We start from the raw sequence: 115,343 nt of genomic DNA, 5'->3' as shown, positions 1-115,343 counted from the left end.
ATCTGAAGACCTTCGGACCGCCGCTGATCGCCATTTACATTCTCGCCGATTTTGGCTCGGTTTTCGGGGGCTGGGCGTCGTCAAAGCAAATCAAGGCCGGGCGCACCCCCAATGCGGCGCGTAAATCCACTATGCTGGCTTGTGCGCTTCTGGTGACGCCCATCTTCGCGGCACAGTTCGTCGATAGTCTCTGGGCCGCAGTCGCCATCATCGGGCTAGCCGCCGCCTCGCACCAGGCGTGGTCGGCCAACCTGATGACCCTGCCGTCGGACCTCTTCCCCAAACAGGCCGTGGCCTCAGTCATCGGTATCGGCGGCATGGCCGGCGCCATCGGCGGCATGCTGATGACCACTTTTAATGGGTATATCCTTGAGTTCTTCAAATCGTACCAGCCGATCTTCATCGTCGCGGGCTGTGCCTATCTGGTGGCCATTCTCGTCATCCACACCCTGACGCCCAAGCTCGAAAAGGTGTCGGAAGAGAAGATTTTGAAGGCGTAAAAAAACGGCCCGCTCTGTTGGGGAGCGGGCCTTCTTCTTATTGGTGCCGCAGGGCCTTGCCCGGCTCGGTCGAAGCGCTGCTGAGTGCCAGTCCCCCCACCGTCCCTAGCGCAATGGCCAGAGCCGCCGCTGTGGCGATAAGGAAGAAGAGCGGGCTGATGCCGATGGCGTCGTCGAACTGCGACAGCCACTGCCCCAGAGCCAACCACGCCAGAGGCCAGGCAATGACACTGGCGATCAGCACGGGGCGCAGGAATTGCAGCGTCAGGAGCCGCACCACCTGCCCGCGCGACGCCCCCAGCACCTTGCGTAGACCAATCTCGCGGGCCCGACGCGACGTATTGAACGCCGCCATACCATAGAGTCCGATACAGCCGATCAGAGCCGCCACCCCGGCCCCTACCCCGAACAAGTTGGAGCGGTCGCGTTCGGGCTTATAATACTTGTCGAGGTTCTCATAGGCGGAGGTGACTTCGAACGGCACGTCCGGCGCGATCTGACGCCACGCCTTGCGCAGGCGTTCGCGCATCACGCTTTCGCTGACGCCCGCATAGCGGACAAAGCCGACCGGATTGTAAGAGACATGGGCATCGAACATGTACAGCTTGGCCGGGATGGGCTCAGACGGATGATAGAAGCGGGCGTCTTCGACCACACCGACGATACGCACGGAATGATCGGCAAAGCGCGCCGTCTGACCCACAGCGGCCTGTGGCGACTTAAGGCCCAGCCGCTGCACGGTTAACCGGCTGACGATGACATTGGTGAGCCTTTTAGCGTCGGCCTCAGACTCGTTCTCTTCCCAGATCTGATCCTCGGCAAAGCGCGGATCAAAATAGCGCCCGGCCACCAGTTTGATACCGATCAGCTCGAAATAGCCCGGCCCGACCACGGACCAGTTGACCGTCGGCGATTCGGTCAGCTTGTCGCGCCGCCCCGGCAGGACGATATTGGAGTTGTTGACATTACTCTGATCGCCGGGAATGGCATTGGCAAGGGTGACCGCCGTGACATTGGGCAGGGCGCGCACCGCAGCCTGAAAGCCCTCGCGCTGTGCGGCATTGATATTGACGTCGCGGATCGAATTGACCAGCAGCAGGCCATCGCGTTTGAAACCGAGATCGGCCGACTGAATATGCTCGATCTGTTTGATGAAGCCGAGCATCAGGGTAAAGGCCATCACCACCGCCGCGAATTGCAGGATGACGAGGCCTTCACGCAGGCGCATCCCCAGACGCCCGCCCGCAGGCGTGCGGCTCGACGCCAGCACCTGCGCCGGTTTGAAGGCCGAAAGAGCAAAGGCCGGATAGAGCGCCGCAACCAGACCGGCCAGCAGCACCACGCCCAGAAGCCCGGCCAGCCACGCCCCGTCCTTCACGTAGTCGAGCGACAGCGACAGCCCCCCGGCGGCATTGATCAGCGGCAGAGTCAGTTCCACCAAAGACAGGCCCACAATGAAGGCCACCAGCAGGGTCAGCAGAGCCTCCCCCAGAAATTGCAGACGCAGAGCCGAAGGACGCGCCCCCAGAGTCTTGCGCACCGCCACTTCACGCGCCCGCAGGCCGGCCCGCGCCGTGGCCAGATTGACGTAGTTGATCAGGGCCAGCCCCAGCGCCACCACACCGACCAGACCCAGCGTGACGATGGCCGCCTTCTGCTTGGGGTCAATCAGGTGCATGTCGGCCAGCGGCACCAGCACCAGCTTCATAAGGCTGCTGCCCTTGGTGCCGGGCCCGAAGCTGTCGCCCACTTGACGGTCGGTAAAGGCGTCCATCTGGGCCTGTAAGGCGCGCGCCTCAGCCGGTTCCTTGAATTTGAGGAAGGCCATAAGTTGCACCGAGCCCCAGTGATGCCAGGTGCTGGTCTCCATCGCCGTGCGCTGCGGTGTGATGCGCCGCATCAGGCCCAGCTTCAGATCGGCATTTTTCGGCAGGTCGCGCATAACAGCGCTGACCACATAGGGTTTGCGCCCCTCGGCGTCGCTGAGCGTCAGGGTCTTGCCCACCGCGTCCGCCGTACCGAAATATTTGCGTGCCTTTTCCTCGCTGATGACCACGCTACCGGGATCATTCAGCGCGCTGGCCGCGTCGCCTTCGCGCATGGGAACGCCGAAAAAGCTCAGGAACTCCGGATCGACCAGCTCGATCTGCTCGGCATAGACCTCCGACCCCTTGTGCACCGTGACCGGGTTGGACCAGTCGCGCACCGTGACCAACTGCGGATAGCTGGCCTTTAGTTCTTCGGTCAGGCCGCCCATGGCCCCGATACGCACCTCATCGGTCATGCCGGGGAAAAAGTAGCGGGTGCCTACGGTATAGATTTTGGCGCGTTCGGGGCTCCAGCTCTCATAGCCGGTTTCAAAGCGCACCAGCAGGCTGAGCGCGATAAAGACGGCGATGCCGAGGCTGAGGCCCAGAAGGTTGAGGCCGCCATAGAGGGGATGCCGGGTGAAGGAGCGCCAGAAGGCGATTAGGACAGAGCGTAACATGGGAAACTCCCAAGCACTTTCCGAAAAGTGGGACGCACTTTTCGGACTAAAAGTGCGTTAAAACTTAAAGCATTTGAGCGACGGAGGCCACAAGTTGCCCGTCGAGAATATCGACGCGACGGCTGGCCTGATCGGCGTGGCTGGGCGAGTGGGTGACCATGATGATAGTCGCTCCGGAGGCATTCAGCCCCTTGAGGATATCCATGACCTGCGCCCCGTTTTCGGTATCGAGGTTCCCCGTCGGTTCGTCGGCCAGGATCAGGTCGGGATTGCCGACAATGGCGCGCGCAATGGCGGCGCGCTGCTGCTGACCGCCCGATAACTGATGCGGGAAGTGGCGGGCGCGATGGGCGATGCCGACGCGGTCCATGGCCGTTTCTATGGCCTGACGGCGCGAGCCCTTCTGCCCCTGACGATAGAGCAGGCCCAGCTCGATATTCTCATAGATGGTCAGGTCATCGACCAGATTGAAGCTCTGAAAAATGAAGCCGAGATGGCGGGCGCGGTGCTGCGCCAGCTTCGCTTCACTGAGTTTGGCCAGATCGACCCCATTGAACAGATAGGCACCGGAGGTCGGGCGGTCGATGGTGCCCAGCGTATTGAGCAGGGTCGATTTTCCGCAGCCCGACGGCCCCATAATGGCGACGAATTCGCCCTGACGGATGGTCAGGTTGATATTGTGCAGGGCCGTGGTTTCGATCTCATCGGACCGGTACAGGCGGGAGACGTTTTGAAGCTCAATCATGAATTCGAATCCGATTTGATGTGGAGATATTGCGCATTGCGCAGGTTGGAGACCCCGGCAGTAACGATGCGTTCGCCGGGTTTGAGGCCGCTGAGGATTTCGACCTGTTCGGGGTTGCGGCGGCCCACCGTGACGGCGCGGCGGCTGGCCTGATCGCCCTTCGCGTTGAGCACAAACACCCACGCCCCGCCGGATTCCGCCAGCCAGCTACCCGACGGAGCCAGAATGGCCGGCGTCGTCTGACCCAGCCTCAGGCGGATATCGACGGTTTCGCCGCGTTTGAGATCGGCGGGTGGCGGCGTGACAAACTGCAATTCGGCCACCACGCGGCCATTGGTCACCTGCGGGAAGACTTTCGAGACGGCGACGCTGACCGTCTGACCGTGCAGGCTGGCTTCGGCCTTCTGCCCTTCGGACAGGCGTTGCAGGTAGAATTCATCGACCTCGGCGCGCAGCTTATAGCTGCCTTCGGAATCGACCTGTGCCACCGCGTCGCCCTCCTTCACCGCCTGCCCCGGCTTGAGGCTGAAGGCGGTCAGGCGGCCCGCAGCGGGGGCAGCGATGGTCAGCGCGTCCAGGCCGCGACGCACCTCACCCAGATTGCGGCGCAGGTCCTGCGCGTTGTCCTGCACCTGACGGCGCTGACCGGCATAGAATTGCGCGTCGGGCGTCTGGGCGGTCTTCAATGCCGCCACGCGCTGACGCTGATAGGCGACCTCATCGGCATAGGGCTTAACCGCTGCCGCGTTGATAAACCCCTTGTCGAGCAGAGTCTGACGCTTCTGATATTCCTGCTCGGCACGGCTGAGGGCATAGGCGGCATCGGCCAGCGCCTGTTCGCGGTTTTCCTGCGCCGTTTTCAGCGCCATCAACTGATTGGCATTGTCGGCCAGCCGCGCCGAAATATCGGCCTCGCGCCCCGAAACATCCAGCGTCAGGGCCGGATTGACCAGATAGACCAGCGCCTGCCCCTTGCTCACGCGGTCGCCGTCGCTGACCGCCACGGCCTGCACGCGACCGGCGGTCGCCGCCGTGATATAGACCGTATCGAGCGGCACGGCTTCGGCGCGAAGCGGCACATAGTCCTGATAGGGGGCGCGCACCACCTGCCCCGTTTCGAGGGTACCCGCCTCAACCGTCACCGTGCCCGCCTGCGGCAGGGTCAGGTAAAAGGCTAGACCCGCCGTGGCAATGACGACGGTGGCGGCGGTGATCTGAAACGGACGGCGGCGATACCAGGGCTTGGCGCGCTTGCGGTCCATGGCGGTGGGGGAAGAAAGGACGTTATCGGGCATGTTAAAACGCTAACACAGAGTTTTCAATTCATATAAATAATTCATTTTTCTTGCTTTTTGTCGATTTTTGCCCTCAAATCAGGATTGAAATTGCCCCGCAGGTGTCCGAATCCGAACATGCCTTCCGAAGCCGAAACACCCCCTCTGACGCGCGCCGTCTTCCTTGATGACGACCCCGATATTCTGGCCGCGGCCGAACTGGTCCTGACGCGGCAGGGCTTCACCTTGCGCTCCGCCCAGTCGCCGGATGAAGCGCGCGCCCTGCTCGAAGCTGAGACCCCGGACGTGCTGCTGCTCGACCTCAACTATCGGCGCGGCGATACGTCGGGCGAGGCGGGGCTCGCCTTTTTACAGGAACAACTTGCGAAGACTCCGCACCTCCCGGTGGTGGTGGTCACCGGCCATTCGGGCATGAGCATCGCCATTCAGGCCATGCGGCTGGGGGCGCAGGATTTTGTGGTCAAGCCGTGGAACAATGACCGACTGGTGGCCGCCTTGCGCGCCGCGATTGATACGCCGCCGCGCTTGCCCGCCGACCTGCCGCCGCAGGATCTCAATCTGGAACGCTCGGAGCGTGAATTGATCAAGGCGGCGCTCAGCCGGCATCAGTTCAATATCTCGCACGCCGCCAGAGACCTCGGCCTGACGCGGGCGGCGCTGTACCGGCGCATGGAAAAGCACGGTCTGTGACGCATGGGATCTCATCGCATATGGCTCAGCATTATCGCGCAGGTCGGCGTCTTCGCCCTGGGAGTCGGGCTGTGGCTTGCCCTTAGTCAGGCCTATTACGCCACGGCGTTGGTCTGCGGGCTGGCCGCCGTCGGACTGGCCGTAGCGGGCGTCAACAGCCCGGCCTTCCATCTGGCGCGTGAACGCCTGCGCGCCCGTCTCAGCCCGGCGCCCATTTTCACGGCGGAGCTGGGGCGGCGGCGCCTTCAGATTCTGCTCGACCAGGCCCCCTCGCCGCTTTTGCTGCAAACCGATGACGGACAGATCATCGCCGTCAATCGCGCCGCACGGCAACTGTTCGGCGTCGCCTATGCCCTGCCTCTGGCGATGCGCCGCACGCTTGTCGGCGACGGCGGCGACCTATCCACACCGGGGCAGCAGATCGTCTGGGAAGGCCGCACCTTTGCGGTTCAGCACAACGAGCTGATCGAGGATGAGCGCACCTCGCAACTGGCCATCCTGACTGATATTTCCGCCGATGTGCGCGCCGCCGAAGCCACGGCGCTGCGCGATCTGCTGCGCGTTCTGAACCACGAACTGATGAACGCCCTGACGCCCGTCGCGTCGATGAGCAAGAGCGCGCTCGACTTGCTCGCTGATGACACGCCGCAATCGCGCGAACTGGCCATAAAGGCCCTTGAGCGGGTGGTGGCGCGCACCGAAGGCCTGCACGACTTCATCAATGCCTATCGCGCTCTGACCCGCCTGCCACCGCCCAGCCTGCAAGCGGTGCGCCTATCGGAGTGGCTGGATGTGCTGCACGAAAGCTTCACCGCCCAATGGAGCGACAAAGGGGTCAGCCTGTCATGGGAGGTGCCCGCCGAAGACGCCCTGATCCGCATGGACGAGGATCAGATGTGGCTGTGCGCCGGGAACCTGCTCAACAATGCGGCGCAGGCGGCACTGGAAAAGGGCGGCGACCCAAAAGTGCGCCTGCACGCCACCGCCGGGGACAGCAGCCTGACCGTTGTGATCGAGGATTCCGGTCCCGACATTCCGGCCGAACATGGCCGTCAGGTCTTCATGCCCTTCTTTACCACCAAGGCCACCGGCACCGGGGTGGGCCTCAGTCTGGCGCGACAGATCGTCCAGGGCCACGGCTCAGACCTCAGCCTGCTGCCGCTCAGTCCCGGCGATCCGGACGCCCTGAGGGGTGCGCGTTTCGCCTTTAGTCTATCTAAAATTTAGAACTTCTTCGACAGGGTGACGAAGGTGGAATCGCCGTATTTGGCCCCCAGATCGCCCTTGTCCGTCGTGGTATAGGTCAGGCTGACCAGAAACTTCGACGTCACCGCATAGCTCATCCCGGCCAGATAGCTGGTGTAGTCCACACTCTCGCGATTGTCGCGGAAGCCGTTGGCCGCCTGAAGCGTCAGTTTCGGCGTGACCTTGTAGTCCAGCCCCCATTCGGCGTAGCTCGCCTGCTTTGCCTTGCCATAGTTGTCCGGCGAATAGGCCAGATTGAGCTTGGCCGTCAGGCGGGCGTTCAGCTTGCGCGCAGCATTGATCTCATACTCCATAAACTCGTTATCAATGCCGATTTTGGTGCCGTTGTACTGCTTGAAGATGGCGCGGGACGTGACGTCATTCCCCAGCCACTTCGACTTGTACCCGATCAGAAGCTGGGTCTGGTTATCGACGCCGGTCGTACGGTCACGCATCGACTTGTACAGGAAGCCGCCAAACACCTTGCCATAGGCGGCCTGTCCGCCCACCGTGTATTGTGGGCGACCTTCGGTCTGGCTGACGCCGCGATAGATGCCGTCGCTGAGCGCTTTGATTTCCGCCGAGTATTTGACCGTTTCGGCCTGAGCGACCACCGGCGAGGCAAAAAGCAGGGTGGCGGGCAAAAGGAGGCTGTTCGCAGACATGAGGGTCTCCGTTGGCGAAACCGCGGCGCAGTCTCGCATTCATCTAAAAGAAGGGATTAAAAGAGACCCGTGCCGAAGGCTCGAACCGATACACCGGCACGGGTCAGTCAGGATGGAACCTTGAGGGGGGGGGACACGGCCGGGAGACGGCCGGAAGGTTCCATCCTTAGAGGATCAGTCCGCGCTCTTTTCGCCGAGCTGGACGCCGGCCGGGGCCCCGTGGATGGCCGTAACCGGTTCGGCCTCGATCACGGGCTTGCCACTGAGTGCGGCGCGGAAGGTGTCCATATCCACTGACTTTTCCCAACGGCTGACGACGACCGTGGCGACCGCATTGCCGATAAAGTTGGTGATCGAACGGCATTCCGACATGAAGCGGTCCACGCCCAGAATGATGGCCATACCGGCGATGGGCACGGTGGGCACCACTGACAAGGTGGCGGCCAGGGTGATGAAGCCCGCGCCCGTCACCCCGGCTGCGCCCTTGGACGACAGCATGGCGACCGACAGAAGCAGCAGTTGTTGCTCAAGCGACAGGTGGGTATTGGTGGCCTGAGCAATAAACAGGGCCGCCAGCGTCATGTAGATATTGGTGCCATCAAGGTTGAACGAATAGCCGGTCGGCACGACGAGGCCGACGACCGACCGCTTGCAGCCCGCGGCCTCCATCTTTTCCATAAGGCTCGGCAGGGCCGATTCCGAGGACGAGGTGCCGAGCACCAGAAGAAGCTCCGCCTTCAGATAGCCGATCAGCTTGAAGATCGAGAACCCGTTGGCGGCACAGACGGCGCCCAGAATGACGATCACGAACAGGGCCGAGGTGGCGTAGAAGGTACCTACCAACGCCGCCAGATTGACAATGGAGGCGATACCATACTTGCCGATGGTGAAGGCAAAGGCCCCGAAGGCCCCGATGGGCGCCGCCTTCATCAGGATCGACACCATCTTGAAAATGGCGTGGCTGACGGTTTCCAGCAGGGTGACCAGCGGCTTGGCGCGCTCTCCGACGAAGATCAGCGAAATGCCGAATAGGATGGCGATAAACAGCACCTGAAGGATGTTGCCTTCAACAAAGGCCGAGGTGAAGGTCGTCGGAATAATGTCCATCACGAAGCCGATCAGGCTCGTTTCGTGCGCCTTGGCGGCGTATTCGTCCACCTTGGCATTGTGCAGGGTGGCCGGGTCGATATTCATGCCGTGACCGGGCTGCACCACATTGGCGACGATCAGACCGACGATCAGGGCCAGGGTCGAAAAGGTCAGGAAGTAGGCAAAGGCCTTGCCCGTGACCGAGCCGACGCCTTTCAGCGAGCCCATACCGGCGATACCGGTGACGATAGTCAGGAAGATGACCGGCGAAATAATCATCTTGACCAGCTTGATAAAGCCGTCGCCCAGCGGTTTCAGCGCCTCGCCGGTCTGCGGGTAAAAGTGCCCGATGGCCGCGCCCAGTGCGATGGCGACCAGCACCTGAAAATAGAGATGGGTGTAGAAGGGACGCTTGCGCGGCGCGGCCGGGGTCAGCGTGTCCGTAGGGATATGCATCTGCATGGGTGTTCCTCGACCCTTTGGTGGTTTTTGTTAACTCACCATAATCCGGCACCACCCCTGTGCCCATAACTTCGCCAATTTTCATTAATTCATTGAACTGTAAAAAATTATAGCAAGGACCGGCCCTTATTTTGTGCGGAATTTCACACACGCAAACCAGACATTGTGCGAAATTTCGCAAAGGTTTATGATGGCCATATGTTCCTTGTATCGCGCAAGATTGGATTGCCTCTGCTGATCCTCGCTGGCCTTGCCTTTGTGGCGGGGCTGGCTCTGGCCCTGTGGGGCGTCTATAGCCTGAGCTATACCGGGGCCCTGCGCAGTGTCTCTGAGGACGTCGAAACGCGGGCGCGGCTGCGCGCCGCCGTCCTGCAAAGCGAGATGGAGCGACAGGCGACGGTGGCGCTTGTCCTCAGCGACGACAGCGACGTGACCGCCGCGCTGTTGGGCAACCGGCCCGCGCTTTACAACGGCGTTTCGAAAAAGCTGGATCGACTGCGCACCCAGACGCGCAGTTCGGTCATCTATATCATTCAGGCCTCCGGTCAGACGGTAGCGGCCAGCAACTGGGCCCTGCCTGTCTCCTTCGTCGGCAGCAATTACAGCTTCCGGCCCTATTTCCGCGAAGCCATGACCAATGGCACGGCGACGCAGTTCGCGCTGGGCACGGTCAGCCGCAAGCCCGGCCTGTTTTTCGCCCGCGCCGTCACCGATTCCGGGCGGCGGCTCGGCGTGGTGGTGGTGAAGATGGAGTTCGACCCCATCGAGGCCACCTGGAGCGGGCTGGACGAAGACACCTACGTTACGGGCCCCACGGGCGAGGTCTTTCTGACCGCGCTCCCTGAGCGGCGCTTCAAACCCCTCCCGGCCCTGACGGACCGCCAGATCGACACGGTGATCGACCTGCCCGGACTCGGCTGGAAGCTGCACATCATCAGCAGCGATCAGGCGGCGCGCGATAGCGCCATCGCTGCCACCCTGACCGCGGCTCTGGGCTTTGGCCTACTGTGGACGCTGAGCGCCTGGCAATGGCGCAGACTGCGGCAAAGGCGGCTGTCGGCGGCGCGCGAAGCCGAATACCGCGAGCGGCTGGAGCGCGACGTGGCCACCCGCACCGAGGCCCTGAGCGCCACCAATGACCGCCTATCGAAGGAGATCCGCGAACGCCGCAATGCCCAGCGTCGTCTCAGTCGCCTTCAGGCCGATCTGGTGCAGGCCAACAAGCTGGCCAGTCTTGGGCAGATCACGGCCGGTGTGGCCCACGAAATCAACCAGCCGGTCGCCACTATCCGCGTACTGGCCGAAACGGCCGCCAGCCAGGCCCCTTCAGCGCGCGGGGCGAAGGCTCTGATTGCCGAAAATCTCAGCGCCATTATCCGCATGTGCGACCGCCTCGGTCATATCACCGGCGAATTGCGCACCTTTTCGCGCAAGGCCTCCAGCGAGGTCGAGCCCGTGCCGCTGAAAGAGGCGGTGGACTCGTCTATCCTGCTCAACGAAAGCCGTCTACGCGACCACCGCGTCACCCTCCGTTGCGACCCCATCGACCCGCAATTGCGGGTCATGGCCAGCCGTGTGCGGCTGGAGCAGGTGCTGGTCAATCTGCTGCAAAACGCCTTCGAGGCGCTGGAAGGCTTGCCTGACGCGAAAGTGCGCCTCAGCCTCAGCGCTGACGGCAATCAGGTGCACTTGCGCGTTGCCGATAACGGACCCGGCCTGCCACCGCCGGTGCTGGCGCAGCTTTTCACCCCCTTCGTCACCACCAAGCCCAAAGGGCTGGGTCTCGGCCTCGTCATCGCCCACGACATTCTACGCGATTTCGGCGGGGCGCTCAGCGCCGAGAGCTCTGAGACCGGCGCCACCTTCACTCTGACCCTCTGTAAAGCCACATGACCCCTGTGACAGCGCCCCTTATCTTGATTGACGACGATGCCGACCTGCTGGCGGCGCAGAGTCAGGCCCTGCGCCTCGACGGTTTTACCGTGCAAGCCTTTGCCAGCGGGGCAGAGGCGCTGAAGGCTATTGATGCGACCTTCCCCGGCGTAGTGATCACCGATGTGCGGATGCCGGTCCTGGACGGTATTGAGGTCTTTGCCCGTATCCGCGCCCTCGACCCCGACCTACCGGTGATACTGATGACCGGGCATGGCGACGTTCCAATGGCCGTGCAGGCGCTGAAGGACGGGGCCTATGATTTCCTGTCGAAGCCGTTTGCGCAGGACGATCTGCGTCAGAGCGTGCGCCGCGCTTTACAGACGCGCGAACTGGTGCTGGAAAACCGCCGCCTGCGGCAGGCCCACGCGCAACTGGCCGATCAGGATTGCTGCCACCCCCTGCTGGGCGATTCCGCCGTCATGACCCATCTGAAAAGCGTGGTGGTGCGCGTCGCCGAGGCCGAGGTCGATACGCTGATCAGTGGCGATACGGGCGTAGGCAAGGACCGCGTGGCGCGCGCTCTGCACGCGCTCAGTGCCCGCAAGGGCCGGGCCTTTGTGCATATTGGGTGCGCGGCCCTGGACGAGGAGCGCTTTCAGAGCGAGCTGTTCGGCAGCGAACAGAGCTCGCGCCCCGGTGCGCCGCGCCGGATAGGGCGCATTGAAAAGGCGCATAAGGGGACGCTGTTACTCGATGAGGTCGAGGGGCTGACACTTAGCCAGCAGGCGAGGCTGTTGCGCGTGTTGGAAACGCGCGAGGTATGGCCGGAGGGGGCCGAAAGCCCACGGCTGGTCGATATCCGCGTCATCGCCGCCACGCGCATCGATCTGGTGCAGGCCGTGCGCGACGGGCGGTTCCGCGCCGACCTCTATTATCGGCTGAGCGGCGTGACCCTGCGCGTGCCGCCGCTCAGTGAACGGCGCGAAGACATTTCGCTACTCTTTCAACACTTCCTGTTGGCGGCGGCGGCGCGCCTCAAACGCCCGGCCCCGCGCCTCAGCCTTCAGGCCCAAAGCCACCTGCGTCAGCACGACTGGCCCGGAAATGTGCGCGAGTTGGAACAATATGCCGAACGTTATGCGCTGGGCATCGACGACAGCTTGCCGGGTAACGATGCCGACGCGCCCGGTTTGGCCGAACAGATGGCGCGCTACGAAGACGCCCTGCTGCGCGAAACTCTGGAGCGCCACGAAGGACAGGTGCGCAGTGTCATGGAGGCGCTGAAACTACCGCGCAAGACCTTCTACGACAAGGTCAACCGCTACGGGATCGACCTGAATGTCTACAGGGGGCGATAGGTTTGAAAACCTATCAAGAGACATAGAAAGGGAGAGGTTTCGGCCGCCCCTCTGCATGACTGAGCCTGAACGCTCACGCGCCCTTTTCAACCGGATGTGCCACTTGCCGTAGGAGAAATAGACGACCAGACAAATCGCCATCCAGATCAGGGTAAAGAGCTGGCTCTGGATTGGCAAGCTGCAGAAGATGAAGGCACAGCGCGCGATCGCCGCAAGACCGATCGGCAGATAGGCCGGCGTCTTGAAGGTGCGCGCCAGGGTCCGGGAAACGGCGAAAAAGGCGATCAGCGTCCCGGCGTTCGATAGGGCGGCGATTTCTTTCAGCGGCACAAAACCGGGTAAAATGGCCACGAAGATCAGGGTGATCAGCGTGGTGCTCTCGCGCGCATCGATCATCAAAAGACCCATCACTGCCAGCGATACCAGTACTGCCGGCAGGTTGACGTGGTCGCCCGCGTGCGACGCATTGAGCAGGAAGACCGGTGATTGCAGGCCCATCCCCTCATTCAGCCAGCCCACAAGGTGTGCCGACCAGCCGACCGCCACGCTGGAGCAGGCCAGAGAATATTCGACGTTCAGCGCCCAGCCGACGACCCAACCCGCCACCTCACCGATCGCCGAATAGGTGTAAGTGTAGGCGGAGCCCGCGGCGGTGATCAGTGTGGACTTTCGGTGTAGCACAAGGCCGCGCATGCGCAGACCAGACCGAACGGGGCAAAGGAGACGAGTACACCGGGCCCGGCCGGCTCAGCGTCTTAGCCAGCGCCTAGCCGTCTTCTTCCGCTCGATGCAGCGGCTTTAGCGGTCCAAAAAGTCCTATTAAAAGGCTCATAAACAAGAGGCCTAGGCGTTGGTCCACGTTTCATATGAGATGTGTGCCGGTTTTGTTGAGCTGTTAACCGACCCGTTAAGATTTGCATCAAACGAAGCTTTTTGATCCTGCGCAAGTGCGCGTAGCACCCCGGAGGCGACAACGCCGGCCCGGGGAAAGCCTGACCGGCGTTGCTTTAACTTGCAGAAGGATCGTCAGTTCCCAGTGAGTCTTTGTCCTCTAAGATCAAACGTCGCTTCGGGCAGCGTGACCTCGACCCTTGGCCCCAGAGCATCCGCCGCAGAGCCCACGGACACCGCATAAGTGCCAGCTTTCACCCTCCAGGTGCGGCTGGCGGAATCATAGGTGGCCAGCCCTCGGGGGTCGACCGCGATGGTTACTACGCGACTCTGGCCCGGTTTGAGCGATACCTTGTCCCAGCCGGCCAGACGCTTGGGCGCTTCCCAGCCCGCGGCCTGCGGGGCCGCGACATAGACTTGCGGCACATCAGCCGCCTCGCGCTTGCCCGTATTGCTCACGGTAAGGCGGACCGACAGGGTGTCCTCGTGGACATGAGCCTTCAGACCCTTATAGGCGAAGGTCGAATAGGTCAGGCCGTGGCCGAAGGCGAACAGGGGTTTGAGGTTCTGCCGGTCGAACCACTTATAGCCAACGGCAGCCCCTTCGATCTCGTAATTAATTTGAGTCACAGGCTTGTCTGGCTTGCCCAGCCCGTCGAGAACCGGGCGCGGCAACTGATCCAGCGACGCCGGGAAGGTGATGGGCAGGCGACCCGACGGCGACACCGCCCCGGTCAGCACGCGCGCGATCGCCGTACCACCCTGCGTCCCCGGATACCAGGCTTCTAGCACGGCCCGCGTCTTCGACAGCCACGGCATCAGCACCGGGCCCCCGGTTTGCAGCACGACTATGGTGTTGGGATTGGCAGAGGCTGCCGCCTCGATCAGGGCGTCACCGTTCTGATCCAGCGACAGCGCGGCATCCATCGCTTCGGCGGTCCACTGGGTCCCAAAGACAATGACGACATCGGCGCCGCGAGCCAATTCAGAAGCGGCTTTGATGTCTTTGCCGTCGTCATAGACCACCTCGGCCTTCGTCAGGCGCTTGAGCGCCGCCACCGGTGAGTCCGGATAATAGGTGACCGGACCAGGAAAGAATTTAGGCCCCAGATTGAGGTCGGCAACCGGATTGCCGCCTTTGGCATAGACTTGTGACGAACCGCCGCCCGACAGCACGCCGCGATCGGCGTAGCCACCCAGCACGACGACCTTCTTGGCATTGGCCGCCAGAGGCAAGACACCTTCGTTTTTCAGTAAGACCATGCCCGCTTCGGCATCCGCCTGAGACACTTTGCCGTGCGCCGCAAAGTCGATCTCACCCTCTTTCATCTCGACCGGCTTGTCGAAAGCACCCGTCGTAAACAGCGCCCACAGTACACGCCGCGCCATGTCATCAAGACGCGCCTCCGGCACCTGACCGCTGTTGACTGCATCGGCCAAAGCGCCCGCGAAATAGGGAGCCTTGTCAAACGGATAGCCCGACTGCTGATCAAGCCCAGCATTGGCGGCCGGAATGGTCGAATGGGTCGCGCCCCAATCCGACATGACAAAGCCGCTAAAACCCCAGTCTTTTTTCAGGACCGTATTGAGCAGATAATCGCTTTCGCAGGCGTAGACGCCATTAACGCGGTTATAGGCGCACATGACGGATGCAGGCTTGCCGACTTCCAGCGCATATTGAAACGCCAGCAGGTCAGACTCGCGCCCGGCCTTGTCCGAAATATTGGCAGATGCCGAGTTGCGGTGGGTTTCCTGATCGTTGAAGGCAAAGTGTTTGAGCGTCGAGATGATCTGGTTCGACTGGATACCGCGGATCTGCTCACCGACCATGACCCCGGCAAGCAGCGGGTCTTCGCCGCCATACTCGAAATTGCGGCCATTGCGCGGTTCGCGGGCCAGATTGACGCTGCCCGCCAGAAGAACGTTGAAGCCGGACAGGCGCGCTTCGCGGCCGATCATGACCCCGCCCGAAAAGGCCATCTGACGGTCCCAGGTCGCCGCCGTAGCCAGCCCCGAAGGCAGTGCGGTCCTCAGGCGCGGCGTCGGTCCGGCCTGAGAGGCGACACCGATACCGGCATCGGCCTGCCATTGATTAGGGATGCCCAGACGCGGCACACCGAAGACAAAGCCTGCAGATTGCGGGCGGGCTTCCGCCGGCATCTTCCAGCCCAGCCCCGGAATATCGCCGCGAAGGTTCATCCATTCGGCATTTGAACCGAAATGCCCCATCACCAGGGTCAGCTTTTCGGTCTGCGTCATCTCTTTCAGCAGGAGGTCGGCGCGCGTGTCGGCATCAAGGGCCGTGTTTTTCCAAGGTGTTTCCTTGGGAGGCGGCGGAGGTGGCGGCGGGCCGAACTGCGCCAGAGCGGGGGCAGCGGACATCAGTATGGCCCCAAGGGCGACCGTGGCAATGAGAGAGCGCTTCACGAACGTCATTCTGAATTCCCTGTAGATATGATTATGGAGATTGACGCGCCCCCTGCATTCGGGGGCGCGTCAAAACCTTTTTTTCAGGCCTTATTTTTTGGCCGGAAGGGTGGCCAGATCACCGTCGATTTTCGCCAGCAGATCATCCGTCAGGGTGGGAATATAGGCCTGTAAAGCGAGCAGGGTCAGGCCCCGCGCCATGCCAATCTGCGGGCTGTTGACCACGTCGGGGATGTACTTGCTCAGCACGCCCTTGGCAGCGGCATCGTCCAGCATGTCCCCCAGCGGCGACACCTTGCTGCCGTAATGGCCATCGGCGGTACGGGTCAACGGAGGGGGCGGGGGTGGCAGGGATGCCGCGGCCGCCGTGACCTCCATGCGTGCCTTCCACGGATCAAGCTTGCTGACTGGCACGCCATCGGCGGCAAACAGCATCAGTTCGTCCTTCGCCGCATTATAAGCGGGCCAGTGCGGCAGGCCCGGACCATTGGGATTGCCCGTCCTGGCGAAATTGGCCCAGTAGCTGTTGGTCTGATCGGCGATCTTCGCGTCAGTGGGTGTCAGCTTGTCGCCGTACTTGGCCTTGACCGTATTCATGACGTAGGGAATTTCGGTGGCGTGCGGCGCACCGGTCTTCCATTCGGCCTTCATCGACTCCGCCACATAGCCGAAGCGGAACTCATAGGCCGAAAGCCCTTGCGCGGAAAGCGTGGCCGCCACGAAGCGCGACGGCTCGATCATCGCCTTGTCCATGGCGATTTCGGTATTCACCTGCTGCAAGGACTTGCTGCCGTCGGGGTCATAGGCGGCGCGCGCCTTGTCCGCCAGCGGACCGAAGGCCGCAAACGCCGCATCCTTGCTGGGGGCGAAGCCAAAGCCGATATCGGCTGTAGTGGCCCCGATGATAAAGGGCACCTTAGCCTGACGCCCGGCTTCATAGACGGCTTGCGGCGTCTCAACCACGATCACGCCATCGACCATAGGTCCGCCATAGGTCTGAGCGGCCTGACTCATGGTCATCATGCCGAGGCCGTCATTGACCTCTTCCGCCGTCAGGCTGCGCAGCGCCGCCAGGGCCTCCGGCCCTGTGCCCTGTATCCCTTTACGTTGCGCGAAATTGACACCAAGCGTTTCCGCCGACGGCAGGCCGGGTTTGTCTTCCGACAGGGTGCGGTTGCCCATCAGATTGCCCCGTCCGCCGCCCGACTGCACAATCGCCTTGGCAAACAGGCCCTGCGACTGGCGCGAGGTCATCAGGGTGTGCACCGAGCCGCCGCCTGCGGACTCGCCGAATATGGTGACATTATCCGGATCACCGCCAAAGGCCGCAATATTGGCCTTAACCCACTTCAGCGCAGCAATCTGATCCATATAGCCGTAATTGCCGAGTAACCCGTTATCCTTGTTGTCTTTGGTCAGTTGTGGAAAACCGAAGAAGCCGAAGCGCCCCAGTCGGTAGTTTGCGCTGACCATGATGATGCCCTTGCGCGCAAAAGACGCACCGTCATAAACGGGGGGCGACGACCCACCATTGACGAAGCCGCCGCCATAGATCCAGAAGATGACCGGCAATCTGGCGGTCTTCGATACACCAGCGGGACGCCAGACGTTGACATAGAGACAGTCTTCACCCGGTTTGGCCCCCAGCGGCGCGGCATCCCCGCCAAATGGCGTCTGCATACAGTCATTGCCGAAGGTGTCGGCAAGCTTGACCCCCGACCATTTGGCTGCAGGCTGCGGCGCACGCCAACGCAGTTCACCGAGCGGCGGCGCGGCAAAGCGGATACCCTTGAACGATTCCACACCATCGACGGTGACACCTTTCACCGCACCCGATACCGTTTCGACCGGCACCTGTCCGGCCGCCTCAACCGGCGCCGCGGTCATTGCCACCGCGCTACCGGCAACCATCGCCAGAGCCAGCCGGCTGGCGGATAAGAGCGACACTATAGCCATGTTGTTTCCTCGCCTGACCCCTGAGGGGTCTTGTTTTTGTAAGGTCTCTACTGTGGACGCCGTGGTTAGTCTCCGCGTCGATCATCTCGCGCCTGACAGAGGTTTTTTCAGCCGACAGGCCTCCCCCTGTGGTCAAAGCCACCCCCGCTCAAACGTTTTCCACGTATACCCAGCCTGACGAATTAGGATAACGTTGTCAATACGGCAACACAGGGTCGAGCCCCTAAACGCAAGCGCGCTGAAATCATGACTGTTTTGCCAAAGCGCTGCCCGATACGCCTTGTGAGACATGAGGAGCTTTCGCAAGCGCAGCACACAGATACCTTCCGTAGAAAGGGTTTTAAAGACCTTTGACTCTACACAACTCTGCGACCCGAAGCCCGCAAGCCTCCCGCAGCCAGACCCTTTTACAGGCAGTCTTTACGGGCGGAACGGCGACACTTCCGCTCCCCTCCCGACCAGACACGGTCCCGTGACGGACGCAAAAGGCCTTGACGAACGACGAAATCCGGGAATATTTGAGACAACGTTGTCTCAAAATCCACCCCTATGGATGAAGTCCATCCGGCAACGTGTCTCACGTTCGATACCCCTACCCAGACTGTCCTTGGCCATCCCATCGGGCCGCTCACATAATGAAAAGCCCGGCGTGCGAACCCGTCGCCGAACGGACTTACGCAACAGGGAATGCACATGACCCAGACGACCGCTACATGCACCAGAACCCTGCGGGCCGTTTCGGCTACCGCCCTCCTCCTGGCCTTTTCCGTCTGCGCCGTGGAGGCCCAGACCACGCCCCAAAAGCCATGGCAGAACCGCACGCTCAGCCCGGATCAGCGCGCCAGCCTGCTGGAAAAGGAACTGACTCTGGATGAGCGTCTCAGCCTGCTGCACGGGCCCATGGCGATCCCCTTCTCTCCGGGTATGAAATTGCCCAAGGAGGCGATCGGGTCGGCGGGATATATCCCCGGCGTGCCGCGCCTGGGCATCCCGGCGCAGCAGGAAAGTGATGCGTCTCTGGGCGTTACCAATCCGGGCAATGTGCGCCCCGGCGACACGGCCACCGCCCTGCCCTCCAGCCTGCTACTGGCGGCCACCTTCAATACCGACCTCGCCTACAAGGGCGGCGTCGTGGTGGGACAGGAGGCCCGCTCACGCGGAATTAATGTGCAACTGGCCGGCGGAGTCAATCTGGCGCGCGATCCACGCGGCGGGCGCAATTTCGAATATGTCGGCGAAGACCCGCTGCTGGCCGGGCACATGGCCGGGGCAGCCATCAAGGGCATCCAGAGCCAGAACCTGATCGCCACCATGAAGCATTTTGCCGTCAATGATCAGGAGACGGGCCGCAACTTTGCCAACAGCGTCATTTCCGAAGCCGCTATGCGCGAATCCGACCTGCTGGCGTTTCAGATCGCCTATGAGGTGGGTCAGCCCGGCTCGGTCATGTGCGCCTACAATCTGGTCAACGGGGCCTATGCCTGCGGCAATGACTTCCTGCTCAACAAAGTGCTGAAAACCGACTGGGGCTTCAAAGGCTATGTCATGTCAGACTGGGGCGCGGTCAAAGCGACCGACTTCGCGCTGAAAGGCCTCGATCAGCAGTCGGGCGAACAACTCGACAAGCAGGTGTGGTTCGGCGACCCGCTGAAGGCCGCCGTGCAGACCGGCATTGTGCCCGCCAGCCGGGTCTCCGACATGAGCCGCCGGATCCTGCGTTCAATGTTCGCTGCCGGTCTGTTCGACGCGCCGGCCGCCGTTACCGTCGATCGTGCCGCCAATGGCGAGGTATCGCGTCAGACCGCAGCCGAAGGCATTGTCCTGCTCAAGAACGACGGTAACCTCCTGCCTCTGGCGGCCAGCGCGAAGACCATTCTGGTCGTCGGCGGCCACGCAGATGCGGGTGTTCTGTCAGGTGGCGGCTCATCTCAGGTCACCGCCGATGCAGCGCAGATCGCCCTGCCCGTTGGGGGCGAAGGCATGATGGCGGCCTTTAACCGCATGAACTTCCACCCCTCTTCACCGCTGCAAGCGCTGAAGGAACGCCTGCCGCACATGACTATCCGCTTTGACACGGGCCGCTATACCGCCGAAGCCGTGCGCAAGGCCAAAGAGGCCGATCTTGTGATCGTCTTTGGCAATCAGTGGATGGCCGAAGGCGAGGACGCCCCCGACCTCAGCCTGCCCAATGGACAGGACGCCCTGATCGCCGCTTTGGCCGAGGCCAATCCGAAGACGGTTGTGGTGCTGCAAACCGGCGGGGCCGTAGCCATGCCGTGGCTGAAAAAGACCCCGGCGGTCCTCGCCGCGTGGTATTCGGGCGACCGCGGTGGCGAAGCCATTGCCGATGTGCTGACCGGTAAGGTCAATCCGTCGGGCCACCTGCCCGTCACCTTCCCCACCTCCATCTCCCATTATCCGCGCGCCGACCTACCAGGTCTGGGTCTGCCGGACGGTCAGGTCTTCGATGTGGTCTATGACGAAGGAGCCGATGTCGGCTACCGCCGCTTCGCCGCTCTGGGTCAGAAGGCGCTGTTTCCCTTCGGTTATGGTCTGTCCTACACTCGGTTCGCCTATAGCGACGTCAAGGTGACAGGCGGCGACACCCTGAGCGTCAGCTTTAAGGTCACCAATACGGGCAGCGTACGTGGCAAGGACGCGCCGCAGGTCTATCTCAACCACATGCCGGATGGCCCGGCCAAGCGTCTGATCGCCTTCTCCAAGGTTGATCTGGCCCCCGGTCAGAGCACCACCGTCACCCTCTCCGCCGATATGCGCCTGCTTTCGCGCTTTGATGCAAAGGCGCAAAAGTGGATGCAGCCCGCCGGTCGCTACGATATCTCTGTGGCTCAGGACGCCGAAGATACCGGCCTGACGGCCAGCGCGCAGATGAAGGCCGCCACCCGCAAACCTTAAAAAAAAGAAACCGGAACGGATGTCGGGCCACGGCCTGACATCCGCCGCGGTCATGAAAAGCGTTTACTTCGTCTGAGAACAGAGGAAAAAAACATCTTCCCTCCACTCTGCGCGGCCTTATGAGAAAACTGACCATCATAGATATTGCGCGTGAGGCGCAGGTTTCGATCAAGACGGTCTCGCGCGTGCTCAATCATGAAACCGGCGTCGGGGCAGCCACACGCGCCCGCGTGCAGGCCATCGTCGATGCGCACAATTTCAAGCCCAATGCGGCGGCGCGGTCGCTACCCGGCTCGCGCAGCTATCTGGTCGGGCTGCTCGTTTTCAGTGACGAAATCCATTACTATTACAGTGCGTTGCAGACCGGCGTGATGCGCGCCGCGCGCCATCATGGCTATCATATGATCATGGAATCGTGCCGGGACATGGAGAGGGAGGACCGGCAAAGCGTGCTGCGTCGGTTGGGCTCGTCGCGCTTCGATGCCCTGGTCGTGCCGCCCCCCATGTGTGACAACCCTTTCATTCTCGATATCATCGAGGAGCTAGGGATTCCCTATGTGCGCATTGCCCCGCGCGTCGAACTGGAACGCGCCTCCTTCATCTACATGAACGACACAGCCGCCGCCGAACAGGTCATGGCGCACCTTTGGGACCTGGGGCACCGTCAGATCATGTATGTCGGCTTTCAGGAAACGGGGGCGAGTATCGACCGTTATGACGGCTATACACGCTTCTTTCGCGAAAAGGGCTGTGTGCCGCCCTATCCCCTAATCACGGTCAGTAATGCTACTGCCAAAGGCGCCATCCAAACCGGCGAAGCCCTTCTCAGACAGGCCGACCGCCCAACAGCCATCTTTGCGGGTAGCGATCTGGTCGCCTTTGGTTTGATGACCGCAGCCTCGAAATTCGGCCTGTCTATCCCGTTAGACCTATCGATAGTGGGCTTCGATGACAGCCCCGGTGCTGAAAGCGTCTGGCCGCCCCTGACCACCATCCGTCAGCCTATAATCGATATGGGCGAACGGGCTGTCGACATTCTGGTTAAGGGGCTGGGGGGTGACCTGGCTGTGCGAACCAAAGAAGCGCACCGGCTCGAGTTCAGCTTGATCGTGCGCGGCACCACTTCCGCGCCCCCCGCCTATTGACCCAGCGGGCTGAGCGTAAAGCCATAGCTCAGCGGCGCATTGGGGATGCGGTATTTGACGTGCGGACGCCCAACCGTATTCCACCCTGTATCGCCGCCCACCCCCGTCTGAAGCAAATCAATCATCAGCGTGCCGTCGCCGCGCGGCGTAATATCCGACGAATGGCGCTGCCCCACCGGCTGCTGATAAAGGTCCTCGACCGGGAAGGCCAGGGCATTGGCCGAGAGGGGCTGATGACCGGTGACGCGCACCCCCTGCCCCGTCGCCGTGGTCAGGGTCATCCAGCGCACATCGGTCTTGTTGCCCGACTCCTGCGGCCGGACGTAATTGTGGTACTGATCCGCCACCTTGCCCTGATAGAGGCCGATGGCCGCCCCGGTCTTACGGTCAGCATAGGATTCCTGCGGCCCGCGGCCGTACCACTGAAGATCCGTCAGGGCAGGGCTGGTTGCAAACCTTAGGCCGACGCGCAGCGGATCAGGCAGGTCATCGCGTAGCGGCACATAGTCGGCCTTCACATTCAGTGTACCGTCGCCGTACAGGTGCCAGGTGGTCGTAAAGCGCACCGAACCCGCCCCGACGCGCCAGCCGACCTTGACCTCTCCGGCGTCAGACACATCCAGCGTTTCCAGCGTGCGCTTCTCGCTGAGGGTTTTCCAGATGGCGTGGCTGGTGACGACACCCGTGCCGATGTCATTATCGGTCGGCCCGCGCCAGAAATAGGGCATACCGCCGCTCAGAAGCAGCTGCCCGTTGACGACATAGGCGCTCAGCAGGCCGGTCTTCGCATCAAGCGTCAGTCGCGACCGCCCGGCGCTCAATTCGACGGCTGACGCCGTGCGGGTGACTTTCACCGGCCCGCTGGCGGTCAGGGCCGCCGGGCGCGGCGTCTGAAGGACAAACTGCGTCCAGCCCATAGATGCGCCTTTGGGCAGGCCCGGCATACGGTCATCGGCAGCCACGGCCGAGACGGTCAGCACATATTCCGCCGCCGGGTCATAGCTGACAGCACCAAGATCGAGCGGCACCGCCGCGCGGCCTGCCGCCGGGGCATTGACGCCCATCAAAGTGCCGGTCTTTACCGTCAACCCGTCCTTTTCAAGTTTCCAACCGAAGGCATAGCCCGACAGGTCGATTATGTCGTTGCGGTTGACGACCGTCAGCGTCCCCGCTTTGGGATCGCCTTCAAACACAACCGGCGAATAGACCTTCTGAAGCTCGTAATATTCCGGGTCCGGCGTGCGGTCGGCCTGCACCACGCCGTCACCAATGGTCGAATCCTCCTGCCACTCACCGGTGGGGAAGTCGAAGCCCTGCGCCCAGTAATCCCGGCCTTTTGCGTCCTTGCGGATCACCGCCTGATCGACCCAGTCCCAGATAAAGCCGCCTTGCAGCTTCTTATAGGCGCGGATCGTCTCCCAATAGTCCTCCAGATTGCCCAGACTGTTACCCATAGCATGGGCGTATTCGCACTGGATCATCGGCTGGTTGTAGCGGCTGTCCTTTGCATAGTCGGCCATCTTGACCGGGCTGTCGTACATGGGGGCGTAGATATCGACATAGGCGTTGGGGCGGTGCTCCTCGCCGATCGTGCCGTGACCCAGAAAGTTGAGCAGGCGCGTCTTGTCGTGGTCGCGCACCCACTTTGCCGCGCGCTCAAAGGCCGGACCGATGCCGGCCTCGTTACCCAGTGACCAGAAGACGACCGAGGTGACGTTCTTGTCGCGTTCGACCATGCGCGACACGCGGTCGAGGTGCGCTGCGTACCAGTGCGGCTTATAGCCCAGTTGGGCCTTGTAGCGCTGATTGATGTCACGGATCATGGCCATATAGGTATGGCTCTCAATATTGGCCTCATCCATCACATAGAGGCCGTATTCATCGGCGAGATCATAGACGTGCGGATCGTTGGGATAGTGCGACATCCGCAGCGCATTGACATGCGCCTGCTTCATCAGTTCCATGTCCCTGCGCGTCGTTTCCGGCGACACCACGCGGAAGGTATGGGGGTCGTGCTCGTGGCGGTTGACACCCTTGATCATAACGCGCTTGCCATTGACCTGCACTTCGCCATTGCGGATTTCGATGGTGCGGAAGCCGATCTTTTTCGCGGTGGCCGAGACCAGCGCACCCTTGATATCACGGTATTCGATGACCATGCGATAGAGGTTCGGCGTCTCCGCCGACCATTGCCTGACGTTTTTGATCGTGCCCGAAAGCCGGGCCGGCTTATCCGAGGTGGCCCGTCCCCTGGCCGCCAGCACGACCGTTTCGCCGTCGTACAGGGTGGCGGTGATGGTCCCCTCCCCCTTGACCCCTTTTAGCTCGGCCTCCAACGCAAAAACACCGTCCGAATAGGCCTTATCGAGGAGGGCCGTGACCGTATAGTCGCCCAGCCGCGTTTTCGGTTCGGCATAGAGATAGACCGAGCGCTCGATGCCTGACAAACGCCAGAAGTCCTGATCCTCAAGGTAGGAGCCGTCGGCATAGCGATAAAGCTCGATACTGATGGTGTTCTCGCCCGTGCGGACATAGGGCGTCAGGTCGAACTCTGACGGCAGTTTGGAATCTTCTGAATAGCCGACCTTCTGCCCGTTGACCCAGATGTAATAGGCTGCGCCCGCCGCACCGATATGCAGGAAGACATCCTTGCCGCTCCAGTTGGGCAACTCAAAATCGCGGCGATAGGAACCGATCTCATTCACCTCGTGGCGGACATAGGGCTCATTGGCCCCGAACGGATAGCCGGCTCCGCTGAACAGCGGCACGCCATAACCCTGCGCCTGAAGGATGCCAGGCACCTGCACCGTGCCCCAGTCGGAGACATCGAAATCGGGCTTGTAGAAGTCCACCGGGCGGGTTTCCGGCGTTTTGGACAGGGCGAATTTCCACGTGCCATCCAGCGACAGATAGTTGGCCGAAGCCGCTATCTGACCCGCCACGGCCTTTTCCACGCTCTCATAGTTGAAGAAGGTCGCCTTCATGGGCAGACGGTTGACCGCCAGCACTTCGGGCTGTTCCCATTCGGCGCGACCGCTGACATCGGGCGGCGGGGCATCGGCTATGGCCTTCAGCTCCGTCGCCGTCTGCGCCTGCCCGCCGCTTGCGGCCAGCAGCGCCAGACACGAAACCGATACCGCACACAGGACGCGGCGCGCCCCCACCTTGCTGACCATGATCTGCCCTTATCTGTAGATTCAGACCAATTTATTATACGGTATACACTATGGCAATCATCTGTTTGGATTTACTCGCTCACAACCGGTCGATGGCCGCTTGGGGTTCCGTAAACCATTTCGCCCCGTCCTCCGTGACGTACATATGGTCTTCCAGACGAATACCGAAGCGTTCCGGCACCACGATCATAGGCTCATTCGAAAAGCACATGCCCGGCATCAGCGGCGTCTTTTCACCGCGCACCAGATAGGCCGGTTCGTGGATGCTCAGGCCGATGCCGTGACCTGTGCGATGCGGCGTGCCTGGTAACTGATAGTCGGGCCCAAGCCCGTGCTTTTCCAGAATGGCGCGGGCCGCGTAATCGACGCTCTCGCACGGCTTGCCCACCTCGACAGCGGCAAAGGCGGCGGCCTGCGCCTCTTTTTCAATGTTCCAGATGCGCTGCTGCTCCGCCGTCGCCTGCCCATAGACATAGGTGCGGGTGATGTCGGACGTATAGCCCTGCACGTGACAGCCCGTGTCGATCAGGACGAGATCATTTTCCTTGAGCGTCTGCACCCCCGGCAGGCCGTGCGGATAGGCGGTGGCCTGGGCGAATTGCACGATGACGAAGCTGTTGCCCGCCGCCCCCATCCGGCGGTGCGCTGCCTCGATAAAGTTGATCACCTCGGTCGTGGCGATGCCCTCTGTTAGAATGCGCGCCGTGGCCCGGTGCACGGTTTCGGTCATCGACTTGGCCTGCTGCATCAGGGCCAGTTCGGCCTCAGACTTATACATGCGGCAGCCATTGATCACCGCCGAGGCCTCGCGCACCTCAAGGCCGGTCTCGCGCATCAGGCGGCTGACCATCTCGAAGCTGATGGCCGGATCGACGGCCAGCACGCCGCCGCCCAGGTCCTGCATGGCCGCGTGGATCAGGGCGTGCGGGCTCTCGTCCTCCTGCCACAGGCGCAGCTCCGCCGGGATCTTCAGATCGGCCTCCAGCGACCCGCGCTCGAAATAGGGGCAGATGATTAACGGCTCACCCTCGACCGGCAGCAGCATGGCCACTAGCCGTTCCGACGCGCCCCACGGTACCCCGGCGAAATAGCGCAAAGACGCCCCGGCCCCAACCAGCAGCGCCTTCGCCCCCAGATCACGCGTCAGCCGCCGCGCCTTGTCCAGACGCGCCTGATATTCATAATCGCCGATGGCTGGCACGGCCTGCGGCGGGCTCAGCTTCGCCAGTTCGGCCTCGATCGTGGAACCGCCAATGCTCATAGACATACCTCTTATCCGAAACGCTTGATATCAAAGGCCTGAGGGCCTACGCCCGTCTCGACCATGTCGGCGACGATCTCGCCGGTGACAGGCCCCAGTGTCAGGCCCAGATGCTGATGCCCGAAGGCATAGTAGAGATTCTGCGCCTTGTCGCTGCGCCCGATGGCCGGCAGATAGTCCGGCAGCGTTGGGCGTATGCCCATCCATTGCGCCACCTCGCCACCCATCGGCAGACCTAGTTCGCTGACATGCTGCCGCAACCTCTGCCATTTGCGCGCGTCCGCAGGCGCATCGGGCTGGTTCAGTTCGACAAAGCTGGCGGCGCGCAAGCCGCCCTCAAAGCCCGTCACGATCATCGAGCGGTCTTCAAACACCACCGGCGGCAGGCCTGCGGACCAGCCGTGCTGCGCGCTCTGGATATGGTAGCCGCGCTCGGCGATCAGCGGCACGGCGTGGCCGATCCCCTGCATCAGCGGTTTGGAACGTGCCCCGGCGCAGACGATAACGGCCTCTGCCGCGCGCATCAGCCCGTCATCGCTTTCGACCTGCGCATGGCCGTCGCGCACGCTCAGCCCCGCCGCACTTTGCCGCACAGCCTGCCCGCCCGCCGCGAGATAGCATGCTTCCATCTGCGCCAGCAGGCGCACATTGTCGGCGACCTGCCCCGTGTTCTCAAAGCGGATACCGCCATGCAATGGCCGCGGCGTCAGGGCCGACACCGCCGCCCGCTCATCCGGCGTCAGGACGTGAAAACGCGCGGTTCCGGTATCCGTATCGGACCACGCCTCCAGACCGGCCTTTGCCGAGCCCTCGCTCTCCCAAACGACATAGTGGCCGTCTTCGCGGATCAGGTCGGGCGCCCCCAGCGATTGCACCAGCCGTCGCCAGGCGGGCATGGCCTCGCCCATAAGCCCGGATAGGGCCACCTTGCCGTGCGCAAAGCGCGTCGGTTCGGCTGCGGCCATCAGTTGAAAACCGAAGGGCAGCCACGCGGAAATCCCTGACGGCGGAAAGGACAAGGCCCCGCCGCGCGCGAACCAGCGCCGCCACGCGCTGCGAATCAAGCTCCATGAGGCCAGCGGCTCCACCTGTTCGATAGCAATATGGCCCGCATTGCCGTATGATGCGCCCTTCCGGGGGGAGTCCGGGTCCAGCAAAATCACATCGCCGCGACGTTTCTGGAGTTCCAGGGCGATGGACAGACCGACGATTCCGCCCCCGACAACGATAACCTTAGACAAATGAACGTTCCTTCTTGCGCCGCATCATTGCATATTGTATACGGTATATATTCTTACGCAAGCAGTTGGAGTAAACAATGAAAGTCGATTGGCGCGGCGTATTCCCAGCGGTCACCACACAATTCAAAGAAGACCTATCCATTGACGTGGCCGAAAGCCAGCGCGTAATCGATGATCTGATCAAGGACGGCGTGACCGGTATCATCGCGCTCGGCACCTGCGGCGAGAACAATTCGCTGGAGCCGGATGAAAAGCGCACGCTGCTCTCCGCTATCGTCGAAGTCGTCAACGGCCGCGTGCCCGTCGTCGTCGGCACCTCCGAACTCACCACGCCGCGCGCCGTCGCCTTTGCCCGTGACGCCGAAAAAATCGGCGCCAACGGCCTGATGCTGCTGCCGGCAATGGTCTATGTGCCGAAGACGAATGAGCTGGTTGAGCACTTCACGCAAGTGGCCAATGCCACCGGCTTGCCGATCATGCTCTACAACAACCCAACCGCCTACCGCGTCAATATCGGCAATGATGCGCTCGAAGCCCTGCGTCCGGTGAAAAACATCGTGGCGATCAAGGAATCCGCCGCCGATACACGCCGCTTCACCGACGTCTTTAACGCCTTCGGCAGCCGATATTCCATCTTCGCCGGCCTCGACGATGTGGCCTATGAAGGCCTGCTGCTGGGCGCTCAGGGCTGGGTGTCAGGCCTGACCTCGGCCTTCCCGCATGAATCCGTCATGCTGGTCAAGGCGCTCGAAGCCGGTGACACCAAGACAGCGCTGGAAATCTACCGCTGGTTCCTGCCGCTGCTGCACCTCGATGCCGAACACGACCTGGTTCAGTCGATCAAACTCGCCGAACAGATCATGGGCCGCGGCTCCGAGCGCGTGCGGATGCCGCGTATGCCGCTGATCGGGGAGCGTCGCGCACAGATCATCAAAATGGTCGAAGAGGCCGCCGCATCCCGCCCATCGCTGAGCATCAACAAGGCGGCGTAATTCAGGGGGTACAGAGTTCCGTCCATTTACCCCTTCCAAATGTCAGAAAATCCTACAGGCTAAGGCGACCCGTTAACGGTTGCGCTCTTTCTCCTCCCCACTCGGTAGGGAGGAGAAAAGCAGCTTTGCCGCAAAACTTTGTCCGTGAGTTGCCCCATGCGTCATACCTTCTTCTGCGTTGATGGTCACACCGCCGGAAATCCGGTGCGTCTGGTGGCGGGCGGTGCGCCGCTGCTCAGCGGGTCGAATATGTCCGAGCGGCGGCAGGATTTCTTGGCGCGCTTCGACTGGATTCGAACCGGCCTGTGCTATGAGCCGCGCGGTCACGACATGATGTCGGGCGGTTTCCTCTATCCGCCGACGCTCGAGGACACCGACGCCGGTATCCTGTTTATCGAAACCTCCGGCTGCCTGCCCATGTGCGGGCACGGCACCATCGGCATGGTGACCTTCGCGCTGGAAAATGGCCTGATTACGCCGCGCACGCCGGGCAAGCTGAAGCTCGAAGTGCCTGCCGGGATTATCGACATCGACTACAAGATCAATGGCCCCAAGGTGACGGCGGTCAAGATCACCAATGTCCCGGCCTATCTGGCCAAAACCGGCGTTGAGATAGACGTGCCAGACTTCGGGCCGATTACGCTGGATGTGTCCTATGGCGGCAACTACTACGCCATTATCGAGCCCACCAAAGACGGCCCGTATACCGGCCTCGACGCTCTGGGGGCCGCGCGGCTCATCGAGTTGAGCCGCACCATCCGCACCCTGGTTCGTGAGGTCTACGAGCCTGTGCATCCGCTGGACCCCACCATTCGCGGCGTCAGCCACGTCCTGTGGGCGGACGCGCCCAAAAACGCCGAAGGCGAAGTCAATCCTGCACACGGCCGCAACGCCGTCTTTTACGGCGAACGCGCCATCGACCGCTCACCCTGCGGCACCGGCACCTCAGCGCGGCTGGCACACCTGCACGCCACAGGCCGCCTGAGGGTAGGTGAGCCCTTTATCCACCAGAGCTATATCTGTAGCCGCTTTACCGGCGTGGTGACGAAAGAGGTCGATCTAAACGGCCAGCGGGCCATCATCCCGTCCATCGAAGGCTCGGCGATCTCGACCGGTTTCAACACCATCTGGATTGACCGCGAAGATCAGTTCTGGGACGGTTTTCAGGTCCTATAACGCGGTCTCGTTCTCAAAAGAAACGCAACGAGCAACGCATAGCCGTTGCCCGCTACGGGCGTTTGTGACAAGGGGTTTGTGATTTAACGGCCAAATACGTCAGCCTCTTAGGCCGTTGTATCAGATGTCTGCAGAATCAGGTTACACATGTTGACTTGTTAGCGTTAGCAGCACAGTGTTACAAAAAGCGTATAACATATAAACCCAAACAAGAGTTTCGCATGGCGCTGGTCGTCCAAACCCTCTCTGAACAGATCTTTACCCTCGTCCGGGATCGGATCATTTCCGGCTCCCTGCCTGTCGAGGTCGCCATCCGTCAGGATGCCCTGGCAGCGGAGCTGGGGGTTAGCAAGATCCCATTACGTGAGGCGCTGGTGCGGCTGGAGCAGGAGGGCCTCCTCACCTCTCAGGCCAATCGCGGCTTCTTTGTCCGCCCGATGACCGCCTCTGAGGCCGAAGAGGTCTATGCCCTGCGACTGAAGATCGAACCGGAAGCCGTGGCGCGTGCCGCCGCCCTGGCCACGCCGGCCGACCACAAGGCCGCGCGCGACGCGCTGGACGCGCTGGACCGCGCCGCCGCCGAGGATAACAAGAGCGAGGTGGGTAAGCTTAACCGTGCCTTCCACCTGTCGCTGGTGCGACCGCTGGGCCGGCAGGTCACCCTGCAGATTATCGAGCGGTTGAACATCATCGCGGAACGCTACGTCTCAAAGCATCTTGAGCCCGCCGGGCGAGACGATCGCGCGCATCAGGAGCATTCGACGCTTCTGGACCTGTGGATGCGCGGGAAGGGCGAAGAGGCGTCCGAACTGATGTATGCGCACATCGCCGAAACGCTTTACGACCTGCGCAAGGAATTCGAGAACGACAAACGCGCCTGAAACCCAGCGCAGCAAAACTGTCACACTCGACCGGTAAGAAGCTCCCGTTTCCGGGAGCTTTTTTCATGCGCTTTTCCTGTCTTGCCTTCACTGCACTGGTGGCTCTCACCGGCCACGCCCACGCCGAGGAGGCACGAACCTGGCTTTCCGGGGATCACCATGTCCACAGTCGCTTTTCGGGCAAGCGCGCCGAAGACGGCACCTATGTGCTGGGCAAGGACGGCATCTACACCCTGCCCGAAAACGCCCGCCGCGCCCAACAGTACGGCCTGAACTGGGTCGTGCTGATCGACCACGGCGGCGAAGGCCTGTCGAAACTGCGCTACGAGCAGGCCTATCCAGAGGTTTTGCAGGCGCGTCAGGCGGTGCCCGACCTGATCCAGTTTTTTGGCCTGGAACTCAATACACCGGGCGGCGACCATTCCAGCCTGATCATGGCCATCGACCCGCACGAGGCCGAGACCCTGCGTCATCTGGAGCGCAGCTATGACGCCCATGAAATCCGCGACCCGGCCCGTGACGACCCGGCGCGCATGATCGCCGCGCTGGCTGAGATGCAGGGGCTGAACCCCCAACCGCTGGTCATCGCCAACCACCCGTCGCGCGGCGCGAAATCGCCCGACGGTTATGGCCGCCATACGCCGCAATCCCTGCGCCGCTGGATGGACACCGCCCCCGACGTCGCCATCGGCATGGAAGGCGCGCCGGGCCATCAGGGCGCCAGTCTCAAGAGCGGGGCGACGCCCGACACCCTGCGCAAGCGCGGCTATTACGAGCAGTCACCGACCTATGGCGGGTTTGATGCCATGACGGCGCGCCTCGGCGGCGTGTGGGACGCGCTGCTGGGCGAAGGCCGCCACTTCGTCGTCACCGCCACCTCGGATTCGCATCGCAATGTCGCCGACGGCGGCGAAGACTTCTGGCCCGGTCAGTACGCCAAAACCTGGGTCAAGGCGCGCAAGGACCCGGCGGATATTCTGGATGGCCTGCGCAAGGGCCGCGTCTTTGTGGCCACCGGCGATCTGGTCAGCGAACTGGATATGGACGTCGCGGGCGCCAATCTGGGCGACACGGCCACGGTCCAAAAAGGCGAGACGGTGCAGGTGTCGGTGCGCCTGCGCGACCCCGCCGGGCCGAACGCCCACGGCGACCACCCGGAACTGAGGCGCGTGGACCTGATCATGGGTGAGGTGACCGGACAGGTGGCTGAGCGCAATGCGACGACGCAGGTGGTGAAGACCTTCACCCCCGCCGACTGGACGCGCAACGGCGAGACTATCACCCTCAGCTGGTCTTTTACCGCCAGCAGCGACGCCTATCTGCGTCTGCGCGGCACGGCGACCGATGAGGCCGAGCCCCTGTCCGACCCGCTGGGGGAAAACCCGTGGCCGGACCTGTGGGTCTATGCCAGCCCGGTCTATATCAAGGTGCGATAGAGTGGTCACCAGACCCGTCTAAACAGCGGTTTCGTGCGTAAAAGGCGCATGACCCAGACGCCCGATAAATCCGAAACACCCGACCCTGAAATCGCCGACTGCGGCACGGTCTGCCGCGAGGGCCTGACCGTCTATTTCGACGGGTCCTGCGCCCTTTGTTCCACCGAAATCCGCTACTATTCGGCGCGCGCGGGCGAGGCCCTGCGCTTCGTTGATGTGGCCGACAGCGCGGTAGGACCAGAACCCGATCTGCCGCGTGCGGCGGCGCTGAAACGCCTGCACGTGCGTCAGCCCGATGGCACTCTGGTATCAGGGGCCCAGGCGTTTATCGCCATCTGGTCGCAGGTGCCCGGCTGGCGCTGGCTGGCGCGTCTGGCCCGCCTGCCCGGCGTGGCTTGGTGGCTTGAGCGCGCCTACCGCGCCTTCCTGCCCGTGCGTCCCGCCCTGTCGCGCCTCGCCCGCGCTTTGGGGGCCAGACCCATGCGTAAGCCGTAGCGCCGTCTAATCTAAACGCCGCGACCCGCCGTATAGATATCCAGAAGCGCTTCTGATTTCGAGTTTATCGCCACGTTCGGCGTCCCCCAACAGACGGAGACTAAACCCATGATTAAGCGCAATCTATTGCATAAGCTGACCATCGCTGTGCTCGCCACCAGCCTGACCCTGCCGGCCGCCGCTCTGGCCCACGATCACGGGGCCAAGCCCACCACCACCATCGTTGAAACTGCCGCTGGCAACCCGAACTTCAGCACGCTGGTCGCTGCGGTTAAGGCCGCCGACCTCGTGGGTACACTGTCCGGTCCCGGCCCCTTCACGGTGTTTGCCCCGACCAACGCCGGCTTCGATGCCCTGCCGCAGGGCACGGTGCCGACGCTGCTGAAGCCGGAAAACAAGGCCAAGCTGACCAAGGTTCTGACCTATCACGTCGTCGCCGGTAAGGTGAAGGCTGCCGACCTGATCGCTGCCATCAATGCCCACAATGGCAAATACACGATCACCACCGTCAGCGGCGATACGCTGGTCGCCTCGCTGTCGGGCGGCAAGGTTGTGCTGACCGATGAATCGGGCGGTGTGGCCACCGTCACCACCACCGACCTTTATCAAAAGAATGGCGTCATCCACGTCATCGACAAGGTCGTTCTGCCGAAATAATCTGTACCGCTTAAAGAGGCCCGGTCCCCCTTCCGGGCCTCTTTTACCGTCCGCCCGGAAAGATCACGCTATGGATATCATCGTCAATATTGCTATCGGCCTGTCGTTGCTGGTCGTGCTAGCGACCTTTATCATGGGCATGTTCGCCTTTGCGCAAAACGGCAAGGAAGCGGGCGCAAAGCTCAACAAGGCGATGGAATGGCGCGTGCGGACCCAGATCATCGCCATCGGCATTCTGATCCTCAGCATGGCGATCAAGGCCGGGTCGTAGGTTTTCACGACAGGGGCAGGGTAATCTTCTCGGTTCGTTAACATGACAATGTTATCAATGGGCTAAGTTCCCTGCGATCCGATTGCTCATGCCGACCCTGTTTCATCCTGTTTCGTATCACCCGCACCTGCTGCGTCAGGCCTATCGCACCCTTGGGCCGATGTTGCTGGTCAATCTGGCCTGCGTAGTCGGGGCCAGCTTCCTGCTCGACATAGCGAACCACCCCCTGTTGTCCGGGTGGGTGCTGGTGCATGTGACCGTCATTCTGATCCGCGGCGGCTCATGGGCGCGCTTTCATCAGGACAAGCGCAACTGGCGGCGTAAGAGCGATTATCAGTTCTGGAAGGCCAGCTATGCGGCGGGCCTGCTAGTCTCCGGCAGCCTGTGGTCGGCTCTCGCCGTCTATCTGTTTGCCAAACACCCTGAAACCGCGTCTGTCGAAGCGCAGTATGCCATCCTGATCATCCTGTCGGCACTGGCGGGCGGGGCCACGGGCGTGACCTCCAGCTTTGCGCGTGCCGGCAGCGTCTATATCGGCCTGCTGCTGCTGCCCGCCTCCCTGACCCTCCTGACCCACGACGATACGCATCGCACCCTGGGCTGTCTGGGCCTGATCTTCTGCGGCGTGATGCTGGTGACGCTGCGTGGCAATCATCGTCTTCTGGTGCGCAATCTCACCCTCGAAGACCGCAATCTCAGCCTGATCAAACAGCTCAGCGAGGTCAATCAGGTGCTGGAGGCCAAGGTCAGCGAACGCACCGAGCGGCTGGCGCGGCTGGCCCACACGGATAAGCTGACCGGCCTGTTCAACCGCTACGGTCTGTTCGACTGGCATCAGAAGCGGATCGAGGCCGAGCCTAAGACCCGCACCGTCGTCTTTTTCCTCGACCTCGACCGTTTCAAGCAGGTCAATGACGCCCTGAGCCACGAGGCCGGCGATAAGGTGCTGACCGCCATCGCCCAGCAGATCGAGTCCGTGGCCCCGCCGCAGGCCCGTCTGGCCCGATGGGGTGGCGATGAGTTTGTTCTGGCCTGCCCGGTCACCGGCGATGTCCATGCGCTGGTCGATGAGGTGTCGGAGGCCGTATCGCGCGCGGTCGATATCCCGCTGAACATCGAAGGCACCGATCTCAAGCTGGGCGTCAGTATCGGCTGGGCCTGCCATCCCGACCACGACAAGACCTTTTCGGACATCGTCCACGCCGCCGATCTGGCCACTACCGAGGTCAAGCGCAGCGGGCGCGGGCGGACGCTCGCCTTTGACGAAACCTTTGCCGAAAGCCTGCGCCGCCGCTTCAACCTCAGCCGCGCCCTCAGCGAAGCCATCGGCAGCGACGCCCTTTACGTTGCTTATCAGCCGATCGTCTGTGCCCGCACCGGCGCGCTTCTCTCCTATGAGGCCCTGTGCCGCTGGGACCATCCGGAGCTGGGCACCATCCGCCCGGACGAGTTCATCCGTCTGGCCGAAGATACCGACCGCATCGTAGCACTCGGCAACTGGGTGCTGGAACGCGCCTGCACCGACGCCGTCCAGTGGCGGCGTCAGGGGGTGAGCGCCAAGGTGGCCGTCAACGTCTCGGTCAAGCAACTGACGCTCGATACCTTCGCCCTGCATCTGGTGTCGATCCTGTCGCGTACCGGCCTCTCGCCTACGTGTCTGGAAGTCGAAGTGACCGAAAGCGTCTTCGATGACGGTCATATCGAGCAGGTCACCCAAACCATCAAACACCTCAAAGCGCTGGGCGTAAACATCCATATCGACGATTTCGGCACGGGTTACTCGTCTCTATCGCGCCTGCGGCACCTCAATGTTAGCGGCATAAAGATCGACCAGTCTTTCGTCGCCGACCTGAGCGGTCAAAGCCGTGTGATCATCGAAAGCACCATACTGATCGCCCGCGCCTTCGGCCTGACCATCGTCGCCGAAGGGGTGGAAACCGACGACCAGCGCGAGACCCTGCGCACGCTGGGGGTTGATCAGCTTCAGGGCTATCTGCTGGGCCGTCCGCAGCGCCTGAGCGACATTCTGGGCGCGGATACGCTGAGCGAAACGGCGGCTTGAAAAAGGCACAAAAAAACCCCGGAGCCTTCGCTCCGGGGTTTTCCATTCAGACACAAAAGTCGGATCAGAACTGCCAGTTCAGGCCGACGAACACCGTGCGGCCCGACGTCGTGGTGTTCCACAGACGCTTGGCCCCGCGTGCGGAATTACCGCCCGGCCAGAAGCTGTTGTACTGGATTTCCTTCTCGTCGGTCAGGTTGATACCGTCCAGCGTCAGGCGCAGGCTGGGCGTCACCTGCCAGAAGGCGGCCGCGTCTACATAGGTGGTCGAGGCAAAGCCACCGCCGTCGATCGGATAGTCAGAGCGGAAGTTTTCAGAGACACGCGCGCCCCACTTGGCGGTTTCATAGTAGATCGTCAGGTTGTGGTTGACGTCCGACACGCCCCACAGCGGCCCCTTCACATCGACGCCCTGCACCGAATTGATCGTGGTGGTGTCGATAAAGGTGACGTTGGCGACCATGCCCAGATTGTTGAACGGCGCGGGCAGGAAGACGAAGTCCGTCTGACCGCTCAGCTCAAAGCCCGTCAGCTTGACGTTATTGAGGTTGATCGGACGCGTATATTCGTTGACCGTGCTGTTGGCCGTCACCCCGGTGCTCAGACCTTCCGGCAGGCCGGTCGCGGCGTAGGAGACATTCGTCACCTTCTTCGACACGACCAGATTGTCGATGTCCTTATGGAAGACACCGCCGGTGACCATGCCAACGCGGCCGAAATACCATTCGACGCCCAGATCGTATTCGTCGGACGTATAGGGTTCGAGATTGGGGTTGCCGGTCGAGACGGTGATGGTGTTGGTGGTGGTGTCATTGCTGACCGTGCCGTTCATGGCATAGGCCGTCAGCGACGGACGATTGAGGTTCTGCGATGCCGCCAGACGCACCTGCACATTGTCGGACGCTTCAACCACCAGATTGAACGCCGGCAGCGTGCCTGAATAGGTCTTCGACGTCGTGACCGGCTTCGAGGTGCCGTTGACGCTCATAAAGCCTTCGGAGGTCAGTTCCGTCTCATATCCGCGCAGACCGACATTGCCGCGTACCGGACGGCCCCCCAGCATGCCCTTGAAATCGACCTGAGCATAGGCGGCACTGGTGTCTTCGGTGACACTGTAATCGGCGTTGCGCACCCAGTTCACGGTGCGCGTCACGCCGTAATAGGTGAGCGCCTTGTCAAAGTCGGCGATGACCCACGACTGGTCCTTGTGACCGGTGAACAGCTTGTAATAGCTGTTAACCTTGTCGTCCGGACGCGTGCCCCAGGTGCCGTTTTCCCACTCGGCCTTCAGCAGGTCGTCATTGGTGTACTGACGGCCCGAATTGCCGAAGCTGCGATAGGACAGACCGGCCTTGAAGGTTAGGTTATCGCCGTAGGCATAGGCGGCGTTGAGTTCGGCATTTTCCAGCTCGGTCGTCTGATAGCTGCTGAAAAAGTCGATTTCGTGGGCGCGGTAGTTGTTCGGGTCGGTCGTGTCCCACTTGTAGGTATTACGGCCGTAATACGGGTCCTGCGTGTAGTCGGTGATCAGGCCGCCAAAGGCTTCCATATAGAACTTGTCAGAATAGGGCAGGTCGTAGGTGGACTTTTCCTTACCGATATGACCGTTGATATTCAGCGTGTCTGACACCTGCCAGTCGGCGGTCAGGACCACCTGATCGAAGGTGTTTTCGGCCTTCTGACGGCGGGTTTCTGTGGCGAAGACCGTATTATCGACGTCGGCATAGAGGACGCTGTAGTACTCGTCATATTGGATCGAATTCAGGCTGGGGGCCTTCTGCGCTGAAGCCGGGATGCCCGAATGGGTCATGGCCGTGCCGAGGACGGTCGAACCGACGCTGGCGCGGGTGGCCAGATGCAGTTCGTCACGCTTGTTGGTGAATTCGCCATGCAGCGCATCGAGCGTTAGGGTCAGGTTTTCCACCGGACGCCATTGCAGAGCCGTTGTGATGCCAAGGCGCGTCTGGTTCGAACCCCACACCGACAGGCGGTTACCGCGCTGGAAGACCAGCAGGCCGGCGGTGGCCAGCGCCTGATCAGAGGCGCTCAGCTTACTGACATTGGCGGCAAGGGCCTTCTGATTACCCGCACCGTAGGTGTTGTAGCCCTGTTCCTGCGTCTGGCGCTCACCGTAGGCGACCGAGAGCAGCGCGCCGAACTTGCCGTCGTGATTGTACGACAGCATGGCCGCGCCGCGTTTCTGGAAGTCTTCGGTGTTGGAATTGGTGCCGCCTTGCAGAGAAAACGCACCCTTTAGGCCCGGCTTGTAGTCGAACGGCTTAGCCGTATAAAGGCCGACCGTCCCGGCCATGCCGCCTTCGTCCTGCTCGGCGGAGAAGGATTTCTTCACATCGACCTTGTTGAACAGATCAGACGCGAACAGGTTGAAGTCGAAGGCCCGATCGCGTGAGGTCTGACCGCGCGAATCCATCGGCGAGTCGACATTGCCCAGCACTTCCATGCCGTTGAGCTGCACGCGGGTGAAGTCGGGGCCCAGTCCGCGCAGTGAGACGCGACGGCCTTCGCCGCCTTCGCGGTTGATAGCGACGCCCGGCAGGCGTTGCAGCGATTCCGCCAGGTTCAGATCAGGGAATTTGGCCATATCCTCGGCGACGATGACGTCGGAGACGATATCCGAATTGCGCTTCAGGGCGCGAGCCTGACCCAGCGACTTGCGGAAGCCGCGCACGACGACCTCTTCTGTGTCAGCGGCGGGCGAAGCCTTGGCAGCACCTTCGGTTTGTGCCAGGGCCGGGGTTTGCGCCAAGGCCGGCGCGGCGTAGATAAGCGACAGGCTGAGAACGCCGCAGGCGACCCCCGCCAGCAGCGTCTTTTGCGAAACAGACATCAAATAGCTCCCATAGCCACCGCAAAGGGGGAGGACGCGGCGGATTGAGGCGCAGGTATGTTTTATTTGTGAAACCGTCTTGTCACTAAAAATACGGTTTTATGACACCTCCCATCTAACGCCGTTCGCTTGCGTTTTCTCGTCATTTTGTCATGCGGGCGTGGTACGGGCGCTACAGAGGCTTTTGAGAACTGAGAAGATGAACCTATGACCCGTCGCCCGAACCTGTGGCCCGTTGTCGCGCTTGTCGCGGCTGTGACCGCCCTGCCCGTCCTCGCGGCAGAGCCGTCGCTGGAACCGTCCGCACCCGTCGGGTTGCACATGAACGACCTTCAGGCGGTGGGTACGCACAACAGCTACAAGATCGCTATTCCGCCGAAAGAACTGGCCCTGATTGCCGTCCGCAATGCGCAGGGGGCGAAGGCGCTCGACTATGGTCATCTGCCTTTGATGACGCAACTTGATCTGGGGATGCGTCAGCTTGAGATCGACGTCCTCTACGACCCGGACGGCGGGCGCTACGCCCACCCGCGCCTGCCGCAGATCAGCGGCGAGACCTATGACGCCACGGATATGGATAGGCCCGGCTTCAAGGTGCTGCACATGCCCGATGCCGATGTGCGCAGCCACTGCCACACCTTCGTACAATGCCTGAGGCAAATCCGCGACTGGTCCGACGGCCACCCGGACCACGTCCCCCTGCTGATCATGATGAATGCTAAGGATGGCGCCCCCAGCCTCGACGGCGGCGTGAAACCACTCGCTTACGACGCTAAGGCCTTCGACGCGCTGGACGCAGAAATTCGCTCGGTCTTCGGGCCGGAGCGGCTCATTACGCCGGATCAGGTGCGTGGCGCGCACAAAACGCTACGTGAGGGGGCGATGGCTGGCGGCTGGCCGACGCTGGAGGCGGCACGCGGCATGGTCTTCTTCACGCTGGACGAAGGTACGGCAAAGATCACTGTCTATATGCGCGGTCACGCCTCGCTGGAGGGCTTGCCGGTCTTCGTCAATTCCGTCTCAGAAGACGCCGACCACGCCGCCTACTTCACCCTTAACGACCCGGTGAAACAGTTCGAGCGCATTCAGGCGGCGGTGAAAGCGGGCTTTGTGGTGCGCACCCGCGCCGATGACTCGACAATTGAGGCGCGCACTAACGATCTCAGCCGCTTCACAAAGGCGCTGGCCTCGGGCGCGCAGTATATTTCCACCGACTACCCCACCCCGCGCCCTGAATGGAGCCCCTATCAGGTCCGCCTGCCCGACGGCGTCGCGGCCCGTGCCAATCCGCTGCGGGGACCGGGGTCGCGCCCCTGAGGTCCGCCCCTTCCGTTAAGTCAAGCTCACTCCGGCCACACGCAAGGATAGACACTGCTGTCCAGTAATGTCCGTTGCTCTATACTATTGTGGACACAATTATCCGGGGTTTCACGCACTGGAAACTTCGCCATATCGGCATTTATTTCAATTTTTTATGTCAGCTCAGTTGACTTCGCGGGCAAACTGCTGTTTTGGGGAAGGAAAGGTAAAAAGGATTCTTGGTTATGGAAGAACAAAACAAGCTGACCGATCTGGTTGTCGATATTGTCACCGCCTATGTCGGTAATAATTCGGTGCCCGCATCTGAATTGCCCGCTCTGATTCACTCGGTGCACAAGGCACTGGGCGGTCTGACCGGTGAACCGGAAGCAAAGGTCGAAGAAGCCAAGACCCCTGCTGTGTCGATCAAAAAGTCGATCTCGGACGACTACATCATTTGTCTGGAAGACGGCCGCAAGTTCAAGTCGCTGAAGCGTCACCTGCGCACCAAGTACAATATGAGCCCCGAAGAATACCGCGCCAAGTGGAACCTACCTAAGGATTATCCGATGGTCGCCCCCAACTATGCCGCGGCGCGCTCCAACCTCGCCAAGCAGATGGGCCTCGGCACCGGTGGTCGCCAGGCCGCCCGCAAGCCGCGCAAGGCGTAAGGCGTAAGGCGTCTCTCTAAGGCAAAAAAAAACGGCAGGCTTGCGGGCTTGCCGTTTTTTTATGGCTATTCACGAATATAGCCGCGCACAGCCTGCTCTACACTGGCGACCAGCGCGCGACGCTCCGCCTCGGTCATCTGCCGTGCGTCAGGGGGCAAGTGCTCAAAATGTGCCGGGAGCGGGTCGGCAATGTGGAGCCGGAACATTTCGCGCCAGTAGGCCCGATCGGCCTCGCTCAGCCCGGCCATAATGCCCAGCGCCTGATTGAACACCACTGCCGGGTCTTCCAGCGGATTCGCATATCCGCCCCACCAAAAGTTGGCCAGCACGCCCACCGGTCCCTCTGCCGTGACCTGATGCCACCAGTAGCGCGGGATAAACAGAACATCCCCCGGCTCCAGCGTCACCGCCTGCGCATGTTCAAAGGCCTCACGCAGGCGTGGGAATGTCTCGAAGTCTGGGGTATCGAGGTCGGCGATGCTGATTGGTCGTCCGGATGGCGTGTAACCAAGAGGGCCTATATACAGATTACGCACCTGTTCCGGCGGGAAGAGCAGGAAATGCCGCCTCCCGGCCACCAGACAAGCCAGGTTGAGGTCGTGATCATTATGCAACGCCGCCCGCGTCGCATTGCCGACCCACAGACGCGGCCCGATCCCTGGCGGCAGCAAGTGCATCGGGTTTTGCACAGCGAACTCAGGCGCATGGTCGCGAGCCGGCGCCGATTGCAGATAGAGGCCCGGCGGCATCGGATGGCCGCTCAGACGCACCAGCGTCGCCATGACTTCGGAGAGGGTTTGCTGCGCGTGACTGAAGTTCAGAGCTTCAAGATCGGGTGTGTAGCCGAACCGGCCTTTCAGATGCGCACTGGCCGTCAGCACCCCGGCAGGGCGACCGTTGTCGAGGCCCTGCAGATAAGCCGCCAGCGAAGCCGCCCCCTCCCGCGCCCTCTGAACCGCCGGCCATTGCGCCACCAGACCACGCACCACAAACGGCGCGGTCGCTCGGCGGATACGCGTACGTATCTCAGCCTCATCCGCGGCTTTCAGTGCCTCCACTTCGCGGCTCATCCAGCCTCCTGAATACCCATGTAAGGGTCGAGAGATTCCACCGCCCTCCCCCCGCAAGTCAAGCCTGAGTGGCTTTAATTTCGCTCAAAATGTGGTCATTCAGGCATAACTGAAAAAAATGAATGCGACACAAAAAGCACACTCGCGTCACCCCCGTTACGAAACATATCAACGCTATTGCAACGCAAGCAAATGTATTTAGTAGTTTTTTTGCCTAACGGTCGCTATGGGCCGGAACGCCATGACAACGCTGGTCAATAATTTTGAAATCAAATTGGTTTAATGCGTTTTCAAAATCGCAGAGTTGATATAATTCTGTAATTGTCAGCGCTGTCAGGCATAGGCTTGAGGTGTAATCCCGTCTGGTCGTGTGACTGACGGGCAATAAAAAAGTGGATGCAGGTTTCGGGAAGCTCACCAGAGTAGGTGCACAAGGCGCAATGACGCCTTCGTGCTGTTTGCCTCCCCGAAATCTTTTTTTGAGATGAAGAGCGGTCAGGGAGGACTTGAACACATGACAGTTAAGTTGAAGCACGGCGTTTCGGCTATGGCGCTTCTGATTTCCGCCGGCGTGGCTATGGCCGGCGCGGCACAGGCGCAGACCGCGCCCAAGGAAGGCGAGCCGCAGGAAGTTGTCGTCGTCGGCGCGCGCAAAGCCTTGCAGAGCGCCCAGCAAATCAAGAAGAACGCCGACACGGTCGTCGATTCGATCACGGCCAATGACATCGGGGCCTTCCCAGACAAGTCGGTCGCCGAAGCGCTTCAGCGCGTTGCCGGCATCACGGTCAACCGCTTCGCCGCCACCGGCGACACCGCGCACTTCTCGGCTGAGCCGTCGGGCGTCGTCGTCCGCGGTCTGCAACAGGTGCGTTCGGAATTCAACGGCCGAGACATTTTCACCGCCGACTCCAACCGTGGTCTGTCGTGGTCGGACGTGTCGCCGGAACTGATGGGTGGCGTGGACGTCTATAAGAACCAGACGGCTGAGCTGATCGAAGGCGGTATCGCCGGTACGGTCAATCTGCGTACCCGCCTGCCGTTCGACCAAAAGGGTCGTCTGATGGCTGTAACCGGTGAGTACACTTACGGCGATTTGGCCAAGAAGGGCGCCGCAACCTTCTCCGGCATCTATTCCAACCGTTTTGACACCGAATTCGGCGAATTTGGCGTTATGATCAACGCCGCCCACTCCGAAGTTAACACCAACTCGGAAGGCATCCAACTGGGCCGTATGGCCGTGGTGCAAGCCCCCTCAATCTGGGGCACTTCTGCAAAGCGGTACATCCCTACGAGCATCGCCCTTCGGGACAACGTTTATAACCGCGTCCGCGACGGTATCGCCGCCGCCGCACAATGGAAAAGCAACGACGGTAACATCACCGCGACATTGCAATACAACCAGTCCAAAAAGCGTGAGCAATGGGAAGAATACGTTTCCAGCTCAAACGTACCTGTCGATGTTTGGGCCAGAGACATCGAGTACGTAAACACCGCTACGAGCAATACGGCCGCTTGTAAGACAGGTACGACCTGTTCGTTCGACTCGAACGGTTTCCTGCAAAAAGGAACCCTGCTCAGCACGCCGGACACCTGGTTTGGTCGTGCCGGTCGCGCGCCGACGGCCTCAACGGACAGCGACTTTTTCGCCTGCTATAACTGGCAGTCCTGCTACACAGGTCAATACGGCACGACCTTTGGTACTGGCAGCCGCTACAGCGACAGCGTAAACGACACCCGCGACACCTCCTTCAATCTGAAGTGGCGCATTAGCGACAAACTGAGTGCCAGTTTCGACGTTCAGCACGTTGAGGCGATCCAGACCAATTACGACATTACTGTCGATATGAACACGCAGGCTGATACAGCGTGGGACCTGACTGGAGATTTGCCGCAGATCAAGGTTTCAAATGGTTCCAGCTTCAACATGGCACCAGGCGGTATCGCCAACCCGCAAAACTATCGCATTCACGACATCATGGATCACGTGACGGACTCGGATGGTACCGAAGACGCCTTCCGTGCTGACGTGCAATACAGCTTCGACTCGCCATGGCTTAACATGTTGAAGTTCGGCGTTCGTTATGCTGATCGTCAGCAGACGGTGCGCTGGAGCACCTATAACTGGGCGAACGTCACCAACACCTGGAGTGACAACAACAGCTACGATAATTACTTCATCACCGGTGCGAACTTCCCGAACAAGAATGCCTATGGCGTTCGCACACTGGACGCTGACTTCTTCGGTGGTGACCGCACCAATGCCAGCTCTGCGGTGTTTTTTGCCATGGACCTGCTGAAGGACCAGCAAAAGCTGGCGAATACCTTCAACAGCACGGCTTACACGGCAGGCGGCACCAACGCCTGGGTGCCTGTTTGCAAGCGTACGAATCTCGTGGATGGTTGTTTCCGTCCGGCTGAAATCGCTGATGTATCCGAAGTCACCAAGGCTGCTTACCTGCAACTGAAGTTTGGTGGTGATGATGCCTTGCTGTTCGGTAAATTCCCGGTAACGGGTAATATCGGTGTGCGATATGTCAAGACTGACAACGAGAGCATCGGCGGCATAAACTTTGGTGCCGGCTCTATCGTCTACGCGACAACTCCGACCAGTGACGTCACATCGACGGTAAACGGCGTTACGACGACTCGGACGGTGCTGAACCCGACCTATTTCATTTCCCAAGCCGATCGCAACTTCGTGGCAGTCAACACGAATCGTGCTTCGAACATAGCCACGCATGAACATTGGCTGCCGAGCTTCAACGCCCGTATCGGGATCGCAGATGAATGGTACATGCGGATTGCCGCCTCGCGGGCAATGTCGCGCCCGGATATCGGGAACCTGAAGGCCTACACATCGGTTGGTTCGACCATCCCGTCTCAATCGGAACTGGTTTGTGGCGTAACGGTTGTGTGTGCCAACAACGCCTTGCCGGTGACCCCTGCCAACGCCAGCAATATCCAAAGCCTTATCCTGACGTACACGTCGGATACCAACAACCCGTACCTGAAGCCGGTAACGGCGGATCAGTTCGACCTGTCGTTCGAAAACTACTTCTCTTCGACCGGTTCGTTCACCTTCTCGCTGTTCTATAAGCAGTTCCACGACTACATTACGCAAGGCGTGTACTTCCGTAACGTCACCAACAATGGTGTGACGCGTAATGTTCGCACACGCGGTCCGATCAACGCGGACGGCGGCGCGATCAAGGGTTGGGAACTGTCCTATAAGCGCTTCTTCGACAACCTGCCCTCCCCGTGGAACGGCCTCGGTATCGACTTCAACTACACCATGCTCAACAACACGGGCATCAAGTCGTCGAACGTCGTTGTCAATTCCGGTGACGGCACGGCGGGTCAATCGGGTGGCGGTACGTCAATCGCGGCCAACTCGTTTACCGACCTGCCGCTGGAAGGCCTGTCTGACAAGACCTTCAACCTGGTCGGTATGTACGAAAAGGGTGCCTGGTCGGCGCGTCTGGCCTACAACTGGCGCTCGGAATATCTGGTGACCTCGCAGGATTGCTGTATCGCACTGCCGATCTGGCAGGAATCGGCGGGCTATCTCGACGCTCGTCTGGCCTACCGCTTCAACGACCATGTTGAAGTCTCGATCGAAGGCACGAACCTGCTCAACACCGTGACCGTGCTGAAGCAACAAGTCGATGGGGCGACTCAGAATAGCCCGAACGATACGCGCCTGTTGCTGCCGAACGCCTGGTTCCAGAACGATCGCCGCCTGCAGGCTCAGGTTCGCCTGAAGTTCTGATAGGTGCACCGGTCCAAACGGTAGGATGAGGTCGTCCGGGAAGCGTTCTTTTCCCGGACGACCGGTCTCCCGCGCAACGGTTACAACGCTTGCGCGCCTCTCCTTCCGTCATTTGCGGAAACCCTTGCGGGACGCATCACACGTGGTGCGTCCTGTTTTTATCTGGCCAGTTCTTTTCTGGGCCAGTTCTTCTGGGCCAATTCTTCTGGGGATGAGACAGAGTGACGCGCTTTTTTATCCAAAAAGGGCCTCACAGTTTTCAAAATGCGGTCTAAGATTGCCGTTCTGAAAAAAGACCCCACCCATCAGAAGCCAAAAGGGGAAGCAGGGATGACCCCCATTCGCAACATCACCATACTGGGCGGCGGCACATCCGGTTGGATGGCGGCGGCGGTGCTGAGCCGCGCCTTCGCGCCCGAGGCCTGTACCATCCGCCTGATCGAGTCCGAAGAGATCGGCATTGTCGGCGTGGGCGAAGCCACCTTGCCGCAGGTGCGCGATTTTAACACCTACCTCGGCATTGATGAGGCCGAGTTCATGCGCGCGACCAATGCCACCTTCAAGCTGGGGATTGAATTCTGCGGCTGGGGCACGTCGGGCAGCTACCACCACCCCTTTGGTGTCCACGGTCAGTCGGCCGGCGGCATCCCATTTCATCAGCTATGGCTGAAGGCGCGAAGCTTCATGGACCCCGGTTCCATCGAGGACTATGCCTTCCCCATCCGATTAGCCCGCGAAAACCGCTTCGACTTTCCGGTCGCGGATTCCAAATCTATCCGCTCGACCTACGCCTATGCCTACCATTTCGATGCGGTCCTCTATGCCCGCTATCTGCGCCAGTGGTGCGAGGCGCGCGGCGTGCAGCGCATCGAAGGGCAGGTCACCGGCGTCAACCAAAACGCTGAGACCGGATTTGTTGAAACCCTAACGCTGGCCAGTGGTGAGACGGTTGGCGGTGACCTGTTCATAGATTGCTCCGGCTTTCGCGCCGTCATCGTCGGTCAGGCCCTGAATCTGGGCTGGGAAGACTGGACGTCGTGGCTGCCGTGCGACCGGGCGCTGGCCGTGCCGTGCGAACGCACGGATGACCTAACGCCCTATACACGCGCTACCGCCCGGGAGGCCGGCTGGACGTGGCGCATCCCGCTTCAGCATCGCACCGGCAACGGCTATGTTTTCTCCAGCCGCTTTTCGACGGAAGACCGCGCGCGTGAGGTGCTGCTGGGCGCGCTGGATGCTCCCGCGCAGGCCGAGCCTCGCCTGCTGCGCTTTCAGGCCGGTCGTCGCACGGCGTCGTGGAGCAAAAACGTCATCGCGCTCGGTCTGGCCTCCGGCTTTCTGGAGCCGCTGGAATCGACCAGCATCTACCTGTCGCAGATCGCCCTGACCTTCCTGATGCGTCTGATGCCGGACATGCGCTTTGACCCGACGCTGGCGCGCGAGTTCAACCGACTGATCGACATCGAATATGAACGGGTGCGCGACTTCCTGATCCTGCACTATCATGCCAATTCGGCGAGCGAAGGCCCCCTGTGGGACTATGTGCGCACCATGCCCGTGCCGGACAGCCTGAAAGAAAAGATGGCGCTGTTCCGCCACCGCGGCCACGTTCAGCAGTACAAGGATGGCCTGTTTTCCCCGGCCAGCTGGATCGCCGTCTTCATGGGGCAGGACATCATGCCGCAAGCCTACGACCGGCAGGCCGACAGCATGGGCGAAGAGGTCCTGACGGACTATCTGAAACGCCTCAAACGCAAGATCGACAGCAATCTGGCCGTTCTGCCCTCACACGCCGAGTTTGTGGCCGCCCATTGCTACGATCCGAACAGCGGGATTTAACATGACTGATACCCCCGTCAGACCGGTGCGCAAGGTCGTCATCGTCGGCCGCGACGAGGCCCTTTGGCTGACCGCTGCGGTTTTGCAACGCACCTTTGCGCGCAGCGATCTGAGCTTTACCGCCGTCGAACTGCCGTCTCTGCTGCGCCCCGGTGAAGTGCTGCCGACGCTGGGCAGTCAGGCCGGCTTCCACGCCCGTCTGGGGCTGGACGAAGCGGTGCTGATGCGGGCGCTGGGCGCGACCTTCACGCTGGGTCAGCAATATGTGGGCTGGGCCAAGACCGCGCCGCCGGTCTTTGTAGGCTATTCCAGTACGGGCGTAGCGCTGCAAAACGTGCCCTTCCATCATCTGTGGCTGCGCGCCCGCGCCTCAGGCATGAACGTGGCGTTTGAGGACTTCGCCATCAATGCCGCCTGTGCCAAGCAGGGGCGTCTGCTGACCCCCGATGCCGACCTCAGCGGTTTTGCCGAGGCCAATAGCGGCTTTCACCTGCCCGCCGCCCCCTATGCCGAAATGCTGCGGCAGGTGGCGCTGAAGCGAGGGGTGCGACACCTGCCCACCGCGCACATTTCACCGGTCGTGAAGGGCTCTCAGATGACCGCCGTGGTCCTGTCCGACGGGCAAACGGTCGAGGGCGATCTGTTTATCGACACCACCGGCAGCGACGCGCGCCTGCTCAGCCAGATGCCGGACTCAGGCTTTACCTCATGGCGGCACTGGCTACCCTTTGACCGCCTGCTGACCACCTATGCGGCCCCCGCAACGCCACTTCCGGCTTTTGCACAGATCACCGCCTTCCGGTCAGGCTGGGCTGGACTCTTCCCGCTGCGCGACTATACCGCCGTGCAACAGGTCTACACCCGCGACGATCTGTCTGACGAAGAGGCCTTTGAAAACGCGGCCATGGTGGTGAAGATGAGCCTGCATCCGGAGGCGACGGTGACGCCTTTTGAAGCGGGCCGCCGCCCGGCCTGGTCGGGCAATGTCATCGGGCTGGGCGAAGCCGCTGCCGTGCTTGATCCTTTGGGCAGCGCGCGGATGCCTGCCCTGCTGCTTGGCCTGTCGCACCTGACGGCCCTGTTCCCGCTCGATACGTCCGGGCTGGAAAGCGCTGTGTACAACCGCACCGTGGGTCAGGCCTATGAGCGTCTGCGCGATGCACAGATCTGGCTCTACAGCCTCAATAAACGCCGCGATCAGCCGGTCTGGGACCATCTGCGCAGCGTCAGCCTGCCGCCGGAACTGGCCTATAAGCGCGAAGTGTTTGCCGCCTGTGGTCACCTGCCGGTGTATGATGACGAAACCTTCGATGAGGCGTGGTGGACGGCCGCGGGCCTTGGCCACGGGCTGTTGCCTGCGGCCCATGATGTGCGCGCCGATCAGCTTGCGGAACCGGAGCTGATCCGCCACTTTCAGACGGTCCTTGGCTATGTGCGCAAGCAGGTCGAGGCCATGCCCACCCCAGACAGCGTGTTGAGAGCAAGAACGGCATAAAGATGCAACAGCCTATCAGGAAGATTGTGATTGTTGGCGGCGGCAGTGCCGGATGGATGGCTGCCGCGGCCCTGGCCAAGACGCTGGGCGACACTCTGGAGATTGATCTGATTGAATCAGAGGAGATCGGGATTGTCGGCGTCGGCGAAGCCACCATTCCGCCCATTCTCAAATACAACGACTTTCTGGGCATCGACGAAGCCACCTTCGTGCGCGAAACCAACGCCACCTACAAGCTGGGCATTGAGTTCGTCGATTGGCGCGCCAAAGGGCACAGCTATTTCCATCCCTTTGGCCACAGCGGGCGGGATATCGAAAGCTTCCCCTTTCATCACTACTGGCTGGCCGACTGGCGCCGCCGGGGCGGTGACTATGACTATACGCAGTTCAATCTGGAAACCGTCGCCGCCTATAAGGGGCGTTTCGGGCATCTGTCGGCCGAAGGCGACAGGCCCGGTCTGAACTACGCGTTTCAGTTCGACGCCGTCCTCTATGCCAAATTCTTGCGCAACTACAGCGCCGAGCGTGGCGTCATCCGCCACGAAGGTCGCATTGTCAGCGTCGAACAGCACCCGGAAAGTGGCTTTGTGAAGGCGGTCGTCACCGCCGATGGCCGTCGCCTTGAGGGCGACCTGTTTATCGACTGCTCCGGCTTCCGCGGCCTGCTGATCGAGGGGACGCTGAACTGCGGTTACGAAGACTGGTCGCGCTGGCTGCCGATGAACAGCGCCGTGGCCGTGCCCTGCGAACGCGTCGCGGACATTACCCCCTATACCCGCGCCACAGCGCGCGAAGCCGGCTGGACATGGCGTATTCCCCTGCAACACCGCACCGGTAACGGCTATGTCTTCTCCGATCAGTTCCTCAGCGTCGAAGACGCCAAAACGCGACTGCTCGGTTGCCTTGACGACGCGCCCCTGGCCGATCCGCGTCTGCTGAAATTTGTCACCGGTCACCGCAAGCGCGTGTGGGACAAGAACGTAGTGGCGCTGGGTCTGGCCTCCGGCTTCCTTGAGCCGCTGGAATCGACAGCCATCCATCTGGTGCAATCAGGCATTACCCGCCTTTTGGCCCTCTTCCCCCGAACGGGGATCGTGCCTTCGGTCGTGACGCAATATAATCGTGATGTCCTGTTCGATTACAACAATATCAAAGACTTCCTGATTGCTCACTATAAGATCAGTGAACGCGACGACACGCCCTTCTGGCGCTGGGTGCAGGCTATGGAGATGCCGGACAGCCTGAAAGAGCGGCTGGAGATGTTCCGTGAAACCGCGCTTCTAGTCACGCGCGAACCGGAACTGTTCCGGGAGACGAGCTGGCTGGCGGTCATGATGGGGCAAGGACTGCTGCCCAAGACCAGTCATCCGATTGTTGAGACGATCGAGGCCGCCGACCTGCGCCTGCACATGAGCCGCTGGCGCAAGATGCTGGAAAGCCGTGCCGACAGCCTGCCCGCCCACGAAGACTATGTGCGCCGCTTCGCGCCTTCCGCTGACCTGAAGATGCGTATGGCCAGCGCCGGATGACACCCGTCCGCACGATAGAGGCCGTGACGGCGGAGGCCTTTACGGCCGTGCAAGCGGCGGCGCAACCGGTGGTCCTGAAGCAACTGGTGGCGGACTGGCCCATCGTGGCCGCCGCCCGGCAGTCGGATCAGGCCGTCACGGCGCTGCTGGCCGATCTCGATGCCGGGCTGAAAGTGCCGCTGTCCATCCTGCCCCCCGAAGCGAACGGACTTTGTCATTACGATGCCAGCCTGACCGGCGTGAATTTTCGCACCACGTCGCAATGGCTCGAAGACATCTGGCCAAGGCTGCTGTCCCCGCCTGCCGACGGCAGCGGCTATTACGTGCAATCCCTGCCCACCGAAATCTACCTGCCGCGTTTTGCCGAGGCGCATGTCATGCCCTTGCTGCCGCCGCAGGTCCAGCCGCGTCTGTGGCTCGGCACCGATGTGGCCACCCAGACCCATTACGACCTGATGCGCAATATCGCCTGCGTCGTGGCCGGACGCCGCCGCTTTACCCTGTTTCCGCCGGATCAGCAGGCCAATCTCTACCCCGGCCCGGATGATTTTACCCCCGGCGGCGCGCCGTTGAGCCTGCCCGACATCCGCACCCCGGATTTCGCGCGCTGGCCCCGTTTGCGGGCGGCGCTGGACAGTGCGCAGGTGGCCGAACTGGAACCCGGTGACGCCCTCTACATCCCCTATGGCTGGTGGCATCAGGTGCAGTCGCTGGCCCCCTTCAATGCCCTCATCAATTACTGGTGGAATGACGCGGACTCCGCCCGTCCCCTACCCCGCCTGGCCTTCAAGGCGGCGCTGGTGGCGCTACGGGACCTGCCGGACGAACAAAAGGCCGTCTGGCGTCACATGTTCGATCTGTTTGTCTTTGGCGACAGCGAGGCGGCTAGGGCGCACCTGCCGCCTCAGGTGCGCGGGGCCTATGGCGAACTGACCCCCGAACGGCTGAAAGCGCTGAAGGCCGAAATCGCAGCGGCCTTTAAATAAACCGGTAGCTATCGGATACCAAAGAACAGGTTGGCCGTCAGGCGACGCGGGCTGCTGGCCTGCACCTGACCGTAGTGGATTTGTCCCGCCCGGTAAAAGATCAGCCGGTTGAAGCGCGGTTCAATGGCGGCAATGGGCTCAAAAAACTGCGACCGTGCCGCCTCACCGCTGCCCTCAAAACCATCCAGCTCCAGCCGTTTGGCGCGCTCAAAGCTATAGCTGCGGCTGGGGGTGATCAGTTCGTGCCCGCTGGCCCGGTGACGGAAGAAGGCCGTGCCGCCCAAATCCCCTTCAAACAGATAATGCACACTGGCAAAGCTGTTGAGGCTGAAGGCATCGATATGCGGCGCGGCCTGCCGCACGTCCATGGCGTCGGGGGCCTGCGTGGCCACGCCGAAAAAGCCGAACAGTGGCAAGGGCTGCGGCGTCACACCAAAATGCGGCAACAGACGGGGAAGAAGCTCCGTTGCAACCAGCGTCTTATAGGCCTGTGGCAAGGGGGCATTGAGGCCGGGATAGCGCGATCCGGGCGCAGGCGTGCGAAAGGCTGCCTCACCGGCTTCGGCAATCAGGGCCTGCGGATCGCTCAGCACCTCATCGACAATGATCAGGTGCTGCGCCTCATGGCCCAGAGACTGAACCGTCAGGGTAAGATAGGGATTGAGAGAGATCATACAAAAAACCGCCTGAGAGAATGATAATCCGGTTCCCTCAGGGGGTCAAAGTGCAAAGCGTCGCAACAAATCTATTGCAGACCGCCGCCCGTGGCCGCGTAGAGCCGCGTCAGATTCAGCGCCCGCGTCAGGCGCGTGGTGATCAGGCCCTGCTGCGCGCCGTAGAGGGTGCGCTGGGCATCGGTCAGGGTCAGGCGCGAATCTACGCCGCGATCAAAGCGGGCGCGCGACAGAGCTTCCGTTTCGCTGGCGGCCTGGACCACGCGGGTCTGAGCCGTCAGGCGCGTGTCGATCGTCGAGCGCACAGCCAACGCATCGGCCACGTCGCGGAACGCCGTCTGGATCGACTTTTCGTAGGTGGCCAGCGCAATATCCCGCGCCTTTTTCGAGCTTTCCAGCCCAGCGATATTGGCCCCGCCGGCGAAGATCGGCACCGAGATCGACGGCGCAAAGCTCCAGGTGTCGGCCCCGTCAAACAGGTTGTTGAGATCGGTAGAGGCCTTGCCCACGGCACCCGTCAGCGAGATGCGCGGGAAGAAGGCGGCGCGCGCCGCCCCGATATTGGCATTGGCGGCCTTCAGGTCGAACTCCGCAGCCACCACGTCCGGACGCTTCAGCAGCACCTCCGACGGCAGGCCAACCGGCAGGTCGCTCAGCACGGCGTTTTCCGGCAGCGCGTTCGGCAGGTTGGCCGCTTCGACCTCAACGCCCACCAACAGGCGCAGGGCGTTCTTGTCCTGCTGCACCAGCGCTTCCAGTTGCGCCACATCGGCGCGCGCCTGTTCGGTCAGGGTCTGCTCCTGACGCAGGCCCAGCGCATCGGTGGCCCCAAGGTCAAAGCGCTTTTGCGTCAGGGACAGGCTCTCTTCGCGCAGACGCAGGGTCTCACGCGACAGGCGCAACTGCTCCTGATCGGCCCCCAGAGTCAGCCACGCCGTCGCCACGGACGAGATCAGCGACAGCTTGGCCGCCTTCTGGTTTTCCGCCGAGGCGAAATAGGTGTTGAGCGCGGCATTGCTTAGGGAGCGCACCCGCCCGAACAGGTCCAGCTCCCACGAGGCCCCGATGTCGGCGCTATAGGACTCGGTGTCCGTACCGGTGCCGGTATCCCCGCGGCGGCCGCTGACCGTGCCATTGACGCTAGGGAACAGGCTGGCGCGCTGCACGCTGTACTGGGCGCGCACGCGCTCGGCATTCAGCGTGGCGATGCGCAGGTCGCGGTTATTGACCAGCGCCTCATAGATGACGCTTTGCAGACGCGGGTCGAGGAAGACCTTCTGCCACGGCAGGGTTTCGGCCGACTCTCCCTGCGCCGTGGCGGGGGTCGGGAACTGATCGGCCACCGGCAGGGTGCCGCGCTCATATTTCGGAGCCAGCGTACAGGCGCTGAGGACCAGAGCCGTGGCCGGAAGCATCAGACCGAGTTTAAACGAGCTTTTCATAAGAGCACTTTCCGAAAAGTGTGACGCACTTTTCGGATTAAAAGTGCGTCAAATCAAAAATACAGAGCGCCGATCTGATGAGATCAGATCGGCAAGGCTCTAGTGGTCCTCACGGTTGCGACGCGACTGTTCCAGCGCCGCCAGAGCTTCGCGCTCCGCCGCCAGAGTCTTAAGGTGCTTTTCGTCCGCCTTGAACATCTTTTCAATGATGACAAAGAAAAGCGGGATAAAGAACACCGCCAGGAAGGTCGCCGACAGAATGCCGCCGACCAGACCCGTACCGATGGCATTCTGGCTGCCCGACCCCGCGCCATTGGCGAAGAACAGCGGCAGGATGCCGAAGGTAAAGGCCATCGAGGTCATGATGATCGGGCGCAGGCGGACGCGGGCAGCCTGAAGCGTGGCGTCAATAAGACCCATGCCGTTTTCGTGGTTGTGCTTGGCAAACTCGACGATCAGGATGGCGTTCTTGGCCGACAGACCGATGATGGTCAGCAGCGCCACCTGAAGATAGATGTCGTTCGAAAGACCGCGCAGCAGGGTGGCAATCAGCGCGCCCAGTACGCCCAGCGGGATAACCATGACGATGGCCACCGGGATCGACCAGCTTTCATATAGCGCGGCCAGCAGAATGAAGACGACGAAGATCGACAGGGCGTAGAGCATCGGCGCTTCGGCCCCTGACGCCTTCTCCTGAAGCGACAGGCCGGTCCATTCATAGCTGATGCCGGGAGGCAGTTGCGCGATGATCTTCTCCATCTCGGCCATGGCCTGACCCGATGACTTGCCCGGCGCAGCCATACCCTGAATATTCATCGATGGCGCGCCGTTATAGCGTTCCAGTCGCGGCGAGCCATAGGCCCAGTGTGCGGTCGTGAAGGCCGACAATGGCACCATCTGACCCTGAGTATTACGCACATACCACTGGTTCAGATCTTCCGGCTTCATGCGGAAGGGCGCATCGGCCTGCACATAGACCTTCTTGACGCGGTTGCGGTCGATAAAGTCGTTGACATAGGCCCCGCCCATGGCGGTCGAAAGCGTGGCATTGACATCGCTGAGGCTGACGCCCATCGACCCGGCGGCGACCTGATCGATGTCGAGCTTCAGTTCCGGCGTGTCTTCCATGCCGTTAGGACGCACGGCCATCAGCGACGGGTTCTGCGCCGCCATACCCAGCACCTGATTACGGGCATTGAGTAGGGCTTCGTGGCCCAGCCCCCCGACGTCCTTCAGCTGAAGGTCGAAACCTGACGAGTTGCCGAGTTCGGACACTGCGGGCGGCACGATGGCAAAGGCCATGGCGTCACGGAACTGGCTGAAGGCACCCATGGCGCGCCCGGCGACAGCGGGGGCTTTCAGGTCCGGCGATTTGCGCTCCTCAAAGGGTTTGAGGCGGACGAAGGCCATACCGGCATTTTGCCCCACACCGGCGAAGGAGAAGCCGCTGACCGTAAAGTTCGATTCCACGGCCGGGTCCTTGGCGAAGTGCGCGGCGACCTGATCCATGACCTGACCGGTACGCTCATCCGTGGCCCCCGGCGGCAATTGCACCAGCGAGAACATGATGCCCTGATCCTCTTCCGGCAGGAAGGAGGTCGGGATACGGGTGAACAGGAAGGCCATCAGGCCGACGATCACCGCGAAGACGATCATGTAGCGACCGCCCTGCCCCAGAATCTTGCCCACCGTGTTGCGGTAGCCATTGGCCATGCGGTCAAAGTTGCGGTTGAACCAGCCGAAAAAGCCCTTCTTGTCCTGATGTTCGGCATCAGAGGCTTTCAGAAGCGTGGCACACAGGGCCGGCGTCAGGATCAGGGCCACCACCACCGACAGGACCATGGCCGAAACGATGGTGATAGAGAACTGACGATAGATGACGCCCTGCGACCCGCCGAAGAAGGCCATGGGGATGAACACCGCCGACAGGACCAGCGCAATGCCGATCAGCGCCCCGGTGATTTCTTCCATCGACTTGATGGTCGCGGCCATGGGCGGCAGCTTTTCCTCGTGCATGACGCGCTCGACGTTTTCGACCACGACGATGGCGTCATCGACCAGCAGACCGATAGCCAGCACTAGCCCGAACAGGGTCAGGGTATTGATCGAATAACCAAAGGCCGCCAGCACCCCAAAAGTCCCCAGCAACACCACCGGCACCGCGATGGTCGGGATAATGGTGGCGCGCCAGTTTTGCAGGAAGAGGAACATGACGACGAAGACGAGTACCACGGCTTCGATCAGGGTCTTCACGACCTCATGGATCGACAGCTCGATAAACGGCGTCGTGTCGAACGGCACCACATAGCGGTAGCCCTTGGGGAAGTTCTTTTCCAGCTCAGCCATCTTGGCCTTCACCGCATTGGCGGTGTTGAGCGCATTGGCCCCGGTGGCGAGGCTGATGGCGACACCGGTCGCTTCACGGCCATTGAACTTCACCGTCCCGGTATATTGCTGAGCCCCCAGCTCAATGCGCGCCACGTCCTCCAGCTTCACCACGGCACCGCCGGAGGTGTTTTTGAGGATGATGTTGCGGAACTGCTCGATGCGGGTGAGGCGCGACTGCGCGGTGATGGTGGCGTTGAGCACCGTGCCCTTGACGGCCGGCAGACCGCCCAGTTGCCCGGCAGAGACCTGCGTGTTCTGGGCGCGAATAGCATTCATAACATCAGTCGGCGTAAGGCTGTAGCTATTCAGCTTGGCCGGATCGAGCCAGATACGCATGGCGTACTGGGCCCCGAAGTTCTGGATGGTGCCGACGCCATCGACGCGGCTGAGCTGATCGACCAGAGTCGAGGACATGTAGTCGCCAAGGTCATGGCCGGAAACGCTGGGGTCTTCTGCATACAGACCGACCACCATCAGGAAGCTGGAGGTCGCCTTGGCCACCGTCAGGCCCTGTTGCTGCACCTCCTGCGGCAGGAGCGGCGTGGCTGATTGCAGCTTGTTCTGCACCTGAACCTGCGCGATGTCCGGATCGGTCCCGGCCTTAAAGGTCAGGGTGATCGAGGCGGCCCCGCTCGAATCCGAGGTCGAGTTCATGTACAAAAGGCCATCAATGCCCTTCATCTGCTGCTCGACGATCTGGGTGACCGAGTCTTCGACGGTCTTGGCCGAAGCGCCCGGATAGAAGGCACTGACCGACACCTGCGGCAGGGCGATCTGCGGATACTGGGCGACGGGCAGGTTGGCGATGGACAGAAGGCCCGCCATCATGATGACGATGGCCACCACCCAGGCAAAGATCGGTCTGTGGATAAAGAAACGCGAGATCATGACGGTGCCTTTGCAGGAACGGATGCAGTCAGATAGAGGTCTGGCAGATAGAGGTCTGGGGCTGGCGACGGACACACTTCGGGCGTCGCGTCGTCAGCCATGAATTAAAACGCTTGATTTACTTCGCTTTTTGTGCAGCCGCCGCCGGAGCTTCCTTGGCGGCGCCGACGCTAACGGGCTTAACCGGCGCTTCGGGGCGAATTTTCTGAAGACCTTCGACGATGACCTTCTCACCGGCTTGCAGACCCTCGGTCACCAGCCACTTGTCACCGACCGTCTGCGCCACCTTGATCGGGCGCATCTCAGCCTTGCTGTCCTTCGACACCACCATGACCGTGGCATTGCCCTTCGGATCGCGCGTCACCGCCGGCTGCGGCACCAGAATGCCGTTGCCGACCACGCCCGACACGATTCGCGCCTTGGCATACATGCCCGGCAGCAGGACGCCGTTGGGGTTGGGGAACAGGGCGCGCAGCGTCACCGTGCCGGTCGATTCATCGACACTGACGTCCGAAAATTGCAACTTGCCCTTGATCGGATAGACCGTACCGTCTTCAAGGACCAGCTCGACATCGGCGGTTGCGGCCTCACCGATCTGACCCGCCGCCGCGGCGCGTTTCAGCGCCATCAGCTCGGTCACCGACTGATTAATGTCGAGATAGATATTGTCGATGTTCTGAATGCGCGCTAGCTCTGTAGCCTGCGCAGCAGTGACCAGAGCGCCCGGCGTGACGTTCGACTTACCGATACGGCCCGAAATCGGCGCCATGACCTTGGTGTAGCCAACATTGATACCCGCGGTTTGTAGCGCGGCCTGACCGGCGGCGACGGTCGCCTTGGCCTGAGCGTACTGCGCCTGCGCGTCGTCATTGTCCTGCTTGGACACGGCATTGATCTTAACCAGCTCGGCATAGCGTTCGGCCTTGAGCCGTGCTGCCGTCAGATTGGCTTCGGCCTGCGCCACGGTAGCCTGTGCCTGAGCGTAGGACGCCTGAAACGGCGCGGCGTCGATCTGATAGAGGGGCTGACCTGCCTTGACGTAGCCGCCTTCGGTGAACAGGCGCGCCTTGACGATGCCGCTCACCTGCGGGCGCACTTCCGACAATAGGAAGGCCGAGGTGCGGCCCGACAGTTCCGTGGTCAGATTGACCGGTTCAGATGCCACGACGACGATGCCCACTTCGGTCGGCCCGCCCATACCCATGCCGCCCGCCCCGGGGCCGCCTTCCTTCTTGCCGCAGGCCGTCAGGGTGAGGCCAAGGGCCAGCACCACCGCTGCGGATTTCATAAAGGGAAATTGCGATCTCATGCGGGTTCTCTCCGGAACGAAATGTCAGTCACTTGTAAATGCCGCCTTATACGTCGGCGCAGATCAAAGTGTGCAACGCAAAACACGCCCTACACCTGTCGCACGGATGTGCAAGAAAGTGTCAGCACGAAATGAGAGTGAACGATCATTCTCATTTTTTCTGGCCTTACGCGGCTTTTTGGTGTATGTCAAGCGCAGAGATAATATTAAAAAATGTTAACCCCTTATCCACGAAGGGTTTGCCACCGCGGATGACCAGTACAGCTTTGAAGTCCCCTCTTAACACTACCCCTCCCCTGCCCCGTGCGCGTCAAAGCCGCGAGGAGCGACGCCAGCAGATTCTGGACGCCACTTTGCGCTGCGTCAGACGCTCCGGATTTCATGGCGCCTCCATGGCCGACATCGCCGCCGAAGCGAAGATGAGTGTCGGCGTTATCTATCGCTATTTTGCGAATAAAGAAGCCATTATTGAAGCTATTGTGGCCAGCGATCTAGCCGAAATGCGCGCCAAGTTCGCCGAATGGGACGAGACCCCTGACGATCAGCTGCTGGATACTCTTCTCAACACGATCGACTTCGCGCTGGACCACAAATACGGCCCGGACAAGAGCGCGCTAGCTCTCGAAGTGCTGGCCGAAGCCGCGCGCAACCCGCGCGTAGCCGCTATAGTGCAGGCCGCCGATGTCCAGGAGCGCGAGCTGGGCCGCAGCCTCTGTGACCGCCTCAATCCAGGGTGCGACCGGCGACGTCTGGACGCGCGCGGTGAAATCATCAGCATGCTGTTTGACGGCATGATGATCCGCGCCATTACCCATCCGGACATCGACCGTGAGGCGCTGGCCAACGATTTGCGCGAGGTGATGCAGGTGCTGTTCATCATCAAATAGGGCGGCTGAAGGCACGGCAAGATAGCACCATAAACAGCTTTTATCTGCCGTCGCCTCCATGGTTAACTCTCCATTAAAAAACGAAGCGTTACTGGACGTCCAGTTCAGAAAACGAGTCGGCTCAGACACGTGCCGGCAAGAGGTGGGGCGACTATGCTAGAGCGTTTGGGCATCCGGTTAAGCGTGGGCTGGCGCGACGGGCTAATCTCCGGAGGCGTCCTGTTTGCCGCGGCCGCCGTCACCGGTCTGGCGGTCTATCTCACCGCTTCGTCAGCGCTGAAAAACGAGGTGCGTACCAATCTGATGCGTGTTGCCGTCAGCGCGGCGCAATTGACCGACACCACCACCCACGCCCGCATCACCCGCCCGGAGGATCAGGGTAATGCCGATTATGAGCACGTACGCGCCCCCTATTTTGCCCTGTTGCGCGGCAATCCCGATCTCGCCTACATCTACACCATGGTCCGGGTGGACGGTAAGACCCATTTTATCATGGACGCCTCCATCCCCAAGCCGGGCGAAACCGTAGTGCCGACCGGCGTGATGGAAACCTACGAGAACAGCACCCCAGCGCTCGAACAGGCCTTCGCCACCCAGACCCCTCAGGTCGAGGCCGACACCTATACGGACAAATGGGGCACCTTCCTGTCAGGCTATGCGCCGCTGATGGACAAGGGCCGCTTTGTTGGTCTGGTCGGCGTCGATATCCGCGTGGACGCCTATCTGAAACGGCTGGAGGGCATTCGCAATGCCTTTCTGACCGGTCTGGGCGTCGCGGCATTGGCAGCCATTGCGGCCGGGCTGATCGTCGGGCGTCACCGCAACGCCGCTGTGCGTGTGCGTCAGGAAAACGCGGCCCGCTCACAGCAATTGCAGGCCATGGAGCATGACCGGCTGCGCGCCGAACATGAGGCACTTCAGGCCGAAGCCAGCCGCCGCGCCGCCATGTCTGACGCTGCCGCGGCCTTTGAACAAACTGCCTGCCGCATTCTCGACCGGGTGAAGCAGTCGGTCAGCGGTCTGCACGAACGCGCCGCCGATGTTTCGGAAATTGCCATCCGTACCCGCGAAGGCGTCGAAACCGCCGCTACCGCGACGCGCAACACGCAAGAACGCGCCCGGCACGTCTCCGAAGCCGCACAGGCCCTCAGCCTCGCCATCAGCGATATCGCCGAACGCAGTGCCCGCTCCAACGCCATAGCCCACGAAGCGGCGCACCGGTCCGTTGACGCAGCAGCCAAGCTGGACTCGCTGTCGGCCCGGTCGGCGCAGATCACCGATATTATCGGCCTGATTGACGACGTAGCGTCCCAGATCAATCTGCTGGCGCTCAACGCCACCATTGAGTCGGCGCGCGCCGGAGACGCCGGCAAGGGCTTTGCGGTGGTCGCCTCAGAGGTCAAGACCCTCTCCGGCCGCGTCGCCGAGGCCACCCGCCGCATCACCACCCAGGTTCAGGACATTCAGTCCGCCACGAGCGAGACCGTGGCCAGCGTTGGGGCTATCCGCAGCATCATCGAAGACATGGGCCGCACAGCTCAGGACGTCGCGCAGGCCGTCGAGGCGCAGACGGGCCTCACCGCCCGCATAGGCGAAACTATCGAACAGGCCGCCGAGGACGCGCAGGCGGTGGGATGCACCCTGCAACGCGTGCACCGTTCAGCCGACGAGACCGATCAGACCGCCGCCTGCGTCAGCGTGGAATCGGCACATCTGGCCGAAGAAACCGCACGCTTGAGTAGCGCTGTGGAAACCTTCTTGCTCGCGGTAAGAGCCGCCTGATCCGGAACCGGCCCCGACCTTCACACAACTGTCACAAAACTGTTGTAAACGCCGGCCAACGCCCCGGCGGTTTGAGGTTTCGTGCAAACACCCAGGGCACACACACCGGTCGGTTAAGCCCCCGGTTTCTGGAGACATCCCATGTTCAAACCCTTTGCCGCGGCTGTCGGCGCGCTGTTTCTCCTGGCTGCCTGCTCAAGTGGCGACGCCCCCAAGTCTGAGGCCCCGGCCACAGGCGGTCTGACCGGTGCCGGTTCGACCTTCTTCGCGCCGCTGGCTTCGAAGTGGGCAGAAACCTACAAGACCTCAGCCTCGATCAGCGTCAACTATCAGTCGATCGGCTCCGGCGGCGGCATCAAGCAGATCAAGGCTAAAACGGTTGATTTCGGCGCGACGGACAAGCCTTTGTCAGTCGAAGACCTGAACGCCGCCGGTCTTTATCAGTTTCCGGTCGTCATGGGCGGTGTTGTGCCGGTCGTCAACGTGCCAGGCATCGAAGCGGGCAAGCTCAACCTCAATGGTCAGCTTCTGGCCGACATCTTCATGGGCAAGATCAAGCGCTGGGATGACCCTGCGCTGAAGGCCGCCAATCCGGGCCTGACCCTGCCGGCCCTGCCGGTTACGGTGGTTCATCGCGCTGACGGGTCGGGCACCACCTACCTGTTCACTAACTATCTGGCCGCCGTATCGCCTGAATGGAAGAGCAAGGTCGGGGCGTCTGACGCGCTGGAATGGCCGACCGGCCTCGGCGGTAAGGGCAATGAAGGCGTGTCAGCCTTTGTGTCGCAAACCACCGGCTCGATCGGTTATGTCGAATTCGCGTATGCCATCAAGACGGGCGCTGCTTATGCCAACCTGACCAATCATGACGGCCAGACGGTCGCGCCTTCGGCCGAATCGTTCGCCGCTGCGGCAGCGGGTGCCGACTGGAAGAACGCGCCGGGCAACCAGCTTCTGCTGCTGAACCAGCCGGGTGCCAAGTCGTGGCCGATCACTGGTGCCGTCTTCATTCTGGTCTACAAGGATCAGGCCGATGCAGCCAAGGCGAAGTCCGTCCTGAACTTCTTTGACTGGGCCTATACCAACGGCGATGCAGCCTCAGGCGAACTGCACTACGTGCCGCTGCCGGCCGATGTGAAAGCCCTGATGCGCGCACAGTGGGCCTCGCAGATCACCTCCGGCGGTAAGCCTGTCTTCACCGCCGAAGGCGCAAAGTAGTTGCAAAAACGCGCTTACCAAGACAAATAGACCTCAAATGGAGCGGGCTCCCCTCAGGGGAGCCCCTCTTTGGTCTGGTGCGGGCAAAATCCGGGGTGGCGTCTTAAAACCTTCACCGTGACCGTTTAAGCCCTGAGAGCAGAAGCAAATTCGATGGATCTGAAAATCATGGCCCTGAAAGTCATGGCAGTGACCGCCGCGCAGGCCGCCAAACCGCCTGCCTCAGCTGCACGCCCGCAAAAAGATATGGCCGACCCGATCTTTCGGGCGGTAGCTTTTTCGGCGGCGACTCTGCTTCTGGTGACGCTGGGGGGGCTTCTGATCTCGCTGGTTATCGGCGGCTGGCCGGCGCTTTCAACTTTTGGTCTTGGCTTCTTCACCTCAACGACCTGGAATCCGGCAACCGAAGTGTTCGGAGCCGCCGGTCCCATCGTCGGCACACTGATCACGGCCGTCCTATCTCTGGCGCTGGCTCTGCCTGTGGCGGTATTTGTCGCCGTCTTCCTGACCCAGTTCTGCCCAAAGGTTATCGCCCAGCCGATTTCCACCGCCATTGAGCTTCTGGCCGGCATTCCCTCTATCGTTTACGGCATGTGGGGCCTGTTTGTCTTTGCGCCTTGGTTCGCCAAGACCGTGCAGTTGCCGCTGCTTCTGTCGGTCAATCCTGACAGTATCTGGGGTAAGCTGCTTGCGGGTGTGCCCAATGGCGCGAACATCCTAACGGCCTCGATGATTCTGGCCATCATGATCCTGCCCTATATGTCCGCCGTCTTCCGCGAACTGTTCCGCTCGGTGCCGCCTCAAGTCCGCGAAGCGGCGTTCGGCCTCGGGTGTACCCCGTTTGAAGTGGTCACCTCGGTGCTCATCCCCTACGTCAAGAAGGGCATGATCGGCGTCATCATGCTCGGTTTCGGGCGCGCTCTGGGTGAGACCATGGCCGTGACCTTCATCATTGGCAATGCCCACGGCTTTCCGGAATCGCTGTTTGCTTCCGGGTCTACGCTGGCTTCGACCATTGCCAACGAATTTACCGAAGCCACAGGTGATCTGCACACCTCCGCGCTGATTGCGCTGGGTCTGGTGCTGTTCATGATCACCTTCGGGGTTCTAGCCATGGCCCGCGCCCTCCTTTCTTCGCAGCGTTACTGATAAGGAGCGCCCGATGGACCAAATATTCCCCCGCGCCGCCCGTCGCAAACTGGCCTCCCAGATCTTCGTCACTGTCTGTATCGGTGCCGCGGGCCTGGCCCTGCTGGCGCTCTCGCTGATTATGTTTTCCCTGTTCACCAAGGGCTTTGGCGGGCTGGACCTGATAGTCTTCACGGCCGACACCCCCGGTCCGGACAGCGCCGGTGGCCTGCGCAACGCCATTATCGGCTCGATCATCATGTGTTCGCTGGCCATGATGCTGGCGGTTGTGGTGGGTATTCTGGCAGGCACTTGGTTGGCAGAAATCGGCGGTAACAGCCCCTATGGTCATGTGGTGCGCTTCCTCAACGATGTGCTGCTGTCAGCGCCGTCAATCCTGATCGGCCTCTTTATCTATGAGCTTCTGGTTCGTCCGATGCAGGGCTTTTCGGCTTGGGCCGGGGCCGTAGCGCTCGGCATCATCGCCACGCCCATCGTGACGCGCACCACCGAAGACATCCTGAACCTTCAGCCCAATGCCTTGCGCGAGGCCGGTATGGCGCTGGGAGCCTCACAGTGGGTAACGGTACGCAAGATCATCTGGAAAGCCGCCGGGGCGGGCCTTCTGACCGGCGGGCTTCTCGGCTTTGCCCGCATATCTGGGGAAACCGCCCCCCTTCTGTTCACCGCACTGAATAACCAGTTCTTCAATCTTGATATGAGCAAGCCCATGGCCTCGCTACCGGGGGTCATCTTCCAGTTTGCCATGTCACCCTTTGAAAGCTGGCAGTCACTGGCCTGGGCCGGTGCCCTGCTGATCACGGTGACTGTGCTGGCCATCAACATCATGGGGCGATGGATCGCCCGCGAAAAAGATCACAAGTAAGGCCCTGTCATGTCCGACACCGATTTCCAAAGCGTCATCACCCCGCCCCCGGCCGATCAGCTTGTGCTGGAAACGCGGAACCTTAACTTCTACTACGGCACGCATCAGTCACTGTTCGGCGTCTCCATGCCGGTCAAGCGCAACGGCATCACCGCCCTGATCGGTCCGTCGGGCTGCGGCAAATCCACCCTGCTGCGCACCATGAACCGCATCTATGACCTCTATCCGGGTCAGCGCGCCGAAGGCGAAATTCTGGTCGATGGCGAGAATATTCTGGGCCCGAAGGTCGATGTGACGGCCCTGCGCGCCCGCGTCGGCATGGTGTTCCAGAAGCCGACCCCCTTCCCCATGTCAATCTATGATAATGTGGCCTTCGGCGTAAAGCTGTACCACAAAAAGTCAAAGGCTGAGATGGACGAGGTAGTCGAAAAGGCCCTGCGCCGCGCCGCGCTGTGGGACGAGGTGAAGGACAAACTGACCAAGTCCGGCCTGTCGCTTTCGGGCGGTCAGCAGCAACGTCTGTGCGTTGCCCGCGGCATCGCGGTTGAGCCGGAAATCCTGCTGCTTGACGAACCGGCTTCGGCGCTCGACCCTATCTCGACGGCCAAGCTGGAAGACACGCTCGAAGAACTGAAGCGCGACCTGACTATCATCATCGTGACCCACAACCTCCAGCAGGCGGCACGCCTGTCGGACTATACGGGCTTTATGTATCTGGGCAAGATGGTCGAATACGGCCCGACCGAAGAGCTGTTCGTCAAGCCGAAAGTCGAGCGCACCTCAGACTATATCGGCGGCCGCTTCGGTTAAGCCACACGCCTTTACGCGTACAGTGAACCCCTTCCCTAATCTCAGTGAGGGAATTTTGCTTTACGCCCCCTGCACCAGACACTGCGGGCCGATTTCACGGATCGACTTGACGCCGGTGAGCGCCATGGCGACGCGCATTTCCTTCTCAAACAGGGTGAGCAGGTTTGACACACCCGCCTCCCCTCCAGCGGCCAGCGCGTAGATAAAGGCCCGCCCCAGCAGCACTCCGTCGGCCCCCAGCGCGATCATACGCACCACATCGAGGCCGGTGCGGATACCGGAGTCGGCCAGTATGGTCAGATCGCCCTTCACGGCCTCTGCAATGGCAGGCAAAGCCCGCGCCGACGACAGGACACCATCGAGCTGCCGCCCGCCGTGGTTGGACACCACAATGCCATCAGCGCCGAAGCTGACCGCGTCCTTGGCGTCTTCCGGGTCGAGAATGCCCTTAATGACCATCGGCCCCTTCCAGAAGTCTCGGATCCATTCCAGATCCTTCCACGAGATCGACGGGTCGAAATTGGCCCCCAGCCAGCCAATGTAGTCGGCCAGACCCGTCGCCTTACCGAGATATTTCGACACATTGCCGAGGTCGTGCGGCGTCCCCATCAGGCCAACATCGAAGGCCCAGTGCGGGTGCGTCACCGCCTGCCACAGGCGGCGCATTTCGGCGTTTGGCCCGCTCATGCCGGAATGGGCGTCACGGTAGCGCGCCCCCGGCACCGGCATATCAACGGTAAAGACCAGGGTGCGGATACCAGCCGCCCAGGCGCGTTCCAGCGCGTTCTTCATGAAGCCGCGATCTTTCAGCACATAGAGCTGAAACCAGATCGGCTTGTCGCACTTGCCCTGAACCTCCTCGATGGGGCAGACGCTGACGGTCGAAAGCGTCAGGTTGATCCCGGCCTTTTGCGCCGCGCGCGCCGCCTGCACTTCGCCGCGACGGGCATACATGCCGGTCAGGCCGACGGGAGCCAGAGCAATGGGCATGGACAGCTTTTCGCCAAGCAGTTCCGTCTCCAGACTGAGCGAGGACACGTCTTTCAAAACGCGCTGACGCAGCGCCACGTCGCCCAGGTCCGACATATTGCGCGCCAGCGTGCGTTCGGCATAGGCACCGCCGTCGATATAGTGAAACAGAAAAGGCGGCAGACGACGCCGGGCGGCTTCGCGGTAATCGGTCGAGGCGGAGATGATCATGGCAACCCAGCGATTCAGGGAATTGGAAAAGGAATGTCGATGCTCTAGCATGACGCCAAGCCGAATGACAATGCGCGGGCAATCCCGTTCAATCATCATGGATCAAAATTAATCACGCTCCGTTTTATTCAGGAAACGCCATGTCCGCTACCTCGATGTTCGACCTTTCCGGAAAAACCGTGCTGATTACAGGGGCCAATCGTGGACTGGGTCAGGGCATGGCGCTGGCGCTCGCCGAAGCCGGGGCTGATATCTGTGCCGTCGGCTCGTCGCGGGCGGACACCACCGCCGAAAAGGTAGCGGCCCTGGGTCGCCGGTTTCACTTCATCCGCGCCGATCTTACATCCATTTCGCCGGTGGAGAATATTGTCGCAGAAACTCTGAGCGTCATGGGCGGACTGGACATCCTCGTCAACAATGCCGGGTCGATCCGCCGTGGTGACGTCACCGAATTCACCGAAGAAGACTGGGACGCAGTGATGAACCTCAACCTCAAGACCCTGTTCTTCATGTGTCAGGCCGCTGGCCGCCACATGATCGCGCAGGGCCATGGCAAGATCATCAACACGGCTTCGCTCCTATCGTTCCAGGGCGGCATCCGCGTCCCCTCCTATACGGCATCAAAGTCGGGCGTGGCGGGGATTACGCGGCTTCTGGCCAACGAATGGGCAGCAAAGGGCGTCAACGTCAACGCGATCGCGCCGGGCTATATGGCCACGGAATTGACCGAAGGGCTGCAAAGCGACCCCGAACGCGCGAAGGCAATTCTGGACCGGATTCCGGCCGCACGCTGGGGCACGCCAGAAGATTTGGGCGGCGCGACGGTTTTTTTGGCCTCCCGCGTGTCAAATTACGTAAACGGAGTTATTATCCCCGTCGATGGGGGCTGGCTGGCGCGCTAATGCGTCTGATCCGGCTCCATCCGAACCCCTTGAGGAGACAATGACCACAGAGACCCTTTCGACCACCGCGCCGCTCAAGATGGCCGATATCGCCCGAATGGCCGGCGTTTCGGTGTCCACCGTTTCGCGGGCCCTGGCCGGAAGCCCCCTGATCCCCAAGCCGCTGCGTGACAAGATCGCCGCGATTGCCGAGGAACATGGCTACGTCGTCAATCAGGCCGCCCGTAACCTCCGACTGAAGCGCACCCGCACCATCGGCCTCGTCCTGCCCGACGATGGCGACCGCAAGCTGCGCGACCCGCACCTGCTCAGCATGATGGGCGCCCTCACCCAGGCCGTTTTCAAGCGCGGTTATGAGCTGCTCGTGCTCAAGACCCCGGCCAAGCGTCAGGGCGCGCTCAAGGATCTCGTGCGCTCGCAGCGCTTCGACGGTATGCTCGTCCTGCCCGACACCACCGCAAAGGATCAGCACGAAGCGCTGAGCGACCTCGCCCGCTACTACGCGCCGCTGGTCGTCTGGGGCCGCCTGCCCGACCAGAGCTATTGCGGCGTGGAAGCCTCGACCGCTACAGACGAGAACGCTGAGGAGATGGTGGATCTGCTATTCCAGCGCCTTGATCGTGAAAAGATCCAACCGACACCAGTTGAGCAGGTCGACTAACCGGTTGTGCCATCCGATAGCTGGGGGCCGTTGTCTTGGTTGAGGCAGCGGCCCTTAGCGTATCTGGCAAGCCCAACCCGCAACGCCTGATCCAGCATTTTCCCTTAATACCGCCTGTGCCACAGCCCGTTACCGAGGAAGAGGGAGGTTATACAATGCGTGCATTGTGGATTGCGATCTTTATGTCACTTGCAGTGTCCAAGGCCACAGCAAAGACTGAACATACCAGCAACATTGCTTAGATTTACGACCAGTATTCAACTCTGCTGCACAAATTTAACGAGTAATAGGGAGGCAAAACCGCTATCAAAATTGTAAAGTTCATTCTAATCGTAATAAAAAACCAACGCAATCACATTCATGTTTGACCTTGGCGTTTCGAGCACCGATGTCATTCACTTTAAAAACGAAGTTTTTTAAACCGGACCAGGCAGACTGCGAACTTAGATCAATGGGTCGGTGCTTCTGTAATGCTGCCATTTGCCAAACTGGCCAAAAATATTGCCAAAGTGGCAGAATAAATGCGGGTCGGAGCACCCTTATAGACCGGCAACACGATGTTTGAACTAACGCCCAAGCCTTTGAACGAAAAGTTTGGTGCTTAGGTCCAGCACTAGTGGTCGATGAAATCAAAGATCCCCCAATAGCCTCGGGGGTTCAGTGACCAGGATCAAACAGAGAGGCCTTATAGTCCGTAAATGGGCTGGCCTGCGAACTGGGCGGACCTGATGTTTAGAATTTCCGCTGTAAGGCCAGTACGAACCGATCACCGTGAACCTTGGAGTATTCGTGACGGTTGGTGTTGTAATAGCGCAGATCAAGCGTCGTCCGCGCATTCAAATTGACGCTCGCACCAGCATTCCAAGCGGTGTAGTTGCGCTTCGGGTCCACCCGACGTTCACCCGCGCCGGCCGACAGGGTGAGGGCTTCAGAGACTTTACGCGACAGGCCCACCTCGTAATAGAGCGCTTCCTTTGTGGCGCCCGATGAGTCCGGCGTCCAGATGGTCAACGCCTTAAAGGTGTTGCGGCCAAAGGGACGAGTCAGTTCGGTTTGCCATTCGACAAAATGGTTATCAACGCCAGCGCGGGCACCCATGTTAACCTTATGGATGAGTTGGCTGTTCAGGGTCGCCTTACCCAGCACCCACTTGCCGCCTACGGCCAGTCCGCTCTGATAATCGCTGCCGTCGCTTCCTTTATAGTTTTTGTAGCGGGCAGAGACATAGAACCAGTTGCGGGTGGCTGTAAGTGCCACAGCCACCTGACCATTGCCCTGGGTTTCGGAAATACCCTTGCTGGTCGAATCGGTGGCTGCTGTCAGTTGACCGCTCATCTTCCAGCCCGAAATTGCTGCGTTCCAGTCATCGCTCCAATCGGCGATGAGACCATTTGTGGGGGCAGCCATCGCACCTGGGGCCTGCAACGACAAGAGCGCAATGACGGATAAGGTGGCAGACAAACGCACGGGTATAGAACTCCTGTTCCGTCGCCGCCTGTCATCGAAGTGATGTCAAACTGTCACAAAACGGCGTTGCCCGAGCCTTTATTGCAGTTTGATGACACTATTATGACGGCCTGGAGCTCCAGCTCCCGACAACTGTGCCTGCGCAAGGAAAACATAGGCTCTTAAATCGGTCGTAGCTCTATAAAATCATGATTGGAGCACCTCCCCCGAATTGGCTTAGCCAAACTTCGCTTTAGGGCGGTGAATACTGGAGCGAAACGACAGAAGACGGCTGGGAAAATACCGCTGCCTTAGCCGCACCTGGCACTCCGACACTGGCCGCCGGGCTCGCTTGGAGTCAGGCAGGCACTAAAGCGATGTGTTGATTCCGCTAAAAATCTCGCTTTAGGCTGGAATGACGCTTTCACAAAAGTCTTTTCGCCGTAACAGAAAAGGCCGCCCGGTGGACCGGACGGCCTAATCTTTTAGAACTGTGTCGAGAGGCTGACCGAGACGGAGGTGCCCGGATCGTAGCGATCGACATAGACGCGCTTGTCGTTGATGGTCTGATATTCCTTGTACTCGGTGCCTGTCAGGTTACGGGCCTCAAGCTGGAAATTCAGGCCCCGACCAAAAGCGTCGAAGCCCTTGCGCCACACGAAATCGATCTGCGTGCCCGGCTCCTGCATGATGTCGGGGTCACCGACAATACCCGAACCGCGAACCGAAATACGCTCGCTCACATAGGTGAGCAGCAGGGTGCCCTGCGACTTCGCTTCCGCGTCTTCCCAGCCGAACTGCACGTTAGCGAGGTGGTCGGACTGACCTTGCAGCTTGGACCCGTCCTTGATGTACAGGCTGGCTTCAACCGGCTGGAAGGTGGTGCGGCTGAAGGCGATCTTGTCGCCAGTCTTCACCTTCACGCTGGAGTCGGTAAAGGTGTAGTTGGCCTGCACCAGCCACTGCTTGCTCTCAAAGAAGGCACCCTTGATCGGACTCTCGAACAGGCCCTTATAGTCGACTTCAAAGCCCTGAATATTGGCTTGCGGGGCGTTGACGAAGGTCTGCTGGAGCTGAGTGCCAGTCGAAATGGTTTCGACGGGCTTGTCCAGTGTCTTGTGGAATAGGCCGGCGGTCAGGTATTCGCCCGCGCCGTAGTACCACTCATAACGGGCATCGAGGTTGGTGATCTCGGTGTCCTTCAGCAGCGGATTTCCCGTATAGGAACGGTCGCTGTCGGCTTCACGGAAGGTCGGCTCGGCCAGTTCTCGGAACTGCGGACGGCCGATGGTCTTGGACGCGCCAAAACGGAGTTGCATGTCGTCCTTGAAGTTCCAGGTCACCGTGCCCGACGGCAGGAGGTAGGTCTCCTTGATCTGCGTTGAGGCGCGCTCCGGCTTGGTGTTCGTCTGATAGAGGTAACGCAGGTCGTTCCGCTCCTTGCCGATTTCGTAGCGCAGACCGGCGGCGACGCGAACCAGCGGAATGACTTCCAGATCGGTCTTCACGTAGTAAGACGACACGAACAGGCCGCCCTTATAGGCTTGCGGCGAATCCGAACCGGTTTCCCACAATTGCAGGAAGTCCGGGCGAATATTGTAGTCGGAGAACAGGTAATCTACGCGGGTATACTTGGCCAGTGAGTCGTTGACCGACTTAAATTCAAAGGCGCGGCGTTGATAGTCGCGCTGGTTGTCGAGCACCGAAACGCCCGCCATCAGCTTGCCATCTCGCCCTTCACCGAGGCTGTAATCCCAGGTCAGGTTGGCACCCAGATACTTGGCCACGTCCTTTAGGTTCGAGAAGGCCGTTTCGTTACCGCCGCCGTTACGCAGGTCGGTGAAGTAGAGCCCCTTGGTCGCCGCATTCGATTCATCAAGCTGATAGTTGATGAACTTGTCATACGGCGTATCGCGCACCGTCACGGCGTAGGAGGCCGTCCAGTCGAGCACCAGCTTCGGCGTCAGGGCGTGCGTGCCGGTCAGTTGGCTGAGACCCAGCTCGCGCTGATACCAGCCGGTGCGGTCCTTGCGGTAGAAGAAGCCATTGGAGTTGAAGCCGTCACGCGTCGAAGCGAACTTCGTCGTCTTGCGGATATACATGCCCGTCCACTTCAGGGTGTGGGCACCGCGGGTATAGCCGAGCGATAGCAGGCTGTTTAACGAGACATTGTTGGCCGAGTTCGTATAGTCATCCTCATAGTGGATGCCGTTCTTGACGGACCAGCTGTTGGAGAAGTCGGCGACGGCGACAACGCCGAACTTGCCACCTAGAACGTCATAGGTCTGACCGGCGCTGCCATTCAGGCTGAAGTTCGGGGTCGGACGACCGATTTGTAGCAGGTTGAGGTCGGCATTGGTGAAAGAATGACCGATCTTTTGCAACTCGTTGGTCGCGCCCGTGCCCGTCGCCGGGTAGGTGTTCGGGTTGACCAGTTTGCCCTTTGCCAGCGCATCACGCAGCGGATCAGGCAGGCTGCGGGCACCGTCGTCGTAGCCCAGCCAGTCGGTGGCCGAACCGAAATAGGTGACGGTCTTCTTGCCGGTCGTTTCGCTGTTATAACCCGTCCCGATGCCAAGGCTCAGGAAGTTGTCGCGCGGCAAGGCCACGGTCTGAAGATCGACGACACCGCCGCCAAATTCACCCGGGTATTCCGCCGAATAGGTTTTTTGCACCGAGACGCGGCCCAAAAGCGACGCCGGGAACAGGTCGAGCGGCACAACGCGTTGCAGCGGCTCCGGCGACGGCAGGGGCGCGCCGTTCAGAAGGGCCGACGAGTAACGTTCACCCAGGCCGCGTACATAAATGAATTTACCTTCGACCAGCGACAGGCCCGCGACGCGCGTCAGGGCCGCGGCGGCGTTATCGTCGCCGGTGCGCTTAAGGTCTTCGGTGGTCAGGATCGAAGTGACTTCGGCCGTGCGACGCATGGTCTTGGGCAGGTTCTTGCCGCGCACGACGACTTCGGTGACTTCGTTGGACGGGCTGGCGTTGGAATCGCCGGGGGCGGCTTCCGCTGGCTGGTCGGCAGCCGTCTGAGTCTGATCTTGCGCCACGGCGGCGTTTACCGCTGCCAGCGACGTCGTAGCCATCAGCAAGGCGCCGAGGGAAAGAGTTTGCAGTTTCATGGGATCAACCTTTGCTGAAGGACTTGGAGAGCACAGCGCGTTGCGGCGGGGTTTCCCCCGCCGCGCTGGCGCTTGCTACTGGCAGGACTTCTCGCCAGTGCCCATGCCGCAGGTCCAGCCCTTGTACCAGGTGTCGTTGGCGTCTTTCACAGCACCGATATAGGTCGGGGTGGTGAAGAAGCCGAGGTTGTTGTTGGCCGCGTCATTGAGGATAGTCGGGTTGGTTACTGCAACGGCGTTTTCAGTCGCACCATTGACGATATCGTTGGTCAGGGTCGTCGAGGTGCCGATCGAGTTGTTGGTTACGGTCGGCAGCAGGGCCGAGGTGACCGAGGACACGCGGGTGATGTTACCTGTGTTCCAGAGGGCTTCGGCCTGAGTGACGGTCGGCAGGGTCTGACCGGTGTTCGACGAACCGGACTGGACGCCCACCGAAGCGATGCCACCGCAGATGCCCATGACCGAGCGGAAGGCGACCTGAGCGATGACCGTATTGTCATCCTGCACCAGCAGGCAGTTCGACGACGGGCTGGTCGTGCGGATGATCGAGTTCATCAGCAGCAGGCCGGTGCCGGTATCGAGCTTCAGCGCCTGGGTATTGGCGGTGTTCTTCATGACGATGGTGGCGTTCGACACCTTCGGATAGGAGAAGGGACGCAGGGTGCCGGTGTTGACCGCTGCCGAAGTCGGGCACATCGAGCGGATGCCACCGTTGCCACCCTTGTTACAGGACATTTCGAAGCCGAAAGACCCCGAGGTGGAGCGGGCGGCCTGCAGGGCGATCATCCACTGCACCGAACCCGACCAGGTGTTGTCGGTATCGAATTGCTCATCGTCGTTGCCGACCAGTACGAGGTGCTTGGCGTTGACTGCGCCACCGAAGAATTCGACGCCGTCATCCGACGAGTTATAGACCTGCACGTAATCGACCGTGGTGCCAGCGCCGACGCCGGCGAAAGTGATGCCGTTCAGCTCCTTACCCACATCGACCTGATAGCCGGTGTAGCGGACCTGCACATACTTCAGCGTACCGGAGTTGTCGGCGAGGCTGTTACCGCCGAAGTTCAGACCGGCCACGGCTTCGAAGGACGCGCCGCAGGTGTTGAAGCCGTCAAGGTTGGACGGGACCGCGTCGGTGGCACACGAATTTGACGGCGCACGACCGAGGATCACCAGACCGCCCCATTCGCCAATCGAGTTCGAGGTCGAAGCGCCGGTGACGTTGTTCTTGGAGGTGAAAATGATCGGGTTGGCCGCCGTACCTTCGGCGAAGATTTGCGAACCGCGCTGAACGGCGATGTAGTCGAGACCCGCCGAACCGAAGATGGTTACGCCCGGCTCGATAGTCAGAACGCCCTTGCGCGCACCGGAGATGGGGGAATTGACGTTCGGCCCCATGTCCTCACCGATGTTTACGCGTCCCGACACCGAGTAGATGACACCGTCGAGCTTAGCCAAAGTCAGGCTACCGGTGATGGTGTTCGGCAGCTGGCAGTTGCGGGCTTGAGCGCCCCCGGCGAGCGTGATGACGCCGATATTGTCGGTGCCGGTCGGGCACGAAGCGGCCGCGACGCCCGAGGTGGAAGAAGATGACGAAGACGAGGACGAGGTGCCGCCACCGATCAGGACGCCTTCACCCGGCGAAGCAACGTTGTCAGCCCCAAAGCAGCCCGCCAGTGCCACGGCAGCGGTGAAGCCCAGCAGACCCAGGCGGAATTTCGTGGAAGTGTTCATTTCATCTCTCCAGACCAGCGCAGCGGCGCGTCGGGAGACCCCGTTCTGAACGCACCCATGCCATCAAACGGCCTTATAGGGAGGCTGTGTGACAGAACGCCCAAGCTTGTGTGACGGAATTGTGTAACCCGAGAAACAGCACCTGACCGGTGGGAGAAACGCCTCTGTAACGCGCGTTATGTGTCTTTGTGGTCACGTTTTCGCCTGTCAGGGTATTGGCCCCGCGAGGGGCACTTCGTCAAAAACACAAAAAAAGAGTGGCCGCCACAGGGGCAGACCACTCCAGTAGGACCGGGGGGAAATGAGGGAAAACCCGGTTACGAATAAGAACGTGGCATAGAACAAGCCCAATGGCAATATTGGTTATATCCTTTTAAAGCACCCCGAACGCGATTTTCCGCAAAAAGCCTCTGCGAATTTCAGGAAAAAGGCGGCATTGCGATTGCCCTTGCCTAAAACGTGTATTGGTAGTAATACCAATGCTGAATATTGGTATCAAAAGTGCACCTACTTCGTCACAAAGGAACCGCCTGCATGTCCCTCGCCTCTGTCGCCACGCCGCTGGACGAAACCACGACGCTGATGTTCCGGGAGGCGGCCGAAGGCGGCGACGCCGTTGAGCGCTTCCTGACGCGCAATGCCGAGACCCTGAGCCGTATCGCCGCGCGCCTGAAGGCCCAGCCGCCCAAAGCCGTCGTCACCTGCGCCCGCGGCTCGTCCGACCACGCCTGCACATACGGCAAGTACGTCATTGAGATCCTGACCGGCGTGCCGGTTGGCTCTGCCGCCCTGTCAGTCGCCTCGGTTTATGCCGCACATGTCGTGGCCGCCGAGACCCTGTGCATCGCCGTGTCGCAGTCGGGCCGCTCGCCTGACCTTTTGACCGCCGTCGAAGCCTATAAGGCCGCAGGCGCCTTTGTTGTGGCGCTGGTCAATGACGAAACCGCGCCGCTGGCCGCGCTCGCCGACGAGGTCCTGCCGCTGTGCGCCGGGCCAGAGCTGTCTGTTGCCGCCACCAAATCATGTCTGGCGGCACTGGCCGGTTTTGCCGCCCTGACCGCCGAATGGGCCGACGACGGGACGCTGAAAGCCGCCGTGGCCGCCCTCCCCGCTCAGATGCGTCAGGCCTTTGATCTCGACTGGTCCCCCGCCCTCCCCGCCCTGACTGCCGCCACCAACCTCTTCGTCATTGGCCGCGGCTATGGCTTCGGCGTGGCGCAGGAAGCCGCGCTCAAGCTCAAGGAGACCTGCGCCCTGCATGCCGAGGCCTTCTCCGCCGCCGAAGTCCGTCACGGCCCTATGGCTATCGTCAATCAGGGCTTCCCCGTTCTGGCCTTCGCGACCTCCGACACAGCCGGCGACGGTGTGCGCGACGTGGCCGCGGAATTTGCCGGGCGCGGGGCCGCCATGTGGCTGGCCGACACCACACCGGGGGCTTACACGCTGCCCGCCCTGGCCGCTGAGCCTATCCTTGAGCCTATTTTGCGCCTACAAAGTTTCTACCGCCTCGCCAACCGCCTGTCACTGGCGCGCGGGCTCAATCCGGACAGTCCGCCCCACCTCAACAAGGTGACGAAAACGGTTTAAGCCCTCACCCCGGCTGGACATTTTCCAAAGGGCGGTCATAGCATTGTTTATGACCGCCCTTTCCTTTGTCCGCACTCTGCGTACCCGCCCATGGTTGAGCCGCGCCATCGCTCTGGCCTTTGGTCTGGGCACGCTTTTGGGCACCCTCACCGACCTGCGCCTGTCGCAAAGCGTGCTGATCGCGTGGAACAGCGCCGCCGTCTTCTACCTCATCGCCCTTGCCCGGCTGATGATGACCGCCAACACCGCCGACATGCGCCGCCGCGCCGAAACGCAGGACGTCGGTAAATGGACCATATTGGGCCTGACCGGGGCCGCCATCGGTGTCTGCGTCGTCGCCATCGCCAGCGAACTGATCTCCGCCCACGACGAAACCGGCTTCAGCAAAGGCCTCGACCTCGCGTTGGTCGGCGCCACCATCGTCACCACCTGGGTCTTCGTGCACACCACCTTCGCCCTACACTACGCCCACGCCTACTACATCGCCATCCGCCGCGCCGAGCCCCCGCCCCTCAAATTCCCGGATACAGACTGCGAACCGGACTATCTCGACTTTGGCTATTTCGCATTCATCATCGGCACCGCAGCCCAGACCGCCGACGTCTCCGTCGCCTCCAAAGCCATGCGGCGCCTCAATCTCGGCCACGCCGTCTTCGCCTTCTTCTACAACACCACCATCCTCGCCCTTTGCATCAATATCGCCGCTAGCCTGCTGGGGTGAGTTGGGATGGGTTTGAGGCAAGGATAAGGTTTAGGAGGCGGTTGACCCGCGATGCGGGTTGAGGGGCTGTGCCCATGCCCACCGGAGGCATTTAAGCAACCGTCCATCGGAAGCTATCAGATATCTGACGGCTATCTGCATTGATATTTCAGAATATTTTCAACAGACCACAATAGCGAACGAGACATGTAGTCGAGAAATCGGCAGGCCTGATTGAACGCTCTCCCCGTCCGTAAAACACTTCCATAGGAAAACCAACGTTTCGGCCATTGGGCGTCACTGCCTCGACTCCGCTTGCACAGGTGTTAAACGCACGACGAAAAGTCATGATACAGGCGCTCTTCCTGAGCTTACAGCCGGTCGATGTGGCAGGGTCTGCCCCTTATCAACCCATAACTACAAAAGGTCACCACCAAGGTTTGCGCTTTCGTTCACTGAAGCGAAGAGCCTCTCGTCACGCCCGCTTCCTTGCATTGGAGTGACATCCTCATCAGCCACGGCCAGACATTCGCACGTGAGGGGCGGGCGTAGGTGAGCCTCAAGCTGTTCGTGCATGTCTTCGACTTGATTATGGGAGGTATAGTTCATTTCCAACAGCCTGAAATGAAGCTCTGGCCCCAAAGCTGGGTTTAACGCGGCTTCAATAGGCCCACGCTTCAAAAGTCGAGTCGGGTGTGTCGCGGCGGACAAAGTGCCACAGAAGGCTATTAATCTCTTCGTCCAAACTCCCTTCGCTGTTCAGCGCGCAGCGGCTGCGCCTCTGCCCGTTGGCGGCTAGCAATCAGATACTCAAACGGTAGCTACAGTCTATCTCATTCTATTCAATAACTTATTTCTCGAATTCTTCGCAGAGCTTCTCAAGTAGTCCCTTGATACGAATAGTGGATAGCTACCCGCTATCTCTGATATATCCGATAGACATACGAAAGCTATGCACTGGCTATCGGATGGATTTCAGTTAGCTGTTAACTTCCCGTTAGCTATTGGGCGGCTAGGCTATGGCTAACCGAAAGCTAACGGGAGGCAATCAGACGTCTAGCTGGCGGCTTTCGGTGAGGTAGCCGGCCTCTATCGGACGACTTTCGCACAGCTTTCGGTAAGCTGCCTGGCGGCTTCCGTCTGGACCCTGCGTCAGAATCGGCGCACCAACAGAATTAACATTTCATTAACCTTTGCGCAAAAGGTGACCGCTAGCCGGTGGCTATCCGATAGCTCGCCATTCGCGCCTAAGCCAGCACGAGGACCCTGACATGCCGGTCATCTCCTTCATTTCGCCTAAGGGAGGCGTGGGCAAGACCACAGCGGCGACGCTGATGGCCACACAACTGGCGCGCAAGACACAGGTCATTATTATAGACGCAGACCCCAACCGGCCGATCCTCGCCTGGTCACAGTTAAGTGGTTGCCCGGCTAATATCCGCATCGTGTCTGACGCCAATCAGGAAAACATTCTCGACAAGATCGAGGAGGCCGCCGCCGAAGCGCCGTTTGTGGTGGTGGATTGCGAAGGCACCGCGTCGCTGACAGTCGCCTATGCTATCGGGGCGTCTGATCTGGTGGTCGTGCCGACCCAGGGATCGCAGCTTGATGCCAAGCAGGCTGCCAAGGCGCTCAGCCTAATCAAGAATACGGAGCGTCAGTCGCGCCGCCCCATCCCGCATGCCGTACTGCTGACACGCACCAATCCGATCATCAAGCCGCGCACCCTTTCGGCCATCCACGAACAGTTGCGCGCCCACGGCATCCGCTTGTTCGACACGCAATTGCACGAGCGCGAAGCCTTCAAGGCCATGTTCTCGTTCGGCGGCGCGCTGGAAACGCTGGACCCGTCACAGGTCGCCAATATCGACAAGGCCGTGGCCAATGCCCGCGCGTTTGTCGCTGAAGCTATTGAATTGCTGAAAAATCCGGACGCGGTTCCGGCTCAGGAGGTCGCTTAATCCATGTCCGAACGTGCTTCGATCTTTGACGACGATCTTGACCTGTCGGCGTTTGACGCCCGGCCAAAACCCAAGCCGGACAAGGAGTCACTGCGCGCCGTGGCCGAGGCGAGGGGCTTCCCCAGCCGTGAAGCCGTAGCCGTGCCAGCGGCGCCTGAACCCGTTCTGCAGCGCCGCTACCGCACCGGACGTAACCGTCAACTCAATCTGAAGGTTACGGACGAGGCGTTGCGCCGCTTCTATGCCGTCGCCGACGCGCAGGGTCTGGTGCTGGGGCAGGTTTTCGAACAGGCCGTAGAGGCGCTGGAAGAAAAACTGAAAGCCGAGGGCAGGATCTGATCATGGCCCGCCGCGCCGCCGAATCGCAGTTCGATCTGTTCATTCCGCTCGTCAGCGACATGTCGCTGAAGGACCAGCGTGAGCTGATGGAACGGCCGTTTTTCAGCCTCGCCAAGCGAAAGCGGCTGAAACCGATAGAATATACCAGTCCCGACGGCGACACCTGGGTGAAGGTCTCTGGAAACGCCGAATTTGGCATCGCCACGATCTGGGACGCCGATATAATGATCTGGGCGGCCTCGGTGCTTAATCGTCTGAAAGAGCAAGGAGTCAATGACTTGCCCCGGACTCTTAAGACAACGTCTTATGATCTGCTGCGCGCCATCAAACGCGATACGGGCGGTAAATCTTATCAGGAACTGAATGCGGCGCTGCAGAGGCTGGAATCGACGACCATCCAGACCTCGCTGCGCGCGCCTAAACGTAAAGACAAGGCGCAATTCGGCTGGATCGACGCCTTTCAATTAGAGGTGGACCCGGAAACCGAGGCGCCGCGCGGCATCTCGATCACCTTATCGGATTGGGTTTATCAGGGGATCGTCACCGAACGCTCGCTCCTGACCATGCATCAGGACTATTTCCTGCTCACTGGCGGCATGGAACGCGCCCTTTACCGCGTAGCGCGCAAGCACGCCGGCGATCAGGAGGGCGGCTGGACGTGCCGCATCGCGATTTTGCATGAGAAAACGGGCTCAGACAGCCCGCTGAAGCAATTTACCTACCTATTAAAGCGTATCGTGGTCAAGAACGCCCTACCGGAATACGAGATGACACTGACCAAGACCAATGACGGTTCGCCGGCGGTGCATTTCATCAAGCGCGACATGGAAGAACGGGTGAGGGTGCGCGACGCGCTGAAAACCCTGGAACGCCAAACCGCCGAAGACCAGCGAGCGTTGGAAATCGACAGCCTTATGCACAAACGGTTCTAGAAAACACTGTCGGGGGATCAGTGACTTTTTGTGTCCGATTCGTCGGGGGAACAGTGACCGCGCTATCGGGGGATGGGTGACCGAATTGACGGGGGATGAGTGACCGATTCGCTCAAGGTGAGTCGGGGGAACAGTGACCGGCGGGCGTTTTTCCGCGGTTTTGCCCTCAAAAGCCGGTTTTCGGGGGAATGGTGACCGGATTTCCCGCTGAAACAGGGTTAAAAAGCCTTGGGCAAGCTGTGGAAAATATTCTGTTTTTCCGAAGTCACTTATCGGGGGAAGAGTGACCGCCTACTCGGGGGAACGAAGACCCGTCGCGCGGGGTATCAGTGACAAAGTGACGGGGTATCAAAGATTAACAAAAGGTACCCTTGTTGATTTTAAAGGGGAATTTCGGCTGTTTTTTCCCTTAACCTATTTAACTAGATTCACTAACAGACTCTCTTAACAGCGAGAGAAGAGCGGTATTGCAGTCCGTGCACTGTCCGCCTTGTGCGACCTTTGAAGGGTCGCTCAGGCGGACCTCTACTGAGAAAGACAGTTAAGACCCTACCGACAGAGTCACTTAACAGACCAGTCACTGGGATACACGCATCAGCGCGTCCTGTTCTTTGACCTCAGCGCGTGGGTTTTGCAGTGACCGCCTTCAATCCCATCGAAATATACCCGCCAGACTCTCATTTCAGCCGTAAAGCCACGGTTCTGATGCTGAAAAGGGTCCCCAAAAGACACGGAGTCGCTTGGAGTCCAAGGGATTGCGACGAAAAGAGGCCGTCACTGATCCCCCGATAGCCCACACCGCCTGAAAGGACGGTCCCCGAAATGACGTGACGGCCTCCGATTCGGTCGCTATGGAAACGGTTAGTACATTCAACCCCTTGCGGAGACGCGACATGGCCGTCAGCATCCATTCCGATTTCGATGGCGGCAATATCGAGATGGTGCAGGCGCATGGTGGCGGACGTTTCGATCTGCTCATCCGTCCGGATCATCAGTCGCACTATTACCAGTGGTTCTATTTCCGGGTGGACGGGGCTTCAGGCGTCGATCTCGAACTGCGCCTTACCAATGCCGGGGGATCGGCTTATACGGGCGGCTGGGAGGGCTACAAAGCCCGTATCAGCAGTGATGGAGTCCACTGGACACAGGCCGACACCACCTATGCCGACGGCGTGCTGAGCATCCGTCACCGGGCGGCCTCTGAAACCCTGTGGGTGGCTTATTTTGCGCCCTATGACAGTGACCGTCACCGGGTGCTGGTAGAGCGGGTGAAAGCCTTGCCGGCCATGAGTCACCGGGTTTTGGGCCAAACGCTCGACGGTCGCGATCTCGACTTGTTCCGCGTAGGGGAGGGGCCGCGCATCGTGTGGCTCTATGCCCGTCAGCATCCGGGCGAGACCATGGCCGAATGGTGGATGGAGGGGGCCATTCCCTGGCTGTGCAGCGACGCGCCTGAGGCCGCGGCCTTGCGGGCAGCGGCGACCTTTTACATCGTACTTAACTGTAACCCGGACGGCAGCGCGCGCGGGCACCTGCGCACCAATGCCGCCGGCACCGATCTGAACCGTCAGTGGGCCGCGCCCTCGGTCGAAAAGAGCCCGGAAGTACTGACTATCCGCAACGCCATGGACGACACCGGCGTTGATTTTGCCATTGACGTGCACGGCGACGAAGCCATCCCGCACGTCTTCATGGCCGGATTTGAGGGCATTCCGTCGTGGACACCAGAGCGTGACGCTCTCTATCGCCGCTATCTGAGCGCCCTGTCGGCGCGCACGACCGATTTTCAGACTACCTACGGCTATGCAGTCGATGCGCCGGGGCAGGCCAATCTGGCCGTTTCGACCAATGCCGTTGCCGAACGCTTCGGGGCCATCGCCATGACGCTGGAAATGCCGTTTAAGGACCATGACGACGCGCCGGACGCCGTTGAGGGCTGGTCACCGGCCCGCTCTCAGGCGCTGGGGGTGGCGTGCCTGAAGGCGCTGTATGACGTAATCACGGAGATTCCGCTGCGTGCCCGCGGCTGAAAACATCTGCGTGAGGCAAAGGTTTGCGCAATCATCGGGGGATCGGTGACCGCATCTCCTGACTCGACTCCGCCCGATTCGCCGCGCAAGGTAGAATGAGAACACACACGGAGCGGATCATGTTGAACGATATTCTTGGCGCCCTGGGCAGCAAGCTCGATCTGGGCAATCTGGACCTCGCCGGACTGGCACAGCAACTGGGTGGGCAGGGCCTGATCGGCGATGTCCTGGGTCAATTGCAGCAGGGCGGTCTGGCTGAGGTGGTGCAGTCGTGGGTGTCGAATGGCGCCAACCTGCCGGTATCTCTGGAGCAGTTACAGTCGGCGCTAGGGCCGGACATGGTCAATCAACTGGCCGGGTCACTGGGCATTGATCCAGCGCAACTGGGCGACGTCCTGCCAGGTGTGGTCGATCAGTTGTCGCAGGGTGGGCAATTGACGCAGGCCATAGCCGAGGCCGCCCCGAACCTCTTGGGACAAGAGGGCATCGGCAAGCTGCTGGGCGGTCTGTTCCGCTAATATTATGCATAGGGCGCATGCACCTGTGATGCGCGCCTTAAGGCCTACTCCATACCCTTAAGGGCGCGGGCCGAGCGCAGACCGTTGCGGCGCAACGCCTGCAAGGCGTGCCGCAGATCGGCCAGAGCCTGCGCTCGCGTGCTGCCGGACGCTTCATAGGCGGCGACCGTTTCAGCGATCAGTTCGGCTTCGGCAGGCCAGTTGTCGTTGGCAGCGATCAGTGCAGGGGTCATGGCGGGTATATTACGGCAGGGGAAGGGACTGTCTGTAGCGGAAGGGGGTTAAAAATTACCCCGGCAGCAGGCCATTTTCGCGCGCGGTTTGAAAGTCTAGTATCATCTGAATGGCTGGACGCCCCAAAAACCGGTCAACAGCGTGCCCATCCTCACGATAAAGACCGTCCGCCACGCGAAATATGCCATTAAGACACTCAATGGCTGGCTGCGCCACCGCCTGACCGGTCACCAGCACCCACGCTCCGTCATACAGTCGGCTCATCGCCACCTCCACGAGTTCTTTTTTTGTTCTCATGTCTGGGTGCGAAAGTCAAGTCGATAAGTGGATGCCTGCAAACGCTATCCGCTAGCTATCCATTATATTGGTTATGACCAATGTCGCTCCACTCTATAACTTTTGGACTTGATTTCGCGGAAAATCCGCCGTCACATAGGTGTCAAACAGGGAGCCCCGCATGACCTTAGCCCATTCTGTCAGCCTGAGCACACTGGCCCTTGTCCTGTCCCTGACCGCCGGTTGCGCCGCCCTGCCGCAAACGCCGGTATCAGCGCCCGCTGCGCCAAGTGTCGCCCCGCCCCTGCCATCGCTGGATCAGGCCACACTGGACCGTCTGGGCGATCACCTCGGCTATCGCTGGGAGATCGTCGATAACCGTCAGACCTGTGACAAGGCGGCTTGTTTCCTGTCGGCCCTGACCCTCACCCTTCCCGAAGGGGGCGAGCTGCCCGGCGGCTGGACCCTCTATTTCTCCTATGTCGGCGCGTTTGTGCGCTCTGAAAGCGACGCCTTCGACCTGAAACAGGTCAATGGCGACCTCTACGCCCTGACACCCAAGGGCGGCGTCGCGCTGAAAGGTGGCGCTTCTCATACGGTTCGAGTCTGGGGGCAGGGGCACTTCTATGCGCGCGGTTTCATGATGCCCAACGCCTATGTGGCCGCGCCTGCACTCACCCCCCGCACCATTAGGGCCTCGAAGGTGGCAATCGACCGCGAAAGCGGTCTGGAGACCCTGCCGTTTGTCGCACCGATGACCGATGAGGCGAAGCTGGGCAGCCAGACCCCAGGCGACAAGACGCAATGGCTGACGCCGCAACGCGCCTATGAACGCAATGCGTCACACAATGTGGCCCTGACCCGTCCGGCCGTGGTGATCCTGCCAACCCCGGCCAAGGTGACCCTGCAAAAGGGCGCGCCGCTCGATCTCAGCAAGGGGTTTGACCTGCGCCTGAAGGGCCTGGGCCGCGATGCCATTACCGCCGCCGTAAAGGCCCTTAAACAGGCTGGGGCCGGTGAGGGGCGGGGGCCTGTGCTCAGCGTCACTATCGACCCGAAACTGAGCCCCGAAGCCTACCGCCTGGCGGTGGGCAAAAGCGTCACCATCCGCGCGGGATCAACGACCGGTGCCAACCACGCCCTGCGCTCTCTGGCCCAGCAAACGGCCTTTGATGGCGCTCAGGTGCGGCGTATGACCATCGAAGACGCGCCACGCCTGCCCTTCCGCGGCCTGCATATCGACGTGGCGCGCAACTTCCATTCCAAAGTCTTTGTGCTCGAGACGCTGGAGCAGATGGCGGCCTATAAGCTCAACCGCCTGCACCTGCATCTGGGCGACGACGAAGGCTGGCGGCTGGAAATCGAAGGCCTGCCGGAACTGACGCAGGTGGGGGCCTATCGCTGCCACGACCTGGCCGAAGAGACCTGCCTTCTGCCGCAGCTGGGTGCCGGACCGGAGCGCGACACGCCGGTCAATGGCTATTTCACGAAGGCTGACTATATCGACATCCTCAGGGCGGCGCAGGCGCGTGGCATAGAGGTCATCCCCTCCTTCGACATGCCGGGCCACAGCCGCGCGGCGATCAAATCCATGGAGGTCCGCTATCGCCGTCTGATGGCCGCCGGTGATGCGGCGGGGGCGGCGCAATATCGGCTGGTCGAACCGGGAGACACCACGGCCTACCGCTCGATCCAGCATTACAACGACAACACACTCAATGTCTGCCTGCCCGCCACCTATGCCTTCATCGACAAGGTCATCGACGAGACGATGAAGCTGCATCAGGCCGCCGGTGTGCCGCTGAAACGCTACCATATCGGGGCGGACGAGACGGCCGGGGCGTGGACGCAATCGCCCGCCTGTCAGGCCTTTATGGCGCAGAACGGCCTGAAAGCGCCGCAACTCACCCCCTATTTCATCGAGCGCGTCTCGGCCTATCTGGCCGAAAAAGGCATCGAGACGGCGGGCTGGAGCGACGGCATGGGTCATACGGACGCTGCGCGGATGCCAAAGGTCGTACAGTCGAACATCTGGAGCGCCACGCTTGGGGCCGCAGCCACCGAAGCGCACGATCAGGCCAATCGCGGCTGGGAAGTCGTGCTGTCCGTGCCCGATGTCACCTATTTTGACATGCCGCCCGCCCCGGACCCGGACGAGACGGCCTATGACTGGGCGTCGCGCGATACGGACAGCTACAAGATTTTCAGCTTCCAGCCGGAAAACCTGCCGGCCAATGCCTCGCTGCTGACGGATATACGCGGGCAGGGGGCGACGGTGGCCGACAAGACGCCCTATGCGCCGGGGCGCGGCCTGACCGGGATACAGGGGCAGTTGTGGTCAGAGGTGGTGCGCACCGACGACGAGGCCGAATACCGCCTCTTCCCGCGCCTTCTGCCGCTGGCCGAACGCGCCTGGCACCGGGCGGGCTGGGAAGCGCCGTATAAGGCGGGTGAGAGCTACACCTATGGCGACGGCAAGGTCGACCCCAAAGCCGTGCTGGGCGACTGGCAGGGCTTCCGCGACCGGCTGGGGGTGCATCTGCGGCTTCTCGATCAGGCGGGCATTGCCTATCGTCTGGCACCGCCGGGGGCGAAGATCGAAGGCGGGCAGTTGTTCGCCAATGCCGAAATCGCTGCCACCCCCATCGAATACCGTCTCACGGGGGACGAATGGACGCCCTATACGGGGCCGGTGGCGGTGAGCGGGCCGGTCGAACTGCGCGTCACCTCGCCCGATGGCCGCCGCAAGAGCCGCATAGTGACGGTGAAGTAGGGAGGCTGTTCTGAGTCATCATTGGGGTGTATAAACGCACCAATAGTATGACTCTTATGAGGGCCGCCATGGGGATGGTACGCAAGACGATCACTCTGACCCAGCGTAAACAGGCGCTCATGGTCGATATTGAGGCGGTGCGTGCGGCCCTTATCGAGGCTGAAGACAGCGGAGAGCCGAAGCCTTTCGACTCAGAGGCCTTCAAGCAGAGGATGCGTTGGGGCTGAATACCGTGATCGCATAGACGCCACGAAGCATATCTAAAAGCCATATAAAAACAGAGGAAACCTCATGCTGAAATCCCTGATCCTGTCGGCGGTTGCGCTGACGGCCCTGTCGGTGGCCACTGAAACGCGCGCGGCGGATGGGACCTCACCAGTTCCAGCGGGCTATGCGCTCGACTGGGCCGAGGAGTTCAACACGCCCGGCCTGCCCGATGCGAAGACCTGGGTTTATGACACGCAGGCCAACCGCACCGGCTGGTACAATAACGAGAAACAGTATTACGCCGCCGGGCGGCTGGAAAATTCCGAGGTGAAGGACGGCACGCTGCGCATCACCGCGCGCAAGGAACGCCTGAGCGACCGTGCCGATTATGGCGGGCAGGACTACAGCTCGGCGCGCCTGATCACGCGCGGTAAGGTCAGCTTCCTGTATGGCTTCTACGAAATCCGCGCCAAAATGCCGTGCGGGCAGGGCTCATGGCCGGCCATCTGGATGCTGGGCACCGATGCGGGGTGGCCGGATGGCGGCGAAATCGACATTATGGAGCACGTGGGCAAGACTCCCGGCATGACCTATGGCACGGTGCATAACCGCCATACGATCGACACGCGCGGGGGCCCCGGCGACGGGGCGGGTATTGCCGTGCCGGATGCCTGCACCGCCTTTCATAAGTACCAGCTTCTGTGGACGCCGCAAAAGCTCGACTTCTTCGTCGATGGTCAGCACTTCCATACCTACGCCAAAACTGACCAGCCGGGGGCGTGGCCCTTCGACAAGCCGCAGTTTTTGCTACTCAATCTGGCCATCGGCGGCAATATGGCCGGTGAGGTGGACGACGGCATCTTCCCGCGCACCTTTGAGGTCGATTACGTAAGGGTGTGGAAGAAGCGCTAAACCCGCCGCTTGCGGTGGCTGGGCCTGTCCCCTATAAATAGCCTATGCGCTCTGGTCTCCTCAAAGTGATGGTGATTGTGGCGGGACTGCTGGCCATGCTGTCGGGCCTGCACGCGCCCGAAGCCGCCGGTCCGTGGGCGCATCACGAAGACACCCATGTGCACCTGCACGTCCGGTCGTCGGATGCGCCCTGCTGCGCCGACAAAGGGGCCTCGTCGCTGAAGGTCTGCGGTCAGCACTGCGCCGCCATAGCCACTGCCAGCTTCCTGTTCATGCACTTACCGAGCGTCAAGGCGCTGGATTTCCAGCCGCGTCATCGCCACGGCATGGGCCTGAGCTATCGCCCGTTGGCCCCGCCGCCGCGCTGAGACCCTGAAAAATGAACCGACCGCGGAGCGACTTGACGCGCCGCGCTTTTGCTTGCTCATTTTACGGGTTTTCCCATGTTCTACCAATACGGGGCCTTGTCCCCTCTGGCGGCCTCCGCCGCCGCGACCCTGCTTGTCTGCGTGACCGCGGCACAGGCACAAACCCTCCCCCCGCAGCCGGAAGACGCAATCGAAGAGGTGGTGGTTCAGGCCACTCGCGCCGGCCGCCGGCTTCAGGACGAGCCGATCCGCGTTGACGTCATCGGCCGCGAAGAGATCGACGAAAAGAGCCTGATGACCCCCGGCAATATCTCGACCCTCGTCAATGAGACGCCGGGCATCCGCGTGCAGGTGACCGCGCCGTCGCTGGGGGCGGCCAATATCCGCATTCAGGGCATGGCTGGGCGCTACACTCTGCTGCTCACCGATGGCTTGCCGCTCTATGGCGGGCAGTCGCTCGGTCTGTTGCAGATTCCGCCGACCGATCTGGGGCAGGTGGAAGTGATAAAGGGCTCGGTCTCAGCACTCTATGGCGCGTCGGCGCTGGGCGGGGTGATTAATCTCGTCTCTCGCCGCCCCACCCCTGAGCCGGAAAGCGAGGTCCTGCTCAACCTTACCCACCGCGGCGGGCAGGACGTCACGGCCTATAGCTCCGCCCCGGCGACGCAGAGCCTCAGCTATTCGCTCACCGGCGGCTATCATCGTCAGACCCGCAAAGATCTCGATGGCGATGGCTGGATCGACATGGCGGGTTTTGAGCGCTGGACGCTGCGCCCGCGCCTGTTCTGGTATGGCGACAACGGTGCCAAGGCGCTGCTGACGCTGGGGGCGATGCGCGAACAGCGCGAGGGAGGCACGCTCAGCGGGCGGACGGTCCCGGATGGCACGGCCTTTCCAGAAACGCAGGTCTCCCGCCGCAACGATGCCGGGGTAACGGCGCAGTTTCCGCTTCAGGGGCTGGGTACGCTTAGCCTGCGCGCCTCGTCCATGACCCAGCGCCACGAACACCGCTTCGGCGAGGTCATTGACCGCGACTCACACCTGACCGGCTTTGCTGAGGCGGCGCTGAAGAGTGAGACGGGACCGACCGCCTGGGTGGGCGGGGTGGCCTTTCAGTCCGATCACTATCATTCCAAAGGGTTCAGTGACTTCAACTATCACTTCAGCGTCCCCGGCCTGTTTGGGCAGGTCGAGCAGACTATGGGTGAGCGTCTGACACTGGCGCTCAGTGCGCGCGTGGATGACCACAGCCGTTATGGCACGCAGTACAGTCCGCGCCTGTCGCTGCTCTATCGTCCGGGCCACCTTACGGTGCGGGCGTCTGTGGGGCGCGGATTTCATGCCCCGACGCCCTTTGTAGAGGCTATCGAGGCCACAGGGTTTGGCCGGCTGGAACCGCTGGGTGACCTCCGGCCGGAAGTGGCGCGCACGGCCTCGATAGACCTGACCTATGCCAGAGGGCCGATGGAAGCCAATATGACCCTGTTTGGCGCGGATATAGATGATGCGGTGCAGTTACGCCAAACCGGCCCGGCGTCGGTCAGGCTGCTCAATGCGGCGGGCGTGACGCGCACGCGCGGTTCGGAATGGCGTCTGCGTTACCGACATGAGGCGCTGACCCTTACTGGTTCCTACGTCTTTGTTGATGCCACCGAGCCCGATCCGTCGGGGATCGGCCGCCGCGCTCAGCCGACGACGCCGAAACACACTGGCGGCTTCGTCGCCATGTGGGAAGAACACGACATCGGGCGGATCGGCTTTGAGGCCTATTATACGGGGCGTCAGACGCTGGACGACAATCCGTATCGGAGGGAAAGCAAACCCTATTGGGAACTAGGCCTGTTGGGTGAGCGCGTGGTGGGGAAGGTGCGCCTGTTCCTCAATGCCGAAAATCTGCTCAATGTGCGCCAGACACGCCACAACCCGCTGGTGCGGCGGCAACAGGCCGCTGACGGACGCTGGACGGTTGAGGCCTGGGCCCCAATCGACGGGTTTGTGCTTAATGGCGGGGTGCGGATGCGCTTCTGATCCGGTTACCGGCCTTGGTTAGCTTACCTGACCGAGGCCGGTCGCCGTCCAGTAGATACCCCCCAAAAGGTGCGTCAGATAGGTCGGGTCGCGGTACATTTCGACCGTATGACCCAGCGTGGTTACGAAGACGCGGCCCTTGTGCGGGCGGTGGTACCAGGCGATCGGATGATCCTTGCCCATGGGCTCCGAGACCTGACCGGGCCAGATCTTGCGCGGGTCATAGCTCGACTCATCGACGTTCAGTACAGGATGGATCGGCACCTGAAACGGGTTGGTCGTGGTGTAGAATTCGTCGCTCCAGATCCAGCGCTCCGGCAGGCCGAAGGTGGCGGGAAACCCCTTGTCCACGACCGTCACCACGCCGGTTTGCAGCATGGGGTGCACGCCGACCGTGCGCCCGACCAGCTTTTCGTACCATGGCCAGCTTTCCACGGGCAGGGCGATGGCGGCGCGGTGCACGATCATAGCATTGCCACCGCCGGTCATATAGGCCTCAAAGCCTGCACGCTGGGCGGGGTTGAGGTCTTCGACCGGCGTATTTAGCAGCACAACGGCGGCGTAAGCGCTGAGGTCTTGTTCCAGACTCGACGCCGCGTGCGTCCAGTTGAGCTCAAAGGCATAGAGCTTCGACAGGCGTTCAAAGCTGTCGCGCGCCACGGGAATATATTCGTAATGGTACTTGCTGGGCATGGCCAGAACCAGCAACCGGTACTGACTGTCGGCCCGACTGAGGGCAGGCGTCAGCAGAGAAGCCCCGGTGGTGAGCAGAAAGGTCCGGCGTTGCATAAGGCCTCCCGTGGCGACACCGTTGTCGGGTTACGCTAGGCCGCACCGGACCCTTTCGTCAATAGAAGGGTCAGTCGGAATAGTTGGTGGTCTTAGTGCAGACGCGACGCGACGGACGATAGCCGCCCCAGATGGGATCGCCCATTGCGCTGTCGTAACGGGCCCCTTCATAACGCACGCTATCGCAGTTTTCGTCGCGATCGCGGTCCCTGGTGCGGTCGCTGAAGTCGAGCGAGATCGAAAGCGATTTCGACGTGCCACCGCGCGCATAGCCATAGCCCCGACCATAGCCGTATCCGTACGGGTCGTAAGCCGACGCTCCATAGCGACCATAGCCCGGGCCGTAGCCGTAAGGGTCGCCGTAGATATAGCCGTTCTTGCCGTGATCAGTCTGGCTGTAGGCAATGCCCAACGTGCCGGTTTCACCCACCGGGATCAGGGCTGACACGTAGGCGCTCTTATAGCCACCTGTGCCGATGGAGGCACCGACCTCACCGTGGATCTGACGCGTTTGCGGGCCGGTAGCTTCGTCATCGCGGCCCCAGGAGGTCGGCTGACGACGGTCGGGGGTACGCGTGCTGTCCAGCGTCGAAAGCACCTGCGCCTGCGTGGCCTTCGCCGTATCTTCGGCGGTCACCGGGGCGACGCTCGCCGAAGGCGTGGCCGCATCAAGGGCCACCTTAGGTCGGTGCGTTGCGACGATCTCTTCGTCTGCGGCGCACACCGACAGGGGCGTGACGACCAGCGTAGCGAGGACCAGACCGGAAAGGGCGAGGGGTTTCAGGGACATGACGGGGACTGTGAAACGGCTATGCAGCCAAATTAAGGCCGGTGTGTAACGCGGTGGTATTTACCCGTCACGCGGGGCGGCGGCGGACCCGCGACGGACGATGAAATAGTCGAGTTGTTGCGCCGCCGGGACGTCACGCCCGTTGATGCGCTCCAGAAGCAGGCGCGTGGCCTCCTCGGCCAGCCCCTTCATCGGCTGATGCACGGTCGAAAGCGGCGGCCACACGCTGCTGGTGCCTGGTGCATCGTCGAAGCCAACGATGGAGACGTCTTGCGGCACCGACAGTTTCAGCTTGGAGGCCGCCGCCATGGCCCCGAAGGCGATGTAGTCGGCGGCGGCGAAGATCGCTGTCGGGCGGTCGGTCTGAGACAACAGGGCTTCGGCCTCATCGAAGCCGTTATTGACGCGGACATCGCCGCGCACCACCCAGTCGGGCCGCGCGGCCAGCCCGGCCTCCGACAGGGCACGCAGATAGCCGGCCTTGCGGTTGTCGTTCGAGCCGCGCCCTCGCAGGTTTTCGATAAAGGCGATGCGTGTATGGCCCATTTCGATCAGCCAGCGCGTCAACTCATAGCCCGCAGCCAAATCGTCCATAAACACAAAGGGGCTGCGCTCGAAATGCTGGACCGGGGAGATGCGCACCACGGGCACGCCTAACTCGTCGAACATGTCGATCATGGCCGCATCATCGCACACCGGCGGGGCCAGCAGCACGCCATCAAAGCGCGAGGTGGCCAGTTGTGCCTTCATCTGCGCGCGCGGTAGGTGGCGCAGTTCCGCGACCCCTTCGATAATCAGATGATAGCCGGCCTGATGGCAGGCATCGAGGGCGCCAATCTGAAGCTCATGCTGGTAATAGTGGGTGACAGGGCGCTCAAAAATCAGCCCGATCATATAGCTGCGCGACCCCGACAGGGCGCGGGCGGCGGGATTGGGCTTGAACCCCGTCTCGGCGATGAGCGCCTCGATTTCGGCGCGCTTTTCCGGCCGCACGCCCGGCTGCTTGTTCAGCACCCGCGATACGGTTTTGATGGAAACGCCCGACAGACGGGCCAGATCGACGATGGTAATACGGGTCACGGGCAATCGGATAAAAATAAGATAAAAAGAGGCTTAGCGGTGATGGGTGTCCCTGTCTATAGGTGCCACTATGTGACTTTTATGTCGCGCCATATGACAACGTTGACGTGTCGGAGCTTGCGCAGGGAGGAACACTATCCTACAGATAGTCCAGACCGCGAAAATGCGGCACCACAGGGGAACGAAATGGCCGCAACTGACCGTCTATCCTTGCGCGAAAAGATCGCTTATGGCGCAGGCGACCTGGGCTTTAACTTCTACTGGACGACCATTTCGGCCTTCGGGCTGATCTTCTTCACCGACGTCTTCGGCCTCGACCCGCTGGCCGCAGGGACCATGTTGCTGATCAGCCGCGTGCTCGATGCCTTTGCAGACCCCATCATGGGGGCCGTGGCCGACCGTACGCGCAGCCGCTGGGGTCGCTTTCGTCCGTGGATTTTCGGGGCAGCCGCGCCGATGGCCATGCTGGGGGTTCTATGCTTTTTCACCCCGCCCTTTGATCATGACGGTAAGCTGGTCTATGCCTACCTGACCTATAATCTGCTGATGATCGTCTATTCGATCGCCAACATCCCCTATAGCGCTCTGTCCGGTGTGATGAGCGCCGACGGGCAGGACCGCACCACGCTCAATTCGTTCCGCTTTGTCGGCGGCTTTCTGGGCGGTACCATTGTCACCTATGCCACGCCGCTGTTGGTCAAAAGCTTTGGCGGGGCCAATCCGGCGCAGGGCTGGCCTATCGTTATGGCCATCTATGGCATCGCGGTCGTTGCCATCATGGCGCTTGTCGTACTCAATACGCGAGAACGCATCAACCCGCCGCCACAGCAGGCCTCCAGTCCCTGGCGCGATATTCGCGACCTGTTCGGTAACAAGCCATGGCTGGTGCTGTTTGGGCTGGCTCTGGTCATCATGGTGACCATCACCCTGCGTATGGCGACCTCGGCCTATTACATGCGCTATGTGGTGGGGCGTGAGGACCTGATCGGGCCGTTCCTGACCTCTTACGGCGTGGCGCTGGCGGCGGGCGCGCTCCTGACGCCCATGATGACAAAATGGATCGATAAGCCGCGCCTGATGATGATCCTGATGGGCGCCGTTGCTATCCTGTCGGCCAGCTTCTTCGTCATCCCGCCGGACCAGATCGGCCTAATGTTTGTGGTGCAGGTCCTGATCGGCCTGTGTCTGGGGCCGAAGTCGCCGCTGGCCTACGCCATGTATGCCGACGCAGCCGACTATACTGAATACCGCTTTGGACGACGCGCCACGGCCATGACCTATGCGGCGGCAACCTTTTCGCAAAAGCTAGGCGGAGCCTTGGCTTCCTACCTGATCGGGGCGGGTCTGAAGGCCGTCGATTACGTCGCCAATGGCCCGCAGACCGTCGAAACCAAGGGCATTATCACCGTCTTGATGTCGTTGGCCCCGGCGGCGGCGGCCCTGATCTCGGTCGCTGTGTTGCTGCTTTATAAGCTCGACAAGGCCAGCATGAGCGCCGTCTCGGCGGAACTGGCGCGCCGTCGGGCAGCCTTGGAAGAATAGTTAGCGAATCTGGTGGCGCAGGTCGTGTACGCCGCGCCGCGCGGCCAGCATGGCCCCCATCAAGTCGAGGCTAATGTCAGAAAGATCGGGCTGAAAGCCGTCAATATCGGACAGTCTGGCGGCGACAAAGTCTACCACCTGCCTCAGGTCGCTGGCGCGCGCTAGCTCCTCGACCGGATCAAAGATCAGGTTGATGACCTGACGCCGCAACTCCGGGCGGAAGTCCGTCGAGCCCGCATACAGGCGGACCATGTAGTCGATAATACGGCTCAGGCCCGCCATCTCATTCAGCAATGGCGGACTGAACAGAAAGCGCCTGAACTCCACCGGCTCCGAGCGCGCCAGCGCGCCCGCCACGACGAAGAGCGCGGCCATCCAGACGCGATCGCGGCTGCGGCGTAGCAGGGGCATGTGGCCGTTCATCAGGCGGTCAAAGGCGGGCGTGTCGAATTTCGATAGCGTCATTCCGTTCAGGACCAAGGGCGCCAGTTGTGCCCAGGCTTCGCAACGGCGACCGGTCGCCTTTTGCGGCTCCCACGGCTCCACAAGCAGCGCATCAACCAGATCGGCGATGTCAGACAGGGCGTCGGAGGGGGTGTCGGTTGCAGCAGAATAGGTCATTAGGGGCTTTCGAAAAACCGTTTCAGACAACAGGTTCAGTCATTGGCGGCGATCAGTCGCCATTGCGCCGACTTGCCCGCCGCAAAGAGACGCTGCATGGCCTGACGAACGCCACGAATAGCTTCACTACGCTCGCTGTGATGGGCCACGGGCTCACAGTCCTTGAGCACCTGCCAGAGCTGACCATCAAAGTGCACTTCAAAACGGGCGGGCACATGGGCGTTGACCAGCCCGGCCTCACCCACGGTCGGCCACAGGGAATCCCAGGTGTCGGCGGGGGAACGGAAAGGGGTCATGCGCAAGCTCCTTAGATCAAATAAAAAAGCCCGGCTGGGTCGCCGGGCTTCGTACATTCAGGCGGCCTGAAGATTGACCGCTGCCGCCTTGCCGCGGTCGCTCTGGACCTCGTAGGCGATCTTCTGGCCTTCGACCAGCATCCGCCAGCCGGCGCGTTCGATAGCCGAAATGTGCACAAACACATCATTGCCGCCGTCATCCGGCTGAATAAAACCAAAACCCTTGTTCGGGTTGAACCACTTTACAATACCGACAGCCATGTTGGCCTCCGTTCGCATATAGACGTGCGCCGTCTGCCCCGAAAACCGGGGCGTTCGAAAAAAGAAATGCTTGGAAGAGGCCAATAGAGGCAATCAGACAAGGCGGTCTGTGTTTCGAGATTTTACTATAGCACAGATTGAAATACTTTTCGCCCTAAAAGCGACAGCCATCCGTTTTATTTTATTGTGTTGATCTTCAGTCGATCATTTCAGCGACAAGGCGGCGCAATTCTTCCGGCGAAAATAGGGGTTGGGCAGGGATGCGGCGCGCAAAAGGGCGGTGAAGGGGGGCCGCAACGCGACCGTGACGGCCGTTCGGGGCCATTGGGGTATGAGACGTGTTCATGATATTCCTATCCGCAAACGGGCGGACTTAAAAAGGGTGGGAGCGCACTCGGCGTGGAAGCGGGCGCAGCCAGAACGAGAAGGGGAGATTAGGGTCAGGGACGGCGCCTCGCCAGTCCGGACATGAAGACACCCTAAGCGCTAATTGCGGCTTTTCGGTGTCTTTGGTATTCAGGTAGCTGCATAGACCGTCGCCGCCACGTCTCTCAGACATTCGCGGAACCAGATTAGGGCAGGATCGCGGCCGCGCAGGCGGTCCCACACCAGCACCAGCCGGATCGGGTCAGGGGCCACGGGCGAAGGGCGGCAGACAAGACCAAACGTTTCAGCTAATCGCTGAGCCAACGCCTCGGAGACGGTGGTGAGAAGGTTGCTATGGCTGATGGCCGCCAGCGCTGCCGTGAAATACGGGGTGTTGAGGGCAATGTGCCGAGACAGACCACGCGCCGCAAGTGCCGCATCCAGCTCGGACTGTCCGTCGCCGAAAATGCGGATGGCGGCGTGCGGGAAGCGCTCATAGTCTTCGGGCGTGACGGGCCGGTCGGCCAGCGGATGCCCCTGCCGCATCACCAGCGCCAGACGGTCGTAACCCAGCGGGAGGGTCTCGGTGCCGACGGGTAGGGGTGTCGTCTCCAGAGCAAATGCGAGATCGAGCCGCCCTTGCTGCATTAAGGTGATTGTTTCCGGGCCATAGGCCGACACCTGCACGTCTATGCCGGGGGCTTCGCGCGCCAGCCGCGCCGTCAGGGCAGGCAGCAGCAGCAAGGTGTGCACATCCGAGGCTACCAGCCGCACCGTGCGCTTTTCCTGCGCCGGGTCGAAGCGAACTTCGCGGAACAGGCCGCGCACCCCCTCAAGGGCCTCCGCCACCTGCGGGGCCAGCCGCTCGGCCTTCGGCGTCAGGGTCAGGCCGCCGCCAGAGCGGATCAGCAACGGATCGTCGAACAGGTCGCGTAACCGCCCCAGAGCGCGGCTGACGGCGGGTTGGCTGAGGCCCACCTCCTGCGCGGCGTGGGTAACATTGCGTCGCCTCAGCAGGGCCTCAAGCACCGGCAGCAGGTCGAGATCGACGGCGGCTAAATTCTTATTTTGCATAATGCTTATATAAATAATGCATTTTTGATATAGTTCAACCGGCGTTATCTTCGTGCTGACCAACAGGAGTGTGTCATGTCCGAGAAGATCGTCATCTTCGGTTACGGCCCCGGTGGCCGCAGCCTCACCGAGCGTCTGGTGGCCGAAGGCCGTCGTCCCCTGATCACCCAGCGTTCGCGCCCCAAAGACTTGCCGCCGGGCGTCGATTTTATGGCGTCGGATGTGCTGGATGCCGCCGCGGTGCTGGCCGTGACGCGCGGTGCGACGCACATCGCCATTACCATCGGCTTTGAGTATTCAACGCCCGTGTGGCGAAAAAGCTGGCCCGTGGCCATGACCAACCTGCTGAATGCGGCGCGCGAGACAGGCGCGAAAACGCTCTTTTTCGATAATCTCTACATGTACGGACCGCAAGACGAGCCGATTTCGGAAACGACCCCCTATTCAAGCTGGGGCGGTAAACCGGCTGTGCGCCGCGCCATCTCCGACCAGTGGCAGGCGGCTGTGGCGAAGGGCGAAGTTGTGATGAGCGCCCTACGCGTGCCGGATTTCTACGGCCCCGGCGTCAGTAACAGCCATCTGGGGGATCTGGTCTTCGGGCGGCTGGCGCAGGGCAAGCCGGGGCAGCTCGTCGCTTCACCGGACACCCTGCATGATTTCGCCTACATACCGGATGTGGCACGCGCCATGGCCTTCCTGCTCGACCTGCCAGCGGCCGAATATGGTCAGGTTTGGCATATGCCCAGCGCGCCGACGCGCACGCTGCGCCAACTGATCGCGCTGGGTGCCGAGGCGCTGGGTCAGCCCGCGCGGATTCAGGCCATACCGCAGAGCCTCCTACCGGTGTTGGGGTTCGTCACGCCCTTAATGCGCGAACTGCACGATATGCGCTTCCAATTCGACCGCCCTTACCACATCGACGGCCGCAAGCTGACGCGGCGCTTTGGCTTTGAGGTGACGCCGTTTGAGGTGGGTATTCCACAAACGGCGCTCAGCTATGGCCGGGCGGTCACGCCTATTCCTTCTTGACGAACTCGGCCAGTCGGCTGTTCAACTCCTGCGCCGTGGCCCGCACGGTGTCGGAGATGCCAGCGACCTTTTCAGCGGATTTGCCGGTATTTTCGGCATATTCCGCCACGCGTCCCATGGTTTCCGATACCGACTGTGCCACGGCCCGCTGTTCCTGCGTGGCCGAGGCTACTGAATTGACCAGCTGGGTGATCTGACCGATACCGTTGATGACGCCGGACACCGTATCTACCGTCTTGCGCGTTTCGGCCTGAATTGCTTCGATTCGCTTGCCGATTTCTGACGTCGCCTTGGCCGTCTGTTCAGAAAGGGCCTTGACCTCGGACGCCACGACCGCAAAGCCTGCACCGGCGGCCCCGGCGCGCGCTGCCTCAATCGTCGCATTAAGTGCCAGAAGTTTGGTCTGTTCGGCGATGGAGGAGACGGTGGACACCACGTCCGAAATGCTGCCCACCGCACCCGTCAGGCCTTCGAGCTGATGCTTGGTGCCGATACTGGCGGTTTCAACCGCTTCAGCCTCTCGGGCCACGTCGGTGGTGCGCATGGCGACTTCGTGGATGGCGGTGGCCTGTTCCGAAACCGCATTGGCGACGGTTCCGGTCAGGTTCATTGTTTCGCGGACATAGCCCGACAACTCACCGGCCTGCGAGGTGACGGCATCACCGACGCGCGTCATTTCGGCAACCGTATCTTCCATGCCCTTGGCCATAGCCACGCGGTGGGTCACCACGTACCAGACAAGGAGCGGGCGACCGGCAATGCGGTTGATTTTCAGCTCGAGATATTCCGGCCCAACCTTGATTGTCGTCTGATGGCCGTCGCTGCCCATAGCGTTCAGCATGCGGTGCTGATGCTCAGGCACCTTGTGGAAGACGTCGATCTTGGACCCGATGATCTCATCAGCTTTAACGTTGATATATTGCTGGATCTTGCCCAGCATGCGGATCGAGGCTTCATTGGCGTAGTCGATGACGAAGGTGTCCGGATCACAGGTCATGATCGGCACGGGCAGCTTATCCAGCGTCTCCAGCAGGCGGTTAATGCGAGCCTGCTGCGCCTTGCGGCTTTCGACGACCGTGGCGATCTTGATGACGCCTGTGACGCGGCCGTGCGTCTCTATGGGCGAATAGGTGGCCTGAAGCGTCACGATCTTGCCGCCCTTGCCCAGCCTCTCGAATTCATCCGAGCGGAAGCGCCCGGCCTTCAAATCGGCCCAGAAGGCGCGATAGGCGTCGCTGGCCGCATAGGCTTGATCGACGAACAGACTATGGTGCCGTCCGATGATTTCGCTGCGACTATAGCCCATGGCTTCGCAAAAGCGGTCATTGGCGTCTTCGATAGTGCCGTCGGGGGTGAAGCAGATGATGGCCTGAGTCCGCGACAGGGCCTCATAGCGGGGGCGGTGGTCGGTCTTCGATTTAACGAGCATGGCGAAACCTTACGCAACTTCTGACGTAGCATTGTTACGCCGTTGGTAAAGCGCGCGTTAAAATCGGTTCGTGATTTTATAAAAAACGTATAAAGTTCAGATGTTTGATTCTGGTTTAACTGGATTATACGTCCTTGGACGAGGCATGGATCACAACCTCCTTCGATTTTTTTTAATGGTGCCCCGGCGCATAGGGGAAGGTCAGGGATTTATAATAGTCGAGTGACTTTTCCGGCGCCGCCACCCCGGCGGGCAGGGGCCGACCCGACTTCGACTGGAAATAGGCGATAGAGGCGTCGCGCCACCATTTGGCTTCGCGCGCCTGTATGCGCAGCGTGCTTGCGATGGCCTTGAAGCGCTCAGCATCGACATAGGGTTTCATCTCCGCCCACGTCTGCTGCATGGCGGCTGCCTCCTTCGCGCCTTTGTCATAGGTAAGGACCAGTTCATCCCAGAGCGGCCGGCCAGAGCGTGTTTTGTAGTCCCACGAAAGGTGGTGGAACCACAGGAGATAGCGCTCATCCATCGATTTCGGATCAGCCCAGAACTTCTGTGCCTGTAGGTCGTACTGGCTCAGGGCATCAGAGCCGGTTCTTGTGCGATCAAAGCCGATGCCCTTGTCATCTGCCTTGTGGTAATAGACCGGGTTCCAGTCGGGCCGGCCCAGATTATCGACCCACGGGCCGGGGCCATAGTGGTGGCCGGTGTCCATCAGGTGATGCAGCCCCAGCGGCGTCATATAGTCCGCCACCGTTTCGCGCGAGCGCATCATCAGGGCGACGACGGGCGTCACAAAGCGCGGGTCCGGGGTGAAGGTCATCTTCGCCCATTCGGTGGCGATGTCGTGTGCTGAGCCTTGCGGGTTCCACGCCAGTCGTCCGAAGGCGTACCAGTTAGCCTGATCGAAGTGCGAACCGGACCAGTTGCGATCCGTGCCGATATTGGCCACCCCTGCCATGCCGCTTAGGGCGTGATGTTCGCCCTCTACGACGCGCGCCACGCTCCAGCCTGTCTGACCATTTTGAAAGGTATCGGCGCGCAGTGTTTCTTCATAATACTGGCCCAGATAGGCTAGGTGGGTGGCAAAGCCCAGATATTCCTTGGTGATCTGGAACTCCATCATCAGCGGCGTTTTCGGCATGGCCCCGAACAGCGGGTGGAAGGGTTCCCGCGGCTGAAAGTCGATGGCACCGTTCTTGACCTGCACCAGCACATTGGGCGCGAACTGACCGTCGTGCGGTTTGAACTCGCTATAGGCCTGTTTGTGGCGGTCGTCGGCGACCTCAGCCTTATAGACAAAGGCGCGCCACATGACGACGCCGCGATTGCCCAGCGCTTCGGCCAGCATATTGGCCCCGTCCTCGTGCGTGCGGCCATAGTCCTGCGGGCCGGGCTGGCCTTCGGAATTGGCCTTGACGAGAAAGCCGCCAAAGTCGGGGATTTTCGCGTAGATTTCGTCCGCCTTGGCCTTCCACCAGGCGCGCACGGCGGGGTCGAGCGGATCGGCGGTCTTTAAGCCGCCCAGCTCGATGGGGGCCGAAAAGCGCGCCGACAGATAGATGCGGATGCCATAGGGGCGGAAGGTGTCGGCCAGGACCGCCGCCTTGTCGAGATAGGGTGCCGTCAGCGACGCCGCCTTGGCATTGACGTTATTCAGTACCGTGCCGTTAATGCCAATGGAGGCATTGGCGCGGGCATAGTCCGTATACCGCGGGTCCTGCAGGTCCGGCAGCCGCCACCAGTCCCACAACGACGCGCCAGCATAGCCGCGCTCGACCGTGCCGTCGAGATTGTCCCAGTGGTTGAGCAGGCGTAAGCGAACCTTTGGCGCGTCAGTGGTGTCGGTGGTGGCGCCGGTCTGTATGCGCCGCAGATAGGCGAAGGCCCCGTACAGCAGGCCGATATCGCTGTTGGCGCGGATGCGCACGACGGGCTGACCGTTCTGACGACCTTCGCGGATCATATAGCCTTCGTTGCCCAGCCCGGCTTCAGGCGTCGTCAGGCGCGTCAGGACCACTGAGGGAGCGCTAACATTTTTGGCCACGGAAATCCTGCGCCCGGACAGGCCGGACAGGCCCCTTTGCAGTTCGGCCACCGCCGCCTTGACCGTAGGGGTGTTATCCTGAGCGACGATGGCGCGGGGGAGGGGTTCGGCGCTGGCCAACGGCTTGTAGCGCAGCCACAGATCGTAACCGTCCTCGGCAAAGGCCGGGGCCGCCAACAAACAGACAAGCGCGCAGAGCGCGTGGATAAGCCTACGCATGGTTCCCTCCTGTGGTGCCCCGCTTTGCGGGTGCGTTTTTTTAGCGTCCACCCTGATTTCAGGGGGCAAGAGTGTGTGGGGACGAATCGAGCTTCGCGACCATTCTCCTCCCCATAAAGTGGGGAGGAGAAGTTATTCGGTCGTCCCACAGGCCCAGAGGCCTTACCAGTTAAACAGCGTGCCGTCCTGCAGGCGGTTCACCGGCAGGTAGGCGCGCTTGTAGGGATACTTCGCCGCCAGGTCCTCATCGATATCGACGCCGAGGCCCGGCGTTTCGGAGACCATCAGGTCGCCCTTGTCGAAATAATAGCCGTGCGGGAATACCTCATCGGTTTCTGGCGTATGGCGCATATATTCCTGAATGCCAAAGTTGGGGATCGAGACGTCAAAATGCAGCGCCGCGGCCATGCAAACCGGCGAAAGGTCGGTCGCACCGTGGCAGCCGGTACGCACGTTGTACAACTCGGCGAAAGAGGCGATCTTTTTCAGGTGCGAAATGCCGCCTGCGTGAACGACCGTGGCGCGGATATAGTCGATCAACTGATTCTGGATCAGGTCCTTTGCGTCCCAGATCGACGAGAAGATTTCCCCGACGGCCAGCGGCGTCGTGGTGTGCTGACGGATCAGTTTGAAATTGTCCTGATTTTCCGCGACGACCGAATCCTCCATCCAGAAGGGACGATAGGGCTCAAGGTCGCGGCCCAGACGACCGGCCTCGATCGGCGTCAGGCGGTGGTGGACGTCGTGCAGCAGATGAACCTCTTCACCCAGTGCCTCACGCGCGGCGGCAAACAGTTTCGGTACCACGCGCATGTAGGCCTCGGTCGACCAGACGTTTTCGGTCGGCAGATCGGCGTCAGCGGGCTCATAGAACATCTTGTCCTTCGACACGCCGTAGGTGGAGGCCAATCCCGGCACGCCGCATTGCAGGCGGATGGCCTTATAGCCCATGGCCTTGTATTCCTGCGCCACTTCGATGGTGTTTTCGATGGAAGTGCCGTTGGCGTGGCCATAGACCATGATGCCGGTGCGCGAACGCCCGCCCAGAAGCTGATATACGGGAAGGCCGGCGATCTTCCCCTTTATGTCCCACAGCGCCATGTCAACGGCGGAAATGGCCGACATGGTCACCGGGCCGCGACGCCAGTAGGCCCCGCGGTAGAGATATTGCCAGATGTCCTCGATTTGCTGCGGGTCGCGCCCGATCAAGCAGGGAATCACATGGTCTTCCAGATAGGAAACGACCGACAGCTCACGCCCGTTCAGCGTGGCGTCACCAATGCCATAGACGCCTTGGTCCGTCATGATCTTGAGCGTGACGAAATTCCGGCCGGGGCAGGTGACGATGACTTTTGCCGATACGATCTTCATGAGACTTACGCCTTAAATTGGTATGACCTATTCGGTCTTATTGCCGTTTCGCTGGCCTGATGGCAAGCATAAACTGCGTAACCCAAGGCGGTCAGTCACTCAGAACGCCCTAAAAAGCCACAAAAATCGCAAGGCAGAGAGGGTGCGCGGAAGAGGGGTAATGCCTGCCGTCGTATTGGTCAGGCCAAAAACGGGCGCCTCTGCCTGTCTTTTCCGTTTCAAAATACATCGCCATGAGGCATAGTCCAGACGAATCCTGATAACGGTCCCATGTCTGACAATCGTAAACGTTATAAACGCATCGCCGACGCCATCGCCGAAGAAATCCGCTCCGGCATCTATAGTGCGGGCGACCGCCTGCCGACAGAGCGCGAGCTGGCCGTGCAGTTCAAGGTCAGCCGCCCCACCCTGCGTGAGGCGATGATCGCGCTGGAGATCTTGGGCTATATCGAGGCGCGCCAGGGCCACGGCATCGTGGTCAAGGCCGTGTCCCCAGATCCTCTGCCCATGTCTGATTCCGAAATCGGGGCCTTTGAGCTGATCGAGGCGCGTCGAATGTTCGAAAGTGAGGTGGCGGCACTGGCGGCCAGCCTGATTACTGATGAACAGCTTGATGATTTGAAAAAGTTGGCGCGGCGCATGGAAGACCCGTCTCCGGCGATTTCCGAGCGCGCAGACCGCGAATTTCATATGCTGATCGCGCAGGTGACGGGCAATGGCGCGATTGTCTCGTCTGTTGAGAATCTGTGGGACTGGCGCTACCGCTCGCCGTTGGCGCGCAACATTCTGGCGCGCACGGCCAATCTCGGCATGAAGGCGCGCGTCGCCGAACACAGCCAGATCATTGAGGCGCTGGAAAAGCGCTCGCCCGACGCGGCACGTCAGGCCATGCGCGAACATATGGACCGCGTGATCGAGCACCTTCTGGCCACGACCGAGCTGGTCGAGGTGGAGAAGGCGCGCGCCGCCGGGGAAGCGCGGCGCAAGGCGCTGGCGAAGCGGTTCCTCAAAGCCTGAAAAACGTAAAACCTGAAAAAGCCTGCCCAATGTGAGCAGGCTTTTCGCATTTAACGCTTCAGGCGCGTCACGCCCGGCGGCCACGCAACATGCGGCTAAGCCCGATCAGCAGACACGCCCCGATGACACCGGCAATCAGGTAGCCGATGACGCCGCCGAACGAGATGCCGAGGATGGCCAGCAACCCATTGGCTACGGCGGCCCCGATGACCCCCAGCAGGATGTTCATGAACAGACCCTGTTCGGACTTCATCAGTTGTTCGGCGATCCAGCCGGCAAAAGCGCCGACGATCAGGGCTGTCAGCCAGCCGATGGAATTTTCGTTCATGGAAATAGCCTCCTCAAAAAGTCAGGAGCCGATAGGCTCGTGTACTGAGGTTCACCCTCTCACGCGTCTGATAAGGCCAAAATGCCGCCGTGGGGCCGTCGCATAAAAACCGCGCAAGGCTCAGGATACAAAAAACCACCGCCTGTGAGACACAGGCGGCGGGTGAGTTTGGGAGGAAATAAAGCGCTTAACGCTTAATCGTGAAGCCAGCGAAGAATCGGCGGCCGAAATAGCCCAGTTCGGTCAGGCGGGTACCCCCGGCGGTGGTCAGTTCTTCTTCCTTGGTCAGGTTCTTGCCCTCAATAAAGAGGCTCAGACCCTTGGCATTCCGGGGCTTCCAGGTGACCTTGCCGTCCAGATAGCCGGTCGGGTCGCGGTAGAGTGGCTGACCGTAGCTGTCGGCGGCGCTGACTAGCCACTTTGAACGGTAGTTATAAGCCAGACGCGCATTGAATTCGCCCTTATCGTACCAGAGGGTCGCGTTGTAGCTATCCGACGACAGACCAGGGAAGGGCAGGGGGGAGTTGTCAATCTGGCTGTACAGGCCGACGTCCTTGGCTTCCTGATAGGTGTAGTTGACATCGGCACCGAAGCCCGACATCCAGCCCGGCAGGAATGTGAAGGCGGTTTTGGCCGTCAGTTCCAGACCCGAAATCTTGGCACCATCTCCGTTGATATAGGTCTGGACGTAGTAGAGGGTACCGTCGCCGAAATAGTCCATCTTACCGACGCTGACGCGCGATGACACATAGAACTGTTTGATATCTTTATAGAAGAAACCTGCGGTGAATTGTGTATCCTTGTTGGGATAGTATTCGAAACTCAGATCATACTGGTCGGCGCGATAGGGCTTAAGAGCCGGATTGCCACCAACACAGCTATCGGCATCGTCCTCAGCGGTCCCATCATTGGTATAGTTAATGGTGCAGGTCACCGAGGGCATCAGATAGTTAATCAGCGGGCGCGCCATCAACTTGGCGAAGCCGGTACGCATCGACAGTTTGTTCGGAACGAACCAGACCCCCATGTTAAAGCTCGGCAGCCAGACCGTGTAATCCTTCGCCATCGAGGTCTGCGAATTACCCACAGTGTAGGTCGTAGCAACGTTGGCACTGTTGTAGCGAATTTCCTGCCGCGTAATCGTGCCGGTCGCTGAGGTTTCCGTATGGACGCGGCGGACCCCGAAGTTGCCGCTTACATCCCATCCGTTGAACGGAAACGCGTAGTTGGCCTTCAGGTACTGGGCGTCGGTAGTTTCCTCGACCCGGTAAGGAATCTGAGCATAGGACTTGCCATCATTGCCGGTCGTCGTTTCGAGATTGTCGAGATTAAAGTGCGACGTATCAAGATACTGAGCGACCGAGTTGAAGTCCGGATAGAGCCAGGTTGACGGTATGGCCCCGCCCCCAAAATAGAAGTTGGACGGCAGAGGGGTCATGGCGCTCGTGAACACCGTGTTTGAGAAGCTTTTTGACCAGCTCTCTGTAGTTGACCAGTAGCCCGTAGCGTAAGCGGCTGCGGCTGCGGCTGCGGCGGTTTGATCGGCCGTCTGTGTTGACGAGACGGTAGCGGTCGAATTGACGGCGTTGCTGTAGATGACGGTATCGTCCGTCGCCGAACTCAGATTGCTGCCCGCACTCAAAAGGAATCCGCCGTACCCATAACCCTGGGTCTGGTATTTGGTGGCGCGTGCCCCCCACTCTACCTTTTCTATCACCGGGAACTTGGTCTCGTAATCGAAATCGAGCTTGTACTGCTGCTCTTCGGAGTGGGCGTTCGAGGGCCGGTACTGGATTTGCCACTGGCTGACGGCCGAAGCATCATTAGGGCTGTAGCCGGACGGGAAGGTAAAGGTCGGCGCGCCGCGCGAGTCCAGTTTCACGATGAGACCGGGCACGTTGTAGCTGACGCTGACATTGTTGGTTTGGGTCACGACATCGGATTCTGAATTCGAGCCCTGGAACTCGACCTGAAGCGACTCGCCCTTATAGTTGGCGCCGTAACTGATGTAGTCACTCTTGGTGTCTTGTGCAAAGTCACGGGCGCTGACGCTGAAGGCATTGGAACCACCCCGCCCGGACGTAGCCAGACAGTTACCTGCGGTATATTGCACCACATTGTGGTTTGCATCGACCACGGTCGATCCGGAAGGGATTGTCGAGGAACAGGCCGAATTGGTGGCGGAGGTGACGTTGTAAAGACGGGTGGTCGAGGTGAAGTCGGTCCCGTAATTGATGTCGTTCAGACGCTGGCTGCGGGTGTTACGGTTGTAGCTGAGGAAGGCGTCCAGACGATCAGTGAAGCGGTATTGCGCCGTAAATTCCGCCGACATGCGCTCATCGTTGCGTGTCCAGACCCCATAGCGTGCGACGCGCGGGCTATAATCGTACCACTGCGACAGGCAGTTATTGCGTTGGGTCGTAATCGCGCTGCCCGAGCCAGCATAGGCGGTGTTACATCCGGCCTGGGTGGTGATGGCATTATAGGCCGCGATGTTGGCCGCTGTGTCGGTTGCCGAGAAATAGTTGGATGTTTTTTCCGCTGAGCCGTCGAAATCCGCTAGGCGCACCCATGCCGTATTGCGCAGATAGTCACCCCGCGTATCGACATTGTCAAAGGTCACATTCGCCATTAGACCCAGCTTGCCATCCAGCAGCTTGGTCGCACCGAAGAAGTTGGTGCGCGGCTTCCAGCCATCGACTGTGTCAAGGTTTTGCAGCGAGCCGGTGATCGAGAAGGTCGGCTTTTTGAAATCGAGTGGTTTGCGTGTCTTGACACTGACCGTGCCGCCGACACCGCCTTCGGTCATATCAGCCGTAAAGCCTTTGAATACATCAATCGACTGCACCAGTTCCGAGGCCAGTTCCCGGAAGTCGTTGGAACGACCGCCGCCGCCATAGACAGAGACGTTGCCAGCGGTTGAGAGCGTGCTCATGCCGTTGATTTCGATACGGTTCAGATCGGGCTCGACCCCACGGATCGACACCCCGGAGCCTTCACCGAAATCGCGAGCCAGTTGAACTCCGGTTATACGGCCCAGCGCTTCGCCGACATTCTTATCCGGGAACTGCGCAATATCATCGGCCACGATGGAGTCAGAGACCGTACCGGCCTTTTTCTTGCGATTGATCGCCGATTGCTGCGATTGACGCGTGCCGGTGACGATGACGGTTTCAATGTCTTCTTTGGCCGGGGCAGCGGGGGCGGCCTCCTGCGCAAAAGCGACACCGCTGAGGCCCAGCAGGGCAACCGCGGTCAGGGCGGAGGCGCTTTTCAGGCGCGCGGAAAGGAGGCGGGGGGAGGGGCTGCGGATCATAGCTTGGGGCTCCTGAGCAATCTGCGTGGCGGTCGCCCGGCGGCCGTCCGGGGAGGGGGACGACGGCGCGCGGGCACCGGCGGATACATCGAACGGGAGACAGCCCAGACGCCGCTATCCCGCCGGACAGGTTCGGGCACGACGCAGAACCGGTGGCGAAAGAAGGGGGTGGAGCGACACAAACGGCTCCGGAAAGGGGCGAGTCTCCCTCATCGCTGCTTTTGGGCCTGCCCTTGGGTTTGTACCCTCGTGGCGCGATGATCAATTTATCAGCGTCGCGAACATTTACGATCAAAAACGATCAGTCAAGTCCTCCGCTATAAATAGCGCTGCTATTTTTATGAAAATGTCAAATATCATCGTTTCATGGGCAAAAATGGCACATAATATTTCAAAAGTGGATCAAATTTGGCCAAAACATGACGTCAAAAATAACAAATATATTAAAAAAATTGATGCAAATGCAAATTTAATACTTGTTAAAAACACGTGTTTTTATAAGTGATATATTTATACTTACTACAATGCCGTGTTTAAAGGTGTCAGCGTCAATATGAGAGTCTAAATTTGACGCCGTGTTTAATTTTCAGATTTGAAATATTCAAATTGTGTCAAAAATGATCATCATTCTGAGACAAGAAACCGGGGCGTGGCCCCAGTTTAGAAAGCGTCACCGCTTCGCGCAGAAAAACACGCTTCACAGGCCGCGACAGGCGCTCTAAGACCGCCTGATGGTTTCAGATGTGCACAATCCGGCTTCGGTCATCGGCTTACGCGGCGTGACCCGGCGTTTCGTCTCCAAGGGCGCCGTTCAGGCGGCTCTTGATGGCGTCGATCTCGATATCGCACGCGGCGAGGTGTTTGGCATTATCGGCCCGTCGGGGTCCGGCAAATCGACCCTGATCCGCCTGCTCAACCGGCTGGAAACGCCCAGCGAAGGCCGGGTGGAGGTCAATGGCGTCGATCTCAGCGGTCTAGATGCGCGCGCCCTGTCGGCCCTGCGGCACAAGATGGGGATGATTTTTCAATCGTTCGGCTTGTTGTCGAGCAAGACAGCCCTGCAAAACGTCACCTATGCGCTGGAGCTGGCTGGGACGGGCACCCCCGCCAGCCGCCGGCAGCGCGCGCTTGACCTGCTCGATCGCGTTGGCCTCAGCGCCCACGCGCAGAAATACCCGGCGCAGCTTTCGGGCGGCCAGAAGCAGCGCGTGGCCATTGCCCGCGCGCTTGCCAATGCACCGGACATCCTGCTGTGCGACGAAGCAACTTCGGCGCTCGATCCGGAGGCGACGCAAGGCATACTGACGCTTGTGGCCGAACTGAACCGCGAACTGGGCCTAACCATCGTGCTGGTGACGCATGAGATGGAGGTGGTGCGTCAGGTGTGCGACCGCGTGGCCGTGCTCGATCACGGGCGGCTGGCTGAGGTCGGTGCGGTCGAACAGGTGCTGTTCGCCCCGGTGAGCGCCGCCGGTCGCGCCCTGTCCAAACACATTCTGCCGCCACCGCCCGACGGGGTGGGGGAAGGCGCGGTCACCCTGACCTATTTCGGCGAGGTGGTCTATTCCGACGCCCTGTCAGCGGCCGTGCATGGGCTTCAGGCGCGCTTCAGCGTCCTGTCCGGGCAGGTGTCGCACCTCAAATCCGGTCCCTATGGCCATATGATCGTCGACATGGCCGGACCGGACCGCGCCGAAGCGCTGGCGCGTCTGCGGGCGCGCGGCGTCAGCGTGACGGAGGCGGCCAAATGATAAGCCCTGACTTTTTTGCCAATATCGACCCGGTGGAAATCGCCCGCGCCAGCGGTGAGACGCTCGGCATGGTCGGCGCGTCTCTGCTGCTCAGCCTCGCACTTGGCCTGCCTCTGGGTGTCTGGCTGTCGGTCACCAGCCGTCAGGGCTTAAGCCCCAATCCGCTCCTCTATGGCCTGCTTAGTTTTGCGGTCAATGTGCTGCGCTCCATCCCTTTTGTGATCCTGTTTATCCTGCTGATCCCGGTCACTCTGGCACTGGTCGGCACGTCTTTGGGCGTGAAGGGGGCCATTCCGCCTCTGGTGCTGGGGGCGGCGCCGTTTCTGGCGCGGCTGGTCGAAAGCGCCCTGCGCGAAGTCGATCGTTCGGTCATCGAGGCGACGCAGGCGCTGGGGGCCTCAAAGCGTCAGATCATCCTGCACACCCTTCTGCCCGAAGCCCTGCCGGGCCTGATCGCGGCCGCGACCGTGACGGCCATCGCGCTGGTTTCCTATACGGCCATGGCCGGTGTGGTGGGGGCGGGTGGCCTCGGCGACCTTGCCGTGCGCTATGGCTATCAACGCTTCCAGACCGATGTCATGGTGGTGACGGTGGTGCTGATCATTGCCCTGGTTCAGGGTCTGCAAATGCTGGGCGATGCGCTGGTGGCGCGCGTCTCAAAGAAATAAGGGGAACTCATCATGTTGTCTCGTCGTCATCTTATCCTGACCGGTGTCGCCGCCTCCGCTCTGGCCGCCTGCGGCAAACCGGCCACGAAGGGCAATGTCCTCAGCGTCGCCGCCACCGCCGTGCCGCACGCGGAAATCCTCAAGGTCATCACCCCTGATCTGGCGGCGAAGGGCATCACGCTCGATGTCAAGGTTTTCAACGACTATGTGCAGCCGAACCTTCAGGTCGATCAGGGCCTGATCGACGCCAACTATTTCCAGACCCTGCCCTATCTCGACTCGTTCAATAAAGAGCGCGGCACTAAACTGGTCACCGTGGTCGGCGTGCATGTCGAGCCCTTCGGCGGTTATTCGCGCAAACATAAGGTGATTGCCGATCTGCCGCAGGGCGCGGTCATCGCCGTCCCCAATGATGCCTCGAACACCGGGCGCGCCCTGATCCTGCTGCACAAAAACGGACTGATTACACTGAAAGATCCCAGCAACATCAATGCGACTTTGAAAGACATCGCCGGTAACCCTAAGGGCTTTGCGTTCAAGGAGCTGGAATCGCCGTCCCTGCCTCGCGTCCTGCCGGAAGTTGATCTGGCCCTGATCAACACCAACTACGCGCTGGACGCCAAGCTGGACCCCAAGAAAGACGCCCTGATCATCGAAGGGTCTGACAGCCCGTACATCAACTATCTGGTGGCGCGCTCCGATGAGACAGACGACCCGCGTATCAGGGCGCTAGCCGAGGCCCTGACCTCACAAAAGGTTAAGGACTTCATCGCTAAAACGTATAATGGCGCGGTCATTCCGGCGTTTTAGTTGACACCATTTCCTCAAGGCGAGTGAGACGTGACGTGAGCAAATTGAGGGTGATGAAGTGCAAGTAGAGCAGGATGATATAACCGACGTAAGGGATGAGGATTAGCAGCGCAATCCAGGCGCGCCGGGGGTCGAGTTGTCTCAGTACAATGTAATAGCTGAGACCCAACAATCCCTGGATCAGGACCCAGACAACGATGAATGGTATCAACTGAATCGCTATCGACGTGTCCATAGTCCTTCGCCCTTACCTCTAGAGTGGTTAAAGCGGTCGCACAGGGTGGTGCGACTGTCCAGCCCGCAACGCTCTTTTGGGTGCGTCAGAATTTTCATATGGCGCGACATGGGTTTCTGCGGCATGTTCGAGACAGAACGTCCGGAGAGACACTCATGGTTGACCCGATGAAAATGACCCATGCCGCGGTGACTTCGGGTCGCCTCTGGCGTCGGGGTGTGTGGAGCGCGGCCCTGCTGCTGTGGTTGGTCCCGCTCATCGCCATGCGCGTTACGACGCAGGTGCAATGGACTGCGTTTGATTTCGCTGTTTTCGGCGCGATGCTGATCGCCGGGGCAGGGGCCTTCGATCTGGTGACCCGCCTGTCGGGCAGTCTGGTCTTCCGCGCCGCGGCGGGTGTGGCTCTGTTGGGCGCATTTTTGCTCGTGTGGATCAACCTGGCCGTTGGCATGCTGGGCAGCGAAGATAATCCGGCCAATCTTATCTATGCTCTTGCTCTCGCTGTCGGGGGCATCGGGGCCGTCCTAGTCCGGTTTCAGGCGCGCGGTCTGGCGGGGGTGATGCTCGCCGTCGCCGGAGTACAGGCGGCGGTGGCTATTGCGTCCTATGTCCTCGGCTACGAGGCGCTTGTGCTGAATGGCAGTTTTGTTGCCATCTGGCTGCTTTCGGCTTGGTTGTTTCACATGGCCGCAAAGGGATCCGCCTGATCACTTCTTCATTCTGATCATACGGTAAAAGAAGTAAATCAACGCCAAAGCAGCGATAGCTAAAGACGCCGCTTCGATCCCCGTGCTAAATCGCTGCGGGAATATGCCTTCACCATTCAAATAGCGTAACACTATCAGTCCACCGAACACGGTAAACATTATCAAACCGGTTGCAAAGCCGAGAACCCTTAACCAAGGCCGCACACGTCTCTCCCCCAAAGCCCAAGGGTTTCTTAGTTAAGGGTTAGTCAGGCGACAAGCAAGACTCAAAATCTGACAAACAGGTTGCGGAACCATTGCGGGCCGGAGCGTGAGGCTTCGCGCCAGTCGGCGGAGGTGTCGGCCTCTTCGGGCGTATAGCCGAACGGGTTGAAGGTCTTGACCTTGCCCGCCTTGAAGGCTGCCGGTGAGGGGGTAACGAGCGTCAGGCCGTGCACGGCGGCGGTTGCGGCCATCAGCGCATCGCGGGAATCGCTCATATTCAGGGCCGCCCGGCGTCGGGCCACCGCTGCATCTATGGGCAGAATGTGGTTTTCAAAAGCGCGCGGCACCTGGTCGTCCAGCCATTGGCGCAGCAGACGCCCGCTTTCGGAGTCCCGCTTTTCGGCGGCCGCGACACTGGTTTCTATCTCCAGCAGGCTGAGCACCGACAGAAACAGGTGCTGACGCCCGATCCCCAACGCCCAGCGCGTCAGGCCGGGATCGGTGTCACCGGCCTTGGCCTTGCGCAGTTCCATAACGATGGGGGTGTCGAGGAGGTACATTAAACAGTTCCCTGACGGTCCCAGCCATCCCCGGCGCGGGCGGCGTCGAGGTCAATCGGCACCCCTTCGCTGAGCGCCAGCAGATCGACCAGGGTCTCTGTCTGACCCGATAGGCCGCGATAGGCCTCAAAGCTCAAAAGGACGTGAGTCGGCTTGCCCCGGTCGGTGATAAACACGGGTTCGGACAGGGCGGCGCGTTTGGCGCTGCCGACATCCTGATTGAATTCCCGGCTGGAAAAGGTCGTCACTTTGCACCTACGTTGCTACAAATGAGCGCGCTAATATGTAGTGACGTTACTACAATGTGTCCGATTGGCAACAATTTTCAAACGCGGGATTTCAAACCATTTTTTTAGCCGGCAACCGGTTGCGCTCGGTCGGATTTGTGTGTCTGTCTCAGCGACCGGTTTCGCCCCAAAGAAGACCGAACATAGATCATTCAGGGATGACAGACACGCATGACCGTCGCCACACCCGATATGTGGGCTCACACGCTTGAGACCATCACCACTATCCTGTCGCCGCATGGGCCAAACGGCACCTATAATGCCAACGACTTCAGTATCCGCTTTTTTCTGCAAATCGGCCTGATCATTCTGGCGTGCCGAGTGGTGGGCTGGCTGGGTCAGAAGTTCCTGGCGCAGCCGCAGGTGGTCGGCGAGATGATCGCCGGCGTTATTCTCGGGCCATCGCTGCTGGGGCTTTTGTTTCCAGATCTTCAGGGGGCCATCTTCCCCAAGGAAAGCCGCAACGTCCTCTATGTCGGGGCGCAACTGGGCGTTGGTCTTTACATGTTCCTCGTCGGTTGCACCTTCCGCGCCGACCATTTCGCGCAAAAGGGTAGGAGCGCCGCGGCGGTCTCGTTTTCGGGCATTACGGTGCCGTTTTTGATGGCCTTGCTGATCACGCCGTGGCTTCTGACCGTGCCAGGCCTGTTTGCCGAAGGTATCTCGCGGTTCAACGCCACCCTGTTTATGGGGGCCTGTATCGCGCTGACCGCCTTCCCCATGCTGGCGCGCATTATAAATGAGCGGGGTCTGGCCAATTCCTCTCTGGGCACCTTGTCCCTGACCGCCGGTGCCTTTGATGACGCCGTGTCCTGGTGCGTGCTGGCCATTGTGCTGGCCACGTTTGGCGGCGGGCCGGGCATTGCTGTGCTGGCCATTGGGGGCGGCCTGTTGTGGACCCTGTTCGTCGTGTTCGCCGGTAAGCGCCTGCTGGCACCGTTGGGGCGCATGGTAGAAGACCGCGGCGAGATGAGCCACACGGTGCTAGCCATCACCCTGATCGCCTTTGCCACATCGGCCTTTGTGATGGACGCGGTGGGCATCCACGCCATCTTCGGGGGCTTCATTCTGGGCACGGTCATGCCGCGCGGCAAGTTCACCGAAGAATTGAAAAAGAAGGTCGAGCCGCTGACGGTCATCCTGCTCTTGCCGATGTTCTTCACCTATTCGGGGCTGAATACGCGCCTCGACATGGTCAATAATCTCGAACTGCTGCTGATCGCTCTAGCCATTCTGGCCGTGTCGATTCTCGCCAAGTTCGGGGCTTGCTATGCCGCCGCGCGCCTGACCGGCGAAGACAATCGCACGGCGCTGGGCATCGGCGCGCTGATGAATTCCCGCGGGTTGATGGAGCTGATCATTATCAATATCGGCCTGCAAAAGGGTATTATCGGGCCGGCCCTGTTCTCGATGCTTGTGCTTATGGCCATTGTTACCACTGTCATGGCCTCACCGCTGTTCGAAGCCGTCTATGGCCGCAAAGCCCGCGAAAGCGGAGAGCTTGGGGCTCTGCCGGAGAGGTCGCCGGACTAAAGGTGGCCTATCGAAGTTAGTATCCGTATAGTGTTAAGATCGGAAAGACCCTTATCAACGCATCTCATCTTCGCTTCGTGCGGCTCCCTTCCCCAGCAAGCTGGGAAGTATGAGAAGAGCAGCTACGCTGACTCTGCAAAGCCCTCGGCGTAAATTTGTCGGATCAGGGTGCGGTGCGGGGGCAGGTCCAACGTCGCGCGTTCGCCGAAGTTATGGATCTTGGCAAAGGTCCGGTTGGCGTCCTCCACATGCGGGAACTGGTCGCGCGCCCCGCTGAGGTCGGTCCGGTAGCCCATCCCGTAGAGAATGTACTGATAGTTGAAGAAGGCGAAGGTTTCGACGTCGATCAAAAAATCGAACCGGCTTGGCGGCCGGTAACGCCACTGGTCCAGCAACTCGCGCAATCGGTCGGGCCAAGTCTGCGGATCGGCATTGTCCCGCCAGAAGGCCTCGCTGCGGCGGCTCAGCGCGTAGTGCAGCTTGAGGAAATTGACGATATGCTCGTAACGCGCCGTCATCAAGGCGTTGAAACGCCGTGCCGGGGCATCGATAGGGCCGGCATGAGGGAACAGTTCGGCGATCATGGCCACGGCGACCTCGATCATTACGATGCCGGTCGATTCCAGCGGCTCCATAAAGCCACCCGCCAGACCCACCGCCACGCAGTTGCCGATCCACGGACGCTCGCGGTAGCCGGGCTCAAACGCAATCTCGCGCAGGTTTAGCGGGGCTTTGCTGCCCACATAACGGTGCAGCGTCGCTTCAGCCTCATCGTCGCTGGTGTGGTCGGTCGAGTAGGTGTAGCCGATGCCGCGCTGCCCAACGAGGCCGATATCCCAAGTCCAGCCTGCCGAGTGGCCCGTGGCCACCGTATAGCTTTCGATGGGGGTATCCGGGCGTTCATAGGGTGCCTTGCACGCCAGCGCCTTATTGGTGAACAGCGTGTCGCGTACGGAACGGAAGGGCGAGCCCAGCGCCTTGCCGATCAGTTCGGCCCGAAAGCCCGAACAGTCGATATAGAGGTCCGCCCTGAGCACCTCGCCGTCGGCGACGATGTGGTCGATCTGCCCCGTGTGGTCCAGCACCACCCCATCGAGCCGCGCCGGCTTATGCAACACCCCCAAGGCGACGGCGCGTTCGGCCAACACCTCGGCCAACTGATACGCGTCGAAATGGTAGGCATAGTTGAGCGGGCCAGCGAAATCGCCTTCGTGCGGGCGTTTGGGTGCGCGCCGCGCCTCGGCCACACGCTTCTGAAAAGTCACGGCCTCCGCAAAGGGCTTGCGCGTCGCTTCGTCCTGCAACAGCCAGTAAGGGACCAACCCTTCGCCTTCGGTATAATAGGGGGCTTCAAACGGGTGGAAATAGTGCGAATGTTGCCCGTTGACCGGGGTCTTTACCCAGTCGGCAAAACGGATTCCTTGTTTGAAGGTGGCGGTGGTGCGCCGCATAAACCTTGCTTCGTCGATGCCGATGAATTTCAGCGTCTGGCGGATGGTGGGGAAGGTGCCTTCACCGACGCCGACACTGTTGATCTCCGGTGACTCCACCAGCACGAGCTCAAGGCGCGGCTGACGATTGAGGTCGAAATAACGCGCCAGATAGGCCGCGGCTAGCCATCCGGCCGTACCGCCCCCCAGGATCAATAGTCTGCGCTTGCCCGTCATGGGTTTGAGTATGCGACGTTTTTAGGGGATCAGCAACGGTCTGTCGCTGCGGGTCCGTTACCGGCTGGGCATCAGGCGGAACAGTTCAAACATCTCCTGCAAGACGTTAAAGTCAATAGGTTTGACCAGATGCAGGTCAAAACCGGCTTCGGCGGTTTCGCGACGGCGCGCAGAATCACCCCAGCCGGTCTGGGCAATGATCTTGCAGCGGCGCGTGCTTGGATCGATCCGCAAGGCGCGCGCCACGCTTAACCCGTCAATTTCCGGCATCCCCAGATCTAGCAGCACGACGTCAGGATGAAAGCTGCGCGCCGTGTCTATTGCGCTTAGGCCGTCGAAACAGGTCCGCACTATATCGCCCCACGACTCGATGGCCCAGCTTAATGTCAGCGCCGAGGCCTGATTGTCGTCCACGACCAGCACCTTCAGGGGGGCGGGCGCGGGGGTAGCGGTGCGCTGACGCGCTTCACAGTCAAGCATGACAAACCTTTGATAACAATGATTTTTCTAGCGTCGCCCTGAACAGCGCGGCCTGTCCTTAACCGTAAAGGACGTAAAAAATCAGTATTGACTGTCCTGTGTCACGCGACGCTGCCGCACCCCTTCAGATGTGCCTCTGCGGCTTTCGAATACGGCGCAGCGCTTTGCGCGTCGCCCTGACGCGCTCGTTCTCACGGATCGGGGGCTGGCTGTCGTTACTCAGCAGGTGTTCGTCCGTTGTGCCTTCCGGGGGAAAGGGATCGCTGTCGTGGCCTTTCTCTTCGGCGTTCTGAGTGATCTCTTCGGGCGTGGGCGAGCGGTGTTCGGTCATGCTGTCTCCTTTCCCCTGGAAAATTGGGTGCAAAGGCATAAGGCGAAAATGGCGAGCCGCGTGCAGGTTGTGAACAGGGTGTAAGGGCGACGGGCCCTCCCTGATAAAAGATCAAAAAACAGGTGGTTACGCTGCATTTTTCGATTCAATCCGGAGGCGATCTGTTTTAGGTTCGCTGCGCCAGAGGGCAAACGGAGGCTGATATGACGACGGTCAGGACGGCTCAGACACCATCCGCTGTGGGCGAGACGCCGCGGCCCTCTATCCTCATTGTCGATGACCGCTGGCA

The 115,343-nt window shown here is 60.9% G+C and carries 93 protein-coding genes (2 of these 93 cut by a window edge); 52 read left to right on the top strand and 41 right to left on the bottom strand.

What is annotated here, in order from left to right:
• A protein-coding gene (locus ASTEX_RS16980; RefSeq protein ID WP_013480863.1) for an MFS transporter crosses the window boundary here: on the top strand, positions 1-500 show its 3' end. Its footprint begins 811 nt before the window's first position; only the last 500 of its 1,311 coding nucleotides appear in the window; its start codon lies off the left edge, out of view; the stop codon is at positions 498-500.
• Positions 501-537: 37 nt separating this feature from the next.
• On the opposite strand, the gene ASTEX_RS16975 is transcribed toward ASTEX_RS16980, so the two are convergent.
• The 3 genes from ASTEX_RS16975 to ASTEX_RS16965 all read right to left on the bottom strand — a co-directional run bounded on the left by ASTEX_RS16975 (position 538) and on the right by ASTEX_RS16965 (position 5,028).
• The gene (locus ASTEX_RS16975) at positions 538-2,988 is read right to left on the bottom strand and encodes an ABC transporter permease (RefSeq protein ID WP_013480862.1); all 2,451 of its coding nucleotides are present in this window, start codon (positions 2,986-2,988) and stop codon (positions 538-540) included.
• Positions 2,989-3,052: 64 nt separating this feature from the next.
• Positions 3,053-3,733 (bottom strand): ABC transporter ATP-binding protein, encoded by a 681-nt coding sequence (locus tag ASTEX_RS16970; RefSeq protein WP_013480861.1) that lies wholly within the window; start codon positions 3,731-3,733, stop codon positions 3,053-3,055.
• Positions 3,730-5,028 carry an efflux RND transporter periplasmic adaptor subunit gene (locus tag ASTEX_RS16965; protein WP_013480860.1) on the bottom strand — a complete coding sequence of 433 codons (1,299 nt, stop codon included), beginning with the start codon at positions 5,026-5,028 and terminating at the stop codon, positions 3,730-3,732. Before ASTEX_RS16965 ends, ASTEX_RS16970 begins: the two co-directional genes overlap by 4 nt.
• Before the next feature lie 117 nt (positions 5,029-5,145).
• Between ASTEX_RS16965 and ASTEX_RS16960 the strand changes: the two genes are divergently transcribed.
• Positions 5,146-5,718, top strand: a complete 573-nt coding sequence (locus ASTEX_RS16960) for a response regulator transcription factor (protein ID WP_013480859.1) — start codon at positions 5,146-5,148, stop codon at positions 5,716-5,718.
• Positions 5,719-5,721: 3 nt separating this feature from the next.
• Positions 5,722-6,945 carry a sensor histidine kinase gene (locus tag ASTEX_RS16955; RefSeq protein WP_013480858.1) on the top strand — a complete coding sequence of 408 codons (1,224 nt, stop codon included), beginning with the start codon at positions 5,722-5,724 and terminating at the stop codon, positions 6,943-6,945.
• On the opposite strand, the gene ASTEX_RS16950 is transcribed toward ASTEX_RS16955, so the two are convergent.
• On the bottom strand, positions 6,942-7,628 hold the full coding sequence (locus ASTEX_RS16950) for a TorF family putative porin (RefSeq protein ID WP_013480857.1): 687 nt from the start codon (positions 7,626-7,628) through the stop codon (positions 6,942-6,944). The two genes, ASTEX_RS16955 and ASTEX_RS16950, sit on opposite strands and share 4 nt — an antisense overlap.
• Positions 7,629-7,802: 174 nt before the next feature.
• Positions 7,803-9,179, bottom strand: a complete 1,377-nt coding sequence (locus tag ASTEX_RS16945) for a dicarboxylate/amino acid:cation symporter (RefSeq protein WP_013480856.1) — start codon at positions 9,177-9,179, stop codon at positions 7,803-7,805.
• 198 nt (positions 9,180-9,377) lie between these two features.
• Here ASTEX_RS16945 and ASTEX_RS16940 point away from each other — a divergent pair, with 198 nt between their 5' ends.
• Together ASTEX_RS16940 and ASTEX_RS16935 are read left to right on the top strand one after the other, a co-directional pair.
• Positions 9,378-11,072, top strand: coding sequence for a sensor histidine kinase (locus ASTEX_RS16940; RefSeq protein WP_013480855.1), 1,695 nt, complete (start codon positions 9,378-9,380; stop codon positions 11,070-11,072).
• A complete protein-coding gene (locus ASTEX_RS16935) occupies positions 11,069-12,412 on the top strand; it encodes a sigma-54-dependent transcriptional regulator (RefSeq protein WP_013480854.1) in 1,344 nt (447 codons plus the stop codon). The genes ASTEX_RS16940 and ASTEX_RS16935 overlap by 4 nt, the downstream gene beginning before the upstream one ends.
• Here ASTEX_RS16935 and ASTEX_RS19520 read toward each other — a convergent pair.
• From ASTEX_RS19520 to ASTEX_RS16920, 3 genes are all read right to left on the bottom strand, one after another.
• On the bottom strand, positions 12,341-13,105 hold the full coding sequence (locus tag ASTEX_RS19520; RefSeq protein ID WP_049781746.1) for an amino acid permease: 765 nt from the start codon (positions 13,103-13,105) through the stop codon (positions 12,341-12,343). The genes ASTEX_RS16935 and ASTEX_RS19520 overlap by 72 nt on opposite strands.
• 333 nt (positions 13,106-13,438) lie before the next feature.
• Positions 13,439-15,739, bottom strand: a complete 2,301-nt coding sequence (locus tag ASTEX_RS16925) for a beta-glucosidase (RefSeq protein ID WP_013480853.1) — start codon at positions 15,737-15,739, stop codon at positions 13,439-13,441.
• 81 nt (positions 15,740-15,820) lie between these two features.
• Positions 15,821-17,686: a carboxylesterase/lipase family protein gene (locus ASTEX_RS16920; protein WP_013480852.1), complete on the bottom strand. Its 1,866-nt coding sequence runs from the start codon at positions 17,684-17,686 to the stop codon at positions 15,821-15,823.
• Positions 17,687-18,379: 693 nt separating this feature from the next.
• Between ASTEX_RS16920 and ASTEX_RS16915 the strand changes: the two genes are divergently transcribed.
• Positions 18,380-20,602: a glycoside hydrolase family 3 C-terminal domain-containing protein gene (locus ASTEX_RS16915; protein WP_013480851.1), complete on the top strand. Its 2,223-nt coding sequence runs from the start codon at positions 18,380-18,382 to the stop codon at positions 20,600-20,602.
• Positions 20,603-20,721: 119 nt separating this feature from the next.
• Positions 20,722-21,747 (top strand): LacI family DNA-binding transcriptional regulator, encoded by a 1,026-nt coding sequence (locus tag ASTEX_RS16910; RefSeq protein WP_013480850.1) that lies wholly within the window; start codon positions 20,722-20,724, stop codon positions 21,745-21,747.
• Here ASTEX_RS16910 and ASTEX_RS16905 read toward each other — a convergent pair.
• The 3 genes from ASTEX_RS16905 to ASTEX_RS16895 form a co-directional block, all read right to left on the bottom strand.
• A complete protein-coding gene (locus ASTEX_RS16905) occupies positions 21,741-24,923 on the bottom strand; it encodes a glycoside hydrolase family 2 TIM barrel-domain containing protein (RefSeq protein WP_013480849.1) in 3,183 nt (1,060 codons plus the stop codon). The genes ASTEX_RS16910 and ASTEX_RS16905 overlap by 7 nt on opposite strands.
• Positions 24,924-25,002: 79 nt before the next feature.
• Positions 25,003-26,190, bottom strand: coding sequence for a M24 family metallopeptidase (locus ASTEX_RS16900; RefSeq protein WP_041659427.1), 1,188 nt, complete (start codon positions 26,188-26,190; stop codon positions 25,003-25,005).
• Positions 26,191-26,195: 5 nt separating this feature from the next.
• Positions 26,196-27,425 (bottom strand): NAD(P)/FAD-dependent oxidoreductase, encoded by a 1,230-nt coding sequence (locus ASTEX_RS16895; protein WP_013480847.1) that lies wholly within the window; start codon positions 27,423-27,425, stop codon positions 26,196-26,198.
• 77 nt (positions 27,426-27,502) lie between these two features.
• Between ASTEX_RS16895 and ASTEX_RS16890 the strand changes: the two genes are divergently transcribed.
• The 8 genes from ASTEX_RS16890 to ASTEX_RS16855 all read left to right on the top strand — a co-directional run bounded on the left by ASTEX_RS16890 (position 27,503) and on the right by ASTEX_RS16855 (position 35,395).
• Complete coding sequence (locus ASTEX_RS16890; RefSeq protein ID WP_013480060.1) at positions 27,503-28,417, top strand: dihydrodipicolinate synthase family protein; 915 nt, start codon at positions 27,503-27,505, stop codon at positions 28,415-28,417.
• A 156-nt stretch (positions 28,418-28,573) separates the two neighbouring features.
• Positions 28,574-29,593, top strand: a complete 1,020-nt coding sequence (locus tag ASTEX_RS16885; protein ID WP_013480846.1) for a 4-hydroxyproline epimerase — start codon at positions 28,574-28,576, stop codon at positions 29,591-29,593.
• A gap of 221 nt (positions 29,594-29,814) precedes the next feature.
• Positions 29,815-30,474, top strand: coding sequence for a GntR family transcriptional regulator (locus ASTEX_RS16880; RefSeq protein ID WP_013480845.1), 660 nt, complete (start codon positions 29,815-29,817; stop codon positions 30,472-30,474).
• Positions 30,475-30,539: 65 nt separating this feature from the next.
• Complete coding sequence (locus ASTEX_RS16875; protein WP_013480844.1) at positions 30,540-31,910, top strand: CehA/McbA family metallohydrolase domain-containing protein; 1,371 nt, start codon at positions 30,540-30,542, stop codon at positions 31,908-31,910.
• A gap of 48 nt (positions 31,911-31,958) precedes the next feature.
• Positions 31,959-32,405, top strand: coding sequence for a thiol-disulfide oxidoreductase DCC family protein (locus tag ASTEX_RS16870; RefSeq protein WP_013480843.1), 447 nt, complete (start codon positions 31,959-31,961; stop codon positions 32,403-32,405).
• A gap of 108 nt (positions 32,406-32,513) precedes the next feature.
• Positions 32,514-33,062 (top strand): fasciclin domain-containing protein, encoded by a 549-nt coding sequence (locus tag ASTEX_RS16865; RefSeq protein WP_013480842.1) that lies wholly within the window; start codon positions 32,514-32,516, stop codon positions 33,060-33,062.
• A gap of 70 nt (positions 33,063-33,132) precedes the next feature.
• Positions 33,133-33,333, top strand: a complete 201-nt coding sequence (locus ASTEX_RS16860) for an HIG1 domain-containing protein (RefSeq protein WP_013480841.1) — start codon at positions 33,133-33,135, stop codon at positions 33,331-33,333.
• 88 nt (positions 33,334-33,421) lie between these two features.
• The gene (locus ASTEX_RS16855) at positions 33,422-35,395 is read left to right on the top strand and encodes a putative bifunctional diguanylate cyclase/phosphodiesterase (RefSeq protein WP_013480840.1); all 1,974 of its coding nucleotides are present in this window, start codon (positions 33,422-33,424) and stop codon (positions 35,393-35,395) included.
• A gap of 64 nt (positions 35,396-35,459) precedes the next feature.
• On the opposite strand, the gene ASTEX_RS16850 is transcribed toward ASTEX_RS16855, so the two are convergent.
• Positions 35,460-38,243 carry a TonB-dependent receptor gene (locus ASTEX_RS16850; protein WP_013480839.1) on the bottom strand — a complete coding sequence of 928 codons (2,784 nt, stop codon included), beginning with the start codon at positions 38,241-38,243 and terminating at the stop codon, positions 35,460-35,462.
• A 207-nt stretch (positions 38,244-38,450) separates the two neighbouring features.
• Here ASTEX_RS16850 and ASTEX_RS16845 point away from each other — a divergent pair, with 207 nt between their 5' ends.
• Entirely contained in the window at positions 38,451-39,560 is a 1,110-nt protein-coding gene (locus ASTEX_RS16845; protein ID WP_013480838.1) for a phosphatidylinositol-specific phospholipase C1-like protein, read from the top strand.
• Between the two features lie 227 nt (positions 39,561-39,787).
• Positions 39,788-40,213: a Ros/MucR family transcriptional regulator gene (locus ASTEX_RS16840; protein ID WP_013480837.1), complete on the top strand. Its 426-nt coding sequence runs from the start codon at positions 39,788-39,790 to the stop codon at positions 40,211-40,213.
• 65 nt (positions 40,214-40,278) lie between these two features.
• Here the strand turns inward: ASTEX_RS16840 and ASTEX_RS16835 are convergent, their stop codons facing one another.
• On the bottom strand, positions 40,279-41,283 hold the full coding sequence (locus tag ASTEX_RS16835) for a cupin-like domain-containing protein (RefSeq protein WP_013480836.1): 1,005 nt from the start codon (positions 41,281-41,283) through the stop codon (positions 40,279-40,281).
• Positions 41,284-41,797: 514 nt separating this feature from the next.
• Between ASTEX_RS16835 and ASTEX_RS16830 the strand changes: the two genes are divergently transcribed.
• The 5 genes from ASTEX_RS16830 (at position 41,798) to ASTEX_RS16810 (ending at position 50,901) form a co-directional block, all read left to right on the top strand.
• Positions 41,798-45,052 (top strand): TonB-dependent receptor, encoded by a 3,255-nt coding sequence (locus ASTEX_RS16830; protein ID WP_013480835.1) that lies wholly within the window; start codon positions 41,798-41,800, stop codon positions 45,050-45,052.
• A gap of 330 nt (positions 45,053-45,382) precedes the next feature.
• Positions 45,383-46,891 (top strand): tryptophan halogenase family protein, encoded by a 1,509-nt coding sequence (locus ASTEX_RS16825; protein WP_013480834.1) that lies wholly within the window; start codon positions 45,383-45,385, stop codon positions 46,889-46,891.
• A gap of 1 nt (position 46,892) precedes the next feature.
• A complete protein-coding gene (locus ASTEX_RS16820) occupies positions 46,893-48,386 on the top strand; it encodes a tryptophan 7-halogenase (protein WP_013480833.1) in 1,494 nt (497 codons plus the stop codon).
• Positions 48,387-48,388: 2 nt separating this feature from the next.
• Positions 48,389-49,915: a tryptophan halogenase family protein gene (locus tag ASTEX_RS16815; RefSeq protein ID WP_041659426.1), complete on the top strand. Its 1,527-nt coding sequence runs from the start codon at positions 48,389-48,391 to the stop codon at positions 49,913-49,915.
• Positions 49,912-50,901 (top strand): cupin-like domain-containing protein, encoded by a 990-nt coding sequence (locus ASTEX_RS16810; RefSeq protein ID WP_013480831.1) that lies wholly within the window; start codon positions 49,912-49,914, stop codon positions 50,899-50,901. The genes ASTEX_RS16815 and ASTEX_RS16810 overlap by 4 nt, the downstream gene beginning before the upstream one ends.
• Before the next feature lie 8 nt (positions 50,902-50,909).
• On the opposite strand, the gene ASTEX_RS19515 is transcribed toward ASTEX_RS16810, so the two are convergent.
• The 4 genes from ASTEX_RS19515 to ASTEX_RS16790 all read right to left on the bottom strand — a co-directional run bounded on the left by ASTEX_RS19515 (position 50,910) and on the right by ASTEX_RS16790 (position 57,602).
• On the bottom strand, positions 50,910-51,575 hold the full coding sequence (locus ASTEX_RS19515; protein WP_013480830.1) for a DUF6445 family protein: 666 nt from the start codon (positions 51,573-51,575) through the stop codon (positions 50,910-50,912).
• 71 nt (positions 51,576-51,646) lie between these two features.
• Positions 51,647-53,017, bottom strand: coding sequence for an efflux transporter outer membrane subunit (locus ASTEX_RS16800; RefSeq protein WP_013480829.1), 1,371 nt, complete (start codon positions 53,015-53,017; stop codon positions 51,647-51,649).
• A 99-nt stretch (positions 53,018-53,116) separates the two neighbouring features.
• Complete coding sequence (locus tag ASTEX_RS16795) at positions 53,117-56,293, bottom strand: efflux RND transporter permease subunit (protein ID WP_013480828.1); 3,177 nt, start codon at positions 56,291-56,293, stop codon at positions 53,117-53,119.
• 118 nt (positions 56,294-56,411) lie between these two features.
• Entirely contained in the window at positions 56,412-57,602 is a 1,191-nt protein-coding gene (locus ASTEX_RS16790) for an efflux RND transporter periplasmic adaptor subunit (protein ID WP_013480827.1), read from the bottom strand.
• Positions 57,603-57,853: 251 nt separating this feature from the next.
• Between ASTEX_RS16790 and ASTEX_RS16785 the strand changes: the two genes are divergently transcribed.
• From ASTEX_RS16785 to pstB, 6 genes are all read left to right on the top strand, one after another.
• Positions 57,854-58,489 carry a TetR/AcrR family transcriptional regulator gene (locus ASTEX_RS16785; protein ID WP_049781745.1) on the top strand — a complete coding sequence of 212 codons (636 nt, stop codon included), beginning with the start codon at positions 57,854-57,856 and terminating at the stop codon, positions 58,487-58,489.
• Positions 58,490-58,642: 153 nt separating this feature from the next.
• Positions 58,643-60,271, top strand: a complete 1,629-nt coding sequence (locus ASTEX_RS16780) for a methyl-accepting chemotaxis protein (protein ID WP_013480825.1) — start codon at positions 58,643-58,645, stop codon at positions 60,269-60,271.
• A 141-nt stretch (positions 60,272-60,412) separates the two neighbouring features.
• Positions 60,413-61,489 carry a phosphate ABC transporter substrate-binding protein PstS gene (gene pstS / locus ASTEX_RS16775; protein ID WP_013480824.1) on the top strand — a complete coding sequence of 359 codons (1,077 nt, stop codon included), beginning with the start codon at positions 60,413-60,415 and terminating at the stop codon, positions 61,487-61,489.
• Between the two features lie 153 nt (positions 61,490-61,642).
• Positions 61,643-62,638: a phosphate ABC transporter permease subunit PstC gene (pstC, locus tag ASTEX_RS16770; RefSeq protein ID WP_245532559.1), complete on the top strand. Its 996-nt coding sequence runs from the start codon at positions 61,643-61,645 to the stop codon at positions 62,636-62,638.
• A gap of 13 nt (positions 62,639-62,651) precedes the next feature.
• Positions 62,652-63,503 carry a phosphate ABC transporter permease PstA gene (gene pstA / locus ASTEX_RS16765; RefSeq protein WP_013480822.1) on the top strand — a complete coding sequence of 284 codons (852 nt, stop codon included), beginning with the start codon at positions 62,652-62,654 and terminating at the stop codon, positions 63,501-63,503.
• 9 nt (positions 63,504-63,512) lie between these two features.
• The gene (gene pstB / locus ASTEX_RS16760) at positions 63,513-64,313 is read left to right on the top strand and encodes a phosphate ABC transporter ATP-binding protein PstB (protein ID WP_013480821.1); all 801 of its coding nucleotides are present in this window, start codon (positions 63,513-63,515) and stop codon (positions 64,311-64,313) included.
• A gap of 60 nt (positions 64,314-64,373) precedes the next feature.
• Here the strand turns inward: pstB and lldD are convergent, their stop codons facing one another.
• Complete coding sequence (gene lldD, locus ASTEX_RS16755; protein ID WP_041659658.1) at positions 64,374-65,513, bottom strand: FMN-dependent L-lactate dehydrogenase LldD; 1,140 nt, start codon at positions 65,511-65,513, stop codon at positions 64,374-64,376.
• A gap of 140 nt (positions 65,514-65,653) precedes the next feature.
• On the opposite strand from lldD, the gene kduD reads away from it, so the two are divergent.
• Complete coding sequence (gene kduD / locus ASTEX_RS16750) at positions 65,654-66,415, top strand: 2-dehydro-3-deoxy-D-gluconate 5-dehydrogenase KduD (RefSeq protein ID WP_013480819.1); 762 nt, start codon at positions 65,654-65,656, stop codon at positions 66,413-66,415.
• 40 nt (positions 66,416-66,455) lie between these two features.
• Complete coding sequence (locus ASTEX_RS16745) at positions 66,456-67,076, top strand: LacI family DNA-binding transcriptional regulator (RefSeq protein WP_013480818.1); 621 nt, start codon at positions 66,456-66,458, stop codon at positions 67,074-67,076.
• A gap of 732 nt (positions 67,077-67,808) precedes the next feature.
• Here the strand turns inward: ASTEX_RS16745 and ASTEX_RS16740 are convergent.
• From ASTEX_RS16740 to ASTEX_RS16730, 3 genes are all read right to left on the bottom strand, one after another.
• Positions 67,809-68,543, bottom strand: coding sequence for a TorF family putative porin (locus tag ASTEX_RS16740; protein WP_013480817.1), 735 nt, complete (start codon positions 68,541-68,543; stop codon positions 67,809-67,811).
• 464 nt (positions 68,544-69,007) lie between these two features.
• The gene (locus tag ASTEX_RS16735) at positions 69,008-71,650 is read right to left on the bottom strand and encodes a TonB-dependent receptor domain-containing protein (RefSeq protein ID WP_013480816.1); all 2,643 of its coding nucleotides are present in this window, start codon (positions 71,648-71,650) and stop codon (positions 69,008-69,010) included.
• 75 nt (positions 71,651-71,725) lie between these two features.
• Entirely contained in the window at positions 71,726-73,384 is a 1,659-nt protein-coding gene (locus ASTEX_RS16730) for a hypothetical protein (RefSeq protein ID WP_013480815.1), read from the bottom strand.
• Positions 73,385-73,918: 534 nt separating this feature from the next.
• Between ASTEX_RS16730 and ASTEX_RS16725 the strand changes: the two genes are divergently transcribed.
• The 7 genes from ASTEX_RS16725 to ASTEX_RS16690 all read left to right on the top strand — a co-directional run bounded on the left by ASTEX_RS16725 (position 73,919) and on the right by ASTEX_RS16690 (position 81,451).
• On the top strand, positions 73,919-74,971 hold the full coding sequence (locus ASTEX_RS16725) for an SIS domain-containing protein (RefSeq protein WP_013480814.1): 1,053 nt from the start codon (positions 73,919-73,921) through the stop codon (positions 74,969-74,971).
• Positions 74,972-75,020: 49 nt separating this feature from the next.
• Positions 75,021-75,692, top strand: a complete 672-nt coding sequence (locus ASTEX_RS16720; RefSeq protein ID WP_013480813.1) for a DUF1345 domain-containing protein — start codon at positions 75,021-75,023, stop codon at positions 75,690-75,692.
• A 1,250-nt stretch (positions 75,693-76,942) separates the two neighbouring features.
• Entirely contained in the window at positions 76,943-77,632 is a 690-nt protein-coding gene (locus ASTEX_RS16710; protein WP_013480811.1) for a ParA family protein, read from the top strand.
• A 3-nt stretch (positions 77,633-77,635) separates the two neighbouring features.
• Positions 77,636-77,971 (top strand): hypothetical protein, encoded by a 336-nt coding sequence (locus ASTEX_RS16705; protein WP_013480810.1) that lies wholly within the window; start codon positions 77,636-77,638, stop codon positions 77,969-77,971.
• A 2-nt stretch (positions 77,972-77,973) separates the two neighbouring features.
• A complete protein-coding gene (locus tag ASTEX_RS16700) occupies positions 77,974-78,903 on the top strand; it encodes a replication initiator protein A (RefSeq protein ID WP_013480809.1) in 930 nt (309 codons plus the stop codon).
• Between the two features lie 893 nt (positions 78,904-79,796).
• Positions 79,797-80,933, top strand: a complete 1,137-nt coding sequence (locus tag ASTEX_RS16695; protein ID WP_013480808.1) for a M14 family metallopeptidase — start codon at positions 79,797-79,799, stop codon at positions 80,931-80,933.
• Positions 80,934-81,052: 119 nt separating this feature from the next.
• Entirely contained in the window at positions 81,053-81,451 is a 399-nt protein-coding gene (locus tag ASTEX_RS16690) for a YidB family protein (RefSeq protein ID WP_013480807.1), read from the top strand.
• A gap of 44 nt (positions 81,452-81,495) precedes the next feature.
• On the opposite strand, the gene ASTEX_RS16685 is transcribed toward ASTEX_RS16690, so the two are convergent.
• Positions 81,496-81,684, bottom strand: coding sequence for a hypothetical protein (locus ASTEX_RS16685; protein ID WP_013480806.1), 189 nt, complete (start codon positions 81,682-81,684; stop codon positions 81,496-81,498).
• A gap of 55 nt (positions 81,685-81,739) precedes the next feature.
• Positions 81,740-81,949: a hypothetical protein gene (locus tag ASTEX_RS16680; protein ID WP_013480805.1), complete on the bottom strand. Its 210-nt coding sequence runs from the start codon at positions 81,947-81,949 to the stop codon at positions 81,740-81,742.
• A gap of 193 nt (positions 81,950-82,142) precedes the next feature.
• Here ASTEX_RS16680 and ASTEX_RS16675 point away from each other — a divergent pair, with 193 nt between their 5' ends.
• The 5 genes from ASTEX_RS16675 to ASTEX_RS16655 all read left to right on the top strand — a co-directional run bounded on the left by ASTEX_RS16675 (position 82,143) and on the right by ASTEX_RS16655 (position 88,249).
• Positions 82,143-84,734 (top strand): family 20 glycosylhydrolase, encoded by a 2,592-nt coding sequence (locus ASTEX_RS16675; protein WP_013480804.1) that lies wholly within the window; start codon positions 82,143-82,145, stop codon positions 84,732-84,734.
• A 68-nt stretch (positions 84,735-84,802) separates the two neighbouring features.
• Positions 84,803-84,961 (top strand): type II toxin-antitoxin system ParD family antitoxin, encoded by a 159-nt coding sequence (locus tag ASTEX_RS16670; RefSeq protein ID WP_083805648.1) that lies wholly within the window; start codon positions 84,803-84,805, stop codon positions 84,959-84,961.
• A 64-nt stretch (positions 84,962-85,025) separates the two neighbouring features.
• Positions 85,026-85,853 (top strand): glycoside hydrolase family 16 protein, encoded by an 828-nt coding sequence (locus ASTEX_RS16665; protein WP_013480803.1) that lies wholly within the window; start codon positions 85,026-85,028, stop codon positions 85,851-85,853.
• A 44-nt stretch (positions 85,854-85,897) separates the two neighbouring features.
• On the top strand, positions 85,898-86,221 hold the full coding sequence (locus ASTEX_RS16660; protein WP_013480802.1) for a hypothetical protein: 324 nt from the start codon (positions 85,898-85,900) through the stop codon (positions 86,219-86,221).
• Between the two features lie 75 nt (positions 86,222-86,296).
• Entirely contained in the window at positions 86,297-88,249 is a 1,953-nt protein-coding gene (locus ASTEX_RS16655) for a TonB-dependent receptor plug domain-containing protein (RefSeq protein WP_013480801.1), read from the top strand.
• An 18-nt stretch (positions 88,250-88,267) separates the two neighbouring features.
• On the opposite strand, the gene ASTEX_RS16650 is transcribed toward ASTEX_RS16655, so the two are convergent.
• The 3 genes from ASTEX_RS16650 to ASTEX_RS16640 form a co-directional block, all read right to left on the bottom strand.
• Positions 88,268-89,038 carry a ThuA domain-containing protein gene (locus ASTEX_RS16650; protein ID WP_013480800.1) on the bottom strand — a complete coding sequence of 257 codons (771 nt, stop codon included), beginning with the start codon at positions 89,036-89,038 and terminating at the stop codon, positions 88,268-88,270.
• Between the two features lie 70 nt (positions 89,039-89,108).
• Positions 89,109-89,828: a hypothetical protein gene (locus tag ASTEX_RS20660; RefSeq protein ID WP_013480799.1), complete on the bottom strand. Its 720-nt coding sequence runs from the start codon at positions 89,826-89,828 to the stop codon at positions 89,109-89,111.
• A gap of 60 nt (positions 89,829-89,888) precedes the next feature.
• Complete coding sequence (locus ASTEX_RS16640; protein WP_013480798.1) at positions 89,889-90,908, bottom strand: LacI family DNA-binding transcriptional regulator; 1,020 nt, start codon at positions 90,906-90,908, stop codon at positions 89,889-89,891.
• Positions 90,909-91,094: 186 nt separating this feature from the next.
• On the opposite strand from ASTEX_RS16640, the gene ASTEX_RS16635 reads away from it, so the two are divergent.
• The gene (locus ASTEX_RS16635) at positions 91,095-92,450 is read left to right on the top strand and encodes an MFS transporter (protein ID WP_041659422.1); all 1,356 of its coding nucleotides are present in this window, start codon (positions 91,095-91,097) and stop codon (positions 92,448-92,450) included.
• Here ASTEX_RS16635 and ASTEX_RS16630 read toward each other — a convergent pair whose 3' ends face one another.
• From ASTEX_RS16630 to ASTEX_RS16615, 4 genes are all read right to left on the bottom strand, one after another.
• A complete protein-coding gene (locus tag ASTEX_RS16630; RefSeq protein WP_013480796.1) occupies positions 92,451-93,071 on the bottom strand; it encodes a hypothetical protein in 621 nt (206 codons plus the stop codon). It lies immediately after the preceding gene.
• A gap of 35 nt (positions 93,072-93,106) precedes the next feature.
• A complete protein-coding gene (locus tag ASTEX_RS16625; RefSeq protein ID WP_013480795.1) occupies positions 93,107-93,367 on the bottom strand; it encodes a hypothetical protein in 261 nt (86 codons plus the stop codon).
• Positions 93,368-93,424: 57 nt separating this feature from the next.
• Positions 93,425-93,628 carry a cold-shock protein gene (locus ASTEX_RS16620; protein WP_013480794.1) on the bottom strand — a complete coding sequence of 68 codons (204 nt, stop codon included), beginning with the start codon at positions 93,626-93,628 and terminating at the stop codon, positions 93,425-93,427.
• A 516-nt stretch (positions 93,629-94,144) separates the two neighbouring features.
• Positions 94,145-95,068: a LysR family transcriptional regulator gene (locus ASTEX_RS16615; RefSeq protein ID WP_013480793.1), complete on the bottom strand. Its 924-nt coding sequence runs from the start codon at positions 95,066-95,068 to the stop codon at positions 94,145-94,147.
• A gap of 75 nt (positions 95,069-95,143) precedes the next feature.
• On the opposite strand from ASTEX_RS16615, the gene ASTEX_RS16610 reads away from it, so the two are divergent.
• Positions 95,144-96,097 carry an NAD-dependent epimerase/dehydratase family protein gene (locus tag ASTEX_RS16610; RefSeq protein WP_013480792.1) on the top strand — a complete coding sequence of 318 codons (954 nt, stop codon included), beginning with the start codon at positions 95,144-95,146 and terminating at the stop codon, positions 96,095-96,097.
• On the opposite strand, the gene ASTEX_RS16605 is transcribed toward ASTEX_RS16610, so the two are convergent.
• The 3 genes from ASTEX_RS16605 to manD all read right to left on the bottom strand — a co-directional run bounded on the left by ASTEX_RS16605 (position 96,084) and on the right by manD (position 101,160).
• Positions 96,084-97,526 (bottom strand): methyl-accepting chemotaxis protein, encoded by a 1,443-nt coding sequence (locus ASTEX_RS16605; RefSeq protein WP_013480791.1) that lies wholly within the window; start codon positions 97,524-97,526, stop codon positions 96,084-96,086. The two genes, ASTEX_RS16610 and ASTEX_RS16605, sit on opposite strands and share 14 nt — an antisense overlap.
• Positions 97,527-97,698: 172 nt before the next feature.
• Positions 97,699-99,789, bottom strand: coding sequence for an alpha-glucuronidase family glycosyl hydrolase (locus ASTEX_RS16600; RefSeq protein WP_013480790.1), 2,091 nt, complete (start codon positions 99,787-99,789; stop codon positions 97,699-97,701).
• A gap of 162 nt (positions 99,790-99,951) precedes the next feature.
• Positions 99,952-101,160, bottom strand: a complete 1,209-nt coding sequence (manD, locus tag ASTEX_RS16595) for a D-mannonate dehydratase ManD (RefSeq protein WP_013480789.1) — start codon at positions 101,158-101,160, stop codon at positions 99,952-99,954.
• A gap of 270 nt (positions 101,161-101,430) precedes the next feature.
• On the opposite strand from manD, the gene ASTEX_RS16590 reads away from it, so the two are divergent.
• Positions 101,431-102,177: a FadR/GntR family transcriptional regulator gene (locus ASTEX_RS16590; protein ID WP_013480788.1), complete on the top strand. Its 747-nt coding sequence runs from the start codon at positions 101,431-101,433 to the stop codon at positions 102,175-102,177.
• Positions 102,178-102,244: 67 nt separating this feature from the next.
• Here ASTEX_RS16590 and ASTEX_RS16585 read toward each other — a convergent pair whose 3' ends face one another.
• Both ASTEX_RS16585 and ASTEX_RS16580 read right to left on the bottom strand, forming a co-directional pair.
• Positions 102,245-102,505 carry a GlsB/YeaQ/YmgE family stress response membrane protein gene (locus ASTEX_RS16585; RefSeq protein ID WP_013480787.1) on the bottom strand — a complete coding sequence of 87 codons (261 nt, stop codon included), beginning with the start codon at positions 102,503-102,505 and terminating at the stop codon, positions 102,245-102,247.
• Positions 102,506-102,692: 187 nt separating this feature from the next.
• A complete protein-coding gene (locus ASTEX_RS16580) occupies positions 102,693-105,821 on the bottom strand; it encodes a TonB-dependent receptor (RefSeq protein ID WP_013480786.1) in 3,129 nt (1,042 codons plus the stop codon).
• A gap of 25 nt (positions 105,822-105,846) precedes the next feature.
• On the opposite strand from ASTEX_RS16580, the gene ASTEX_RS20380 reads away from it, so the two are divergent.
• The 4 genes from ASTEX_RS20380 (at position 105,847) to ASTEX_RS16565 (ending at position 109,050) form a co-directional block, all read left to right on the top strand.
• Complete coding sequence (locus ASTEX_RS20380; protein ID WP_144004756.1) at positions 105,847-106,326, top strand: hypothetical protein; 480 nt, start codon at positions 105,847-105,849, stop codon at positions 106,324-106,326.
• Positions 106,327-106,552: 226 nt separating this feature from the next.
• The gene (locus ASTEX_RS16575) at positions 106,553-107,572 is read left to right on the top strand and encodes a methionine ABC transporter ATP-binding protein (protein ID WP_013480785.1); all 1,020 of its coding nucleotides are present in this window, start codon (positions 106,553-106,555) and stop codon (positions 107,570-107,572) included.
• Positions 107,569-108,240 carry a methionine ABC transporter permease gene (locus ASTEX_RS16570; protein WP_013480784.1) on the top strand — a complete coding sequence of 224 codons (672 nt, stop codon included), beginning with the start codon at positions 107,569-107,571 and terminating at the stop codon, positions 108,238-108,240. Before ASTEX_RS16575 ends, ASTEX_RS16570 begins: the two co-directional genes overlap by 4 nt.
• A 12-nt stretch (positions 108,241-108,252) precedes the next feature.
• A complete protein-coding gene (locus ASTEX_RS16565; RefSeq protein WP_013480783.1) occupies positions 108,253-109,050 on the top strand; it encodes a MetQ/NlpA family ABC transporter substrate-binding protein in 798 nt (265 codons plus the stop codon).
• Here ASTEX_RS16565 and ASTEX_RS16560 read toward each other — a convergent pair.
• Positions 109,034-109,285 (bottom strand): hypothetical protein, encoded by a 252-nt coding sequence (locus ASTEX_RS16560; protein ID WP_013480782.1) that lies wholly within the window; start codon positions 109,283-109,285, stop codon positions 109,034-109,036. The two genes, ASTEX_RS16565 and ASTEX_RS16560, sit on opposite strands and share 17 nt — an antisense overlap.
• Before the next feature lie 155 nt (positions 109,286-109,440).
• Here ASTEX_RS16560 and ASTEX_RS16555 point away from each other — a divergent pair, with 155 nt between their 5' ends.
• Entirely contained in the window at positions 109,441-109,992 is a 552-nt protein-coding gene (locus ASTEX_RS16555; protein WP_013480781.1) for a hypothetical protein, read from the top strand.
• 266 nt (positions 109,993-110,258) lie between these two features.
• Here the strand turns inward: ASTEX_RS16555 and ASTEX_RS16550 are convergent, their stop codons facing one another.
• On the bottom strand, positions 110,259-110,756 hold the full coding sequence (locus ASTEX_RS16550; RefSeq protein ID WP_013480780.1) for a PIN domain-containing protein: 498 nt from the start codon (positions 110,754-110,756) through the stop codon (positions 110,259-110,261).
• A complete protein-coding gene (locus ASTEX_RS16545) occupies positions 110,756-111,004 on the bottom strand; it encodes a type II toxin-antitoxin system Phd/YefM family antitoxin (protein WP_013480779.1) in 249 nt (82 codons plus the stop codon). The genes ASTEX_RS16550 and ASTEX_RS16545 overlap by 1 nt, the downstream gene beginning before the upstream one ends.
• Positions 111,005-111,214: 210 nt before the next feature.
• Here ASTEX_RS16545 and ASTEX_RS16540 point away from each other — a divergent pair, with 210 nt between their 5' ends.
• Positions 111,215-112,576, top strand: a complete 1,362-nt coding sequence (locus ASTEX_RS16540; protein ID WP_013480778.1) for a cation:proton antiporter — start codon at positions 111,215-111,217, stop codon at positions 112,574-112,576.
• Positions 112,577-112,698: 122 nt separating this feature from the next.
• On the opposite strand, the gene ASTEX_RS16535 is transcribed toward ASTEX_RS16540, so the two are convergent.
• From ASTEX_RS16535 to ASTEX_RS16525, 3 genes are all read right to left on the bottom strand, one after another.
• Positions 112,699-114,243: a tryptophan halogenase family protein gene (locus ASTEX_RS16535; RefSeq protein ID WP_013480777.1), complete on the bottom strand. Its 1,545-nt coding sequence runs from the start codon at positions 114,241-114,243 to the stop codon at positions 112,699-112,701.
• A gap of 57 nt (positions 114,244-114,300) precedes the next feature.
• Positions 114,301-114,723: a response regulator gene (locus ASTEX_RS16530; protein ID WP_013480776.1), complete on the bottom strand. Its 423-nt coding sequence runs from the start codon at positions 114,721-114,723 to the stop codon at positions 114,301-114,303.
• Between the two features lie 124 nt (positions 114,724-114,847).
• Positions 114,848-115,054, bottom strand: a complete 207-nt coding sequence (locus ASTEX_RS16525; protein ID WP_013480775.1) for a hypothetical protein — start codon at positions 115,052-115,054, stop codon at positions 114,848-114,850.
• A gap of 203 nt (positions 115,055-115,257) precedes the next feature.
• Here ASTEX_RS16525 and ASTEX_RS16520 point away from each other — a divergent pair, with 203 nt between their 5' ends.
• On the top strand, positions 115,258-115,343 hold the beginning of the coding sequence (locus tag ASTEX_RS16520; protein ID WP_013480774.1) for a sensor histidine kinase. It continues 1,063 nt past the right edge of the window; only the first 86 of its 1,149 coding nucleotides appear in the window; its start codon is at positions 115,258-115,260; its stop codon lies beyond the right edge, outside the window.

Source organism: Asticcacaulis excentricus CB 48, from assembly GCF_000175215.2.
GTDB classification, from domain to species: Bacteria; Pseudomonadota; Alphaproteobacteria; order Caulobacterales; family Caulobacteraceae; genus Asticcacaulis; species Asticcacaulis excentricus.
Note: the sequence above shows the minus strand (reverse complement) of the source record. Positions and strands in the feature narration are given on the sequence as shown.

Excerpts from the sequence above, each read along its gene's own strand:
- ASTEX_RS16975 (WP_013480862.1), bottom strand. The coding sequence starts at position 2,988 with ATGTTACGCTCTGTCCTAATCGCCTTCTGGCGCTCCTTCACCCGGCAT.
- ASTEX_RS16970 (WP_013480861.1), bottom strand. The coding sequence starts at position 3,733 with ATGATTGAGCTTCAAAACGTCTCCCGCCTGTACCGGTCCGATGAGATC.
- ASTEX_RS16965 (WP_013480860.1), bottom strand. The coding sequence starts at position 5,028 with ATGCCCGATAACGTCCTTTCTTCCCCCACCGCCATGGACCGCAAGCGC.
- ASTEX_RS16960 (WP_013480859.1), top strand. The coding sequence starts at position 5,146 with ATGCCTTCCGAAGCCGAAACACCCCCTCTGACGCGCGCCGTCTTCCTT.
- ASTEX_RS16955 (WP_013480858.1), top strand. The coding sequence starts at position 5,722 with ATGGGATCTCATCGCATATGGCTCAGCATTATCGCGCAGGTCGGCGTC.
- ASTEX_RS16950 (WP_013480857.1), bottom strand. The coding sequence starts at position 7,628 with ATGTCTGCGAACAGCCTCCTTTTGCCCGCCACCCTGCTTTTTGCCTCG.
- ASTEX_RS16945 (WP_013480856.1), bottom strand. The coding sequence starts at position 9,179 with ATGCAGATGCATATCCCTACGGACACGCTGACCCCGGCCGCGCCGCGC.
- ASTEX_RS16940 (WP_013480855.1), top strand. The coding sequence starts at position 9,378 with ATGTTCCTTGTATCGCGCAAGATTGGATTGCCTCTGCTGATCCTCGCT.
- ASTEX_RS16935 (WP_013480854.1), top strand. The coding sequence starts at position 11,069 with ATGACCCCTGTGACAGCGCCCCTTATCTTGATTGACGACGATGCCGAC.
- ASTEX_RS19520 (WP_049781746.1), bottom strand. The coding sequence starts at position 13,105 with ATGCGCGGCCTTGTGCTACACCGAAAGTCCACACTGATCACCGCCGCG.
- ASTEX_RS16925 (WP_013480853.1), bottom strand. The coding sequence starts at position 15,739 with ATGACGTTCGTGAAGCGCTCTCTCATTGCCACGGTCGCCCTTGGGGCC.
- ASTEX_RS16920 (WP_013480852.1), bottom strand. The coding sequence starts at position 17,686 with ATGGCTATAGTGTCGCTCTTATCCGCCAGCCGGCTGGCTCTGGCGATG.
- ASTEX_RS16915 (WP_013480851.1), top strand. The coding sequence starts at position 18,380 with ATGACCCAGACGACCGCTACATGCACCAGAACCCTGCGGGCCGTTTCG.
- ASTEX_RS16910 (WP_013480850.1), top strand. The coding sequence starts at position 20,722 with ATGAGAAAACTGACCATCATAGATATTGCGCGTGAGGCGCAGGTTTCG.
- ASTEX_RS16905 (WP_013480849.1), bottom strand. The coding sequence starts at position 24,923 with ATGGTCAGCAAGGTGGGGGCGCGCCGCGTCCTGTGTGCGGTATCGGTT.
- ASTEX_RS16900 (WP_041659427.1), bottom strand. The coding sequence starts at position 26,190 with ATGTCTATGAGCATTGGCGGTTCCACGATCGAGGCCGAACTGGCGAAG.
- ASTEX_RS16890 (WP_013480060.1), top strand. The coding sequence starts at position 27,503 with ATGAAAGTCGATTGGCGCGGCGTATTCCCAGCGGTCACCACACAATTC.
- ASTEX_RS16885 (WP_013480846.1), top strand. The coding sequence starts at position 28,574 with ATGCGTCATACCTTCTTCTGCGTTGATGGTCACACCGCCGGAAATCCG.
- ASTEX_RS16880 (WP_013480845.1), top strand. The coding sequence starts at position 29,815 with ATGGCGCTGGTCGTCCAAACCCTCTCTGAACAGATCTTTACCCTCGTC.
- ASTEX_RS16875 (WP_013480844.1), top strand. The coding sequence starts at position 30,540 with ATGCGCTTTTCCTGTCTTGCCTTCACTGCACTGGTGGCTCTCACCGGC.
- ASTEX_RS16870 (WP_013480843.1), top strand. The coding sequence starts at position 31,959 with ATGACCCAGACGCCCGATAAATCCGAAACACCCGACCCTGAAATCGCC.
- ASTEX_RS16865 (WP_013480842.1), top strand. The coding sequence starts at position 32,514 with ATGATTAAGCGCAATCTATTGCATAAGCTGACCATCGCTGTGCTCGCC.
- ASTEX_RS16860 (WP_013480841.1), top strand. The coding sequence starts at position 33,133 with ATGGATATCATCGTCAATATTGCTATCGGCCTGTCGTTGCTGGTCGTG.
- ASTEX_RS16855 (WP_013480840.1), top strand. The coding sequence starts at position 33,422 with ATGCCGACCCTGTTTCATCCTGTTTCGTATCACCCGCACCTGCTGCGT.
- ASTEX_RS16850 (WP_013480839.1), bottom strand. The coding sequence starts at position 38,243 with ATGTCTGTTTCGCAAAAGACGCTGCTGGCGGGGGTCGCCTGCGGCGTT.
- ASTEX_RS16845 (WP_013480838.1), top strand. The coding sequence starts at position 38,451 with ATGACCCGTCGCCCGAACCTGTGGCCCGTTGTCGCGCTTGTCGCGGCT.
- ASTEX_RS16840 (WP_013480837.1), top strand. The coding sequence starts at position 39,788 with ATGGAAGAACAAAACAAGCTGACCGATCTGGTTGTCGATATTGTCACC.
- ASTEX_RS16835 (WP_013480836.1), bottom strand. The coding sequence starts at position 41,283 with ATGAGCCGCGAAGTGGAGGCACTGAAAGCCGCGGATGAGGCTGAGATA.
- ASTEX_RS16830 (WP_013480835.1), top strand. The coding sequence starts at position 41,798 with ATGACAGTTAAGTTGAAGCACGGCGTTTCGGCTATGGCGCTTCTGATT.
- ASTEX_RS16825 (WP_013480834.1), top strand. The coding sequence starts at position 45,383 with ATGACCCCCATTCGCAACATCACCATACTGGGCGGCGGCACATCCGGT.
- ASTEX_RS16820 (WP_013480833.1), top strand. The coding sequence starts at position 46,893 with ATGACTGATACCCCCGTCAGACCGGTGCGCAAGGTCGTCATCGTCGGC.
- ASTEX_RS16815 (WP_041659426.1), top strand. The coding sequence starts at position 48,389 with ATGCAACAGCCTATCAGGAAGATTGTGATTGTTGGCGGCGGCAGTGCC.
- ASTEX_RS16810 (WP_013480831.1), top strand. The coding sequence starts at position 49,912 with ATGACACCCGTCCGCACGATAGAGGCCGTGACGGCGGAGGCCTTTACG.
- ASTEX_RS19515 (WP_013480830.1), bottom strand. The coding sequence starts at position 51,575 with ATGATCTCTCTCAATCCCTATCTTACCCTGACGGTTCAGTCTCTGGGC.
- ASTEX_RS16800 (WP_013480829.1), bottom strand. The coding sequence starts at position 53,017 with ATGAAAAGCTCGTTTAAACTCGGTCTGATGCTTCCGGCCACGGCTCTG.
- ASTEX_RS16795 (WP_013480828.1), bottom strand. The coding sequence starts at position 56,293 with ATGATCTCGCGTTTCTTTATCCACAGACCGATCTTTGCCTGGGTGGTG.
- ASTEX_RS16790 (WP_013480827.1), bottom strand. The coding sequence starts at position 57,602 with ATGAGATCGCAATTTCCCTTTATGAAATCCGCAGCGGTGGTGCTGGCC.
- ASTEX_RS16785 (WP_049781745.1), top strand. The coding sequence starts at position 57,854 with ATGACCAGTACAGCTTTGAAGTCCCCTCTTAACACTACCCCTCCCCTG.
- ASTEX_RS16780 (WP_013480825.1), top strand. The coding sequence starts at position 58,643 with ATGCTAGAGCGTTTGGGCATCCGGTTAAGCGTGGGCTGGCGCGACGGG.
- pstS (WP_013480824.1), top strand. The coding sequence starts at position 60,413 with ATGTTCAAACCCTTTGCCGCGGCTGTCGGCGCGCTGTTTCTCCTGGCT.
- pstC (WP_245532559.1), top strand. The coding sequence starts at position 61,643 with ATGGATCTGAAAATCATGGCCCTGAAAGTCATGGCAGTGACCGCCGCG.
- pstA (WP_013480822.1), top strand. The coding sequence starts at position 62,652 with ATGGACCAAATATTCCCCCGCGCCGCCCGTCGCAAACTGGCCTCCCAG.
- pstB (WP_013480821.1), top strand. The coding sequence starts at position 63,513 with ATGTCCGACACCGATTTCCAAAGCGTCATCACCCCGCCCCCGGCCGAT.
- lldD (WP_041659658.1), bottom strand. The coding sequence starts at position 65,513 with ATGATCATCTCCGCCTCGACCGATTACCGCGAAGCCGCCCGGCGTCGT.
- kduD (WP_013480819.1), top strand. The coding sequence starts at position 65,654 with ATGTCCGCTACCTCGATGTTCGACCTTTCCGGAAAAACCGTGCTGATT.
- ASTEX_RS16745 (WP_013480818.1), top strand. The coding sequence starts at position 66,456 with ATGACCACAGAGACCCTTTCGACCACCGCGCCGCTCAAGATGGCCGAT.
- ASTEX_RS16735 (WP_013480816.1), bottom strand. The coding sequence starts at position 71,650 with ATGAAACTGCAAACTCTTTCCCTCGGCGCCTTGCTGATGGCTACGACG.
- ASTEX_RS16730 (WP_013480815.1), bottom strand. The coding sequence starts at position 73,384 with ATGAACACTTCCACGAAATTCCGCCTGGGTCTGCTGGGCTTCACCGCT.
- ASTEX_RS16725 (WP_013480814.1), top strand. The coding sequence starts at position 73,919 with ATGTCCCTCGCCTCTGTCGCCACGCCGCTGGACGAAACCACGACGCTG.
- ASTEX_RS16720 (WP_013480813.1), top strand. The coding sequence starts at position 75,021 with ATGACCGCCCTTTCCTTTGTCCGCACTCTGCGTACCCGCCCATGGTTG.
- ASTEX_RS16710 (WP_013480811.1), top strand. The coding sequence starts at position 76,943 with ATGCCGGTCATCTCCTTCATTTCGCCTAAGGGAGGCGTGGGCAAGACC.
- ASTEX_RS16705 (WP_013480810.1), top strand. The coding sequence starts at position 77,636 with ATGTCCGAACGTGCTTCGATCTTTGACGACGATCTTGACCTGTCGGCG.
- ASTEX_RS16700 (WP_013480809.1), top strand. The coding sequence starts at position 77,974 with ATGGCCCGCCGCGCCGCCGAATCGCAGTTCGATCTGTTCATTCCGCTC.
- ASTEX_RS16695 (WP_013480808.1), top strand. The coding sequence starts at position 79,797 with ATGGCCGTCAGCATCCATTCCGATTTCGATGGCGGCAATATCGAGATG.
- ASTEX_RS16690 (WP_013480807.1), top strand. The coding sequence starts at position 81,053 with ATGTTGAACGATATTCTTGGCGCCCTGGGCAGCAAGCTCGATCTGGGC.
- ASTEX_RS16685 (WP_013480806.1), bottom strand. The coding sequence starts at position 81,684 with ATGACCCCTGCACTGATCGCTGCCAACGACAACTGGCCTGCCGAAGCC.
- ASTEX_RS16680 (WP_013480805.1), bottom strand. The coding sequence starts at position 81,949 with ATGAGCCGACTGTATGACGGAGCGTGGGTGCTGGTGACCGGTCAGGCG.
- ASTEX_RS16675 (WP_013480804.1), top strand. The coding sequence starts at position 82,143 with ATGACCTTAGCCCATTCTGTCAGCCTGAGCACACTGGCCCTTGTCCTG.
- ASTEX_RS16670 (WP_083805648.1), top strand. The coding sequence starts at position 84,803 with ATGGGGATGGTACGCAAGACGATCACTCTGACCCAGCGTAAACAGGCG.
- ASTEX_RS16665 (WP_013480803.1), top strand. The coding sequence starts at position 85,026 with ATGCTGAAATCCCTGATCCTGTCGGCGGTTGCGCTGACGGCCCTGTCG.
- ASTEX_RS16660 (WP_013480802.1), top strand. The coding sequence starts at position 85,898 with ATGCGCTCTGGTCTCCTCAAAGTGATGGTGATTGTGGCGGGACTGCTG.
- ASTEX_RS16655 (WP_013480801.1), top strand. The coding sequence starts at position 86,297 with ATGTTCTACCAATACGGGGCCTTGTCCCCTCTGGCGGCCTCCGCCGCC.
- ASTEX_RS16650 (WP_013480800.1), bottom strand. The coding sequence starts at position 89,038 with ATGCAACGCCGGACCTTTCTGCTCACCACCGGGGCTTCTCTGCTGACG.
- ASTEX_RS20660 (WP_013480799.1), bottom strand. The coding sequence starts at position 89,828 with ATGTCCCTGAAACCCCTCGCCCTTTCCGGTCTGGTCCTCGCTACGCTG.
- ASTEX_RS16635 (WP_041659422.1), top strand. The coding sequence starts at position 91,095 with ATGGCCGCAACTGACCGTCTATCCTTGCGCGAAAAGATCGCTTATGGC.
- ASTEX_RS16630 (WP_013480796.1), bottom strand. The coding sequence starts at position 93,071 with ATGACCTATTCTGCTGCAACCGACACCCCCTCCGACGCCCTGTCTGAC.
- ASTEX_RS16625 (WP_013480795.1), bottom strand. The coding sequence starts at position 93,367 with ATGACCCCTTTCCGTTCCCCCGCCGACACCTGGGATTCCCTGTGGCCG.
- ASTEX_RS16620 (WP_013480794.1), bottom strand. The coding sequence starts at position 93,628 with ATGGCTGTCGGTATTGTAAAGTGGTTCAACCCGAACAAGGGTTTTGGT.
- ASTEX_RS16615 (WP_013480793.1), bottom strand. The coding sequence starts at position 95,068 with ATGCAAAATAAGAATTTAGCCGCCGTCGATCTCGACCTGCTGCCGGTG.
- ASTEX_RS16610 (WP_013480792.1), top strand. The coding sequence starts at position 95,144 with ATGTCCGAGAAGATCGTCATCTTCGGTTACGGCCCCGGTGGCCGCAGC.
- ASTEX_RS16605 (WP_013480791.1), bottom strand. The coding sequence starts at position 97,526 with ATGCTCGTTAAATCGAAGACCGACCACCGCCCCCGCTATGAGGCCCTG.
- ASTEX_RS16600 (WP_013480790.1), bottom strand. The coding sequence starts at position 99,789 with ATGCGTAGGCTTATCCACGCGCTCTGCGCGCTTGTCTGTTTGTTGGCG.
- manD (WP_013480789.1), bottom strand. The coding sequence starts at position 101,160 with ATGAAGATCGTATCGGCAAAAGTCATCGTCACCTGCCCCGGCCGGAAT.
- ASTEX_RS16590 (WP_013480788.1), top strand. The coding sequence starts at position 101,431 with ATGTCTGACAATCGTAAACGTTATAAACGCATCGCCGACGCCATCGCC.
- ASTEX_RS16585 (WP_013480787.1), bottom strand. The coding sequence starts at position 102,505 with ATGAACGAAAATTCCATCGGCTGGCTGACAGCCCTGATCGTCGGCGCT.
- ASTEX_RS16580 (WP_013480786.1), bottom strand. The coding sequence starts at position 105,821 with ATGATCCGCAGCCCCTCCCCCCGCCTCCTTTCCGCGCGCCTGAAAAGC.
- ASTEX_RS16575 (WP_013480785.1), top strand. The coding sequence starts at position 106,553 with ATGGTTTCAGATGTGCACAATCCGGCTTCGGTCATCGGCTTACGCGGC.
- ASTEX_RS16570 (WP_013480784.1), top strand. The coding sequence starts at position 107,569 with ATGATAAGCCCTGACTTTTTTGCCAATATCGACCCGGTGGAAATCGCC.
- ASTEX_RS16565 (WP_013480783.1), top strand. The coding sequence starts at position 108,253 with ATGTTGTCTCGTCGTCATCTTATCCTGACCGGTGTCGCCGCCTCCGCT.
- ASTEX_RS16560 (WP_013480782.1), bottom strand. The coding sequence starts at position 109,285 with ATGGACACGTCGATAGCGATTCAGTTGATACCATTCATCGTTGTCTGG.
- ASTEX_RS16555 (WP_013480781.1), top strand. The coding sequence starts at position 109,441 with ATGGTTGACCCGATGAAAATGACCCATGCCGCGGTGACTTCGGGTCGC.
- ASTEX_RS16550 (WP_013480780.1), bottom strand. The coding sequence starts at position 110,756 with ATGTACCTCCTCGACACCCCCATCGTTATGGAACTGCGCAAGGCCAAG.
- ASTEX_RS16540 (WP_013480778.1), top strand. The coding sequence starts at position 111,215 with ATGACCGTCGCCACACCCGATATGTGGGCTCACACGCTTGAGACCATC.
- ASTEX_RS16535 (WP_013480777.1), bottom strand. The coding sequence starts at position 114,243 with ATGACGGGCAAGCGCAGACTATTGATCCTGGGGGGCGGTACGGCCGGA.
- ASTEX_RS16530 (WP_013480776.1), bottom strand. The coding sequence starts at position 114,723 with ATGCTTGACTGTGAAGCGCGTCAGCGCACCGCTACCCCCGCGCCCGCC.
- ASTEX_RS16525 (WP_013480775.1), bottom strand. The coding sequence starts at position 115,054 with ATGACCGAACACCGCTCGCCCACGCCCGAAGAGATCACTCAGAACGCC.